This is a genomic window from Pseudomonas pisciculturae (assembly GCF_015461805.1).
Classification (GTDB): Bacteria; Pseudomonadota; Gammaproteobacteria; order Pseudomonadales; family Pseudomonadaceae; genus Aquipseudomonas; species Aquipseudomonas pisciculturae.
This window is the reverse complement of sequence record NZ_JACVZE010000006.1, coordinates 1-115,343: the sequence shown is the minus strand read 5'-3', so window position 1 is coordinate 115,343 and position 115,343 is coordinate 1. Positions and strand designations below refer to the sequence as shown.

Annotated in this window: 94 protein-coding genes and 1 riboswitch (1 of these 95 running past the window's edge); of the genes, 52 read left to right on the top strand and 42 right to left on the bottom strand. The window is 59.7% G+C overall.

From position 1 onward, the window contains the following. From ICY20_RS17590 to ICY20_RS17575, 4 genes are all read right to left on the bottom strand, one after another. On the bottom strand, positions 1 to 319 hold the 5' end (the start) of the coding sequence (locus tag ICY20_RS17590) for a GGDEF domain-containing protein (RefSeq protein ID WP_194938134.1). 848 nt of this gene lie to the left of the window's left edge; the window shows 319 of its 1,167 coding nt (coding positions 1-319); it begins with the start codon at positions 317 to 319; its stop codon lies off the left edge, out of view. A gap of 51 nt (positions 320 to 370) precedes the next feature. Next, positions 371 to 2,608 (bottom strand): 1,4-alpha-glucan branching protein GlgB, encoded by a 2,238-nt coding sequence (gene glgB / locus ICY20_RS17585; protein ID WP_159959187.1) that lies wholly within the window; start codon positions 2,606 to 2,608, stop codon positions 371 to 373. Then, on the bottom strand, positions 2,605 to 5,952 hold the full coding sequence (gene treS / locus ICY20_RS17580; RefSeq protein WP_194938133.1) for a maltose alpha-D-glucosyltransferase: 3,348 nt from the start codon (positions 5,950 to 5,952) through the stop codon (positions 2,605 to 2,607). The genes glgB and treS overlap by 4 nt, the downstream gene beginning before the upstream one ends. A 155-nt stretch (positions 5,953 to 6,107) precedes the next feature. After that, entirely contained in the window at positions 6,108 to 8,096 is a 1,989-nt protein-coding gene (locus tag ICY20_RS17575) for an alpha-1,4-glucan--maltose-1-phosphate maltosyltransferase (protein ID WP_194938132.1), read from the bottom strand. Positions 8,097 to 8,300: 204 nt separating this feature from the next. Here ICY20_RS17575 and ICY20_RS17570 point away from each other — a divergent pair, with 204 nt between their 5' ends. Beyond that, complete coding sequence (locus ICY20_RS17570; protein WP_194938131.1) at positions 8,301 to 8,477, top strand: hypothetical protein; 177 nt, start codon at positions 8,301 to 8,303, stop codon at positions 8,475 to 8,477. Here ICY20_RS17570 and ICY20_RS17565 read toward each other — a convergent pair. Further along, a complete protein-coding gene (locus ICY20_RS17565; RefSeq protein ID WP_159959181.1) occupies positions 8,461 to 8,946 on the bottom strand; it encodes an MgtC/SapB family protein in 486 nt (161 codons plus the stop codon). The genes ICY20_RS17570 and ICY20_RS17565 overlap by 17 nt on opposite strands. A gap of 119 nt (positions 8,947 to 9,065) precedes the next feature. Here ICY20_RS17565 and ICY20_RS17560 point away from each other — a divergent pair, with 119 nt between their 5' ends. From ICY20_RS17560 to ICY20_RS17540, 5 genes are all read left to right on the top strand, one after another. Continuing rightward, complete coding sequence (locus tag ICY20_RS17560; protein WP_159959179.1) at positions 9,066 to 9,305, top strand: DUF3203 family protein; 240 nt, start codon at positions 9,066 to 9,068, stop codon at positions 9,303 to 9,305. 178 nt (positions 9,306 to 9,483) lie between these two features. After that, on the top strand, positions 9,484 to 10,092 hold the full coding sequence (locus ICY20_RS17555) for a M10 family metallopeptidase C-terminal domain-containing protein (protein ID WP_159959177.1): 609 nt from the start codon (positions 9,484 to 9,486) through the stop codon (positions 10,090 to 10,092). Between the two features lie 244 nt (positions 10,093 to 10,336). After that, complete coding sequence (ccoG, locus tag ICY20_RS17550; RefSeq protein WP_194938130.1) at positions 10,337 to 11,746, top strand: cytochrome c oxidase accessory protein CcoG; 1,410 nt, start codon at positions 10,337 to 10,339, stop codon at positions 11,744 to 11,746. Positions 11,747 to 11,907: 161 nt separating this feature from the next. Next, the gene (mapR, locus tag ICY20_RS17545; protein WP_159959173.1) at positions 11,908 to 13,317 is read left to right on the top strand and encodes a GntR family transcriptional regulator MpaR; all 1,410 of its coding nucleotides are present in this window, start codon (positions 11,908 to 11,910) and stop codon (positions 13,315 to 13,317) included. Positions 13,318 to 13,411: 94 nt separating this feature from the next. Then, positions 13,412 to 13,876, top strand: coding sequence for a hypothetical protein (locus tag ICY20_RS17540; RefSeq protein WP_228758474.1), 465 nt, complete (start codon positions 13,412 to 13,414; stop codon positions 13,874 to 13,876). Positions 13,877 to 13,888: 12 nt separating this feature from the next. Here the strand turns inward: ICY20_RS17540 and ICY20_RS17535 are convergent, their stop codons facing one another. From ICY20_RS17535 to tpx, 7 genes are all read right to left on the bottom strand, one after another. Further along, the gene (locus tag ICY20_RS17535) at positions 13,889 to 14,635 is read right to left on the bottom strand and encodes an SDR family oxidoreductase (protein ID WP_159959171.1); all 747 of its coding nucleotides are present in this window, start codon (positions 14,633 to 14,635) and stop codon (positions 13,889 to 13,891) included. A 54-nt stretch (positions 14,636 to 14,689) separates the two neighbouring features. Continuing rightward, positions 14,690 to 16,786 carry a putative bifunctional diguanylate cyclase/phosphodiesterase gene (locus ICY20_RS17530; RefSeq protein ID WP_159959169.1) on the bottom strand — a complete coding sequence of 699 codons (2,097 nt, stop codon included), beginning with the start codon at positions 16,784 to 16,786 and terminating at the stop codon, positions 14,690 to 14,692. Positions 16,787 to 17,096: 310 nt separating this feature from the next. Beyond that, positions 17,097 to 18,560 carry an efflux transporter outer membrane subunit gene (locus ICY20_RS17525; protein ID WP_159959167.1) on the bottom strand — a complete coding sequence of 488 codons (1,464 nt, stop codon included), beginning with the start codon at positions 18,558 to 18,560 and terminating at the stop codon, positions 17,097 to 17,099. Continuing rightward, a complete protein-coding gene (locus ICY20_RS17520; protein ID WP_194938129.1) occupies positions 18,557 to 21,664 on the bottom strand; it encodes an efflux RND transporter permease subunit in 3,108 nt (1,035 codons plus the stop codon). Before ICY20_RS17520 ends, ICY20_RS17525 begins: the two co-directional genes overlap by 4 nt. Next, positions 21,661 to 24,762 carry an MdtB/MuxB family multidrug efflux RND transporter permease subunit gene (locus tag ICY20_RS17515; RefSeq protein ID WP_194938128.1) on the bottom strand — a complete coding sequence of 1,034 codons (3,102 nt, stop codon included), beginning with the start codon at positions 24,760 to 24,762 and terminating at the stop codon, positions 21,661 to 21,663. Before ICY20_RS17515 ends, ICY20_RS17520 begins: the two co-directional genes overlap by 4 nt. Next, on the bottom strand, positions 24,759 to 26,057 hold the full coding sequence (locus tag ICY20_RS17510; protein WP_159959161.1) for an MdtA/MuxA family multidrug efflux RND transporter periplasmic adaptor subunit: 1,299 nt from the start codon (positions 26,055 to 26,057) through the stop codon (positions 24,759 to 24,761). The genes ICY20_RS17515 and ICY20_RS17510 overlap by 4 nt, the downstream gene beginning before the upstream one ends. Before the next feature lie 231 nt (positions 26,058 to 26,288). After that, complete coding sequence (tpx, locus tag ICY20_RS17505) at positions 26,289 to 26,789, bottom strand: thiol peroxidase (RefSeq protein ID WP_159959159.1); 501 nt, start codon at positions 26,787 to 26,789, stop codon at positions 26,289 to 26,291. Positions 26,790 to 26,947: 158 nt separating this feature from the next. On the opposite strand from tpx, the gene ICY20_RS17500 reads away from it, so the two are divergent. The 11 genes from ICY20_RS17500 to ICY20_RS17450 all read left to right on the top strand — a co-directional run bounded on the left by ICY20_RS17500 (position 26,948) and on the right by ICY20_RS17450 (position 38,623). Continuing rightward, positions 26,948 to 28,237 carry a glycosyltransferase gene (locus tag ICY20_RS17500; protein ID WP_194938127.1) on the top strand — a complete coding sequence of 430 codons (1,290 nt, stop codon included), beginning with the start codon at positions 26,948 to 26,950 and terminating at the stop codon, positions 28,235 to 28,237. A 72-nt stretch (positions 28,238 to 28,309) separates the two neighbouring features. Continuing rightward, complete coding sequence (locus tag ICY20_RS17495; RefSeq protein ID WP_159959155.1) at positions 28,310 to 29,215, top strand: AraC family transcriptional regulator; 906 nt, start codon at positions 28,310 to 28,312, stop codon at positions 29,213 to 29,215. A 217-nt stretch (positions 29,216 to 29,432) separates the two neighbouring features. Then, complete coding sequence (locus tag ICY20_RS17490; protein ID WP_407692633.1) at positions 29,433 to 30,716, top strand: ABC transporter substrate-binding protein; 1,284 nt, start codon at positions 29,433 to 29,435, stop codon at positions 30,714 to 30,716. Positions 30,717 to 30,869: 153 nt separating this feature from the next. Continuing rightward, positions 30,870 to 31,760, top strand: a complete 891-nt coding sequence (locus ICY20_RS17485; protein WP_159959151.1) for a carbohydrate ABC transporter permease — start codon at positions 30,870 to 30,872, stop codon at positions 31,758 to 31,760. 10 nt (positions 31,761 to 31,770) lie between these two features. Further along, a complete protein-coding gene (locus ICY20_RS17480) occupies positions 31,771 to 32,601 on the top strand; it encodes a carbohydrate ABC transporter permease (protein ID WP_005788583.1) in 831 nt (276 codons plus the stop codon). Positions 32,602 to 32,623: 22 nt separating this feature from the next. Then, the gene (locus ICY20_RS17475; protein WP_159959149.1) at positions 32,624 to 33,727 is read left to right on the top strand and encodes an ABC transporter ATP-binding protein; all 1,104 of its coding nucleotides are present in this window, start codon (positions 32,624 to 32,626) and stop codon (positions 33,725 to 33,727) included. A gap of 16 nt (positions 33,728 to 33,743) precedes the next feature. Beyond that, entirely contained in the window at positions 33,744 to 35,219 is a 1,476-nt protein-coding gene (locus ICY20_RS17470; RefSeq protein WP_194938125.1) for a mannitol dehydrogenase family protein, read from the top strand. Positions 35,220 to 35,359: 140 nt separating this feature from the next. Beyond that, complete coding sequence (xylB, locus tag ICY20_RS17465; protein WP_194938124.1) at positions 35,360 to 36,841, top strand: xylulokinase; 1,482 nt, start codon at positions 35,360 to 35,362, stop codon at positions 36,839 to 36,841. A gap of 12 nt (positions 36,842 to 36,853) precedes the next feature. Continuing rightward, the gene (locus ICY20_RS17460; protein ID WP_194938123.1) at positions 36,854 to 37,792 is read left to right on the top strand and encodes a carbohydrate kinase family protein; all 939 of its coding nucleotides are present in this window, start codon (positions 36,854 to 36,856) and stop codon (positions 37,790 to 37,792) included. Positions 37,793 to 37,876: 84 nt separating this feature from the next. Continuing rightward, positions 37,877 to 38,146, top strand: coding sequence for a DUF2790 domain-containing protein (locus ICY20_RS17455; RefSeq protein WP_194938122.1), 270 nt, complete (start codon positions 37,877 to 37,879; stop codon positions 38,144 to 38,146). A gap of 78 nt (positions 38,147 to 38,224) precedes the next feature. After that, positions 38,225 to 38,623, top strand: a complete 399-nt coding sequence (locus ICY20_RS17450; protein WP_159959139.1) for a hypothetical protein — start codon at positions 38,225 to 38,227, stop codon at positions 38,621 to 38,623. On the opposite strand, the gene ICY20_RS17445 is transcribed toward ICY20_RS17450, so the two are convergent. Both ICY20_RS17445 and ilvA read right to left on the bottom strand, forming a co-directional pair. After that, positions 38,620 to 38,889, bottom strand: coding sequence for a DUF1652 domain-containing protein (locus ICY20_RS17445; protein WP_159959137.1), 270 nt, complete (start codon positions 38,887 to 38,889; stop codon positions 38,620 to 38,622). The genes ICY20_RS17450 and ICY20_RS17445 overlap by 4 nt on opposite strands. Positions 38,890 to 39,107: 218 nt before the next feature. After that, a complete protein-coding gene (gene ilvA, locus ICY20_RS17440) occupies positions 39,108 to 40,124 on the bottom strand; it encodes a threonine ammonia-lyase, biosynthetic (protein ID WP_194938121.1) in 1,017 nt (338 codons plus the stop codon). 252 nt (positions 40,125 to 40,376) lie between these two features. On the opposite strand from ilvA, the gene ICY20_RS17435 reads away from it, so the two are divergent. Continuing rightward, complete coding sequence (locus ICY20_RS17435; protein ID WP_003190946.1) at positions 40,377 to 40,577, top strand: ParD-like family protein; 201 nt, start codon at positions 40,377 to 40,379, stop codon at positions 40,575 to 40,577. Beyond that, positions 40,577 to 41,332, top strand: a complete 756-nt coding sequence (gene map / locus ICY20_RS17430; protein ID WP_194938120.1) for a type I methionyl aminopeptidase — start codon at positions 40,577 to 40,579, stop codon at positions 41,330 to 41,332. The genes ICY20_RS17435 and map overlap by 1 nt, the downstream gene beginning before the upstream one ends. A gap of 123 nt (positions 41,333 to 41,455) precedes the next feature. Here map and sfnG read toward each other — a convergent pair whose 3' ends face one another. Beyond that, positions 41,456 to 42,541: a dimethylsulfone monooxygenase SfnG gene (gene sfnG / locus ICY20_RS17425; protein ID WP_159959131.1), complete on the bottom strand. Its 1,086-nt coding sequence runs from the start codon at positions 42,539 to 42,541 to the stop codon at positions 41,456 to 41,458. A 266-nt stretch (positions 42,542 to 42,807) separates the two neighbouring features. Between sfnG and ICY20_RS17420 the strand changes: the two genes are divergently transcribed. Further along, the gene (locus tag ICY20_RS17420; protein WP_159959129.1) at positions 42,808 to 44,046 is read left to right on the top strand and encodes an acyl-CoA dehydrogenase family protein; all 1,239 of its coding nucleotides are present in this window, start codon (positions 42,808 to 42,810) and stop codon (positions 44,044 to 44,046) included. Positions 44,047 to 44,171: 125 nt separating this feature from the next. Here ICY20_RS17420 and ICY20_RS17415 read toward each other — a convergent pair whose 3' ends face one another. Beyond that, on the bottom strand, positions 44,172 to 44,957 hold the full coding sequence (locus ICY20_RS17415) for a sulfite exporter TauE/SafE family protein (protein WP_159959127.1): 786 nt from the start codon (positions 44,955 to 44,957) through the stop codon (positions 44,172 to 44,174). A gap of 193 nt (positions 44,958 to 45,150) precedes the next feature. Here ICY20_RS17415 and ICY20_RS17410 point away from each other — a divergent pair, with 193 nt between their 5' ends. Genes ICY20_RS17410 through ICY20_RS17400 form a run of 3 tightly spaced genes read left to right on the top strand, consistent with a single transcriptional unit; the run spans position 45,151 to position 46,897 of the window. Beyond that, a complete protein-coding gene (locus ICY20_RS17410) occupies positions 45,151 to 45,669 on the top strand; it encodes a DUF3455 domain-containing protein (protein WP_159959125.1) in 519 nt (172 codons plus the stop codon). Between the two features lie 47 nt (positions 45,670 to 45,716). Then, entirely contained in the window at positions 45,717 to 46,232 is a 516-nt protein-coding gene (locus ICY20_RS17405) for a sigma-70 family RNA polymerase sigma factor (RefSeq protein WP_159959123.1), read from the top strand. Next, positions 46,229 to 46,897, top strand: coding sequence for an anti-sigma factor (locus ICY20_RS17400; RefSeq protein ID WP_194938119.1), 669 nt, complete (start codon positions 46,229 to 46,231; stop codon positions 46,895 to 46,897). The genes ICY20_RS17405 and ICY20_RS17400 overlap by 4 nt, the downstream gene beginning before the upstream one ends. Here ICY20_RS17400 and ICY20_RS17395 read toward each other — a convergent pair whose 3' ends face one another. Further along, positions 46,898 to 48,199 (bottom strand): ATP-binding protein, encoded by a 1,302-nt coding sequence (locus ICY20_RS17395; protein WP_194938118.1) that lies wholly within the window; start codon positions 48,197 to 48,199, stop codon positions 46,898 to 46,900. A gap of 3 nt (positions 48,200 to 48,202) precedes the next feature. Continuing rightward, positions 48,203 to 48,904, bottom strand: coding sequence for a response regulator transcription factor (locus ICY20_RS17390; protein WP_159959117.1), 702 nt, complete (start codon positions 48,902 to 48,904; stop codon positions 48,203 to 48,205). A 289-nt stretch (positions 48,905 to 49,193) separates the two neighbouring features. Between ICY20_RS17390 and ICY20_RS17385 the strand changes: the two genes are divergently transcribed. The 5 genes from ICY20_RS17385 to ICY20_RS17365 all read left to right on the top strand — a co-directional run bounded on the left by ICY20_RS17385 (position 49,194) and on the right by ICY20_RS17365 (position 55,668). Continuing rightward, complete coding sequence (locus ICY20_RS17385; protein ID WP_194938117.1) at positions 49,194 to 50,318, top strand: efflux RND transporter periplasmic adaptor subunit; 1,125 nt, start codon at positions 49,194 to 49,196, stop codon at positions 50,316 to 50,318. Positions 50,319 to 50,324: 6 nt separating this feature from the next. Continuing rightward, entirely contained in the window at positions 50,325 to 53,417 is a 3,093-nt protein-coding gene (locus ICY20_RS17380) for an efflux RND transporter permease subunit (protein ID WP_194938116.1), read from the top strand. 152 nt (positions 53,418 to 53,569) lie between these two features. Continuing rightward, positions 53,570 to 54,211: a DUF1345 domain-containing protein gene (locus ICY20_RS17375; protein ID WP_194938115.1), complete on the top strand. Its 642-nt coding sequence runs from the start codon at positions 53,570 to 53,572 to the stop codon at positions 54,209 to 54,211. Between the two features lie 164 nt (positions 54,212 to 54,375). Next, entirely contained in the window at positions 54,376 to 55,158 is a 783-nt protein-coding gene (locus tag ICY20_RS17370) for a hypothetical protein (RefSeq protein ID WP_194938114.1), read from the top strand. An 87-nt stretch (positions 55,159 to 55,245) separates the two neighbouring features. Further along, positions 55,246 to 55,668, top strand: a complete 423-nt coding sequence (locus tag ICY20_RS17365) for a PB1 domain-containing protein (RefSeq protein ID WP_194938113.1) — start codon at positions 55,246 to 55,248, stop codon at positions 55,666 to 55,668. Between the two features lie 72 nt (positions 55,669 to 55,740). Here ICY20_RS17365 and ICY20_RS17360 read toward each other — a convergent pair whose 3' ends face one another. The 3 genes from ICY20_RS17360 to ICY20_RS17350 all read right to left on the bottom strand — a co-directional run bounded on the left by ICY20_RS17360 (position 55,741) and on the right by ICY20_RS17350 (position 62,325). Next, a complete protein-coding gene (locus ICY20_RS17360; RefSeq protein WP_159959105.1) occupies positions 55,741 to 58,008 on the bottom strand; it encodes an autotransporter outer membrane beta-barrel domain-containing protein in 2,268 nt (755 codons plus the stop codon). A 207-nt stretch (positions 58,009 to 58,215) separates the two neighbouring features. Then, a complete protein-coding gene (locus tag ICY20_RS17355; RefSeq protein WP_194938112.1) occupies positions 58,216 to 60,204 on the bottom strand; it encodes a hypothetical protein in 1,989 nt (662 codons plus the stop codon). 162 nt (positions 60,205 to 60,366) lie between these two features. Then, positions 60,367 to 62,325: a hypothetical protein gene (locus tag ICY20_RS17350; RefSeq protein ID WP_194938111.1), complete on the bottom strand. Its 1,959-nt coding sequence runs from the start codon at positions 62,323 to 62,325 to the stop codon at positions 60,367 to 60,369. Between the two features lie 264 nt (positions 62,326 to 62,589). On the opposite strand from ICY20_RS17350, the gene ICY20_RS17345 reads away from it, so the two are divergent. The 5 genes from ICY20_RS17345 to ICY20_RS17325 all read left to right on the top strand — a co-directional run bounded on the left by ICY20_RS17345 (position 62,590) and on the right by ICY20_RS17325 (position 67,766). Further along, positions 62,590 to 63,633 (top strand): LacI family DNA-binding transcriptional regulator, encoded by a 1,044-nt coding sequence (locus tag ICY20_RS17345; RefSeq protein ID WP_194938110.1) that lies wholly within the window; start codon positions 62,590 to 62,592, stop codon positions 63,631 to 63,633. Positions 63,634 to 63,737: 104 nt separating this feature from the next. Then, complete coding sequence (locus ICY20_RS17340; protein WP_194938109.1) at positions 63,738 to 64,520, top strand: sugar phosphate isomerase/epimerase family protein; 783 nt, start codon at positions 63,738 to 63,740, stop codon at positions 64,518 to 64,520. Next, complete coding sequence (locus tag ICY20_RS17335; protein ID WP_194938108.1) at positions 64,513 to 65,454, top strand: sugar kinase; 942 nt, start codon at positions 64,513 to 64,515, stop codon at positions 65,452 to 65,454. The genes ICY20_RS17340 and ICY20_RS17335 overlap by 8 nt, the downstream gene beginning before the upstream one ends. A 45-nt stretch (positions 65,455 to 65,499) precedes the next feature. Next, positions 65,500 to 66,792 carry an MFS transporter gene (locus tag ICY20_RS17330; RefSeq protein WP_159959093.1) on the top strand — a complete coding sequence of 431 codons (1,293 nt, stop codon included), beginning with the start codon at positions 65,500 to 65,502 and terminating at the stop codon, positions 66,790 to 66,792. Beyond that, positions 66,789 to 67,766, top strand: a complete 978-nt coding sequence (locus ICY20_RS17325) for an NAD(P)-dependent oxidoreductase (protein WP_194938107.1) — start codon at positions 66,789 to 66,791, stop codon at positions 67,764 to 67,766. The genes ICY20_RS17330 and ICY20_RS17325 overlap by 4 nt, the downstream gene beginning before the upstream one ends. A gap of 135 nt (positions 67,767 to 67,901) precedes the next feature. On the opposite strand, the gene ICY20_RS17320 is transcribed toward ICY20_RS17325, so the two are convergent. Continuing rightward, on the bottom strand, positions 67,902 to 69,527 hold the full coding sequence (locus tag ICY20_RS17320; RefSeq protein WP_159959089.1) for a methyl-accepting chemotaxis protein: 1,626 nt from the start codon (positions 69,525 to 69,527) through the stop codon (positions 67,902 to 67,904). A gap of 237 nt (positions 69,528 to 69,764) precedes the next feature. Between ICY20_RS17320 and ICY20_RS17315 the strand changes: the two genes are divergently transcribed. Genes ICY20_RS17315 through ICY20_RS17305 form a run of 3 tightly spaced genes read left to right on the top strand, consistent with a single transcriptional unit; the run spans position 69,765 to position 72,223 of the window. Continuing rightward, a complete protein-coding gene (locus ICY20_RS17315; RefSeq protein ID WP_194938106.1) occupies positions 69,765 to 71,192 on the top strand; it encodes a nucleobase:cation symporter-2 family protein in 1,428 nt (475 codons plus the stop codon). 12 nt (positions 71,193 to 71,204) lie between these two features. Continuing rightward, positions 71,205 to 71,666, top strand: a complete 462-nt coding sequence (locus ICY20_RS17310; protein WP_159959086.1) for an LEA type 2 family protein — start codon at positions 71,205 to 71,207, stop codon at positions 71,664 to 71,666. 5 nt (positions 71,667 to 71,671) lie between these two features. Beyond that, positions 71,672 to 72,223: a GNAT family N-acetyltransferase gene (locus ICY20_RS17305; protein ID WP_159959084.1), complete on the top strand. Its 552-nt coding sequence runs from the start codon at positions 71,672 to 71,674 to the stop codon at positions 72,221 to 72,223. Between the two features lie 111 nt (positions 72,224 to 72,334). Here ICY20_RS17305 and ICY20_RS17300 read toward each other — a convergent pair whose 3' ends face one another. Beyond that, entirely contained in the window at positions 72,335 to 73,261 is a 927-nt protein-coding gene (locus ICY20_RS17300; protein ID WP_159959082.1) for a carbon-nitrogen hydrolase family protein, read from the bottom strand. An 81-nt stretch (positions 73,262 to 73,342) separates the two neighbouring features. On the opposite strand from ICY20_RS17300, the gene ICY20_RS17295 reads away from it, so the two are divergent. Next, the gene (locus ICY20_RS17295; RefSeq protein ID WP_194938105.1) at positions 73,343 to 74,236 is read left to right on the top strand and encodes a LysR family transcriptional regulator; all 894 of its coding nucleotides are present in this window, start codon (positions 73,343 to 73,345) and stop codon (positions 74,234 to 74,236) included. On the opposite strand, the gene ICY20_RS17290 is transcribed toward ICY20_RS17295, so the two are convergent. Next, positions 74,229 to 74,483: a hypothetical protein gene (locus ICY20_RS17290; RefSeq protein ID WP_003190904.1), complete on the bottom strand. Its 255-nt coding sequence runs from the start codon at positions 74,481 to 74,483 to the stop codon at positions 74,229 to 74,231. The two genes, ICY20_RS17295 and ICY20_RS17290, sit on opposite strands and share 8 nt — an antisense overlap. A gap of 163 nt (positions 74,484 to 74,646) precedes the next feature. Between ICY20_RS17290 and ICY20_RS17285 the strand changes: the two genes are divergently transcribed. Next, entirely contained in the window at positions 74,647 to 74,967 is a 321-nt protein-coding gene (locus tag ICY20_RS17285) for a DUF883 family protein (RefSeq protein ID WP_032887039.1), read from the top strand. Positions 74,968 to 75,000: 33 nt separating this feature from the next. Here ICY20_RS17285 and ICY20_RS17280 read toward each other — a convergent pair whose 3' ends face one another. After that, positions 75,001 to 76,038, bottom strand: a complete 1,038-nt coding sequence (locus ICY20_RS17280) for an Ldh family oxidoreductase (RefSeq protein WP_194938104.1) — start codon at positions 76,036 to 76,038, stop codon at positions 75,001 to 75,003. 209 nt (positions 76,039 to 76,247) lie between these two features. Between ICY20_RS17280 and ICY20_RS17275 the strand changes: the two genes are divergently transcribed. Continuing rightward, positions 76,248 to 81,341 (top strand): dermonecrotic toxin domain-containing protein, encoded by a 5,094-nt coding sequence (locus tag ICY20_RS17275; RefSeq protein WP_194938103.1) that lies wholly within the window; start codon positions 76,248 to 76,250, stop codon positions 81,339 to 81,341. A 34-nt stretch (positions 81,342 to 81,375) separates the two neighbouring features. On the opposite strand, the gene ICY20_RS17270 is transcribed toward ICY20_RS17275, so the two are convergent. Continuing rightward, positions 81,376 to 81,645 carry a PepSY domain-containing protein gene (locus ICY20_RS17270; RefSeq protein ID WP_194938102.1) on the bottom strand — a complete coding sequence of 90 codons (270 nt, stop codon included), beginning with the start codon at positions 81,643 to 81,645 and terminating at the stop codon, positions 81,376 to 81,378. 141 nt (positions 81,646 to 81,786) lie between these two features. Here ICY20_RS17270 and ICY20_RS17265 point away from each other — a divergent pair, with 141 nt between their 5' ends. The 7 genes from ICY20_RS17265 to ICY20_RS17235 all read left to right on the top strand — a co-directional run bounded on the left by ICY20_RS17265 (position 81,787) and on the right by ICY20_RS17235 (position 87,770). Then, the gene (locus tag ICY20_RS17265) at positions 81,787 to 82,788 is read left to right on the top strand and encodes a FecR family protein (protein ID WP_194938101.1); all 1,002 of its coding nucleotides are present in this window, start codon (positions 81,787 to 81,789) and stop codon (positions 82,786 to 82,788) included. Positions 82,789 to 83,116: 328 nt separating this feature from the next. Continuing rightward, entirely contained in the window at positions 83,117 to 83,566 is a 450-nt protein-coding gene (locus ICY20_RS17260; protein WP_194938100.1) for a hypothetical protein, read from the top strand. A 1-nt stretch (position 83,567) separates the two neighbouring features. Beyond that, positions 83,568 to 84,131, top strand: coding sequence for an adhesin (locus ICY20_RS17255; protein ID WP_194938099.1), 564 nt, complete (start codon positions 83,568 to 83,570; stop codon positions 84,129 to 84,131). Between the two features lie 69 nt (positions 84,132 to 84,200). Further along, on the top strand, positions 84,201 to 84,887 hold the full coding sequence (locus ICY20_RS17250; protein WP_159959066.1) for a heme utilization protein: 687 nt from the start codon (positions 84,201 to 84,203) through the stop codon (positions 84,885 to 84,887). Between the two features lie 63 nt (positions 84,888 to 84,950). Continuing rightward, positions 84,951 to 85,628, top strand: a complete 678-nt coding sequence (locus ICY20_RS17245; RefSeq protein WP_194938098.1) for a C39 family peptidase — start codon at positions 84,951 to 84,953, stop codon at positions 85,626 to 85,628. 37 nt (positions 85,629 to 85,665) lie between these two features. After that, a complete protein-coding gene (locus ICY20_RS17240; RefSeq protein WP_159959062.1) occupies positions 85,666 to 86,415 on the top strand; it encodes a hypothetical protein in 750 nt (249 codons plus the stop codon). A gap of 50 nt (positions 86,416 to 86,465) precedes the next feature. Further along, positions 86,466 to 87,770 (top strand): hypothetical protein, encoded by a 1,305-nt coding sequence (locus tag ICY20_RS17235; protein ID WP_159959060.1) that lies wholly within the window; start codon positions 86,466 to 86,468, stop codon positions 87,768 to 87,770. Between the two features lie 102 nt (positions 87,771 to 87,872). Here ICY20_RS17235 and ICY20_RS17230 read toward each other — a convergent pair whose 3' ends face one another. Beyond that, the gene (locus tag ICY20_RS17230; protein WP_194938097.1) at positions 87,873 to 89,198 is read right to left on the bottom strand and encodes a sigma-54 dependent transcriptional regulator; all 1,326 of its coding nucleotides are present in this window, start codon (positions 89,196 to 89,198) and stop codon (positions 87,873 to 87,875) included. 342 nt (positions 89,199 to 89,540) lie between these two features. Here ICY20_RS17230 and ICY20_RS17225 point away from each other — a divergent pair, with 342 nt between their 5' ends. Further along, on the top strand, positions 89,541 to 89,801 hold the full coding sequence (locus ICY20_RS17225; protein WP_159959056.1) for a hypothetical protein: 261 nt from the start codon (positions 89,541 to 89,543) through the stop codon (positions 89,799 to 89,801). Between the two features lie 65 nt (positions 89,802 to 89,866). Here ICY20_RS17225 and ICY20_RS17220 read toward each other — a convergent pair whose 3' ends face one another. Genes ICY20_RS17220 through gnd form a run of 3 tightly spaced genes read right to left on the bottom strand, consistent with a single transcriptional unit; the run spans position 89,867 to position 93,191 of the window. Further along, the gene (locus ICY20_RS17220; protein ID WP_159959054.1) at positions 89,867 to 90,691 is read right to left on the bottom strand and encodes an HAD family hydrolase; all 825 of its coding nucleotides are present in this window, start codon (positions 90,689 to 90,691) and stop codon (positions 89,867 to 89,869) included. Next, a complete protein-coding gene (gene zwf / locus ICY20_RS17215; RefSeq protein WP_194938096.1) occupies positions 90,688 to 92,211 on the bottom strand; it encodes a glucose-6-phosphate dehydrogenase in 1,524 nt (507 codons plus the stop codon). Before zwf ends, ICY20_RS17220 begins: the two co-directional genes overlap by 4 nt. Then, positions 92,208 to 93,191, bottom strand: coding sequence for a phosphogluconate dehydrogenase (NAD(+)-dependent, decarboxylating) (gnd, locus tag ICY20_RS17210; protein WP_159959050.1), 984 nt, complete (start codon positions 93,189 to 93,191; stop codon positions 92,208 to 92,210). Before gnd ends, zwf begins: the two co-directional genes overlap by 4 nt. A 270-nt stretch (positions 93,192 to 93,461) precedes the next feature. Here gnd and ICY20_RS17205 point away from each other — a divergent pair, with 270 nt between their 5' ends. From ICY20_RS17205 to ICY20_RS17190, 4 genes are all read left to right on the top strand, one after another. Next, positions 93,462 to 93,641, top strand: coding sequence for a DUF6026 family protein (locus ICY20_RS17205; RefSeq protein ID WP_267464006.1), 180 nt, complete (start codon positions 93,462 to 93,464; stop codon positions 93,639 to 93,641). A gap of 160 nt (positions 93,642 to 93,801) precedes the next feature. Continuing rightward, positions 93,802 to 95,553, top strand: a complete 1,752-nt coding sequence (locus tag ICY20_RS17200) for a phosphoethanolamine transferase CptA (RefSeq protein ID WP_194938347.1) — start codon at positions 93,802 to 93,804, stop codon at positions 95,551 to 95,553. 114 nt (positions 95,554 to 95,667) lie between these two features. After that, entirely contained in the window at positions 95,668 to 97,908 is a 2,241-nt protein-coding gene (locus ICY20_RS17195) for a TonB-dependent siderophore receptor (protein ID WP_194938094.1), read from the top strand. A 152-nt stretch (positions 97,909 to 98,060) separates the two neighbouring features. Continuing rightward, on the top strand, positions 98,061 to 98,282 hold the full coding sequence (locus tag ICY20_RS17190; RefSeq protein WP_194938093.1) for a hypothetical protein: 222 nt from the start codon (positions 98,061 to 98,063) through the stop codon (positions 98,280 to 98,282). Between the two features lie 89 nt (positions 98,283 to 98,371). Here the strand turns inward: ICY20_RS17190 and ICY20_RS17185 are convergent, their stop codons facing one another. The 8 genes from ICY20_RS17185 to ICY20_RS17150 all read right to left on the bottom strand — a co-directional run bounded on the left by ICY20_RS17185 (position 98,372) and on the right by ICY20_RS17150 (position 106,756). Then, complete coding sequence (locus ICY20_RS17185) at positions 98,372 to 98,863, bottom strand: GNAT family N-acetyltransferase (protein ID WP_194938092.1); 492 nt, start codon at positions 98,861 to 98,863, stop codon at positions 98,372 to 98,374. A gap of 147 nt (positions 98,864 to 99,010) precedes the next feature. Beyond that, a complete protein-coding gene (zapE, locus tag ICY20_RS17180; protein WP_194938091.1) occupies positions 99,011 to 100,114 on the bottom strand; it encodes a cell division protein ZapE in 1,104 nt (367 codons plus the stop codon). A 141-nt stretch (positions 100,115 to 100,255) separates the two neighbouring features. Further along, entirely contained in the window at positions 100,256 to 102,913 is a 2,658-nt protein-coding gene (gene pepN, locus ICY20_RS17175; RefSeq protein WP_194938090.1) for an aminopeptidase N, read from the bottom strand. A 13-nt stretch (positions 102,914 to 102,926) separates the two neighbouring features. Then, complete coding sequence (locus ICY20_RS17170; RefSeq protein WP_159959038.1) at positions 102,927 to 103,757, bottom strand: DUF2797 domain-containing protein; 831 nt, start codon at positions 103,755 to 103,757, stop codon at positions 102,927 to 102,929. Further along, on the bottom strand, positions 103,754 to 104,014 hold the full coding sequence (locus ICY20_RS17165; RefSeq protein WP_016972751.1) for a YeaC family protein: 261 nt from the start codon (positions 104,012 to 104,014) through the stop codon (positions 103,754 to 103,756). Before ICY20_RS17165 ends, ICY20_RS17170 begins: the two co-directional genes overlap by 4 nt. Before the next feature lie 14 nt (positions 104,015 to 104,028). Beyond that, positions 104,029 to 104,898 carry a rhomboid family intramembrane serine protease gene (locus ICY20_RS17160; protein WP_159959036.1) on the bottom strand — a complete coding sequence of 290 codons (870 nt, stop codon included), beginning with the start codon at positions 104,896 to 104,898 and terminating at the stop codon, positions 104,029 to 104,031. Further along, positions 104,895 to 105,869 carry a metallophosphoesterase gene (locus ICY20_RS17155; RefSeq protein WP_407692632.1) on the bottom strand — a complete coding sequence of 325 codons (975 nt, stop codon included), beginning with the start codon at positions 105,867 to 105,869 and terminating at the stop codon, positions 104,895 to 104,897. The genes ICY20_RS17160 and ICY20_RS17155 overlap by 4 nt, the downstream gene beginning before the upstream one ends. Further along, positions 105,866 to 106,756: an NAD(+) kinase gene (locus ICY20_RS17150; protein ID WP_003217892.1), complete on the bottom strand. Its 891-nt coding sequence runs from the start codon at positions 106,754 to 106,756 to the stop codon at positions 105,866 to 105,868. Before ICY20_RS17150 ends, ICY20_RS17155 begins: the two co-directional genes overlap by 4 nt. A 145-nt stretch (positions 106,757 to 106,901) precedes the next feature. On the opposite strand from ICY20_RS17150, the gene ICY20_RS17145 reads away from it, so the two are divergent. Further along, positions 106,902 to 107,849, top strand: coding sequence for a DUF1853 family protein (locus tag ICY20_RS17145; protein WP_194938346.1), 948 nt, complete (start codon positions 106,902 to 106,904; stop codon positions 107,847 to 107,849). Positions 107,850 to 107,973: 124 nt separating this feature from the next. On the opposite strand, the gene ICY20_RS17140 is transcribed toward ICY20_RS17145, so the two are convergent. Genes ICY20_RS17140 through cobW form a run of 4 tightly spaced genes read right to left on the bottom strand, consistent with a single transcriptional unit; the run spans position 107,974 to position 114,454 of the window. Then, a complete protein-coding gene (locus tag ICY20_RS17140; protein WP_194938088.1) occupies positions 107,974 to 108,576 on the bottom strand; it encodes a vWA domain-containing protein in 603 nt (200 codons plus the stop codon). Between the two features lie 53 nt (positions 108,577 to 108,629). Further along, the gene (locus ICY20_RS17135; protein ID WP_194938087.1) at positions 108,630 to 109,628 is read right to left on the bottom strand and encodes an ATP-binding protein; all 999 of its coding nucleotides are present in this window, start codon (positions 109,626 to 109,628) and stop codon (positions 108,630 to 108,632) included. Next, on the bottom strand, positions 109,628 to 113,389 hold the full coding sequence (gene cobN, locus ICY20_RS17130) for a cobaltochelatase subunit CobN (RefSeq protein WP_194938086.1): 3,762 nt from the start codon (positions 113,387 to 113,389) through the stop codon (positions 109,628 to 109,630). The genes ICY20_RS17135 and cobN overlap by 1 nt, the downstream gene beginning before the upstream one ends. 3 nt (positions 113,390 to 113,392) lie before the next feature. Further along, positions 113,393 to 114,454, bottom strand: coding sequence for a cobalamin biosynthesis protein CobW (gene cobW / locus ICY20_RS17125; protein WP_033902251.1), 1,062 nt, complete (start codon positions 114,452 to 114,454; stop codon positions 113,393 to 113,395). Positions 114,455 to 114,547: 93 nt separating this feature from the next. Then, positions 114,548 to 114,747: riboswitch (cobalamin riboswitch) on the bottom strand. Positions 114,748 to 115,343 lie beyond the last annotated feature (596 nt).

Sequence of the window (115,343 nt, the reverse complement as noted above, 5' to 3'; positions counted from 1 at the left end):
GCCGCTCCCAACGATCAGGCGTACGTTCTACGCCGGGGCAGCGAAACCAAGCCATGAACATCTGGAGACGCACCAGGGTAGACACCGCCAGCGCCACCAGCCAGATCAGGATGACCTGATGGTCAAACCGGTCCCAGCACAACCAGCACAGCATGATGGCGCCCAGGTAGCTGCCGAAAATCGCCGCAAACGATTGACGAAACAACTGGTGCAAACGGTCGGTTCGCACCTGCTCTTCGATAAACCAATCCTGGTCCTGCTCACGCCCAAGGCCATTCATGAGATCCGCCTGATTCTGTTGCCACGACAAAGGTGCCATTGTGGCACCCTGCCAGCAGCGCGGACAACAGAATCCCGCACGGCAGAGCCTTTAAAGCGATTCCGGGCGCAGAATGAGCACGCCCAGCGGCGGCAAATTCAGCGACAACGACACCGGCTGGCCATGGCGTGGCTCATCCTGGGTGAACACTTCACCGCCGTTGCCATAGTTGGAACCGGCATAGGTGTCCGCATCGCTGTTAATCACCTCGCTCCAACGCCCGGCAAACGGCACGCCGACCGCATAGGCTTCGCGGGGCACCGGGGTGAAGTTGGCCACTACCAGCACCGGCTTGCCGTCCTTGCTCCAGCGCAGCCAGGCGTAGACGCTATTGATCGCGTCGTCGCCGATCAACCACTGGAAGCCTTGGGGGGCGTCGTCCTGCTCATGCAGGGCGGGTTCCTCGCGATAGAGACGGTTGAGATCACCCACCAGCTTCTGCACGCCCTTGTGTTCGGCGTACTGCAACAGGTACCAGTCCAGTTGCTGGTCGTGGTTCCACTCACGCCACTGGCCGAATTCGCAGCCCATAAACAGCAATTTCTTACCCGGATGCATCCACATAAACGCCAGGTAGGCCCGCAGGTTGGCAAATTTCTGCCAACGGTCGCCGGGCATCTTGTCGATAAGCGAGTGTTTGCCGTGTACCACCTCATCGTGGGAAATCGGCAGGATAAAACGCTCGGACCAGGCATACACCAGGCCAAAACTCAGCTCGTTGTGATGATGGGCGCGGTACACCGGGTCTTGCTGGATGTAATGCAGCGAGTCATGCATCCAGCCCATGTTCCACTTGTAATTGAAGCCCAGGCCGCCCTGTTGGGTCGGCTGGCTAACGCCGGGCCAGGCGGTGGATTCTTCGGCGATCACCAGTGCGCCCGGTGCTTCGAGCGCCACTACGTCGTTAAGGTGGCGCAGAAAGTCGATGGCTTCGAGGTTTTCACGACCGCCATGGCGGTTGGGTACCCACTCGCCGGCCTTGCGCGAATAGTCGCGGTAGAGCATTGAGGCGACCGCATCCACCCGCAGGCCATCAATATGGAAGTGCTTCAACCAGTGCAACGCCGATGCCAGCATAAAGCCATGCACTTCGGTACGGCCCAGGTTGTAGATCAGCGTGTCCCAATCCTGGTGAAAGCCTTCCAGCGGGTTGGCGTACTCGTACAGCGCGGTGCCGTCGAACTGCGCCAGGCCGTGGGTATCGGTGGGAAAATGCGCCGGTACCCAGTCAAGAATCACGCCGATATCGGCGCGATGCAGGGCATCGATAAAGTAGGCAAAGTCTTCGGGCGAACCAAACCGGGCGGTCGGGGCGAATTGTGACAGCGCCTGATAGCCCCATGAGCCGCCGAAGGGGTGCTCCATGATCGGCATCAGCTCAACGTGGGTGAAGCCCAGTTGCTGCACATAAGGCACCAGCCGCTCGGCCAGCTCACGCCAGTTGTATTGGCGCGCCACTTCGCCCGCCTCGTCCAACTCGCATTGCCACGAGCCCACATGCAGCTCATAGATCGACAACGGTGCCGAGGTCTTCTGCTTCTCGACCCGCGACTGCATCCATTGGTGGTCTTGCCAATCCACCTTAAGGGGCTCGGCGACTTTTGACGCAGTGTCCGGCGGCAGCTGGGTGGCCAACGCCATTGGGTCAGCCTTGAGCGGCAAGATGCCGTTGGCACCCAGGATCTCGTACTTGTAGGCTGCACCTGCCTGTAAGCGTGGGATAAACAGCTCCCACACCCCAGACGGATGGCGCAGGCGCATCGGGTGACGGCGACCATCCCAGATATTGAAGTCGCCCACCACCGAAACGCGGCGGGCATTCGGCGCCCAGACCGCAAAGCGCACACCCTGCACCCCATCGACGCTAGTCACCTGGGCACCGAGGCAACTGCTGAGGTCACGGTGATTGCCTTCGGCAAACAGGTAGAGGTCCATTTCTCCCAGCAACAGTTGCTGGAAGCTGTAAGGGTCTTCGGTGATTTGCTCACCGCCGGCCCATTGGATCTTGAGCAGATACGGCTGCTGATGATTGAAGTGCCCAACGAACAGCCCCGGCACCTGAGTGGCGTCCAGGCTGCCGATCTGCTCGCCGCTATCGCGCGCCAGCACTTGCACACTCAGCGCTTCTGGCAGGAATGCGCGGATAAACTGCCCACCTTGTTCATCCTGGTGAGGCCCGAGAATCGAGAACGGGTCAGGGTGTTCAGCGCGTACCAACGCCTCGACATCCTTGGATGCTGGCAATGCTGTCAACTTCGGTTGCAGCGGTTCTTTATGTGTAAAGCTCATGACGTCTCCCCACCGCGTGCAGTCTTCGATATAGGTGCAATCCCGCTCAACAAACCGTGCAACCCTTGCAGGGGCACCGGCAGCCAAGTCGGGCGATTTTCCGCTTCGTAAGCCACTTCATACGCGGCCTTCTCCAGGCTGAACAACGTCAGCGCTGCGTCCTGGCCTTTGGCATCCTGCCAGTCATGCGCCAGTGTAGACGTAGCTGCCTGATAAGCCTGGATAAATGCCTGGCGTGCTTCGTTCAGGTAACGGTCGGTCACGCGCTTGCGCGCCTGGGCAGCTTCGGGCGAGTGATCCACCCCTTGCACATTCAGGGCCATGGCCGCCGCGTAATCAAAAGAACGCAGCACGCCGCTCACATCTTTATACGGGCTGTGCTTGCCGCGCCGTTCACGCAGTGGGCGCGCCGGCTCGCCTTCAAAGTCGATCAGGTAGGCATCACCTTTCACCACCAGTACCTGGCCCAAATGCAGATCCCCGTGAACCCGAATGCGCAGCCCACCTGCCGTGGCTTTCGCCAGGGACTGCACATGCAGGGCGATGGCTTTTTTCTGCGCCAGCAAATCACTGACCAGCGCCTGATCGCCAGGGTTCAACTGAGTTTGATTGAGCTTGAGCAATTGCAAGGCGCGGTCGAGCTGGGCGCCCACGTCCTTGGCCCAGGCCTGGGTGTCCTTGGCGGTAGTGATTTCGGGGTTGAAGTCCTTGTCGCTGGTTTTCGCCCCCAGCACTACATGCATCTCGCCCAGGCGTTGGCCCAACAAACCGGCGAAATCTTTGAGCTCACCGAGGGCGTTGTAGTGTTGCTCCTGTTCGGACATGGCCTCGGCCAACTCATCACGAATCGCCCGTTCCAGACTGTTTTGCGTCCAGGCCCAGGCGTCACCTTGGTTACTCAGGTAGCCTTGGGCGATCATCAACAGGTTGTCCTCGCCTGCCCCGTCGCGGCGAATCATCGAACCCAGCAGCGGTGAGATATTCGGGTAGCCTGCGGCGGTCAGGTAGGCACTCATTTCCAGTTCCGGGTGTACGCCGCTGGCGACTTTACGGATCAACTTGAGCACCAGGCTTTCGCCGACCACCACCGAGCTGTTGGATTGCTCGGCAGACAGGTAGCGCACTTCAGACTGATCGGTAAGCTGCAACTTGGCCAAATGCGGCGTGGCTTCGAAACGCAGATCACCTTCGGGGGTGTCCAACACGGTACCCGCTTGCAGCCCTTGGATGACCGCGCGGATAAAGTGCTCAAGGCTGAACGCATCCGTCACCAGGCCGACCTGACGCACCCGGCGCACACGGGCCAAGGCGAGTTGCTGGGGCAAGGCGCTGGTGAACTGGTCTTCCCCCAAAAAGCCAAACGGCAATTGATAACGGCTCACTTGCCCGCCACTGGTGACGTCGATTTCACTGAGCAGCACCGGGTGCTGCGCATCGCCAAAGCGCACGCCGTAGGCGATGTGTACGGTGTCGATGGCGGTATCTTTGCCGGCAAACCAGCGACGATTGGGTAACCAAGCGGGTAGCGAGGTCTGCTCCAGGGTGGTGCGGCTGGGTTCTTCGAGCAACTCTTCCATGCGCTTTTTCAGTACCAGGGTGGTGAAATCCGGGATGCTTTGCGCCGGTTCCACATGCCAGCTGGGCATTTGGTTTTCCGCCGCCAACACGAACCAATAGAAACCATAGGGCGCCAGTGTCAGCAGGAAATTCAACTGACCAATGGGTGGGAAAGCGTTGCCCCCCAACATTTCCACGGGGACCATGCCGGCAAACGCCGACAGGTCCAGTTCAGCCGCTTGCGCGCTGCGCGACACGTTAGCCACGCACAGGATGATCTCGGTACGCCCATCCTCCCCGGTGAATTCGCGGGTGTACGCCAGGATGCGCCGGTTGCTCGGCGACAGCATTTTCAAGCTGCCGCGACCAAACGCCTTGGACTGCTTGCGCACCGCCAGCATGCGCCGGGTCCAGTTGAGCAGCGAATGGGGGTCTTGGGTCTGGGTTTCGACGTTGACCGACTGATAGCCGTATTGCGGGTCCATGATCGGCGGCAACACCAGGCTGGCCGGGTCGGCGCGGGAGAAACCGCCGTTGCGGTCGATGGACCATTGCATCGGCGTACGCACGCCATCGCGGTCGCCAAGGTAGATATTGTCGCCCATGCCGATTTCATCGCCGTAATACAGGGTCGGCGTGCCCGGCATCGACAGCAGCAGGCTGTTGAGCAGCTCTACACGACGACGGTCGCGCTCCATCAGCGGCGCCAGACGACGGCGAATGCCGAGGTTGATGCGCGCACGGCGGTCGGCGGCGTAGTAGTTCCACAGGTAGTCACGTTCTTTATCGGTGACCATCTCCAGGGTCAGCTCATCGTGGTTGCGCAGGAAGATCGCCCACTGGCAATTGGCCGGGATCTCCGGGGTCTGGCGCAAGATATCGGTGATCGGGAAGCGATCCTCCTGGGCCAATGCCATATACATGCGCGGCATCAGCGGGAAATGGAAGGCCATATGGCATTCATCGCCGTCATCGCCCTTTTTGTCACCGAAATACAGTTGGGTGTCTTCAGGCCACTGGTTGGCTTCGGCCAACAGCATGCGGTCGGGGTAATGGGCATCGATTTCGGCGCGGATCTGTTTAAGAACGTCGTGGGTTTCCGGCAGGTTTTCGTTGTTGGTGCCGTCACGCTCGATCAGGTAAGGAATGGCGTCGAGGCGCAGGCCATCGATCCCCATGTCCAGCCAATAGCGCATCACCGAAAGCACCGCTTTCATCACTTGGGGGTTATCGAAATTCAGGTCCGGCTGGTGGGAATAGAACCGGTGCCAGAAGTATTGGCCGGCCACCGGGTCCCAGGTCCAGTTGGACTTCTCGGTGTCGAGGAAGATGATGCGGGTGCCGTCGTATTTCTGGTCGTCATCAGACCACACGTAAAAGTCCCGCGCCGCCGAACCCGGCTTGGCCTTACGCGCCCGCTGAAACCACGGGTGCTGGTCGGAGGTGTGGTTGATCACAAGCTCAGTAATCACCCGCAAGCCACGCTTGTGGGCCTCGGCGATAAAGCGCTTGGCGTCGGCCATGGTCCCGTAGTCGCTGTGCACGCCCCGGTATTCGGCGATGTCGTAACCGTCATCACGGCGTGGCGAAGGGTAAAACGGCAGCAGCCAGATTGTGTTTACACCCAGGTCGGCGATGTAGTCGAGTTTGGCGATCAGGCCGGGAAAATCGCCGATCCCGTCGTTGTTGGAGTCGAAATAGGATTTGACGTGAACTTGGTAAATCACCGCGTCCTTGTACCAGAGCGGGTCTTTGATGAAGGTGGCTGGGGTGGGTTTCTTCGCCATTGGAAACTCCTGGAAATGCTGTAAAACCGCCTGAATGACCGCGGTTTAAATGTGGGAGCTGGCTTGCCTGCGATGGCGGTACTTCAGCCAACACCGCAGGCACTGACAGGCCGCTATCGCAGGCAAGCCAGCTCCCACAGTTGATCTCACGAGACTTACGAAAGGGTGATGCGCCAAATACCAAACGGCATCTGCGGCTCCAGCCGCATCCACTGGGTCTTGCCATACCAGGTCCAGCGATGGCCGTTCATCAAGTCTTCACCCTGAGTCTGCGCATCATCCGGCAGGCCCAATTCCCACAGCGGCAGTTCAAAGTTCCCTTCCTGGGCGTTGTAGGGGTCGAGGTTCACCGCGATCAAAACAAAGTTGCTGCCATCCTCACTGCGCTTGCCGAAGTACAGGATGTTGTCGTTCCACACGGTGTAGAGCTTCAACCCCAGATGGGTCTGCAAGGCCGGGTTTTGCCGGCGGATGCGGTTGAGCTGGGCGATCTCAGCGATGATGTTGCCCGGCGCGGTAAAGTCGCGGACGCGAATCTGGTACTTCTCCGAATCCAGGTATTCCTCCTTGCCCGGCACCGGCGCGGCTTCGCACAGTTCATACCCCGAATACATGCCCCACAGGCCCGAGCCCATGGTGGCCAATGCCGCACGAATCAAGAAACCGGGACGGCCGGACTCATGCAAAAAGCCAGGGTTGATGTCCGGCGTGTTGACGAAGAAGTTCGGCCGGAAGCATTCACGCAACGGTGATTCATTCAACTGGGTGAAGTATTCGCTCAGCTCGGCCTTGGTGTTGCGCCAGGTGAAGTAGGTGTAACTCTGGGAATACCCAACCTTGCCCAGGCGCGCCATCATGGCCGGGGTGGTGAAGGCTTCGGCGAGGAAGATCACATCCGGGTGCTTGGCCCGCACATCGCTGATCAACCATTGCCAGAACGGCAGCGGCTTGGTGTGAGGGTTGTCCACACGAAAGGTCTTCACGCCCTCTTCTACCCAGCCCACTACTACATCGCGCAGCTCGGTCCACAGACTGGGGATCGCATCCGCCGCGTAGAAGTCGACGTTGACGATGTCCTGGTATTTTTTCGGCGGGTTCTCGGCGTATTTAATCGTGCCGTCCGGGCGCCAGTTGAACCAGCCGGGGTGTTGCTTGAGCCACGGGTGGTCCTGGGAGCACTGGATGGCGAAGTCCAGGGCGATTTCCAGGCCATGGTCGGCGGCGGCCTTGACCAGGCGCCGGAAGTCGTCGCGACTGCCCAATTGCGGGTGAATCGCCTCATGGCCGCCGTCTTCGCTGCCAATCGCGTACGGGCTGCCCGGGTCATCAGGCCCGGCGGTCAGGGAATTATTGGGGCCTTTGCGATGGCTACGCCCGATCGGATGGATCGGCGGGAAGTACAGCACGTCGAAGCCCATGTCATGGATCATCGGCAAGCGCGCGTGCACATCATTGAAGGTGCCGTGGCGCGCTGGGTCGTCGGTGATCGAGCGCGGAAACAGCTCGTACCAGCTGGCAAACAGCGCAGCCTCGCGCTCCACGTCAATCGGGTACACGGTACTGACGCTTAAATACGCACGGTGATCGGCCTGGGTCATCAAGTGCGCACTGTCTTCGTGCAAAAATTGCGCGACCTGTTCGGTTTCCAACAGGCCAGACAGTTCGTGATGCAGCAGCATCAGGCGGTCACGCAGTTCGTTGTCACTGCGCTCGGCGGCCTGCAGCACCAGGCTGCGGCCTTCCTGCAGCTCCAGGCTCACCGGCACACCGGCCTCGTGCTTCTTGCGCAGTTCATAACAGAAGCTGGCGAAGGTATCGATCCAGGCTTCGATGCAATACTCGTGAGGGCCTACGACTGCGACGGTAAACGCACCCTCCCAACCATTGTTGCCCACGTCAGTCATCACCACGCTGTGCCAGCTCTCGTCCGACAGCGGGCGCCAGCGAATCAGTACGGCGAGCTTGTCATGGCCGTCGGCGAAAACCTTGCTGGTGACGTTGACGCGCTGGCCCACCACGGCTTTTACGGCGAATTCGCCGCCGTCAATCACGGGGGTGGTGCTTTCGATGGCGATCCTGGGCAGCAACAAGGCCTGGGACAACGGTAACAAGGATTCATCTGGAGTCAGTGTTTCAGCAGTCATCGAGCATCTTCCCCTTACGCCCTATGGACGCTCTTTGCTTGATCCGAATTCTGATACGACGCCGCTCTCCCTGAGCAAGGCCGTCATAGGTCCGAGCCCGGGCCCTCGCTAAAAGTTCAGGTGGATGTACCGCCATTGGGCGGGGAATCAATTTGCCCCGGCGGGTGTCCACCGATAGAGCAAAGCACAAAGGAGGCCATACCGATGAATATCCCGATCCCAGCGCAAACGCCCGACCCGAATATCGACAACCCCACCTTGCCGCCCACGGAACCCAAACCCATTCCAGAGGAGGAACCGCAGGTCAATCCACCGCCGCCCGTTCAAGAACCGCCCACGACCATGCCACCGGTGATTGTCAGCCCTACTCAAAACGCTTGACGATTTTCGGCATCACGCTGAACACCGCCAACGCCAACAAGGTACTCAAGACCGCTGTCGATTCACGGCCCAAGCCGGCCGACACCCCGATCGCAGCGGTCATCCACAACCCGGCGGCGGTGGTCAGCCCTTTGACGTGACCCTCTTCATCATCCTTGCCCTTGATGATGGTGCCGGCGCCCAGAAAGCCGATCCCCGCAATCACCCCCTGCACCACGCGGCTCATGGCATCGGCCTGATTGCCCGACATTTGCGGCACCATCACAAACAGCGCGGCCCCAATGGCAACCAACATATGGGTACGCACACCGGCAGCCTTGCCCTTGCTCTCACGCTCAAAACCAAGAATGCCGCCCAGTAAGGCGGCGATCAGCAGCCGTACGGTGATTTGGGTCAACTGCTTGGCATCACCGATATCGGCGAACTCGGCTTGCAGGGTTTGCCACACTTCATGCCACCAGGCGTCCATGGAAGCTGTCCTTTATAAGAGTTGTTAAGAGATGGACAGCGCCGACCGCCAGTCAGTTGCGTGGAACCGGCGGTGACGCGCGAGCCCTAACATACACAGCCCATGAAAAGGAGATCGTCATGACCGTACGTATCGAAAACCACCTGTGCTACTTCAAACTCGATGAGGACGGCCAGGAACAAAGCCTGCCCGCTACGCGGGTCAACGTCATGACCGACAATGACAAAGCAATGTCCTTTGTCGAGTTGGCCGGCCAGCGGATCTACATCACCGAGGCCGAAGCCGATGCGCTCACCGTTGAGGGTGCTACGGATGGACGCAACCATGTAAAGGCCGAGGAGCCCGGCTCACTGATCTGACCGGTATATGCCCGCAGTGCGTGCTTAATACCGCGTACCAATACCGATGCTTCCTACTCAATCACAAGGGGAAAGCTGATACGGCCATCGAACAGAGCGTGCTGATATTGACCGTGCATGGAGAGCCACTTGAGGGCGATGGAAGAAGCTCTCAACCCCATTTTTCACGAGGTATATCATGCCGGCTTCCCTCTACCAGCCAACGCTCGACACGCCAATGCACCCAACACCGCATCGGGTCAGCCCCACTGCCCCGCCATCGCCGTTGATGACCGATGCACAAGCACTGGAGGCGCTGCTCCATTCCCCTCCCGATCAAGCCCGCACGCCCAAACAACCCGATGCCAACGCTGCGTTGCCCACCTTAAAGGCCGCATTGGAACAGGCGTCCGCGCGCTTCAATATTGCTACCGAGGTTAGAAAAGCCAACGAAGCACTTCAGTATGCCCACCCCGATGACTGGGCCAGGCGCCGTAGCGAGCCCATTAGCGAACAAGCCCCTAATGTCTACAGTTTTCTTGGCACCCACGAGTCCACCCTTGATTCACCCGTCGAAATCAGGGGGTTCGTACACGGCCGGGACAAGCTGGACGTATCACGGATACGCAAACAGCTGAACAAGAAGCTCCTGTGGGTCAATCAGTTATCCGGCCGTGCCGGCGAAATGCAGTTGAAATATTCGCCGATCCACGATGCCAGTGTTCTCGTCATCTCCGGCAACCAGGGAGAGCCTGCATTTGTCGCAAAGGTGTTCGGCAAATTGAAGGAAACCGATCTAGTGACATGACCGGCCGTCAAATCGACGGGCGCCCACGCAGGGCGGTAGCGAGCCTGATTTGGCGATTTGTATGATCTGTATCAACTGCGTTCGAATCGGGCTGCACCTCAAGCAATGCGAGGTGCAACATATTGTCGCACAGCTCATTTACGCCCCATCTGCTCCGCTTTTTATCGCAATACCTGAGTCTGTAATGCAAACAGTGCTACGCGCATAGTTCAGCGGCCTGATGGAGGCTGATGAGCGAACGACCATGAGCGAACGAATCCCAACCGTGGAAACCTTTGTGCCGACACACCCAAAGAAGGTGACGGCCAAATCCAGTGACAACCTGATTCATACGCGCAGTTTTACCGGCGTGTTCCGCACCTTGCGCGTCGCCGGTGCGGGCTTTCTGTTTTTGGCCTTTTTCGGCACCGTGTGGCTCAACTGGGGTGGGCGCCAGGCCGTTTTGTGGGATCTGGCAGAAAGCAAATTCCATATTTTTGGTGCAACCTTCTGGCCGCAGGATTTCATCTTGCTGTCGGCGCTGTTGATCATCTGCGCCTTTGGCCTGTTTGCGATCACCGTCTTTGCTGGTCGCGTGTGGTGCGGCTACACCTGCCCACAAAGCTCGTTCACCTGGCTGTTTATGTGGTGCGAAAAAGTCACCGAAGGCGAGCGTAACCAGCGCATCAAATTGCAAGCGGCGCCGTGGAGCCTGAACAAACTGGCGCGGCGCTCGGCCAAGCACACGCTGTGGCTGGGGATCAGCGTGCTGACGGGCTTGACGTTCGTGGGCTATTTCACGCCTATCCGGCCACTGGCCGCTGAACTGCTGACCTGGCAAATGGGCGGCGTGAGCCTGTTCTGGGTGCTGTTTTTCACCGCGGCCACCTACCTCAACGCCGGTTGGCTGCGCGAAGCGGTGTGCATGCACATGTGCCCTTATGCGCGGTTCCAGAGCGTGATGTTTGACAAGGACACCCTGACCATTTCCTACGATGCTGCCCGTGGCGAAAGCCGTGGCCCGCGCAAGCGTGAGGTCAAGCCCGCCGACGTCGGGCTGGGGGACTGCATCGATTGCCAGCTGTGCGTGCAGGTGTGCCCTACTGGCATCGATATCCGCGACGGCCTGCAAATGGAGTGCATCGGCTGCGCGGCCTGTATCGACGCCTGTGATTCAATCATGGACAAAATGGGCTACCCGCGTGGGTTGGTGAGCTATACCAGCGAACATCAACTGCAAGGCGGCAAAACCCACCTGCTGCGGCCGCGCCTGATCGGCTACAGTGCCGTGCTGGTGGTGATGATCGCTGCGTTGGTGGTGGCCCTTGTGGAGCGGCCGATGGTATCGCTGGACGTGACCAAGGACCGAGGCATGTTCCGCGAAAATGCCCAGGGCTTGATCGAAAACATCTACAGCCTCAAGGTCATCAACAAGACCCAGCAGCGCCAGGACTACCGCATTGAATTGGTGGACGCGCCAGGTTTCCAGCTACAGGGCAAGACCCAAATCAGCCTGGCACCAGGGGAAATCAGCGATGTGCCGGTGTCGGTGGCGCTGCTGGCAGACAAGCCGGCGAGCAGCTCGCAGACCCTGCGCTTCAAGGTGTCGGATGTGGATGAACCGTGGGTGTATAGCGCGGCGGATAGTCGCTTTGTGGCGCCGCTGAATCGCTGAAGCCACAGTATTGAACAGTATGAAGATCCAATGTGGGAGGGGGCTTGCCCCCGATGGCAGAGGGTCAGTGAAGGATGTACCTGCTGACCCACTGCCATCGGGGGCAAGCCCCCTCCCACATTGGGATCTGTGCCCATCTGAAAAATTTGTTTAAGGCCAACATGAAACGCTACGAAAAATTCGCCGAAGACATCGCAGAGCTGATTCGCTCAGGCGTACTCGGCCCCGGCGAGCGCGTGCCGTCGGTGCGCTATGCCAGCCAGACCTACGGCGTCAGCCCGTCCACGGTGTTTCAGGCGTACTACCTGCTGGAGCGTCGCGGCTTGATCCGCGCGCGGCCGCGCTCGGGCTACTTCGTCAACACCCATGCGCCGAGTCCGTTTTCCGAGCCGGCGGTGAGTGAACAGGTGCATGAGTCCACCGAAGTGGATGTCAGCGAGCTGGTGTTCTCGGTACTCGACTCCATCAAAGACCCGAACACCGTGCCCTTCGGCTCGGCGTTCCCCAGCCCCATGTTGTTCCCTCTGCCGCGCCTGGCGCGCTCGCTCGCCAGTGCTGGCCGTGCGATGGACCCGCGTTTGGTGGTCACCGACATGTCGCCGGGCAACCCGCACCTGCGGCGGCAGATCGCCCTGCGCTACATGGTCGGTGGGCTGATGCTGCCGATGGAAGAACTGCTGATCACCAACGGCGCACTCGAAGCGCTGAACCTGTGCCTGCAAGCCGTCACCGAGCCGGGCGACCTGGTGGCCATTGAAGCCCCGGCGTTTTACGCCTGCCTGCAAGTGCTGGAACGCCTGAAGCTCAAGGCGGTGGAAATCCCCGTGCACCCACGCGATGGCATCGACCTGGGCGCGTTGGCGCAAACGCTGGAACGCTACCCGATCAAAGCCTGCTGGACCATGACCAGCTTTCAGAACCCCATGGGTGCGACCCTGCCGGAAGCCAAGAAACAAGCGCTGGTGGAGCTATTGCGCAGCCACCAGGTGCCCTTGATCGAAGACGATGTATACGCCGAGCTGTATTACGGCCAACACGCGCCCAAACCGGCCAAGGCCTTCGACACAGAAGGCCTGGTGATGCACTGCGGCTCGTTTGCCAAGAGCCTGGCGCCCGGTTATCGCGTCGGCTGGGTGGCGGCCGGGCGCTTTGCGCAAAAAGTCGAACGTTTGAAGCTGATGACCTCACTGTGCCCGTCAATGCCCGCCCAGGCAGCGATTGCCGACTACCTGCAACACGGTGGTTATGACCGACATCTGCGCAAGTTGCGCTATGCACTGGAAGAGCAGCAAAGCGCCATGCTGGCCGCGATTGCCCGTTACTTCCCGGCACAGACACGGGTCAGCCAACCGGCCGGTGGCTACTTCCTGTGGCTGGAGTTGCCGGAGCAAACGGACTCGCTGAAGGTGTTCCAGATGGCGCTGGCCCAGGGCATCAGCATTGCGCCGGGGCCGATCTTCTCGGCGACCCAACGCTTCAGAAACTGCATTCGCTTGAACTATGGCAGCCCGTGGACAGAAGCCTCGGAGCAGGCGATGGAAACGTTGGGGCGGATCGTGCGGTCGTTTTAAGTCGGAACCGAACGCGAGGGTAAACCACATAGGGTGGCGCACTCTTTACACATCCAAGAGTGCCGATTTCCGAGTTCAACCTTGAGGCGCCTCCATGATCTTCGCTAACTCAATCAGCCTGACGCAACTGCCTATCCCACCCAACTACATGCGTGCACACGAACAGAGTCAAGTACGAACGATGACGGCGCCCATGGGGCGCCCCGCTGACGACCAGCGCACAGCAGACAGAATCATCGAAGAAAGCCCTGTGGTTAGGCGCTTCCTGGAAAGTCGCGATCATTACCAAGTTGGGGATGATCTCAAGATGCAGGTTGGGGACTGGAGCACAGCGAACCCGAACCCTATTGCCAGGGCCAACGCAGCCTATGATCTAAGCAAGGTACTGCGATTCATAGACAATCTGGACGACCGCCGCTTGAACGGGAGTCATAGCCGTAACGGAAAAATCGACGGTTTCTACAACGACGGCTACAGCATCGTCGAAAAATCAGAAGCCAGCGTGCTCGGTGCGTTTTCCCTCAAAGGCTATGAGGTGTTGCGCCATCAGCCCACCTGACGAAGTGAATGTTTAGCGACCGCCGCCCAAGTCCAGAAAAGTCCCCGTGGCATACGACGCCTTATCCGACAACAACCAGATAATCGCCTCTGCCACCTCATCCGGGCGCCCGCCCCGTGCCATGGGGATGCCCGACTCCAGCTTGCTGACCCGGTCCGGATCACCGCTCAACGCATGGAAATCCGTGAAGATGTAGCCAGGCCGCACGGCATTCACGCGTATGCCCTCGCCCGCCACTTCTTTGGACAAGCCCAGGGTGAAGGTATCGAGCGCACCTTTGGAGGCGGCATAGTCAACGTACTCACCCGGCGAGCCCAGGCGCGCCGCCACCGACGATACATTGACGATACTGCCGCCCTGCCCGCCATGCCTTGGCGACATGCGCAGCACCGCATGCTTGGCACACAGGATCGGCCCCAACACGTTGGTCTTCATGATTTTGAGGATGCGGAACTCGGACATCTCGTCCACCCGCGATTTGTGCCCCACGGTGCCGGCGTTGTTGACCAGCGCGGTAACACGGCCCAGCTCGGCGTCGACGCGGCTGAACAGCGCGATCACTTCATCTTCGATGCTCACGTCCGCCCGCACTGAAATGGCCTGTGCACCCAACGCGCGAACCTGTTCAAGTATGCGCTGGGCAGCCTCCTCGTCGGACTGGTAATTGATGCAGATGCGATAGCCCTGGCGTGCGGCCAGCAATGCCGTCTCGGCGCCAATCCCACGACTGCCCCCGGTGATAAGGACGACTTTGTCCATGCGTGCGGTCTCCTGATTCAACCTGATGTTTACGGCTGGAACAGAGGATAACCGTCACGCACGGTTTTTGTCAGGCGCTACGGCTTCTTCGGCGCGCTGGATATCGGCCATGAAGTTGTCAGCCGGCAACGGATGCCCCAACAGGTAACCCTGCAAGGAATTACAGCCCAGCCGCGTGAGGAAGTTTTGCTGCACGTCGGTTTCGACGCCTTCAGCCACGATGCGCAGGCCCAAGGCCTGGCCCAGGGCGACGATGGCCGAGACGATAGCGGCGTCGTCGCTGTCGTGCTCCAGGTCGCGTACAAAGCCACGGTCGATCTTCAACTCGTTGGCGGGCAGGCGCTTGAGGTACATCAGGCTGGAGTAGCCGGTGCCGAAGTCGTCGATGGACAGGTCCACGCCCATCTCCGACAGCTGCTGCAACACCGTCATGCTCGCATCGGCGTCACTCATGGCGGTGGTTTCGGTGATTTCCAGGGTCAGGCTGTTGGCCGGCAACTGGTGGCGTTGCAGGGCCGTGGCCACACTCTTGACCAAGCCTGCGTGGCAGAACTGCAACGCAGAGAGGTTCACGGCAATGCGCCAGTCTTCATAGCCCTGGGCGTACCACAGGCTCATCTGGCGGCAGGCTTCGTTGAGTACCCATTCGCCGATGGGGATGATCAAACCGGTTTTTTCCGCCAGCTCGATAAACATCGCCGGCAGCAGCAGGCCTTGCTGCGGGTGCTCCCAGCGCAGTAGCGCTTCAGCGCCCACCGGGATACCGCTGACCGCATCGAATTTGGGCTGGTAGTACAAACGAAACTGCTGCTGCTCCACGGCATTGCGCAGGTCTTGCAGCAGTTGCAATTGTTTGCGCGCGTTGGTGTTCATCGACACATCAAAGAAGCTGTAGCCGTTCTTGCCCATGCCCTTGGCGTGGTACATCGCGGCATCGGCGTTCATCAACAGTTCCTGGGGGTTGCCGCCATTGCCGGGGTAAATCGCAATGCCCACGCTCGCCGAAATCTTGAGTTCATGCTCGGCCACCTGAAAGGCCCGATTGACCAGGCCCACTTGGCGTTCGGCCAGACGCAATGCATCGTCGGGCTGGTTCAGTTGCACCAGCAGTACAAACTCATCGCCGCCAATGCGCGCCAGAGTGTCATGGCTACGCAGGTCTTCGCGCAGGCGCAGGCCCACTTCGCGCAGCAACTGGTCACCCATGTGATGGCCAAAGGCGTCGTTGACCGGCTTGAAGCCGTCAAGATCGATAAACATCAGCGCGAAGCAACCGCCCTGCTCGTTGACCGCTTGCATCGATTGCTGGATTCGGTCGGCCAGCAAGGTGCGATTGGGCAGGCCGGTGAGCATGTCGTGCAGGGCCAGGTGAGTCAGCTCCTGATTAGCCAGGGTCAGGGAGTCGGCCAGAACGGCGGTACGTGACTCAAGGCGGGCGTCGAGCAGCGAGGTCAGCAGTGCGATGCCCAGCACTGCCAGGGTGGTCACCAGCACCAGGTTATCCAGGCCCTTGCCACTCAAACCATTGAGCGCTGCACCACAGAAACTTTCATCGGCAAAGCGTGCTGCCGCCATGCCGGTGTAATGCATGCCGACGATGGCAAAGCCCATCACCACTGCCGCAGCACCGCGCTTGAGGCGCACGTACGGCGCATTGCGGCGCAGGTTGTAGGCGATCCACAGCGCAGCGCCAGAGGCGGCCACCGCGATCAGCAATGAGGCGCCGAACAGCGTCGGGTCATAGTCGATGCCCGGGGTCATGCGCATTGCGGCCATGCCGGTGTAATGCATCGCTGCTATACCGGCCCCCATCACCAGCGCGCCGAACGCCAATTGCCAGGCAGGTAAGCGTGGCTGGCTGATCAGCCATAACGCAAAGCCGCTGGATAACATCGCGATCAACAACGACAACGCCGTGATGCCGAAGTCGAAGCCCAAGGCAAAGGGCAGGCGCAGCGCCAGCATGCCGATAAAATGCATCGACCAGACGCCGATGCCCATGGCGATGGCCCCACCGGCAATCCACAAATACATGGCGCGGCCCTTGGCGGTCGCGATGCGGCCCGAGAGGTCCAGCGCGGTATAGGACGCAAGGATCGCGACAAACAGGGAGATCACGACCAGAGAGGGAGAATAGCTACCGATGAGCATGGGACTTCTCGAGACTGACGGGCCTGAAACGCCCGTGCCAGGTGGCAAAGCGGGCGATTGTAGCGAGAAAATTCTTGTACAGTTGATTTATTAGCGTATAGCCATCATTGGCTTTTTGACGTCAATCTAATGGCTTGAAAACCGACCAATTCTGAAGCCTTAGGGCATTCAAATGTGGGAGGGGCGGTGCGACGATTCGACTTGCCCCCGATAGCAGTGTGTCAGCCAGCAAATCTGGTGCTGACAGACAGCCATCGGGGGCAAGTCGAATCGTCGCACCGCCCCTCCCACATTTGGAATGTGTTCAGCCTTAATCCTTGGGGCTGATCGGGGTCTGCCCGTCCCAGCCACCACCCAATGCGGCAATCAGTTGAACACTTGCCACCAGACGCGTCTGCAACAGCGTCAACACCGTGCGCTCATTACTCAGCGCCGTGGCCTGCACGTTGACCACATCCAGATAAGCAATCAAACCAGCCTTGTACTGGTTTTCGGTGAGGCGCAGGGATTCACGCGCAGATTCCAGCGCTTCATTGCTGACCACTGCCTCGTCTTCCAGCACCTTGAGTTGCACCATGTAGTTTTCTACTTCGCGGAAACCATCCAGCACGGTCTGGCGATACTTGGCCACGGTCTCGTCGTAGCTGGCGACGCTGCGGTCGACTTCGGCCGAGCGCTGGCCACCGTCGAACAGGGTCATGGCCAGCTTCGGCCCCACCGACCAGAAGCGGTTCGGCAAGCTGATCCAGTCGGCGTAGGTGCTGCTGGAATAGCCGCCTGCCAGGCTCAGGCTCAGGTCTGGGTAATACGCCGCCTTGGCCACGCCGATGTTGGCGTTGGCCGCGATCACCGAGCGCTCGGCCGAGGCGATGTCAGGGCGACGTTCCAGCAGTTGCGATGGGAGACTCACCGGGATCTGTGGCAGCGTTGGAATGTCTTTGCTCACCGCCAGATTGAAGTTTGCCGGCGCTTCGCCGATCAACACGGCAATCGCGTTTTCCAACTGAGCGCGCTGCCATATCAGGTCGATCAGGCTGGCCTGGGTGGACTTGAGCTGGGTTTGCGCCTGGGCAACGGCATCTTTACCGGAAACACCGGCCCGGTATTGGTTTTGGGTCATGGTCAACGAGCGCTGGTAGGCGTCGAGGGTGGCTTGCAACAGGCGAGTCTGTTCATCCATGACTCGCAGTTGCAGGTAGTTCTGTACCAACTCCGATTGCTGGCTCAAGCGCATCGCCGCCAAGTCCGCCGAGCTGGCTTCGGCCGTGGCTTCATTGGCTTCCAGGCCGCGGCGTAACTTGCCCCAGACGTCGGCCTCCCAACTTACGCCCAGCTGCGCGTTGAGGGTGTCGCGAATACCGCTGCTGGAACTGCTCAAGCTCGCACTGCTACTGCCCGTGCCTTGACTGGCGCGGGTCTTGCCCGCACTCAGGTCAACGGTGGGGTAAAACGCACCACGGGCGCTGCGCACCTGGGTCTGGGCCTGGCGAAAGCGCGCTTCGGCCTGGGCCACGGTTTGGTTGGACGTGTTCAGGCGCTCGACCAAGTCATTGAGCTGGCGGTCACCGTACAGCTCCCACCAGGCGCCGCGAGCGAGGGAGTCGCTTGGCGTGGCCTGGCGCCAGCCTTGGGCTTCCTTGAATTGCACCGGCTCGGTGACATCAGGGCGCTTATAGTCGGGGCCGATGGCGCAGGCGCTGAGCAATGCGCCACAGATGACCATCGCTAAAAACTTCACCCCGCCTCCAAGGCGGGCATTGGTTAAGTCAGTCATAGCGCAGTATCCAAGGCAGCATCAGTGCGCACGCCGCGCCAGGTATTGAAACGATGGCGCGCGCGGTCGAGATAAAGGTAAACCACCGGGGTGGTGTAAAGGGTCAGGATCTGGCTGAACACCAGGCCGCCGATAATCGTCAGGCCCAGCGGGCGGCGCATTTCTGCACCATCGCCCGTGCCCAGCAGCAAGGGCAAGGCACCGAGGATGGCCGCCAGCGTGGTCATCAGGATCGGTCGCAACCGCAACAGGCAAGCACTGCGAATCGATTCCAGCGGGCCCATGCCGTCGTTACGCTCCAGCTGCAAGGCCAGGTCGATCATCAAGATCGCGTTCTTTTTCACCACGCCAATCAACAGGAACAGGCCCAGCAGCGAAATCAGGCTGAACTCGCCCCCCGTCAGGTAGATGGCGAGCATGGCGCCGACACCCGCCGACGGCAACGTCGAGAGAATCGTCAGCGGGTGAATATAGCTTTCATACAAAATACCCAGCACCAGGTACACCGCCACCAAAGCGCCGAGGATCATGAACGGCTGACCTTTCTGGGTGGCCGCAAACGCATCGGCCGTGCCAGCCATCTTGGCGATCACATCTTCCGGCAGGCCGACCTTGGCAATCGCCCGCTCGATGGCCGCCGTGCCCTTCTCTACCGTCACGCCGGGAGCCATGTCGAAGGCGATGTTTTCTGAAGCAAACTGGCCTTCATGGCTGACGCGGTCATCGGCCAGGCTGTTCTCATAATGGGCAATGGTCGACAGCGGCACCCGTGCGCCATCGGCGGTGATCACTTGCATCTGGTTGAGGGTGATCGGGTCTTGGGCGTATTTGGGGTTGACCTCCATCACCACCTGGTACTGGTTGAGGCTGTCGTAGATGGTGGAAATCTGCCGCTGGCTGTAGGCGTTGTTGAGCACCGACGTCACCATGCTCATGTCGATGCCCAGGCGCTTGGCCTGGTCACGGTCAACCACCAGCGTGACCTGCGCTGCGCCCCGCCCTTCGCGGGCGTCGATGGCCGTGAGTTCCGGCAGCTCACGCAAGGCGGCGACCACTTTCGGGTACCACAGGCGCAACGCGGCCAGGTCGCCACTTTGCAGGATGTAGGAATATTGCGCGCTGCTCTGGTCGCGGCTGCCACCAAATTGCAGGTCCTGGTCGGCCATCAGAAACAGGCGCCCACCGGGTACCAGCGGCACGTTTTTACGTAGCCGCTCGATCACGCCCTGGGCCGAGATCTTGCGTTCGCTGATGGGCTTGAGGCGTACCAGCATCACCGCATTGTTGGTGCCGTTGTTGCCACCGATAAAACCGGCCACGCTTTGCACAGCCGGGTCTTTGAGCACAGCGACACGGAACGTCTCCATCTTCGGCTGCATCACATTGAACGACAGCCCGTCATCGCCGCGCACAAAGCCGATCAACTGACCGGTGTCCTGCTGGGGCATGAAGGTTTTCGGCACCACCACGTACAACGCGACGTTCACGCCCACGGTGACCAACAGGCTGAGCAGGGTCAGTCGGCGGTGACGCAGCACCCAGTCCAGGCTGGTGGCGTAGCCGGCGACCATGCGGTCGTTGACCTTCTGGCTCCAGCGCTGCAAACCGCTCATCTGCCCTTTCACATGGGGCTTGAGCCAGCGAGCGCAGAGCATCGGGGTCAAGGTCAGCGAGACCACCAATGAAACGATGATCGCCGCCGACAAGGTGATGGAAAACTCGCGAAACAGGTTGGTGACAATCCCACCCATAAACAGGATGGACAGGAACACCGCCACCAACGACACGTTCATCGACAACAAGGTAAAGCCGACTTCCTGGGCGCCCAGGTACGCCGCCTTCATCGGCGGCACGCCCTCGTCGATATGCCGCGAAATGTTCTCCAGCACCACAATGGCGTCGTCCACCACCAGGCCGGTGGCAAGGATCAACGCCATCAGCGAGAAGTTGTTCAGCGAGAAGCCAAACAGGTACATGACTGCAAAGGTGCCCACCAGCGACACGGGTACTGCCAGGGTCGGGATCAAGGACGCACGGAAGTTACCGAGAAACAGGTACACCACCAGCACCACCAGTGCCACGGCAATCAGCAGGGTCATCTCGGCTTCATGCAAGGTGGCGGTGATCACTGGCGAGCGGTCCATGGCCAGGTTCAGCTTGACGCTGGACGGCAACACCGCCTGCAACGCCGGTAACTGGGCCTTGATCTGCCGCACGGTCTCGATGATATTCGCGCCGGACTGACGGTTGATTACCAGCAGCACCGCCGGCTCGTTGTTGAAGAAACCACTGTTGTAGCGGTCTTCGACGCCGTCGCTGATCTTGGCCACATCCCCAAGGCGCAGGGCCGCGCCGTTTTGGTAGCGAATCAGCAGCGGTTCGTAGTCTTTGGCTTTTTCCAGTTGATCGTTGGCCTGGATCTGCCAGTTGCGCTCGCTGTCTTCCAGTGAGCCTTTAGGCCGGCGCTGGTTGGCATTGGCGATGGTGTTGCGCACATCGTCCAAGGCTACGCCGTATTGATCGAGGGCCTTGGGCTCAAGCTCAATACGCACCGCCGGCAGGGAGCTGCCGCCGATCTGCACTTCGCCCACACCCGGCACCTGCGACAGGCTTTGCGACAGAATCGTCGAGGCCAAGTCGTACAGCTGGCCCTTCTGCAACACATCGGAGGTCAGCGACAGCACCATGATCGGTGCCTGGGAAGGGTTGATCTTCTTATAGGTGGGCATGCTGCGCATGCCGCTGGGCAACAGGTTGCGCGAGGCGTTGATCGCCGCCTGCACTTCCCGCGCTGCGCCGTTGATATCACGGTCGGAGTCGAATGCCAGGATCACCCGCGTCGAGCCCTGGCTCGACGAACTGCTCATGGTGGTAATGCCGGCAATCGCGCCGAATGAGCGCTCCAGCGGCGTGGCCACGGTAGACGCCATCACCTCGGGGCTCGCGCCGGGCAAGCTAGCCGACACCACGATCACCGGGAAGTCGATCTGCGGCAGCGGCGACACCGGCAACAGGTTGAAGCTCACGCCGCCCAGCAGCATGATCGCCAGGCTCAGCAACATGGTAGCTACCGGCCGGCGAATGAAAGGTCCGGACAGGTTCATGGCTCAACCGGCTCCAGGCGTTGCGGCTCTTTGCGCCAGCGACGGCCCAGGCGATCGAAGTACAGGTAAATGACCGGCGTGGTGAACAGGGTCAATACCTGGCTCACCAGCAGACCACCCACCATCACCAGGCCCAGGGGCTGGCGCAACTCGGCACCGGAACCGGTGGCCAACATCAACGGCACCGCACCAAACAACGCGGCCAGGGTAGTCATCAGGATCGGCCGGAAGCGCAACAGCGCGGCCTGGTAGATGGCGGTCTGCGGGTCCAGGCCTTGATTACGCTCAGCATCGAGGGCGAAGTCGATCATCATGATCGCGTTCTTTTTCACGATACCGATCAGCAAAATAATGCCGATGATCGCAATCATGCCCAAGTCATTGCCGCTGAGCAGCAAAGCCAGCAAGGCCCCCACAGCAGCGGATGGCAAGGTGGAAAGAATGGTGATCGGGTGGATATAGCTCTCATAGAGCACACCCAGCACGATGTACATGGTCACCACCGCCGCCAAAATCAGCAGCAACGTGCTCGACAGCGACGCCTCAAATGCCTGCGCCGCGCCCTGGAACTGGGTTTGCACCCCCACCGGCATGCCGATGTCTTTCTGGGTTTGGTTGATCAGTTCCACGCCCTTGCCCAACGCCACACCGGGCGCCAGATTGAACGACATCATCACCGCCGGGAACTGGCCGATATGGGCAATCGCCAACTGCGCCTGGCGCTGCTCCACGCGGGCTAGGCTGGAAAGCCGTACCTGGCCGCCCTCGGTGGTTTTCACGTGGATCTGGTTCAGCGCATCAGGGCCAAGGGTTTCGCCGGACTGGGCCTGCAACACCACACGGTATTGGCTGGCCTGGGTATAAATGGTCGAAATCTGCCGCTGCCCAAAGGCGTCATACAACGCGTCGGTAATAGTCGACACACTCACGCCCAGGCGCGAGGCCGCGTCACGGTCGATCACCAGGAACACTTGCAGGCCTTTGTCTTGCAGGTCGCTGGCAACGTCGGTGAGTTCCGGCAACTGGCTCAGGGCATGCACCAGCTTGTCACTCCACAGCGCCAACAGATCGGCGTCTGGCGACGACATGCTGAACTGGTACTGGGTGCGGCTTACGCGGTCTTCGATAGTCAGGTCTTGCACCGGCTGCATGTAGAGGCGAATGCCCACCAGTTTGTCGATTTCCGGTTGCAGGCGCGTAATCACCTCGGCCGCGCTCAAGTCGCGCTGGCCGTGGGGCTTGAGGTTGATCAGCAGGCGCCCGCTGTTAAGGGTCGCGTTGTCACCATCCACGCCGATGTAGGACGACAGGCTCTCAACCGATGGGTCAGCCAGGATGATTTTGGCCAGTTCCTGCTGACGCTGGCTCATGGCCGCGAAGGAAATCGATTGCGGCGCTTCGGAAATACCCTGGATAACCCCGGTGTCCTGCACCGGGAAAAAACCCTTGGGCACCACCAGGTACAGCAACACGGTCAGGCCAAGGGTGGCGATGGCCACCAGCAGGGTCAGCGGCTGGTGCTTGAGCACCCATTGCAACTGGCGCGCATACGCTGCGATCAACCAGTCGATCCAAGCACCGCTGGCCTTATAGAAACGGCTTTGTTCTTCTTCCTTGGGTTCGCGCTTGAGCAAACGCGCGCACATCATCGGCGTCAACGTGAGGGACACTACCAGGGAAATCAGGATCGCAACCGCCAGGGTGATAGCAAATTCGCGGAACAAGCGCCCTACCACGTCGGCCATGAACAGCAGCGGGATCAATACCGCGATCAGCGACAGGGTCAGGGAAATCAAGGTGAAGCCGATCTGCTTGGCGCCCTTGAGTGCGGCGGCCATCGGCGTCTCGCCCTCCTCGATGTAGCGGGAGATGTTCTCCAGCATCACGATGGCGTCGTCCACCACAAAACCGGTGGCGATGGTCAGGGCCATCAACGTCAGGTTGTTGATGGAGAAGCCCGCCAGGTACATCACGCCAAAGGTGCCGATCAACGAGAGCGGCACAGCGATGGAAGGAATAATCGTGGCGCTGACCCGGCGCAGGAACAGGAAGGTCACCATCACCACCAAGGCAATGGCGATCAGCAATTCGTGTTGCACATCGGTGACCGAGGCGCGGATGGTCTGGGTGCGGTCGGTGAGCACCGTCACATCCAGGCCAGCCGGCAGGTTGTCGGTGATGCTCGGCAGCAACGCTTTGATGCGGTCGACCACCTCGATCACGTTGGCACCGGGCTGGCGCTGGATATTGAGCAGCACGGCCTGGTTTTCATTGGCCCAGGCAGCGAGGCGTTCGTTTTCGGCACCGTCGACGATCTGTGCCACGTCCTTGAGGCGCAACGGTGCGCCGTTGTTGTAGGCCAGGATCAATTCTGCGTATTGCTGGGGTGACACCAACTGGTCATTGGCGTCGAGCATCGAGACGCGGGTGGGGCCGTCGAAGTTGCCCTTGGGCTGGTTCACGTTGGACGCGGCGATGAGGGTGCGCACGTCGGACAGGTTCAAGCCGTTGGCCGCCAGGGCTTCAGGGTTCACCTTGATGCGCACGGCCTGGCGCTGGCCGCCCGCGATGCTGACCATGCCGACGCCGCTGATCTGGGCAATTTTCTGCGCCATGCGCGTATCGACCAGGTCATTGAGCTTGGGCAGCAACATGGTCTTGGAGGTGACGGCCAGGGTCAGCACCGGGGTATCCGCCGGGTTGACCTTGTTGTACACCGGCGGCGCCGGTAAATCCTTGGGCAACAGGTTGGTAGCCGCGTTGATCGCGGCCTGCACCTGTTGCTCGGCGACGTCCATGTTGACGTCGAGGTTAAACCGCAGGGTCAGCACCGAGGCGCCGCCGGAGCTGGTGGACGCCATTTGTGTAAGGCCGGGCATTTGCCCGAACTGGCGCTCAAGCGGCGCGGTGACGGCACTGGTCATCACGTCCGGGCTGGCGCCGGGGTACAGGGTCATTACCCGTATAGTGGGGTAGTCCACCTGGGGCAACGCCGACACTGGCAACAGGCGGTAAGCAATAATGCCGGCCAGGACAATGGCCAGCATGCTCAGCGTGGTCGCGACCGGGCGAAGGATAAACAGCCGCGACAGGTTCATGAACCGACCTTTTGCGCCTTGCCGGCGCTGGCACCGGTCTCCCCTTTAGCGGCGGGCTTGCCTTGCAGGTGTTCGGTCGGGGTGGTCAGCACTTCGCTGCTGTCGTTGACCACTTCGATCTCACTGCCTTCCTTCAAGCGATCTGTACCTTCCAACACCACGCGGTCGCCAGCGACCAGGCCTTCCTTGATCACAGTGTTGTCGCCGTCGGTGTCGCCCAACACCAGCGGCTGGACCTTGACCTTCTTGTCACCATCGAGCTTGTAGACAAAGGTGCCGCTATTGCCGAACTGGATCGCGGCAGACGGCGCCAGCACCACGTTGTGCAGGGTGTCGGCCAGCAGGTGCACGTTGACGAACTGGTTGGGGAACAGCGCCTGGTCCTTGTTATCGAAGCGACCCTTGAATTTCAGGGTGCCGGTGGTGACGTCGATCTGGTTGTCGAGGCTTTGCAGCACACCGACCGCCTGCTTTTTCACGTCGCCACGGTCCCAGGCCTCCACGGGCAGCTTGTTGCCGGCGTGGTAGCGGGCGAGCACGGTGTCGAGGGTGTTTTCTGGCAGGGTAAAGGCCACGCTGATGGGTTGGGTCTGGGTGATTACGGCGATAAAGGTGGTGTCATTGGCCGACACCAGGTTGCCCACGTCGATCTGGCGCAAACCGACGCGGCCACCGATCGGTGCGCGGATCTTGGTGAATTCGAGGTTTAGCTTGGCGTCATCCACCGCGCCCTGGTTGGTCTTGACCGTGCCCTGGTATTGCAAGACCAGCGCTTCGGCGGTGTCCAGGGTTTGTTTGGCGATACTGTCCTGGGCGTACAGATCGCGATAACGCTGCACGTCGACCTGGGCGTTTTTCAACTGGGCCTGGTTTTGCAGCAGCGTGCCCTGGGCCTGGAGCAAGGCGTTCTGGTAGCTGCGTGGGTCGATCTCGGCCAGCAGGTCGCCGGCCTTGACCATCTGCCCTTCTTCAAAAGCGATCTTGACCAACTCGCCGCCTACCCGGCTGCGCACATTGATGGTATTGAGCGCGGTCACCGTGCCCAAGGCCTTGTAGTACACCGGGAACTCCCCCAACACCGCCGGCGCCACTCTCACCGGCACTGGGCCGGTGGAGCCACCGAAGCCCGGACGCGCCATGCCGGTCTTGCTGGTACGGCCCGCTGGCGCGTCGTTATGGGCGGCACTGCTTGGCCAGAATTTCCAGCACAGGCCGGCGATAACCAGCAGTACAAGCAGGCCAAACAGCCAGCGACGGGACTTACGGGGGGACGATTGCATGGAGTGATCAACCATTGGGCGCGAGAGCTTCTTCTTTGGGAGGCTGAAAGATAAGCACTGGAGCGCGTTTAGAAAAGCGCCTTTACCGGCTATTTACCTTGGGCTTACAACTTTTAACGACTGAGCTTAGTCCAGTCGCTATTTCGCTAAGCGTTTGACGCTTAAATGAAAACGGCCTGGACTAGGCCAGGCCGCAATCATGTAGCACGCGTGTTACTGCAAAACGACAGTAACGCGCAGAATCAATTACTTCAAAACAGCCAGGGCGGCTTCGTAGTTTGGCTCGTGGGCGATTTCGCTCACCAGTTCGCTGTGCAGCACGTTGTTGTTTTCATCCAATACCACCACGGCGCGGGCGGTCAGGCTGCGCAGCGGGCCGTCAACGATGTCTACGCCGTAATCCTGGGAGAACGCGGCACTGCGGAAGTCCGATAGGTTCTTCACGTTTTCCAGGCCTTCGGAGCCGCAGAAGCGCGCTTGGGCAAACGGCAGGTCCGAAGAGATGCACAGCACAACAGTGTTGGCGACTTCGTTGGCCTGGGCGTTGAATTTGCGCACCGACGTGGCGCAAGTCGGGGTGTCAACGCTTGGGAAGATGTTCAGCACTTTGCGCTTGCCGGCGAAAGTGGCCAGGGTTGCATCCGACAGGTCGCCGGCGGTCAGGGTGAACTCAGGCGCTTGAGTGCCGACTTGTGGCAGTTCGCCTTCAACCTGGACCGGGTTGCCTTTGAGGGTGACTTGAGCCATGAACAGAATCCTTATGCTGGGTTTATTGAAACGAATTCGAGAGGCGGAAGTTAACCACAAAGTACGGTGGCTACCTACCGCCAGACATAAATTGTCATATCGCCGCGTATGGTTTAATGGCGGTCTTTGCGCCCTGCCCTTCAAGGATCCTGTTGTCGATGAAACAGCCTGCCACCAAAGTCCTGGTCATTGGTTACGTCTGGCCCGAGCCCCGTTCCTCGGCCGCGGGTGGGCATATGATGCAGATCCTGGAAACTTTTCTTACGCAAGATTGGGATATTACTTTCAGCAGCCCGGCTGCACTGGGCGAACACAAGGCCGACTTGCAGGTGCTGGGCATCGCCGAGTGCGCCATTGAGCTGAACAACAGCAGCTTCGACGACTTCATCCACGAGCTAGCCCCAGACATCGTGCTGTTCGACCGCTTCATGATGGAAGAGCAATTCGGCTGGCGCGTCGAGAAACACTGCCCCAACGCCCTGCGCGTACTGGAGACCTCCGACCTGCAAAGCCTGCGCGACGCCCGCCACCAACGCCTCAAGGACCGACTCAAGGCCCATCCTGACAGCGACGACTTCAGCGCACTCTTTACTCCGGCTCTTGAGCAGGAGTTCCAGCTGATGGCCGTCACTGACCTGGCCAAGCGTGAGATCGCTGCGATTTATCGCTGCGATATCAGCCTGATGATCTCTGACGTGGAAATCCGCCTGCTCACCGAGCAATTCAAGGTGCCCGCCGCCCTGCTCCACTGGTGCCCGCTGATGATGGTGCCGCCGACCGAAGCCTTCACCGCGTATGAAAACCGCGCGCACTTCCTCAGCATCGGCAACTTTCGCCACGCGCCCAACTGGGACGCCGTGCTGTGGATGAAGAACAGCCTGTGGCCGCTGATTCGCCAACAATTGCCAGGCGCCCAGCTGCACATCTACGGTTCTTACACACCGCCCAAGGCCACAGCGCTGCATAACCCGGCCCAAGGTTTTTATGTAATGAACTGGGCCGAAGATGCGCTGCAAGTAATGAGCGCTGCGCGTATCTGCCTGGCACCGTTGCGCTTTGGCGCCGGCATAAAGGGCAAGCTCGCAGATGCGATGCTTTGCGGCACACCCAACGTCACCACGCCCATCGGCGCCGAAGCCATGGGCGACGAGCAGCCGTGGCCGGGCGTAATCGAACACAGTGCCCCAGCCCTGGCTGCTGCTGCCGTGGCGCTGTACCAAGACCACGAACGCTGGACCGAGGCCCAGGAAAACGGCCGTAAGCTGCTAGCTCGTCGCTATGACCAGAACGTCCATGGCCCGGCACTGCTGGAATGCCTGATGCAATGTCGCGCCAACCTGGCCGACCACCGCCGCGACAACTTCACCGGCAGCATGCTGCGCCACCATGCGCATAAAAGTACGCAATACATGTCCCAGTGGATCGAGGCGAAAAACCGTAACGTCTAAACACCGGCGCTGGCGAGGTTGCGCGCGAGGGGGCATTATCCTACGCAGCAATCACAATAAAGCGACGGCAGCATGACCCGAGCAACGCGAATTACCGACCCTTCCTACGAGTTGATGGACGATCACAACGGTCTGTCCATCATCTATCGCCAGCACGGCTTCCCCTGCCCGCTGGTGCGCTGGCACTTCCACAAGGAATACGAGCTGCACCTGATCGTTGCCAGCTCGGGCAAGGTGTTCATCGGCGATTACATCGGCAACTTCTACCCCGAAAGCTTGTTCCTCACCGGCCCCAACTTGCCCCATAACTGGATCAGCCAGATAGAGGAAGACGAGGTGGTGCCCAAGCGCGACATGCTGGTGAACTTCACCGATGAGCTGTTGGGCAGCGGCAGCCAGATCTTCACCGAGCTAAAGACCCTGTCTCCGCTGCTGGAACGGGCGCAATACGGCATCGAGTTTCGCTGCAAGAAAACCATCGCCCAGGCCATGACCCTGATGCAATGCATCGAAGACGCCCAAGGCATGGCGCGCCTGGGGCACTTTTTTATCCTGCTGGAAGTGTTGAGTGCCTGCGAGGATTACCAACTGCTGTCAGGCGTGACCACCCCGCAGTTGGCCGATGAGCACAGCATCGACCGCACCAACCGCGCGGTGGACTACATCTTTGCCCACTATGCGCGTGAACTGCCGCTTGAAGAGGTGGCGGACTACCTGGGCATGAAGCCGACGTACTTCTCCCGAGTGTTTAAACAGGCGACCGGGCGCACGTTTATCGAATTCGTTAACCGGCTGCGTATCAGCAAGTCTTGCGAGTTGCTGGCTGACGGCGACAAGGCGGTGACGGATGTGTGTTTTGAGTCAGGCTTCAACAACATCTCCAATTTCAACCGGCGCTTTCAGCAGCTTAAAGGCATGACCCCTTCCCACTACCGTCGCCTGGCTGTACAGAGGATGACGGAGCAGAACCTGGCTTAAACGCTTCACGGCGCCGGTTGCAGAGTGCAAAAAAGTATCAGTCCCTGTGCTCCCAAGGATTTGTCACGCCCCCATTTCAAGGCTGTAATCAACGCACACTCTTCCTGGCTCCCCGCAGGAAGACACAACAACAATAACTGTCCTTCTGTAGCCCCTGGGCGCGGAAAAGGAGTGCGCGATGAAGTTCCCAGCAAAAGCTCTGCTTGTCTCCACCTGCATGATGACCTGCATGACCCTCAGCGCCGTCAGCCTTGGCGCGCAAACCCTGACCATTGCCACCGTCAACAACAGCGACATGATCCGCATGCAGAAGCTCTCGAAAACCTTCGAGGCCGAGCACCCGGAGATCAAGCTGAACTGGGTGGTGCTCGAAGAAAACGTGCTGCGTCAACGCCTGACTACCGACATCGCCACCCAGGGCGGGCAGTTCGATGTGTTGACCATCGGCATGTACGAAGCTGCACTCTGGGGCGCCAAGGGTTGGCTGGAGCCGATGAAGGATCTGCCGGCGTCCTACGACCTCGATGATGTATTCCCATCAGTGCGTGACGGCCTATCTGTCAAAGGCTCGCTGTACGCCCTGCCGTTCTACGCCGAAAGCTCGATCACCTATTACCGCACCGACCTGTTTAAAGACGCCGGGTTGACCATGCCCGAGCACCCGACCTGGACCCAGATCAGCGAATACGCGGCAAAACTCACCGACAAGACCAAAGAGCAATACGGCCTGTGCCTGCGCGGCAAAGCCGGTTGGGGCGAGAACATGGCGCTGATCACCACCCTGGCCAACGGCTACGGTGCACGCTGGTTCGATGAGAAATGGCAGCCGGAATTCAACGGCCCGGAATGGAAGGACGCGCTGAACTTCTACGTCGACAACATGAAAAAATCCGGCCCGCCGGGTGCTTCAAGTAACGGTTTCAACGAAAACCTGGCGCTGTTCAACAGCGGCAAGTGCGCGATCTGGGTCGATGCCAGCGTGGCCGGCTCGTTTGTCACCGACAAGACCCAAAGCAAAGTGGCTGACCATGTCGGTTTCACCTTTGCCCCCCACGAGAAGACCGAAAAGGGCACCTCGTGGCTGTACTCCTGGAGCCTGGCGATCCCGACCAGTTCCAAGGCCAAGGACGCCGCCAAGGTGTTCACCAGCTGGGCGACGTCCAAGGAATACGGCGCGCTGGTGGCCAAGACCGACGGCGTTGCCAACGTACCGCCAGGCACGCGCAAATCTACCTACAGCGACGAGTACATGAAGGCGGCACCGTTTGCCAAGGTGACGCTGGAGTCGCTGAAAGTCGCGGACCCGACCAAGCCGACGCTCAAGCCGGTGCCGTATATCGGTATCCAGTTGGTGACCATTCCTGAGTTCCAGGCGATTGGCACTCAGGTCGGCAAGTTCTTCTCGGGGGCGTTGACCAGTCAGCAGACGGTGGATGCGGCACTCACCGCTGCGCAGACCACCACCGAGCGGGAAATGAAGCGGGCCGGTTACCCCAAATAACCCAGCCTCACCACAGTCAAATGTGGGAGGGGGCTTGCCCCCGATGGCGGTGTATCAGTCAAACAGTTTTCAACTGAACCACCGCTATCGGGAGCAAGCCCCCTCCCACATAGATCGCACTCCGATTCTTGCTCTGTACTGGCCTTGAATACCATGAATACACCACCCAAAAACCGCCTGGCCAACCCCGGCTGGTTCCTTGTCAGTCCCTCAGTAGCCTTGCTACTGCTGTGGATGATCGTGCCACTGGGTATGACCCTGTACTTCTCCCTCATCCGCTACAACCTGCTCTACCCCGGTGAAAACCAATTCGTGGGGCTGGAGAACTTCACCTACTTCATCACCGACTCGGGTTTCTTGCCCGGTGCCACCAATACCCTGCTGCTGGTGGGCAGTGTGCTGCTGATCAGCGTGGTGTTCGGCGTATTGATCAGCGCTCTGCTGGAGGCCAGTGAGTTCCTGGGCCGCGGGCTGGTGCGGGTGTTGTTGATCTCGCCTTTCTTCATCATGCCCACCGTGGGTGCGCTGATCTGGAAGAACCTGATTTTTCACCCGGTGTCGGGGATTCTCGCCGCCGTGTGGAAGTTCTTCGGCGCAGAACCCGTGGACTGGCTGGCGCACTACCCGTTGCTGTCGATCATCATCATTGTTTCGTGGCAATGGCTGCCCTTCGCCATCCTGTTGCTGATGACCGCCATGCAGTCCCTCGACCAGGAACAAAAGGAAGCCGCGCGCCTGGACGGTGCTGGCGCCATCGCCATTTTCTGGCACCTCACCCTGCCGCACCTGGCCCGCCCGATTGCCGTGGTGGTGATGATCGAGACGATCTTTTTGCTCTCGGTGTTCGCCGAAATCTTCACCACCACCAACGGTGGCCCCGGCTACGCGTCCACCAACCTCGCCTACCTGATCTACAACCAGGCGCTGGTGCAGTTCGACGTGGGCATGGCTTCGGCCGGCGGCTTGATTGCCGTGGTCATCGCCAATATCGCGGCGATCATCCTGGTGCGGATGATCGGCAAAAACCTGACTGACAAGCCTTGAGGGCCGCGCCATGACGCTTCAACAATCCCGCCGCCTGCAAAGCCTGTTGCTCGGCACGTTGGCCTGGGCCATCGCGATCCTGATCTTCTTCCCGATCTTCTGGATGGTGCTGACCAGCTTCAAGACCGAAATCGACGCGTTCGCCACGCCGCCGCAGTTCATCTTCACGCCGACGCTGGAGAACTACCTGCACATCAACGAGCGCAGCAATTACTTCGCCTACGCCTGGAACTCGGTGGTGATCTCGTTCAGCGCCACCGCCCTGTGCCTGCTGATCTCGGTGCCGGCCGCCTACTCCATGGCGTTCTACGAAACCCAGCGCACCAAGGGCACGCTGCTGTGGATGCTGTCGACCAAGATGTTGCCACCGGTGGGCGTGCTGATGCCGATCTACCTGTTGGCCAAGAGCTTTGGCCTGCTGGATACGCGCATCGCGCTGATCATCATCTACACCCTGATCAACCTGCCTATCGTGGTGTGGATGGTTTACACCTACTTCAAGGACATCCCCAAAGACATCCTTGAAGCCGCCCGCCTCGATGGCGCCACGCTGTGGCAGGAAATGGTCCGTGTACTGCTGCCGATTGCCAAGGGAGGCCTGGCCTCCACCGTGTTGCTGTCGTTGATCCTGTGCTGGAACGAGGCGTTCTGGTCACTGAACCTGACCTCGTCGAGCGCCGCGCCGTTGACTGCGCTGATCGCCTCCTACTCCAGCCCCGAAGGCTTGTTCTGGGCCAAATTGTCGGCCGTGTCGACCCTGGCCTGCGCGCCGATCCTGATCTTTGGCTGGATCAGCCAGAAACAGCTGGTGCGCGGTTTGTCCTTCGGCGCCGTTAAATAATAATTCCAAGTGGAGGCCCATCATGGCCAACCTGAAAATCAAGAATCTGCAAAAAGGCTTCGAAGGCTTCTCGATCATCAAGGGCATTGACCTGGAAGTGAACGACAAGGAATTCGTGGTGTTTGTTGGCCCGTCGGGCTGCGGTAAGTCCACGCTGCTGCGCTTGATCGCAGGCCTTGAGGAAGTGAGCGAAGGCACCATCGAACTGGACGGTCGCGACATCACTGAAGTGACCCCGGCCAAGCGTGACCTGGCGATGGTGTTCCAGACCTATGCGCTGTATCCGCACATGAGCGTGCGTAAGAACATGTCGTTTGCCCTGGATTTGGCGGGTGTGGACAAGAAGCTGGTGCAAAGCAAAGTCGACGAAGCCGCGCGCATCCTGGAGCTGGGCCCGCTGCTGGAACGCAAGCCCAAGCAGCTGTCCGGCGGCCAGCGTCAGCGCGTGGCCATTGGTCGAGCGATTGTGCGCAACCCGAAGATCTTCCTGTTTGACGAACCGCTGTCCAACCTCGACGCTGCCCTTCGCGTGCAGATGCGCCTGGAGTTGGCGCGCCTGCATAAAGAGCTGCAAGCCACCATGATTTACGTGACCCACGACCAGGTCGAAGCCATGACCCTGGCCGACAAGGTGGTGGTACTCAACAGCGGCCGTATCGAGCAAGTGGGTTCACCGCTGGAGCTGTACCACCAGCCGGCCAACCTGTTTGTGGCGGGGTTTCTCGGCACGCCGAAGATGGGCTTTCTCAAGGGCAAGGTCACCCGCGTCGAGGGCCAAGGCTGCGAAGTGCAACTGGATGCCGGCACCTTGATCAGCCTGCCATTGAGCGGTGCCACCCTGAGCGTCGGCAGCGCGGTGACCCTGGGTATTCGCCCGGAACACCTGGAAATTGCCTCCCCCGGCCAAACCACCCTGACCGTCACCGCCGACGTCGGCGAGCGCCTGGGCAGCGACACCTTCTGCCACGTGATCACCGCCAACGGCGAGCCGCTGACCATGCGCATTCGTGGCGACATGGCCAGCCAGTACGGCGAAACGCTGCAACTGCACCTGGACCCGGCGCACTGCCATCTGTTCGACACTGACGGCGTTGCCGTGGCCCGCCCACTGCGCGCTGCCGCCTGATTTTGCGAGAGTTGTGATGAAACTGAATAAACAGAACCTCACTCAGTTGGCGCCAGAAGTGCAGCTGCCAACTTACACCGCGACTTCGCAGGGCATCGCCCATATCGGCGTCGGCGGCTTCCACAGGGCGCATCAGGCCTATTACACCGATGCGTTGATGAATACCGGCGAGGGCCTGGACTGGAGCATCTGCGGCGTTGGCCTGCGTAGCGAGGACCGCAAGGCCCGCGACGACCTGGCCGGCCAGGACTACCTGTTCACCCTGTATGAACTGGGCGACACCGACGACACCGAAGTGCGCGTGATCGGCGCCATCAGCGACATGCTGCTGGCTGAAGACAGCGCCCAGGCCTTGATCGACAAGCTGGCCAGCCCCGAGATTCGCATCGTCTCGCTGACCATCACCGAAGGCGGCTACTGCATCGACGACAGCAACGGCGAGTTCATGGCCCACCTGCCGCAAATCCAACACGACCTGACGCATCCCAAGGCGCCAAAAACCGTGTTTGGTTTTATCTGCGCAGCCCTCACCCAACGCCGCGCCGCTGGCGTTCCGGCGTTTACCGTGATGTCCTGCGATAACCTGCCCCACAACGGCGCCGTCACACGCAAGGCCCTACTGGCGTTCGCCGCCCTGCACGACGCCGAACTGCATGACTGGATCAAGGCCAACGTGAGCTTCCCCAACGCCATGGTCGACCGCATCACCCCAATGACCAGCACCGCCCACCGCCTGCAACTGCATGACGAACATGGTATCGATGATGCCTGGCCGGTGGTGTGTGAACCCTTTGTGCAGTGGGTGTTGGAAGATAAGTTCGTCAACGGCCGCCCGGCCTGGGAACAGGTCGGTGTGCAGTTCACTGACGATGTGACGCCCTATGAAGAAATGAAGATCGGCCTGCTCAACGGCAGCCACCTGGCACTCACTTACCTGGGGTTCCTCAAGGGTTATCGGTTTGTGCATGAGACCATGAACGACCCGGTGTTTGTTGCGTATATGCGCGCCTATATGGACCTGGACGTCACGCCGAACCTGGCCCCCGTACCCGGCATCGACCTGACCGAATACAAGCAGACCCTGGTGGACCGTTTTTCCAACCAGGCGATTGCCGATCAGTTGGAACGGGTGTGCTCCGATGGGTCGTCGAAGTTTCCAAAATTCACCGTGCCGACCATCAACCGCTTGATTGCCGATGGCCGTGAAACTGAACGTGCGGCATTGGTGGTGGCGGCGTGGGCGCTGTACTTGAAGGGTGTGGATGAGCACGGGGTGAGTTACAAGATCCCGGACCCGCGGGCAGAGTTTTGCCAGGAGCTGGTGAGTGATGATGCCTTGATCAGCAAGCGGCTGTTAGGCGTTGAGGAGATTTTTGGCACGGCTATTCCCAACTCGCCTGAGTTTGTGGCAGCGTTTGAGCGGTGTTTTGTGAGTTTGCGTGACAATGGCGTCACCCAAACCCTGCAAACCCTCCTGAAGAAACCGGCTTAAAAAAATGTGGGAGGGGGCTTGCTCCCGATGGCGGTGTATCAGTCAAATATTCTTCACTGACCCACCGCTATCGGGAGCAAGCCCCCTCCCACATTGGTCTGCATTGCCAACCCAACAATAATACTGCTGAGCAAATCCTCATGACCCAGCAAAACCTGTTCCTCGGCATCGACTGCGGCACCCAGGGCACCAAGGCCATCGTCCTCGACGCTACCAGCGGTAAAGTGCTGGGCCTGGGCGCCGCGGCCCACACCTTGATCAGCGGCGCCAACGGCCGTCGAGAGCAAGACACCCAGGAATGGCTCGATGCCTTTACCGAAGCCACCCACCGCGCCCTGCAACAAGCTGACGTAGACGGCCAGGCCATCCTCGGCATCGGCGTTTCCGGCCAGCAACACGGCCTGGTGCTGCTCGATGACCAAGGCCAGGTACTGCGCCCAGCCAAGCTGTGGTGCGACACCGAAACCGCTCCCGAAAATGATCGCCTGCTCCAGCACCTGGGTGGCGAAAGCGGCTCACTGGAACGCTTGGGCGTGGCAATTGCACCGGGCTATACCGTGTCCAAACTGCTGTGGACCCGCAAACAGCACCCGGACATCTTTGCGCGCATCGCCCATATCCTTCTGCCCCACGACTACCTCAACTACTGGCTGACCGGCCGCGCCGTGGCCGAATACGGTGATGCATCCGGCACTGGCTATTTCAATGTGCGCAGCCGCCAGTGGGACGTTGACCTGCTCAACCACATCGACCCCAGCGGGCGCCTTGAAGCGGCGTTGCCGACACTGATCGAGGCCGACCAACGCGTGGGCACCGTGCTGCCCGCCATCGCCGAACGCTTGGGCATCAACCCCAACGCCATGGTTTCCAGCGGCGGTGGCGACAACATGATGGGCGCCATCGGCACCGGCAATATCGCACCGGGCGTGATCACCATGAGCCTGGGCTCATCGGGCACCGTGTATGCCTTTGCCGACCAGCCCAACGTGAGCCCGCAGGCTTCAGTCGCCACATTCTGCGCGTCCAGCGGCGGTTGGCTGCCGTTGATCTGCACCATGAACCTGACCAACGCCACCGGGGTGATTCGCGAGCTGTTCGAACTCGACCTGAACGCCTTCAACGCCTTGGTTGACCACGCCCCCATCGGCGCCGATGGCGTGAGCATGCTGCCGTTCCTCAACGGTGAGCGCGTGCCCGCCCTGCCCCACGCCACCGGCAGCCTGCACGGGCTGACCATGACCAACCTGACCCGCGCCAACCTGTGCCGCGCTGTGGTCGAGGGCACCACCTTCGGCCTGCGTTATGGCCTGGACCTGCTTCGCCAGACAGGCTTGCAAAGCCAGAGTATCCGCTTGATCGGCGGCGGTTCGAAAAGCCCGGTGTGGCGCCAGATGGTCGCCGATATCATGAACACCGAAGTGATCTGCACCGAACAAAGCGAAGCCGCTGCACTGGGCGCGGCGATCCAGGCGGCGTGGAGCCAATCGGGCGAGCCCCTGAGCACTTTGTGCGAACGATGCGTGAGCGTCGACCCGGCCAGCCGTACCCTGCCGGTGGCGGCCAGCGTCAGCGCCTATCAACAGGCTTACGAGCGCTATCAACAACTCGTGGCAACCCTTTAAGAGCGAGCGACTATGTATCTGGTGTGTGGTGAAGCGCTGTTTGATTTTTTCAGCGAGGAAGATGCCAGCGGGCTGGCTTCAAAAGTCACGTACAAGGCGATTGCCGGCGGCTCGCCGTTCAACGTTGCCGTGGGGCTGCGTCGCCTGGGTGTTGAGGCCGGGTTGTTCGGTGGCCTGTCTACAGACTTTCTGGGCCGGCGCCTGTTGCAAGTGCTCAAGGATGAAGGCGTGAGCGAGCAGTTCCTGGTGGAGTTTGCCGCGCCCACCACCCTGTCGATGGTCGCCGTAGGGGCCAACGGTTCGCCGCAGTACAACTTTCGCGGCGAAGGCTGTGCCGACCGTCTGCTGGACGTCGCCCACCTGCCCGAGTTGGGCGATGACATTCGCGGCCTGCACATCGGCTCGTTCTCGCTGGTGGTGCAGCCGATTGGCGACACATTGCTGAGCCTCGTGCAGCGCGAAAGCGGCAAACGCTTGATCAGCCTCGACCCGAACGTGCGCCTCAACCCCCAGCCAGACATCCAACTGTGGCGCGACCGGGTGGCACAGCTGGTGCAGCATGCCGACCTGATCAAGGTCAGCGATGAGGACCTGCATCTGTTGTACCCCGATCAGTCACCGGAAAGCGTTCTGGAGAGCTGGCTGCAACACCGTTGCCAGTTGGTTTTCCTTACCCGAGGCGGTGATGGCGCCACGGTATTCAGTCGCCAGCACGGCAGTTGGTCACAACCGGCGCTCAAGGTGGTGATGGCCGATACAGTGGGTGCCGGCGATACCTTCCAGGCCGCACTGATTGCCTGGCTGACCGAGCAGCAGCTCGACTCCGTGGAGGGCTTGCAACAGCTCACCCGGCCGCAGACCGACGCCATGCTGGGCTTTGCGATTCGCGCCGCGGCACTGACCTGCGGCAAAACCGGGCCAGACCTGCCGTATCGGCAGCAGCTTGCATGAAGGTTTTGTCAGCCAGGCAAACATTAATCGATGGTTAATCCCGCAAGCCGACTGTGAAGTCGTACCCACTTGCGGAGCACTACCATGAAACTGCGTACGTTAATGTTTGGCGGCGCGCTGGTACTGGCGGCGGTGTCGGGCCTGGCCCAGGCCGATGATCAAGTTGCCACTGGCAAACCCGTGCCTTATCAGTACGGCATGCCAATGAACATCGCCAAGGTGCTGGCCATGAACGAAACCCCGACTGATGACTGCAAGGTCATCAAGGCGGATATCAAGTTTTTGGACAAGGCCGGCAAAGTCGAAGACGTGAGTTATCGCAAAATGTCCGAAGCGTGCGACTTCCAGAACTGAGCGGTTGAAAGATCCAGGGCAAGCCCGTGCACATAGGAGTACCCTTGCGGGCTTGTCATAAGGCCGAAAGGAATCGCCATGTCGCTAAGTTTCCGCACCCTCGCCGTTTTTACCGCGCTGCTGTGCTTTGCTCTCGCACTGGTCTGGGGGTTGCGACCCGAGCTGCTGTTATGGATGTGGAGCGTCGAATACTCCAGCGCCACAGGCCTGGTTTGTCGGCGTAATGCCGCGCTGTTCCTGGCCATCGGCATCATGTTCTATCGCGCTCGCCATGCTGGCCCCTCTGACGTACGACGCGCCATGACCACCGGGTTTATCGCCGGTTGCCTGGTTCTGGCTGGGTTGGGGTTAAGTGAGTGGATCAATGGCAATGCCGGGCCAGGCATTCTGCTGGCGGTGGCAACGGAGACCGTACTGGGCCTGGCGTTTATCCAGGCCCACAGGTCTTCGGTCACACCGGTTCAGGCCCCCGCCTAATAGTAGGCGCGCGCACCCACTTTTTGCAGGGTGGGAGCGTGGGTGTGCTTGAGGTCTTCGCGCAACCCGGTGATCAGGTTACAAATGGCTCGACTGCTGTCGAGTTTGTCAGCGTTGATGCCTTTGACTTCCAAATCTACCCGGTCACGATCTCGCTCGTCATACACCTTAATCGTCAGCGAAGCATCTTCGGCTTTGGTGCACTCGCACCGTTGAGGCAGGAAACTTGTTTCAATAATGCTGCGAAGTTCCAGTTCCGAAAGCATGGCCAACCTCTCCTTTCATGAGACTGCCAATGGATTTTTATAGGACTGGCGAACACCTGTTCGCCGCGTCTTGCCAACCTTGGAAGACGCTTGCAATCACCAGCCTACTCGGCAAAATCTGCTGGCGTTGTAACCTTTCCTCATAAGTCGCAGTGCTTCTTATATATCTGAAGAGGCTTTTTACATACAGCCATTAAAACCTCGTCGAACAGCCGGGATTAAACGTTTAACCCTGCACTGGCTGCCACTCGCTCAGCAACATGTCGCAAACTATCGAAGTTGATATTGGCGCCAGAATTCACAGCAACCAGAGTCTGCCCGCGAGTGTTGTGAGTGGCGACATAGCGGCGGATACCCGCCACCGCCAAGGCGCCGGAGGGCTCGGTGATGGACCGTGTATCGTCGTAGATCAGCTTGATAGCGCTGCACAGTTGGTCATTGCTCACGGTGATGACTTCATCTACCCAGTCCCGGCAGATTTCAAAGCCGTGCCCGCCGATCTGCGCCACCGCCGTGCCATCGGCAAACCCGTCCACACTGGGCAGCACCACCCGTTCACCGGCACGCATTGCCGCCAAGAGGCACGCTGAGCCTTCGGGTTCAACGCCGATGATGCGCACTTCGGGCCGCAGGTATTTGACGTACGCCGCGATGCCGGCAATCAGGCCGCCACCGCCCACCGGCACGAAGATCGCGTCCAGCGCACCCTGCTGCTGGCGCAGGATCTCCATGGCCACGGTGCCTTGGCCAGCGATCACCTCGGGGTCGTCAAAGGGCGACACAAAGGTGCAGCCGCTACTCTGAGCCAGTTGCAGTGCATGGGCCAGGGCGAACGGAAAACTCTCACCGTGCAGCACGGCTTCGGCGCCACGGGAACGCACCCCCTGCACCTTCAAGTCCGGCGTGCTGCAGGGCATGACGATACGCGCCTTGATCCCCAACTCCAGCGCCGCCAGCGCCACGCCCTGGGCGTGATTGCCAGCGGAGGCCGTGACCACGCCTCTGGCCTTTTCGGCAGTGGTGAGCTGAACCAATTTGTTGTAGGCGCCGCGGATCTTGAATGAAAACGTCGGTTGCAGGTCTTCACGCTTGAGCAGCACCGTATTGCCCAACAGGGCCGACAACGCTGGCGCCGCTTGCAGGGGCGTACGTACCGCCAGGTCATAGACCGGGGCAGCAAGGATCTTTTTCACGTAGTGCTCAAGCAGTTCCGGGGCGCTGGTGCAGGTGCTCATGGGTGTCTCCTGGCGTTGTGTAGAGGGCCCTGGAGACGGAAAAACAAAACCCGCCTCGAAGGCGGGTTTGGGTGCAGCCGTGTGCTATCCCGCCAAATAAGGAATGGCGGTAATAATGCTCTGCTGGCTGCGGAAGGCTTGGAATGTCATGCCACGAAATTAACCGCCTGCAGCGGCATCAGTCAACAAAAGGTTTACTGGCTATATACGAAACGTATACGCTTTGTATATCAACCCAGTACAGTGAACCCCATGGGCATCGTCAAGATCACCGACCAACTGCACGAACAACTGCGCCTGGCCAGCGCGGCGATGGACCGCTCCATCAACGCCCAGGCCGAGTTCTGGATCAAGATCGGCCTGCTCGCCGAGCTGAACCCGCACCTGCCCTACAACGAGTTGATCAACAAACTGTTGTTGGACAAACCCGACCTGATCCGGGGGCGCAGCTGATGATCAAGACCACCGAACAACTCGCCGTGATGCGCGAATCCGGGCGCCTGCTGGCCCAAGTGTTCACCATGCTCGACGGCTTTGTGGCTGCCGGCCGTTCCACCCTGGAACTGGACGCCGCAGTCGAGGCCTTCATCCGCACTGATCTCAAAGCCCGCCCCGCCAGCCTGGGCCAATACGACTACCCCTTCTGCATCAACACCTCGATCAACGAAGTGGTGTGCCACGGCATGCCCAACGCAAAAGACGTGTTGAAAGACGGCGATATCATCAACATCGACATCACCCTGGAAAAAGGCGGCTACATCGCCGACTCCAGCAAGATGTACATGATCGGCAGCGTAGCGCCCAAAGCGCGGCGCCTGGTCGAGCAGACGTTTGAAGCAATGTGGGCCGGCATCCGCCAGGTCAAGCCGGGTGCACGCTTGGGGGATATTGGCCATGCGATTCAAAGCCATGCACAAGCCAACGGCTACAGCGTGGTGCGTGAGTACTGCGGCCATGGCATTGGCCGTGAGATGCACGAAGACCCCCAAGTGCTGCACTTCGGCCGCCCTGGCACTGGGCTTGTATTGCGTGAAGGCATGGTGTTTACCGTCGAGCCGATGCTTAACCAGGGCAGCTCCAAAGTGCGCAGCTTGAAGGATGGCTGGACGGTGGTAACCAAAGACAACAGCCTGTCGGCGCAGTGGGAACATACGGTGGCGGTGACTGCCGACGGCTTTGAAGTGCTGACGCTGCAACCCACCTCCTGAACAACATAAATCAACTGTGGGAGGGGGCTTGCTCCCGAAAGCGGTGGGTCAGCGAAGAATATTCCAGCTGATACACCGCCATCGGGAGCAAGCCCCCTCCCACATTTGAAATTGCGGTGTTTTTCAGGCGACCTGCTTGACCCCGGCCTTGGCCTCTAATTCACGCACCAGCGGCAACACGCGCTTGCCGAAATACTCCACTTCTTCCTGAAAGTGCAGGAAACCCGCCAGCACCAGGTCCACCCCCACCGCCTTGAGCGCGACAATACGCTCGGCAATCTGCTGCGGCGTGCCGATCAGGTTGGTCTTGAAGCCGTCGTTGTACTGCACCAAATCTTCAAAGCTGGACTTGGCCCAATTGCCCTCGCCTTCCGGTGAGGCCTTGCCCGCCTGTTTGGCCGCATCGCCGAACGCATTGACCGCTTCCGGGTCGGCCTTGGCGATGATTTCGGCCAGCACGGCGCGGGCTTCTTCTTCGGTGTCGCGGGCGATCACAAAGGCGTTCACGCCGACTTTGACCGAGTGATTGTTGGCCGCCGCCTTGGCGCGAATATCATCCACCTGGGCCTTGATGCCTTGCGGGGTGTTGCCGTTGGTGAAGTACCAGTCGGAGACCCGTGCGGCCATGTCCCGCGCTGCCCGCGAGCTGCCGCCCTGGAACACTTCGGGCTGGCCCAGCGGCTTGGGTTTGAGGGTGTAGTTGTTGAAGCGGTAGAAGTCGCCCTTGAAGGTGAAATCGTCCTGGGTCCAGATGCCCTTGAGGGCGCGGATGAATTCTTCGGAGCGGCGATAGCGCTCGTCGTGCTCCAGCCAATGCTCGCCAATGGCCTGGAACTCGCCTTTGAACCAGCCACTGACGATGTTGACTGCGATGCGGCCGTTGGTGAGTTGATCGATGGTCGCCAGCTGCTTGGCCGCCAGCGCCGGTTGCCACGGGCCAGGCAGGATCGCGGCGATCACCTTGAGCTTAGTGGTCGCAGCCAACAGCGCATGGCTGAATGCCACGGACTCATGCTGATTATCGGCGCCGTAGCCGGCGGTGAACCGGATTTGCGTCAGGCCGTATTCGAAGCCGGCTTCTTCCGCCAGTTGCGCCAGTTTGCGGTTGTAGTCGATACCCCAGTGGGTGCGTTGCTCGATCTTGCTGACCACCAACCCACCGCTGACGTTGGGTACCCAATAGGCAAATTTAACGGCTTGCTGACTCATTGAATGGTACCTCGCACAAAAGGGATGTACCCAGGGCTTGAGCAGCAAACGTGCCAGCCGTGGGCAAACGCCCGTGCCAAAGGCGCCGCTCGCTGAAACCGGCCGTGAATGCGCTGAATGCAAATGTCGAGGAATGCCCCGGTTTGTCGATCTACTGTTGCTGAGGCAACAGCAATACCCGCCAAAACCCCGTAAACATTGGCCCCGGCACCCGGCACGGAGTGTGCAATCACCGTTGCATTGACCACTGCCCAGGAGCCTTGCCCATGACCGAACACCACGTCATCAACCCGCTGTCCACCGGCGTCGACTACCCCACCCTGGCGGCGCGGTTTCGGCCGATTTTCCAACGCATCGCCGATGGCGCGGTGCAACGTGAACACACCCGCACCCTGCCCCATGAGCCGATTCAGTGGCTTAAAGAGGCTGGCTTTGGCGCGGTGCGGGTGCCGGTGGAATATGGCGGAGGCGGCGCGTCCCTGCCGCAATTGTTTGAGCTGTTGATCGAGTTGGCCGAAGCTGACTCCAACGTGCCCCAAGCCCTGCGCGGGCATTTTGCCTTCGCTGAAGACCGCCTCAATGCGCCACCGAGTGCGGGTCGCGATCTGTGGTTCAAGCGCTTCGTCGATGGCGATATCGTCGGCTGCGCCTGGACTGAAATCGGCAACGTGGCCATCGGTGATGTGGTCACCCAGGTCAGCCCCGACGGCGACCACTGGAAGCTCAACGGTGAAAAGTTCTACAGCACCGGCAGCATTTTCGCCGACTGGATCGACGTATACGCCCAACGCAGCGACACGGGCGGCGATGTGATCGCGGCCACCCGCGCCCGCCAGCCTGGCGTGGTGCACAGCGACGATTGGGACGGCTTTGGCCAACGCACCACCGGCAGCGGCACCTCGCGCTTTACCGATGCCGTGGTGGAGGCAGACAACGTCATCGACTTTGCTACCCGCTTCAAATACCAGACTGCGTTTTACCAACTGGTGCTATTGGCCAGCCTTGCGGGTATCGGTCGTGCAGCCTTGAGGGATGTGGCCCATCAGGTGCGCACCCGCAAGCGCATCTACAGCCATGGCAATGCGCCCCATGTCAGCCAGGATGCGCAGATTCAACAGGTGGTCGGCGAAGTCGCCGCGCTGGTCTACGCCGCCGAGGCCGCTGCCTTAAAGGCCACCGTGCCGGCGCAACGGGCCTATGTGGCGCGGTTTGGCGCAGATGATGGGGTTGAGCGTGAAGCCAATGTGGCGGCTGAAGTTGAATCGGCCACGGCGCAGGTGGTGGTATCGGCGTTGATCCAGCGGGCGACGAGTGAGTTGTTTAACGCGCTGGGGGCGTCGGATGTGCGCCAGGGTAAATCCCTGGATCGGCATTGGCGCAATGCGCGCACGGTGTCGTCACACAACCCGGTGATCTACAAGGCGCGGATTGTGGGCGATTGGGTGATCAACGGGGCCGAGCCGCCGTTTGTGTGGCAGATCGGTAATGGCCCGGTGAAAGCCTAAGGTTCACTGTGGTTCACATGTGGGAGGGGGCTTGCCCCCGATGGCGGTGGATCAGCTGAAATATTCTTCACTGACCCACCGCTATCGGGAGCAAGCCCCCTCCCACACTTGGACTACATATTCCTCTAGAACGCGAGCTTGTAGCCAATCGCCATGAGCATGACCGCCAGGCACGGGCGCAACACCCCATCCGGCAACTTACCGGTCATGTGGCTACCGATATAAATCCCCGGCAGCGAGCCCATCAGCAAAAAGCCCAGCAGGTGCCAATCCATATTGCCCATGCTGGCGTGGCCCAGGCCTGCCACCAGGGTCAGCGGCACGGCATGGGCGATCTCGGTGCCCACCAGACGGCGAGTGGCCAGGAACGGATAGAGGATAAACAGTGCCACCGTGCCCAGGGCACCCGCACCGATGGAGGTGAGTGCAACCATGGTGCCCAGCACGGCGCCCGTGACGACCGTCAGCGCGTTCAAATTGCGCGGGCTCATGTGGTAGTCGTCGCCCGCATGACGCTGGGCGAAGGCCAACAGGCTTTTCTTGAACAGGATCGCCAGGGCCGTCAGCAGCAACACCACGCCAAGGGCTTGTTTGATCACCGCGTTCATGGCGCTGGGGTCGGTGTGCAGGCTGGCGAGGAACCACAGCGTCAGCAACACGGCGGGCACGCTGCCCAGGGTCAGCCAGCCGGTGATGGTCCAGTCGATGTTCTTGTTCTTGCTGTGTACCAGCACCCCACCCGACTTGGTGATGGCGGCGTACAACAAGTCGGTGCCCACGGCGGTGGCCGGGTTGATGCCGAACCACAGCAGGATCGGGGTCATCAACGAGCCCCCACCTACACCGGTCATGCCCACGATAAAACCAACGATCAGGCCAGCCACTACAAAACCAAAATTACCCACTTCCATTAAAGCTACCCGCGGCCTTATAAATTTCTGGCGGCAGGATAGCGATTTTTCTTATAACGACTTATATCAATATGATCTGACTTTAGATCTTTTTGTTTCACTGAAAATTTATTTGCTGTCGCTGCATCCAAATCCCGCGCTCCGGAGTAGTACCTGCAGCAACCCTGCTGTTCTACCCAATGGAGTACCACCCATGAACGCTAAAGCATTGCTCTGCCTCGCCACCCTGCTCGCCGCTCCCGCAGCCTTTGCCCAGGCCGGCTTGCCCGACAGCATCAAGGTGCCAGACGGCCACAAAGTGGCGATGGAAACCACCGGCGTCGGCGAAATCACCTACGAGTGCCGTGACAAGGCCAATGCCGCCGGCCAGGTCGAGTGGACGTTCGTTGGCCCCAAAGCCGTGTTGAATGATCGCAGCGGCAAGCAGGTCGGCACCTACTTTGGCCCACCGGCCACCTGGCAAGCCAAGGACGGTTCAAAAGTCACCGGCACCCAACTGGCCGTGGCGCCATCGAGCCCAGGCAACCTGCCGTATCAGTTGGTCAAAGCCAACCCGGCCGAAGGCAAAGGTGCGATGAGCGGCGTGAGTTACATCCAGCGGGTCGCGCTTAAAGGTGGCGTCGCACCGAGCAGCGAATGCACGGTCGCCAACAAGGGCAAGCAGGAAGTGGTGAAGTACCAGGCGGATTACATCTTCTGGGCGGCCAACTGAGCAAACTAGGCTAGGCTGCCAGAGGATTCTGCCTTTGGGGGTTGTGCGTGTTTGATTACGAAGCCTGTCTGTTGGCCTGCGCCCGTGGTGAACAACGGGCGTTGCGCCGCTTGTATGAGCAGGAAAGCAGCCACCTGCTCGGCGTTGCCTTGCGTATCGTGCGGGACAAGGCCGTGGCCGAAGACATCGTGCATGACGCATTTCTCAAGATCTGGCGCGGCGCCGCCAGTTTTGACCCCAGTCGCGGCTCGGCCCGTGGCTGGGTGTTCACCGTGACTCGGCATCTGGCCCTGAATATCGTGCGCAACCGGTACCGCGAGGTGCCCTTGGACGATCAGCACGAGCAGATGACCGACTCCGATACATTTGAATTCAGTGCCCGCTCCGGGCAGGTCCATACCTGCCTGGAGCAGCTCGACCCGGCCCGTCGCACGTGCATCCTGCATGCCTATGTCGACGGTTATTCCCATAGCGAAATCGCGTTAAAACTGGGCACCCCACTGGGGACTGTCAAAGCCTGGATCAAACGCAGTCTCGCCGCGCTGCGCGAGTGCATGGCATGAGCGACACCCTTGACGAACTCGCCAGCGAGTATGTACTGGGCACCCTGCCCGCCGAACAGCGCAGCGAGGTGGAACAACGCCTGCCACACGACGCCGAGTTGCGCGCAGCGGTGGATGCCTGGGAGCAACGCCTGTTGCCGCTGACGGCACTGGCCGAACCCGTGCAGCCTTCAACGCACTTGTGGCAGCGCATCGAGCGCAATATCAGCACCGCTCGTACACAGTGGTGGGACCTGCTGGCCGTGTGGCGTGGCCTGGCCGGCGTCGGGCTGTTGACCACGCTGGTACTGGGTGCGCTGTTGCTGACGCGCCCGCCCACCGCTGACCCGACCTTTGTGGTGGTGCTGGTAGCGCCGCAAAGCCAGGCGCCGGGCTGGGTGATCCAGGCGAGCAATAACCAGCAGATTCAGTTGATCCCGTTGGGCGTGATGGAAGTGCCGGCCGACAAGGCCCTGCAGTTCTGGACCAAGGGCGATGGCTGGCAAGGGCCGGTCTCGCTTGGGTTGGTCAAGCCGGGGCAGACACTGTCGGTGCCCTTGGACCAACTGCCGCCGCTGGCGCCTAACCAATTGTTCGAGCTGACCCTGGAAGACCCGCGCGGTTCACCCACTGGCAAGCCCACCGGGCCGATCCAGGCCATCGGCCGTGCGGTCAAGGTGCTCTGATCAGCCGACACTGGGCAGCCACACCCGAAACCGTGCGCCGCCCAACGGCGAGGCCTGGGCCGTCAACGTGCCGCCCTGGGCCGCCAAGGCGCGCCGGCTGATGGCCAGGCCCAGGCCGAAACCGCCAGTGGCACGGTCGCGGCTGCGGTCGAGGCGGTAGAACGGCTCGAAGATGCGTTCGCGCTGCTCCAATGGAATGCCGATGCCATCGTCGTCCACGCAGATTTCACAGCCTTCGGCATCCACCTTGACTCCCACCTGGATGCGCTTGTCGCAATACCGTGTGGCATTGCGCAGCAGGTTCTGCAACGCCCGCGCGGTAAGGCGTGGGTCGAGGCTGAACCGCTCGACGGCGCAGTCCAGCACCACATCGATCACGATCTCGGGGTTTTCCAGCTCGTCATCGACGCTGCCGAGCACGCTGTCGATAAACTCATCGAGCACCACCTCGACCCGCTCCGGCAGTTGCGCCGGGTTCTGCAAGCGGCTGTAGGACAGCAACTCCAGCACCAGCTCATCCAACTCGCGGATATGCGCCACCAGGCTTTGCAGACGTTCGCGGCTTGCGGTTGGCAAGTCTTCGGAGAGCGCCAGGGCCAGGCCGAAATCCAGGCGCGTCAACGGCGTGCGCAGTTCATGGGACACCGCGTTGAGCAGGTCACGCTGCTGGTTGAGCAGGTGTTCGATATCGTCGGCCATGGTGTCGAACACCGAGGCCAGGCTGCCGATGTTGGAGCTGGCGGGGATGCCCGTGCGGGCATCGAGGTTGCCCTTGCCCAATTGCGCAGCGGTGTTTTTCAGGCGTTCCAGGTCACGCCAATGGGGGCGCAGCCACACTAACAGGCAGGCGAGCAACGCGCCGCCGATCAGCACGTTCATCGACCAATACAGCAGGTTCATGTCCAGGGGGTCGGGCGGGATGGTCACCTTGACCGCGAATTGATCGTTGATCGGCGAGCTGATGTCCTCCATCCAGCCCCACTCCCCCAGCCGAATGACCGGCTTGCCCTGGGCCAGCATTTGCTCTTCGGCGGGTGAATAGCTGGCGTCCTGACGCAGCAGCAGTTGCACCTTGAGCGGGGCAAAATCTTCGTTGAGATGCTCGGTGATCTGCGACCAGTGCTCCACGGGTGCACGCAGGTACTGCTTGACGATCAGCGTCTGCATGCCCCGCGATTGCTCGACGTTGTAGTCCAGGTAGCGGTGTTCAAAAAGCTGAATCACCAGTTTGGGGATCAGGAAGATCGCCGCGCTGTAGGTAACGATCGTGATCAGGTAAAGGCGCAGGAGTACTCGAAACATGGGTCAGCATTCCCACTCGGAGCGGCTGAACAAGTAACCTTTGCCCCACACCGTCTTGATCTTGCGCGCTTCGCCGGCGTTGTCGTCAAACTTGCGACGCAATTTGGAGATGGCCACGTCCACCGAGCGATCGGTGCCATTGAACTCGATACCGCGCAGACGTTGCAGAATCTGGTCACGACTGAGTACTTCGCCGGCATGTCGGGCCAGCACTACCAGCAGGTTGTATTCGCCGCTGGACAACTCCACCGCCTGCTCGCGCCACGTCACGGTGCGCTCCGACAAGTCGATGCAGAGATTGCCCATGATGATCTGGTCGTTGGCGACTTGGGGTTCGGACAAGCTGCTGCGGCGCAATAAAGTCCGCACCCGCGCCAGCAAAACGCGCGGCTCACAGGGTTTGGTGACGTAGTCGTCGGCGCCCATTTCCAAACCCAGCACCTGGTCGTGACTGTCGTCGCGGGCGGTGAGCATCAGAATCGGCAGGCCCGCCGAGTCGGCGCGCAGCAGGCGACACACTTGCAGCCCGTCGAGGCCAGGCAACATCAAGTCGAGGATCACAAGGTCTGGCGGGTTGAGACGTGCGCGCTCGCGGACATGATCGCCACGGCTGAGCACGCTGACGTGGTAGCCGTTGCGCTCCAGGTAGCTGGCAATCAGCTCGGAGAGTGCGGCGTCGTCTTCCACCAGGAGGATGTTGGGCATGGGTGCATTTCCATGAATACAGTTATTGGTAGTACACAAATCCCATGTGGGAGGGGGCTTGCCCCCGATGGCGGTGGGTCAGTGAAGAATATTTCAACTGATACACCGCCATCGGGGGCTAGCCCCCTCCCACATTGGATCTTTGGTGTTTGCGAGAAGTTGTAAGGATATACATCTGCGGTGAATGATGGACCCTACCTTACATTTCTTCACACACCCCCTACACAGCTTCACAGCACCCCAACACCAGTGACCTATAGGATGCACCGGTCATTATTGGGATAAGAGCATGTCGAAGAATCTGTTTGCGCCGTTTTGCCTGCTGGCCCTGACCTTCGCCCTCAGCGCTTGCGACAACTCCGCTGACGAGGCGCCGCCAATGCCTGCGCCGAAGGTCCGCATCGAAACCCTGCAAGCCAAGCCTTTGTCTATCAGCAACGAGCTGAGCGGTCGCATTGCCGCGCCGCGCATCGCCGAGGTGCGCGCGCGGGTGGCCGGGGTGGTGATGCAACGGGTGTTCAAGGAAGGCCATGACGTGAAACAGGGCGACGTGCTGTTCCGTATCGACCCGGCGCCCTTCAAGGCTGACCTCGACAGCGCCCAGGCTAACCTCAGCAAGGCCGAGGCCAATGCGTTCCAGGCGCGCCTGCAAGAACAGCGCTACAGCCAGTTGGTAGAAGGCAACGCCATCAGCGGCCAGGACTACGACAACGCCCGCGCCGCGGTGCGCCAGACCAACGCCGAAGTCGCCGCTAATAAAGCCGCCGTCGAACGTGCGAAATTGAACCTGGGCTACGCCACCGTCACCGCGCCGATTTCCGGGCGCATCGGCCGGGCGTTGGTGACCGAGGGCGCGCTGGTGGGCCTCAATGAAGCCACCCCGCTGGCGATCATCCAGCAACTGGACCCGATCCACGCCGACCTGACTCAGTCCACCCGTGAGCTCAACGACCTGCGCCGCGCCTTCCGCGCCGGCAGTTTGAAACAGGTCGGCCAAGACCAGGCCAAGGCCACGTTGATTCAGGACGATGGCAGCCTGTACCCGCTGCCGGGCAAGTTGTTGTTCGCCGAGATCAGCGTCGACCCCGGCACCGGCCAGATCATCCTGCGCAGCGAATTCCCCAACCCCGACCTCGACCTGCTGCCCGGCAGCTTTGTGCGGGTGCGCCTGGAGCAGGCCGTCGACAAGCAAGGCATCAGCGTGCCGCAACGGGCCATCACCCGTGACAGCGCCGGTATCCCCATGGTGTTGCTGCTGGACGCCGAGCAGGTCGTCAGCCTGCAACCGGTGGAGCTGGGCGCAGTGGTCGAGGATCGCTGGGTAGTCAGCAGCGGCCTCAAGGCCGGTGACCGCATTGTCGTCGAAGGCCTGCAACATGCGCGCCCCGGTGAAAAAGTCCAGGTAGAGGAATAACCCGCCATGCCGCAGTTCTTTATTGACCGCCCCATATTCGCCTGGGTGGTGGCCCTGTTTATCCTGCTGGCCGGTGCTTTGGCGATACCGCAATTGCCGGTGGCGCAATACCCCGACGTTGCACCGCCGAAAGTCGAAATCTATGCGGTGTACCCCGGTGCTTCCGCGCAGACCCTGGATGAGAGCGTGGTCAGCCTGATTGAGCAAGAGCTCAACGGCGCCGATCACCTGCTGTATTTCGAGTCCCAGAGCAGCCTGGGGTCGGCGACCATCACCGCCACGTTCCAGCCGGGCACCGACCCGGAAATGGCCCAAGTGGATGTACAAAACCGTCTCAAGGCGGTAGAACCGCGACTGCCCCAGGCAGTGACTCAGCAGGGCTTGCAGGTGGAAAAAGTCTCTGCTGGGTTCCTGTTGCTGGTGACCCTTACCTCCAGCGACGGCAAGCTCGATGACGTAGCGCTCAGCGATTACCTGGCGCGCAACGTGATGAACGAACTCAAGCGCCTGGACGGCGTGGGCAAGGCCCAGTTGTACGGTGCCGAACGGGCGATGCGCATCTGGATCGACCCGCAGAAGTTGATCGGTTTCAACCTGACGCCTGCCGATGTCAATGCTGCGATCAGCGCGCAGAACGCCCAAGTCTCAGCCGGCAGCATCGGTGATTTGCCTGGCACCAAGACCCAGGAAATCACCGCTGCGATCCTGGTTAAAGGTCAGCTCTCGAACCCGGCGGAATTTGCCGACATCGTGCTCAAGGCCAACCCCGATGGCTCCACCGTGCGCATCGGCGATGTGGCGCGAGTTGAAATCGGCAGCCAGGAATACCAGTTCTCCACGCGCCTGAACGGCAAGCCGTCCACCGCCGTCAGCGTGCAATTGGCACCCTCCGCTAACGCGCTAAACACCGCCACGCTCGTGCGGGCGAAGATGGACGAGCTGTCGCGCTACTTCCCGGCCAATGTGGAGTACAAGATCCCGTACGACACTTCGCCATTCGTGAAGGTCTCGATCACCAAGGTGGTCTATACCCTGCTCGAGGCCATGGCGCTGGTGTTTGCGGTGATGTTTCTGTTTCTGCAAAACGTGCGTTACACCTTGATCCCTACGCTGGTGGTGCCGATTGCGCTGATGGGCACCTTTGCCACCATGCTGTTGCTGGGGTTCTCGATCAACGTATTGACGATGTTTGGCATGGTGCTGGCCATTGGCATCCTGGTGGACGATGCGATTGTGGTGGTCGAGAACGTCGAACGCATCATGGTCACCGAGGGCCTGTCGCCCAAGGAAGCGACGCGCAAGGCCATGGGCCAGATCACGGGTGCGATCATTGGCATTACGTTGGTGCTGGTGGCGGTGTTTCTGCCGATGGCGTTCATGCCGGGCTCAGTCGGCGTGATCTACCAACAGTTCTCGCTGTCGATGGCGACGTCGATCCTGTTCTCGGCGTTCCTGGCCCTGAGCTTGACCCCCGCGCTGTGCGCAACCTTGCTCAAGCCTATCGCCAAGGGTGATCACCACGCCAAGGGCGGTTTCTTCGGTTGGTTCAACAAACGCTTCGATCAGCTCACCGACCGTTACGAAGGCTGGGTGGCCTATGCCCTCAAGCGCAGCGGCCGCTACCTGCTGATCTACCTGGTGTTGCTGGTGGGGTTGGGGTGGATGTTCAGTCGTCTGCCCTCCTCGTTCCTGCCGGTGGAAGACCAGGGCTACACCATCACCGATATCCAGCTGCCACCGGGCGCGAGCAAGAACCGCACGGTGCAGGTGGCTGAGCAGATCGAGGCGCATAACGCCGGGGAGCCTGGGGTGGGCGATACCACCATGATCATGGGGTTCAGCTTCTCCGGTTCCGGGCAGAACGCGGCGCTGGCGTTCACCACGCTCAAGGATTGGTCTGAACGCAGCAGCGATGATTCGGCGGCATCCATTGCCGACCGCGCCAACATGGCTTTCAGCGAACTCAAGGATGCGATTGCCTACGCGATCCTGCCACCGCCGGTGGACGGCCTAGGCACTTCCAGTGGCTTCGAGTTCCGATTGCAGGACCGTGGCGGTGTCGGCCACGCGGCCTTGATGGCTGCACGCACTGAACTGCTGGCAGCGGCCGAGAAAAGCCCGATCCTGGCCAACGTACGCGAAAGCGCCCTGGCCGAAGCGCCGCAAGTGCAGTTGGAGGTCGACCGCAAGCAGGCCAACGCACTCGGCGTGTCCTTTGCGGATGTGGGCAATGTGCTGTCCTCGGCCATCGGCTCAGCCTATATCAACGACTTCCCCAACCAGGGTCGCATGCAACGCGTGGTGGTTCAGGCTGAAGGCGACCAACGCAGCCAGGTGGCGGACTTGATGAAGATCAACGTGCGCAACAACGCCGGCAAGATGGTGCCATTGTCAGCCTTTGTTCAAGCCAAATGGACCCAAGGCCCGGCGCAGTTGACTCGCTATAACGGCTACCCGGCGATTGCCATCAGCGGTGAAGCGGCACCCGGCCACAGCACCGGCGAGGCGATGAATGAAATCCAACGCCTGGTCAACCAACTGCCGGCCGGGCTGGGCCAGGAATGGACCGGGCTGTCGTTGCAGGAACGTCTGTCCGGCGCCCAGGCACCGATGCTGTTGGGCTTGTCGCTGCTGATTGTGTTCCTGTGCCTGGCGGCGCTGTATGAGAGCTGGTCGATCCCCACCTCGGTGCTGCTGGTGGTGCCGTTGGGTGTGCTGGGCGCGGTCTTGGCAGTGAGCTTGCGTGGCATGCCCAATGACGTGTTCTTCAAGGTCGGCCTGATCACCATCATCGGCCTGTCGGCGAAGAACGCGATCCTGATCATCGAGTTTGCCAAAGACCTGTATGACCAGGGCGAAGACCTGATGAGCGCCACGCTGAAGGCGGCGCGGCTGCGCTTGCGGCCGATCATCATGACCTCGCTGGCGTTCATTCTCGGCGTGGTGCCACTGGCGATTGCCACCGGGGCCAGCTCGGCGAGCCAGCAGGCGATTGGTACGGGGGTGATTGGCGGCATGATCACCGCGACGCTGGCGGTGGTGTTTGTGCCGGTGTTTTTTGTGGTGGTGATGAAACTGGTCAGTAAAAACACCCGCTAACCTGTGGGAGCTGGCTTGCCTGCGATGGCATCAACTCAGTATGCAGGATGTACCGAGTCGCCTGCATCGCAGGCAAGCCAGCTCCCACAAGGTTATGGGTTGTATTCGGGATCAGGTACAGTCTGACGACACTTGGTCAGCAGTGAGCCGCCATGCCCTTCCTCGCCCGCACCCACCCTCGCCTCTCTGCCGCTACCGTACTCGGTGTTGCCGTAGGCATCCTGGCGCCAGCCGACACCCTCGCTAGCAAAATCCTTATCGGCTGGAACGCCGGTGTGTGGACCTACCTCGTGCTGATGCTGTGGCTCACCCGGCGAGCCAAGGCCGAAGATGTTAAACGCATCGCCGAAATCGAAGACGAAAACGCTGGCCTGGTGCTGTTCACCGTGTGCATCGCCGCCATCGCAAGTTTGGCGACTATCACCTTCGAGTTGGTGGGCAGCAAAGACCTCGCCCTCTCTGAACGTTTGATGCACTACGGCTTTACCGGCCTGACGGTAATCGGCTCGTGGCTGTTGATCGGGGTGATTTTCAGCGTGCACTACGCCCGGCTCTATTACACCTGGAACGGCAAGGAACCCGCTCTGCGCTTTGCCGAAGGGCTGCTGACGCCCAACTATTGGGACTTCCTGTACTTCTCATTCACCATCGGCGTGGCCGTGCAAACCTCTGACGTGGGCGTCGCCACCCGTGGCATGCGCAAGGTGGTGCTGGGGCAGTCGTTGATTGGGTTTGTGTTCAATACCGCAATTTTGGGGTTCTCGATCAATATCGCCGCCGGGCTGTTCGGCTGAGGTGAAATCCGACGAGTGGCGGTGCCCACCTGTTAGTTCTGACAGTTGTCAATCCTTCGATTACGGTGCGAAATAGAACCACACAGCGCTTTCATGGAAGTCATACAACTCCATGGCTCTCCTAAGCATAACGGGTCAGTACCCCCCTGTAGGAAGCTACCAACATGGCAGGTCAAGGCGCCTCAATAAACAATATGCTGCGCAATGGCAACTTCAGTGCTTACGGCACAGACTGGTTGACGTTGAATAACGTGGACTACTCCCGCCAGTACTGCAGGGTACTGACTGGCCAGGCATCGCAAGTGGTTACCGTCACCCCCGAAACAACTTACTCTCTGAAATTCTGGAGCCAGGTTGTGTTCAAAGGCAAAGGTGTACTGCAATTGCGCTCAAATACGCCAAGTGCCGACCTACACTTCCCCCTCGATGATTTTCACTTTTGGACACCACAAGAGGTGACCTACACCACCCCGCCACTCGGAACCATATTGACGGTTGCCATAAGTGGCACTGCGGGAGAAGTGTGCGTCGATGAGCTGGTATTAACTCGTGACACCGGTACACCCGTGCGGCCTGAGCTGGTGCTCAATGGGGATTTTTCCGAGAGCGGCCGTCATTGGATCGCCAGCGGCAGAGAAGCGATTTTCGATGGTCGTACGTTCCAGGCCACACTCAACGCGCAAGCACAGCAAGCGATCACGGTCACACCCGGGCAGACCTATGAGTTCTCGATCCGCTCGCTCAGTAATTTTGGCGGCCACGGCTTCGTACGTTTCGAACTGTCTGGGCCAGGCACCCTTCCGCAAATTCGTGTCGACACGCCAGCTTGGAGCACCCATCCACAGGACCTCTTGATTCCGGCCGGTACAAACACGCTGACTATTATCATGATCGGTGTGGATGGCGAGATTCATTTTGATGACGTCTCATTAAAACGCAAACCCTAGCTCAACCCACCACGAAAACGGCAAGTCACCCGCGCCTCTATCGAAACAGTGAGCTGGTGTCGCAACCGCTACCACAGGAGATGCCCCATGAAAGTTGCTCTGAAAAAATCCCGACATAATACAATCGCTGTCAACCAGCATTTTAAAGGTGTCATTAACGCTGAGGATTTCACCGCCAATCAATTTTCAATTTCTCGCAAGGACGGGAAACTGACGATCACCGGCAGCAAAGTCGATGAGAACGGCGTGAAACACGAGGTAAGAGTTTCATTTCCTGAAACGCTTGATACTAGCGTCATCCATCTGTTGGAGCTGAACCGGGAGATCCAGTTGACCTACTCGGTTTTTGACGAACTTGAGCCCGTACTGGTGTACGGTGATGCCGGAGAGCTCGCGTTCATTACACTTGACCCAAGCAATACCCGAGTAGAGGGTAGTTTCAGGGACGTTCGAACCCGCGATGACGGTAACCCGGTCTATACCATGGCGGCTCTGTTCAAGCTGGGCTGAGGCCCACAGCGCTTCACAGTGCAGCTACCAAAAAGGAAGCCGAAGCTTCCTTTTTGGTTACATCCGTATGAGTTACCAGCTGTAACGCACACCCACGTTGGCGCCCCATGGCTGATCGACGTGTTTACCTTTGCTGTGCTCGAAATCAGCATGCAGCTGCAGGTTTTTCGACAGCGAGACCGCTACACCAGCACCGATCTCAGCACGAGAACCGGAGACGTCATTGTTGAACACATGGCCGTTGACCGACGCTTTGTTGTCTTTCGCAAACTCATGCGCTAACGCAGTGCGCAGGTAAGGCTGAACGATACTGCCGTCGTCCATTATAAAATCGCGACCTACCGTTACCCCCAGTTTCCCAAGTGCCGAATGAGTGTTCTGGCCTTTGGCTTGCAGGCCATTATCCAACCCGTAGTTCTTGCCTTTGACCACGATGGTGGAAGCCTGAGCAAACGGCTCGACGAAGAAATCATTATCGAGTTTGATGTTTCGACCCACTTCCACCGAAGCACCGATACCGTTGGTGCCGTATTTACCCTTGGCACTGGCACCATCACTCAGCCCGACCTTGGATTCGTTTTCAAAGCGGTTGGCTTTGATCACACCGTCGAAGTAGTAGCCGCTGTCAGCATCCATCCAAGTGGCATAGCCGCCCACGTAGTAACTTTTCACCGTACCAGACGTGCCACGGCTCAGGTCCAGGTCGGAGTTGCTATGCCCCGCCATCACGCCGACCAGCCATTGGCTGTCTTCACTCAGGGGCGCGTCGGCACCGAGAGAGAAACCGCGCTGGGTCTGTTTGTAACCCACGCCATTGGTGTCCGACACCGAGTACTTATTGCCGTAGCTGCGTATCCAGCCCCCCCCTTCAGCCCCATTGTGGCGTAACTCGCCCATGCGGCTGCGCAACGACGTCATTTCGCCATACCACACGGTCGGGGCGGTGTTAAACAACGCCAGCACCGAGCGAGTACCAGGGCTGATGGTGCGTGCACTTGGGTCGAGGAACCAATCATTGCCATCCTGCTTCAGGCCATAGGACCACGCGCCGATATCCACCGAACCGCCCACGAGGGAAAACTCGGCATCGCCGCCGCCGGTGTGCACAATGTGTACGTCCCCGGGCGACACTGGCTCCAAGCCGCTGCTTGCCACCAACAGGCTGTGCTGGCCGGTAGCATCGCCAGAGATATTCAGAAAATCATTCAGGCCCTGGGCAAAATCAGCGCTCATCACGAAGGTGCCGTTACCGCTCAGCGTCTCCAGGTCCAACTGATAGAACGCATCCGTTTCGCCAAACTTCACCGTACCGCCCGCGAGATCCAGCGCACCCACCAGACTGTTACCCGTCAGGTTCCAGAACGAACCATCTCCGATGGCAAGGCTATCGACATTCAATAAGCTGCCGGTCAACGACGAATGGTTCTGCAAACTCAGATTGGCACTGCTACCAGCCTCGACGAACACGTTGCCATTCAAATGGCTGTTGTTGACGTTCATGTTGGCCGTTGCGCCACCGGTCACTTCCAGCAGGTTGCCGTTGCCGCCGATCAGCTGCGAGCCGTTGTTCACTTCGATGGTGGCTGTAGGAATGCGCCCGGTCTGGCCAGCGACCAAGATGGCGGCGCCGGTCTTACCCTCAACGATCGACTGATCGAGTACCAGTGTCCCATCACCCGTAGTATTTGACGCACGGGTGATGCGTACACCGTTCTGTTCTCCTACCAGCATGCTGCGCTGAGCGTAGGCCGAACCGCCCACCAACAGCACACCGGTACTGCCGGCAGCCGTTCCTTGTACCAAGGACTCAAAAAAATTCAGCTCGCTGTGTTGGGTTGCAGAAGCTCCCGCCTGCGCGCCTTTTATCGTGCTGTAGCTAACATCGGCCGTTGAACCGCTAGGTGCAGAGCCGAAGCGGTTAAGCACCAAGCCCACAGCTTGAGTGCTTTCCAGATGGCTGCCGGAAATGGTTGCCGTGCCATTGGTAAGTTCCATTGCCGAGGCGCCTGGCGCCGTAGACATGACCGTAGAATTCTGGATCCCAACCGTGGAACCTTCCTGGGCAACAATACGCTCGATTGTACTGCCACTGTTCACGGTAAGTTGCGCACCAAGGCCACGGATAGAACCTGTAGTTGCACCATTGACGACCAGGCTGGACCCATTCTGCAGCGCCCAGTTTTTTACGGTTTCATCGGCTTCAATGACCTTCGTCTCACCAGGTGCTACCACTTCCTGACTGGAATGAGCCTGCGCCGCAACGCCCAAAAGTAAACCGAGCGACGACACTTTGACTGCCGCACCCAAAGGTGAAAGTTTGAAAAAATGTTTGATGAACATGCTGTAACACTCGCTCTGACAATATGCCTAACCAAATGGCATGGCTCGTTCCGATGGAGTGGAGCCAGACCTGTAGAGGCCGCGAGGTTATAGTTGGAGGGGGTAACGGTAAGTAGGATAAATCTGAAGATATCGAGGGGCGCAGTACCCCGGGCTGAGTAAAAAAGGCACCGAAGCAAGTTATACCTCGGTGCCTTGGCGTAACCGCTATGGAACAGCCGAACTACCGTCGCAGAAGTTATTGGCGGTCACCATCCTTGCGGGGATGACGGCGGGTACCGATTTGGCCGGTGTACCCGCCACGTCGAGGGAGTATTGCAACCAGACCGAGTTATACGGCGCTACCGCACCGATCACTTTAAGGTGAGGATCAAAAGGTTTCAGGTGGAAGATGAACCCGTTGGCCGCCGTAGTGGGGTCCAGTATCACCGAGCTCGTACCCCGTGTTGCTTCTATGGGTTGGTCGCCAAGCAGCCCTACTGAGGCGACGAACTCAATCGTTACCTCTAGCTTATCGGCGAAAAACTCAGTGCTTGGAGGAATCTTCACTTCAAGGTATTGGTCACGTCCCGGCGTACCTGTTGGTCGCAGAGATAAACAGGTAACTCTGCCCCGGGCGTCCCCAGACCAACTTTGGGTGTTGAGAAACTCTGCCGCATCCATTTTGTGAGTGATCGCACCGTCCACTTCAACGGGCGTACTTTCCGAGAAGTTGCTGTTTGTCGATGTCGGGCTGCTCACCCCATAGAAAACGTCAATTGCCGGACTATTACCCGCTGCGGCGATGGCCATTTTATCGACAACGATAGAGATCGGGCTGCCTGCGCCCTCTGAAGCACCAATGGTATGCGTGCCTGCGATGTTCAGCCGGTTTCCCCAGTACAACGTAATGATGTCACCCGGAACAGGCGCCGGAGCGACGGACCACAGGTCGAAGACCGCTACAATTTCATCGGCATGATCGATATCAGCAGCATTCAGGTAATTCGCTGTAGGAGGGAACGATGCAGGCCCATGGATAGCGACCACATTCAGGTCAGGGCTCGGGTCACCTGGCAGAGGCGTCACGGGGCCCGCTTTACTCAGGTCGACATCAACCAAAGTGTCATCGTCGGGGCGGTTTCTTGAGCCCGATCTCAGGATGATATAGCTGAGTGCTGTTTCAATAGGCCCTTCCTGCGAACCGTACTCGTCAATGACCAGTTGAGGAGGCGCAGTGAATTCAAAATCGAAAACCCCATTCAGCGGCGCAGGTGAGGTTTCCTGACTCCCCCAGACCAGGATGTATTGGTCGCCAGGCTCCCATGTATAGGAATTGATTGCCAACTTGACCCCAGCCATCCAGGCATCGATATCGATCAGCGTGCTTCCCACAGGACTGACAACCTTGAGAGGCGCCAGTACCAGATTCGCGCTGCGCCTTAAACGACGGCCAGAGGGAATTCTTGAGATTTCACTGTAATTGCCGGCGGCATCTCGCAGCCGATAAAACACGAAGAAAATGCCATCATCGGCCGTGTCGAAGAACGTAATGGGTAGATTGAAATCCGTACCCGTCGACGGCATAGGGAAACTGCCCAGCGAGGGTGAGTCATCCGGTGGCAACTCCGACGTAAACCAGACGTCGGACACCGTGTCCCCAGGTGCCCAATCTCCATATGCAGGGATTTCAAAATCGAATCCACCGGGATTCAAGTCCAATGTCTCCTGGGTAATATCTACGCCTTGAGGTAATGAGGTGGGGTAAATGGCCCTGGCTGGCGCCTCGCTCTTACCTGGGGACTTATAGGGGCCGTACAGATCAATCTCGACGTGTTGAGGGAGGGAAAAGTCCAAATAATCACCTACTTCCCCAGACTTCACCTTGAACCTGAGTTCAAACTTACCATGCCCTAATATGTAGGGTGAAATCGTTACCAGAACCGGTAACTCTGGAGGAAGCTCCACTGGAAACAAAATGGGTTCCAACGGCGTCCAGACTGCCACGCCGTCTATACTGTATTCAATTTGCAACTCATCATTATCCGCGGGAAACTTCCAACCTGGGCACGACACAACGAGGCCACCATCCCGGTCCAGGAATGGGCGCCAGATCAAGCCTTTATCATCCTCTAACGCTTGAGGGAAACCCGGTGCTGTCAGCGTTGGATTGTCCCAATCATTGAAGGCCACTTGTTTAACACGTTTAACGGTCATTTAAGTCTCTCCTTGCCTATATAAAGAGCTTGCGGCGAATTAACTACTGAGGGCTTTTCTCAAACAGCAGGCCGCACAGAGCCACTCTCCGGTCAAGCACAGCGAAAGATGATTAATTAAGGTTTATGAAACTTCAGAACTAAACCTCTGTTACTGGCGATCTCATTCCGGACCATTACCATTCGGCCCACAATAAATCGGTGGCGTATGTGCAAACAGCCGGTCTATCTTCACGTAACGAATGCGTGAACTCCCCACACGCACACTGTGGCGCCAAACCGTAAACTCAGCATAAGCGCCTGCCCCTCCTCCCGTTGGGTTCTTGATTGGCTCAACGTAAGGACGGTAACCCACTACAAAGTCGTGATAGCCCAGACGCTCGTCGTCCCCGGTCCAGAACTCCGTGAACACCTCCTCGGTTTCTTTAATGGGACCATCGCCCGCAAAACCCTGAGTACCTTGCCAATGCATGCGTATTTCATCATCGACACTGATTGCGGAATGTTTGAATACACGAACGTGCACCCCATCCCAAAGAGCCGGAAAGGTCTGACAGTTAAGCCAACCAAACTTGTCAGCGTGAACGAACTCTGCCTGAGGGAAGCTGACCGGTGCTGCCACATTGATATTTACTGACTGATAAGGGGCCAGTTGCTCATTCACACCGTTGCTGGTGCGATACCGCACAGGGAACGCCGGATTGTTCGGTGTCTCTTCAACCACCGACCAGGCGATAGGCGTAAACGTCACCCTTTTGCCAGCGAAATCTGTCGGCCCGACCGTGTAAGAGGCGACCGGGGCGTCCCTATCACCCCAGTAAAGAAACATCTGTTCGCCTACATGCGGGTTATCAAACAGAAGCACCGAAGCCGCGACAGGTTGGTCGACATCCCGGATATCCAGGTGATTGGCCGTGTCGGAACCCGCCCCTCGGATCTCGACTTTTTGAAGATGCCGATTGTATTCGGCGGGCGCCTGATCATGATCTTGTCCAGCCACACGAAAGTCGCAATCCACACGCCGTACGGGTGAGGAAACGCCAGTGGACGTACCGTTGCGATAAATCACGTACTGCACCGGCATTTGGGTCTGCACATAGCCTTTCTGGATCAACACCGGCCAATTGATCGCGACGATTTTCGGGAAGCCATCGACCGTTTCTCTTGCCAGGTCGATGCCATTCCAGCGCATCACGACCTCATCGGTAGGGTCCCAGTCAAAGTAAGCATCGAACCGCGCCGTTACGCCTGCACGTGCATCTTTTCGGTCAATCAAGCCATCGAACTCAAAGGCGAGAACCTGAGGTGGCTGCAGGCCACTCGGCGATGGTTTGAGGTTGATGTAGACAGGCGTGGGCCCAGACGTATCCAGGCGCTGGTTACCCGCCCGGTCACGCAAGGTGTATCGCACCACCCTTGGGCCATTGGGCAACGCACGAAATACCCCCCCAGGGATAGGCACCACCAAATCGGATGTTGCAGAAGGGAACGTGTGCGTATAGGCCACTTCATAAGGATTGGCCGAATCATCAACCAATAAAAAAATCAACACATCATCAAACGCTTTTCGATCCAGATAGGCAGGAATTCTCAACTCCACCTCTGAATTCGCACTCAAATACTCCTCGGTAATGCCAGAGTTGCTGACGTCTGGATCAACAAACGCGGCAGGCGCAAGGGGTTGGTTACCCCCTGGCGCTACCCGGTCAATGGTGAATGTCGTGGTGTAAGGGCTGTGTTCTATTCCGCCGGGGCCATCGATGTAATAACTGATGTCGTAAGACCCACTGATATTCAGCCAATTGCCCGTAATGAACAGCGATACTGGAAAATCTTTTTCCTGAGTCAGTGGGCCTTTCAGTTCAATCGGAGCAAGCGGATAAGCCGGCTCAGGGGTATGAGGCTTGATTGAGAAGTGAACATAGTCGGCTTCACCTAAATCAGCGGGAAACGCCCATATCTGGGTCAATTGGATTTCAATGGGTTGAAAAAGAAATTTAGTGGGAATCAACCCATCGGGGTCATCTGGAAACGCTTCCACCACTAACGCTTTTTTTAACTGAGAAGCCTGCGCCGGAACGCTACGGTTATAGCGTGAGATATATTTTGATGAAAGCGTCATACCACTCTCCTTGGTCGGCCAGAACAACCGATGCATCGTCTACCAAAACGTGCGTCGGCTGTATCACCACCTCTTGCACAACCAAATTAAGCGCCACTTTAAAAGCACTGGATACTGTCAAAACTCACAGGTACTCCTGCCGTTCGTCGCCTTGATCACGCCTGTCCCAGTACAAGCGACTTGACCATCCACCCGATTTTGGTGTTTCCTGAAACCGGTTTCAATGCAGCCATAACAGACCTCCAATAAGAAAGGCCCTCTACCGTGACTCCTTTTTCCGCCGCCCAACGCACCCGCGTCACCATGCTCGACGTCGCCAGGCACGCCGGCGTCTCCAAGGCCAGCGTCTCGCGTTTTATCGGCGACGACCGCGCCCTGCTCTCTGACGCGATTGCCCTGCGCATCGAACAAGCCATCGAACACCTCGGCTACCGCCCCAACCAGATGGCCCGTGGCCTTAAGCGCGGGCGTACCCGCTTGATCGGCATGCTGGTGGCGGATATCCGCAACCCCTATTCCATCGCAGTGATGCACGGCGTCGAAACCGCCTGCCGGCAGCACGGCTACAGCCTGGTGGTGTGCAACACCGACCGCGATGACGAGCAAGAACGCCAGCACCTGGCGGCGCTGCGTTCCTACAACATCGAAGGCTTGATCGTGAACACCCTCGGTCATCACCTTGACCAGTTGCTGGAGTTGCAACGGGAAATGCCCCTGGTGCTGGTAGACCGTAAGGTCGAGCCACTGCACAGCGACTTGGTGGGGTTGAATAACCCGGCGGCAGTGCGCATGGCGGTGGAGCATCTGCAGCAGCAGGGTTACCGCGATGTGCTGCTCGTGAGCGAAGCCACCGATGGCACCAGTTCGCGCCAGGAGCGTGTGGCAAGCTTCATGACTGAGATTGCCAGCCGCCCTGACTTGACCGGCGCAGTACTGGAGCTTGATGGCCAATTGCAAAATCATCTGCAGACCTTCATTGCCAAGCCCGGCCCAAAGGCGGTGTTCTGCGCCAACGGCGTTGCCGCGCTGGCGTGTACCCGAGCGCTCAAAAACCTGGGCTGCAACCTGTTCGACGACGTCGGCCTGATCGCCCTGGATGACCTGGACTGGTACCCGCTGGTGGGCACGGGCATCACCGCCCTCGCCCAGCCCACCGAAGCCATTGGCGCCACGGCATTCGACTGCCTGCTCAAGCGCCTGCGCGGCGATACCGAGCCGACCCGTACCCTGGATTTCCTGCCACAACTCATCGTCCGAGGCTCGACCCAATCTCTTGTGGGAGCTGGCTTGCCTGCGATAGCGCAATAACAGACGACAATGTAGTCGACTGACACGCCGCCATCGCAGGCAAGCCAGCTCCCACAAATTCGATTTACGCTTAAAAATGAAACCGGTTTCAGAGGTAAACAACAATGCACAAATACCCCGTCTCCATCAGCCTCTCCAGCTACGGCGCCGATTGGGTCCGCCTGCAAGGCCAGCTCAGTTTTGTCGAGTTGCTCAAAGCCGCCGGTGCTCAACGCATCGAATGGCGCGAAGAGTTACTGACCACTGAGCAACCTGCCGAGCTGGCCCAGGCCGCTGCGCAACATCACCTCGAATCGGTGTTTTCATCGCCTCTGGAGCTGTGGGTCGCCGGCCGCGCCCAGCCCAATGCCGAACTCGCCGCCACCCTCGACCGCGCCCAGGCCTTTGGTGCGCGCTGGCTCAAAGTCTCCCTCGGCTATTTCACCGACACCAACGACCTGGAAAGCCTGCACGCCCTGCTCGCCCGTCACCCGGTGCAATTGCTGGTAGAAAACGACCAGACCCTGCACGGCGGGCGCATCGAGCCGATGCAGCGTTTTTTCACCGAAGTTGAACGCCTGGGTTTGCCCGTGAAGATGACCTTTGACATCGGCAACTGGCAGTGGCAAGACCAATCCGCCCTCACCGCCGCGCGGCTGTTGGGCCGGCATGTGGACTACCTGCATTGCAAGGCCGTGGCCCGGCGTGCGGATGGCAAGCTGGTAGCGCTGCCGCCCGGCGCCACCGACCTGCATCTGTGGGAACAACTGCTCAAGCATATGACTCAAGGGATAACCCGGGCGGTGGAATTCCCGTTGCAGGGCGATGACCTGATCGCGGTCACTGCGCAACAAGTCGCCACCCTCGCCGTCCTTGGCCAACCTCGCGTGGAGAGTGCCCATGTCTGAAATCGATATTCTTTCGTTCGGTGAAACCATGGCGATGTTTGTCGCCGAGCAGACCGGTGATTTGGCCCAAGTGGCGCAGTTTCACAAGCGTATTGCAGGCGCCGACAGCAATGTCGCCATCGGTCTGTCGCGATTGGGTTTTAACGTCGCTTGGCTGAGCCGAGTGGGCAACGATTCGCTGGGGCGGTTCGTCGTCGACACACTGAAAAAGGAAGGCCTGGACTGCCGGCACGTGGCCGTCGACCCGCTGCACCCGACCGGCTTCCAGTTCAAGTCCCGGGAAGAGGCTGGCGCCGACCCGCAGGTCGAATATTTCCGCAAGGGTTCGGCAGCCAGTCACTTGTCCATTGCGGCGATCAGCCCGGCCTTGCTCAACGCCCGCCACTTGCATGCCACCGGTATTCCGCCAGCACTGTCGGAGGCGACCCGTGAGCTGTCTGTGGAGCTGATGACGCAGATGCGCAAAGCCGGGCGCAGCGTGTCGTTCGACCCCAATCTGCGCCCATCACTGTGGGCTAACGAGCAGACCATGATCCGCGAAATCAACGCCCTCGCCGGCCTGGCCGATTGGGTCTTGCCGGGTCTGGGCGAAGGCCGTTTGCTCACCGGTTTCGATGACCCGGCCGACATCGCCGCGTTCTACCTCGACAAAGGCGCTGAAGCCGTGGCCATCAAGCTCGGCCCGGACGGCGCCTACTTTCGCACGCAGATGGACAAGGGCTTTATTGCCGCCGTGCCGGTGGCCAAGGTGGTCGATACGGTCGGTGCCGGCGATGGTTTCGCGGTCGGCATGATCAGTGCCCTGCTGGAAAACCTCAGCTTCCCCGAGGCGGTACAGCGCGGCAACTGGATCGGCAGCCGCGCCGTGCAAAGTCGCGGTGATATGGAAGGCCTGCCCACCCGCTCAGAATTGCCCGTTCGATCTGTTGCATAACCCACACCCTGTTGCCACAACTACAACAAGCTCAGGAGCAACCCCATGGAAACCGTGAAACTCGCCACCCGTCGTTGGTGGTACATCATGCCCATCGTCTTTATCACCTACAGCCTGGCCTACCTGGACCGCGCCAATTACGGCTTCGCCGCCGCCTCCGGCATGGCCGAAGACTTGATGATCACCCCCGGCATGTCGTCGCTGCTGGGGGCGCTGTTTTTCCTCGGCTACTTTTTCTTCCAGGTGCCGGGGGCGATCTATGCGCAAAAGCGCAGCGTCAAAAAGCTGATTTTCGTCAGCCTGATCCTCTGGGGCGGTTTGGCTACGCTCACCGGCGTGGTCTCCAACGCCTACATGCTGATCGTGATTCGCTTCACGCTCGGCGTGGTCGAAGCGGCGGTGATGCCGGCGATGCTGGTGTACCTGTGCCACTGGTTCACCCGCGCCGAACGCTCCCGCGCCAATACCTTCCTGATCCTCGGCAACCCGGTGACCATGCTGTGGATGTCGGTGGTCTCGGGCTACCTGGTGCAGCATTTCAGCTGGCGCTGGATGTTTATCATCGAAGGCTTGCCCGCCGTGCTGTGGGCCTTTATCTGGTGGAAGCTGGCCGATGAGCGCCCCAAGGACGCCAAGTGGCTCAGCGACAGTGAAAAGCACAACCTGGAAAGCGCCCTCGCCGCCGAACAGGTGGGTATCAAGGCAGTGAAGAACTATGGCGAAGCGTTTCGCTCGCCCAAGGTGATCATCCTCGCGTTGCAGTTCTTCTGCTGGAGCATCGGCGTGTACGGTTTTGTGTTGTGGCTGCCGTCGATCCTCAAGGCCGGTTTGCAGATGGACATGGTCGAGGCCGGCTGGCTGTCGGCGCTGCCGTACCTGGCGGCGGTGATCGGCATGTTGGTGGTGTCGTGGGGCTCAGACAAGCTGCAAAAGCGTAAACGCTTTGTGTGGCCGCCGTTGCTGATCGCCTCCATTGCGTTCTACGCCTCCTACGCCCTGGGTGCCGAGCACTTCTGGTGGTCGTACACCTTGCTGGTGATCGCCGGCGCCTGCATGTATGCGCCTTATGGGCCGTTTTTTGCCATCGTCCCAGAGATCCTGCCGGCCAACGTTGCCGGCGGTGCCATGGCGCTGATCAACAGCATGGGCGCCCTCGGTTCGTTTGGTGGCTCGTACCTGGTGGGTTACCTCAATAGCAGCACCGGCTCGCCTGGCGCCTCGTACCTGCTGATGAGTGGTGCGTTGCTGCTGTCGGTGGTGCTGACGATTTTCCTCAAGCCCGGCGCCAGCGACCGCTCGCCGGCGCCCACCCTCGAATTGAAGGTCAAGACCGCATGAAAAAGTCTGTCGTGTTGTACAAGAAACTCTCCGCGCCGTTGATGGCCCGCTTGCATGAACACGCCGAGGTCACCCTGATCGAAGCGTTGGACGACACCGGCCTGGCCAAACTGCGCGACGCCCTGCCCAGCGCCCACGGCCTGCTGGGCGCCAGCCTGCGCCTGGACGCCAAGCTGCTGGACCTCGCGCCGCAACTTGAGGCCGTGGCGAGCGTCTCGGTCGGCGTCGATAACTACGATATCGACTACCTGACCGGGCGCGGCATCCTGCTCAGCAACACTCCCGACGTACTCACCGAAACCACGGCCGACACCGGTTTTGCGCTGATCCTGGCCACTGCCCGCCGTGTGGTGGAGCTGGCCGACATGGTGCGCGCTGGCCAATGGAACAAAAACATCGGCCCGGCGCATTTTGGCAGCGATGTACACGGTAAGACCCTAGGCATTATCGGCATGGGCCGTATTGGTGAAGCGCTGGCCCAGCGTGGGCATTTTGGCTTTGGCATGCCGGTGCTCTACCACAGCCATTCGCCCAAGCCGTTGGTGGAGGCGCGTTTTGGCGCGCAGTACCGCAGCTTGAACGATCTGCTGCAACAGGCCGACTTCGTGTGCCTGACGCTGCCGCTCACGGCCGAAACCGAGAAGCTGATCGGCGCCGAACAGTTTGCGCTGATGGGCCCTGAGACGATCTTTATCAATATCTCGCGGGGCAAAGTGGTGGATGAAGCGGCGCTAGTGCAGGCGTTGCAAGAGCGCACGATTCGAGCGGCGGGGTTGGATGTGTTTGAGCGTGAGCCGCTGAATCATGACTCGCCGTTGCTGCGTTTGAACAACGTGGTGGCCACGCCGCATATCGGTTCAGCGACCCATGAGACGCGGGAGGCGATGGCTAAGTGTGCGGTGGATAATCTGTTGCAGGCGCTGGCTGGCGACAAACCCAAAAACTTGGTGAACCCTACTGCCTGGAAGCACTGACTCCTGACACCACATAAATCAAATGTGGGAGGGGGCTTGCCCCCGATGAGGGAGTGTCAGCTGGCATATTTTTAGCTGATACACCGCCATCGGGGGCAAGCCCCCTCCCACACTTTAATCGCATTTCAGATTGGGTTAGATAACAAACCTGGCCACCATCCCATTCAAATCCACCGCCAGGCGCGACAGCTCATGGCTGGCTGCACTGGTCTGATTCGCACCCGCCGCCGACTGTGTAGCCAGGTCACGGATATTCACCAGATTGCGGTCCACTTCACGCGACACCTGCGCCTGCTCTTCTGACGCGCTGGCAATCACCAGGTTGCGTTCGTTGATCAGGCTGATGGACTGGGTAATCTGCTCCAGTGCCACGCCCGCAGCGCGGGCCATTTCCAGGGTGTTCTGGGTGCGCTGATTGCTCTGCTGCATCGACTGCACCGCTTCACCGGTGCCGTTCTGGATGCCGGCGACCATCTTCTCGATTTCCTGGGTCGACTGCGCCGTGCGGTGGGCCAGGGCCCGCACTTCGTCCGCCACCACCGCAAAGCCACGCCCGGCTTCACCCGCGCGGGCTGCTTCAATGGCGGCGTTGAGCGCCAGCAAGTTGGTTTGCTCGGCAATCGCGCGGATTACGTCCAGCACCTTGCCAATATCGCGGCCTTGAGTCGCCAGGCCTTCGATCAGCACGGCAGTGTTTTGCACATCCTGGGTCATGGTCTGGATCGCGCCGACGGTTTCCACCACACGGTCGCGGCCTTCACGCGCCGCCTGGTTGGACTGGCCGGAGGCTTCGGACGTAGACACCGCATTGCGCGCCACTTCTTCCACCGCTGCCGTCATCTCGTTGACGGCCGTGGCAGCCTGGTCAATTTCATTGTTCTGTTGTTGCAAGCCCTTGGAGGCTTCTTCAGTGACGGCGCTCAGTTCTTCGGCAGCCGACGCCAACTGCGTGGCCGAGCCGGCGATGTGCTGAATGGTCTGGCGCAGGTTGGCTTGCATGGCGGCCAGGGCGTGAATCAAGCGCGCGGGCTCATCCTTACCGTCATCTTCGATGGTTTTGCTCAGGTTGCCACCGGCAATGGTTTCGGCAACCTCCACCGCTTTACGCAGCGGGGTGACGATGCTGCGGGTGAGTAGCCAGGCCAACAACACGGTCAGCAATGCAGCGGCGACGGAGACGGCAATAACGCCCGTAATCGCGCCCTCGTAGCTTTGCCCTGCTTCGGCGTCGGCTGTCTTGGCATCGGCCGCGTTGATGGCGATCAGCTTGTTCAACTGCTCGCCCATCAGGTCGGTGCCGTCCTTGATGCGGGTGTTGATCAGGGCACGCATGTCTTCGACCTTGCCTTGCCTGGACAGGGTCAGCATCTCGGCCTGGGCCTTGAAGTAGTTATCCAGGGTGGTGACGAAGGTTTTGTACAGCGCCGCCTCCTCGGTACCAGCAGGCAGCGCCGCGTAGCTGGCCTGGGCCGCCTTGACCTTGTCGGCCAGTGCACTCATGCGGGTTTCAGCTTCTTGCAGGGCGGCCGGCTCGCGGTTGACCAGCACGCGAAACGACAGGATGCGCAGGCGCAGCACGTTTTCGGTGATGATGCCCAAGGACGTGACACTGGGTAGCTGCGTGGCGCTCATGTCCACTGAAGACTGACGGATCTGTGTCATGCGGTTGACCGCAAACACCCCCAATAAAACCACTAACAACGCAATGAATGCGAAACCGAGAAACGCGCGTGGGGCGATATTCAGCTGACGAAGGGACATAGGGGGGATGCTCTTAGAAGGAGTGTTTGCGAGCGTCCCTGCCGCGAAACGATCAGTCGGTGTCAACGCACCGTTCTGACCTTTGGTCACCACTTTTGTAGTTGGTATGTGGGCCTATACGAGGTATCGGCAGGGGCTTGGCTTTAGCGCAGGGCTTTGATAAATATTTTTTTACACTTCTGACGACTGGCGCTTTCTGGCATTCTTCGCCTCCATTTTCTGACCCGAGCCCGCATTTTGTCTGACGCTCAAGCCCCCCGCCCCCGCTATAAATCCGACCTGATCTACGGCCTGGACGACCGCCCGCACTTTACCGCCGCGATTTTTGCTGCGCTGCAACACGTGCTGGCCAGTTTTGTCGGGATCATCACCCCCACCCTGATCGTCGGTGGCGTGCTGGGCCTGGAAAGCGAAGTGCCGTACCTGGTGAGCATGGCGTTGTTCGTGTCGGGGCTTGGCACCTTTGTGCAGGCGCGCAAATTCGGCCCTATCGGCTCGGGGCTGTTGTGCCTGCAAGGCACCAGTTTCTCGTTTATCAGCGTAATTCTCAGCGCGGGGTTCATGGTCAAGGCCCGAGGTGGCGGCACCGATGAGATCCTTTCGACAATTTTTGGCATCTGCTTTTTCGCGGCGTTTATCGAAGTGGTGCTCAGCCAGTTCATCGGCAAGCTGCGTAAGCTGATCACGCCAGTGGTGACCGGCACCATCATTACCTTGATGGGCTTGTCGCTGATCAAGGTGGCGGTCACCGACATGGCCGGCGGCTTTGGCGCCAAAGACCTGGGGGCCGCCGGCAACATGGGCCTGGCGGCATTGGTGCTGCTGACCATCGTGGTACTCAACCGCTTCAGCAACCCCTTCCTGCGCCTGGGCTCGATTGTGATCGGCCTGACCTTGGGCTTTGTGGTGGCCTGGATGATGGGCCGTGTGGATCTGGCAGCGTTGCCCCAGGTACCGTTGGTCAGCGTGCCGGTGCCCTTCAAGTACGGTTTTTCGTTCGACTGGGTGGCGTTTATCCCAGTGGCCGTGATCTTCCTGATTTCGCCGTTGGAAGCCGCCGGTGACCTGACCGCCAACTCGATGATTTCCCAGCAACCGGTCAAAGGCCCGCTGTATATCAAGCGCATCAAGTCGGGCCTGTTGGCCGACGGCCTGAACTCGGCCATGGCCGCGACTTTCAACAGCCTGCCGATGGTGACGTTTGCCCAGAACAACGGCGTGATCCAATTGACCGGGGTGGCCAGCCGCTATGTGGCCTACTTTATCGCCGGGCTACTGGTGCTGCTGGGTCTGTTCCCGATGATCGGCGCGGTGCTGCAATTGATGCCCAAACCGGTACTGGGTGGCGCCACCTTGATCATGTTCGGCACGGTGGCCGTGGCCGGTATCAAGATCCTCGCCGAAGCCGGGCTGCACCGGCGCAATGTGTTGATCGTGGCGATCTCCCTCGGCATGGGCCTGGGCGTCGCAGCCGTGCCGGAGGTGTTGCGCGACCTGCCCAAGGCGCTGCACAACATCTTCGAATCGCCGATCACCGTGGGCGCGTTCTGTGCAATCCTGCTGAACATTTTCCTGCCTGAAGAGTTCATAGAGCTGCAAGAAGATGAATTTGATCCGGAGTCCTCTACCCTCAAAGTGATGCAGGACCCGGACGTCACGAAATAGGAGCACCTTAAAATGCGCAAGCTCATGGTTCTATCGTTACTGCTGCTGACCTTGAGCGCTTGCGCGCTGTTCCCCAACCGTGACCCGGTGAACATCAATGTGGTGGGCATAGAACCACTGCAAAGCCAAGACCTCGAAGTGCGCTTCGCCGTGAAACTGAGGGTGCAAAACCCCAATGAAACGGCGATCAACTACAACGGCGTGGCCCTGGACCTGGAGGTCAATGGCCGGCCACTGGCGTCGGGGGTGAGTGATCAGAGCGGGAGCATCCCACGCTTCTCCGAGACCGTACTGATGGTGCCAGTGAGTGTTTCGGCGTTTTCTGTATTGCGCCAGACACTGGGCCTGAGCCAGACCCAAAGCCTGAATAACCTGCCCTACGTGCTGCGAGGCAAGCTGGCGGGCGGGCTGTTTGGCACAATGCGCTTTGTCGACCGTGGCACCCTTGACCTGCCCAACACAGCCACCTGGTAAACGCCATGCAACCTACTTTGTTTACCGAGCGCCTGATCCTGCGCCCGCTGGGCTTGGACGATGCCGAGGGCATCCAGCAGCACTTCCCCCATTGGGAGGTGGTGCGTTACCTCAATGCCCTGGTGCCCTGGCCCTACCCGGCCGATGGCGCCCGCGACTATCTGCAACACGTCGCCCTGCCGGCCATGGCGCGCGGCGAGGAATGGCACTGGTCGATCCGGCACAAAAGCGCGCCACATCAGTTGATCGGCAATGTCAGCCTGATGGATGAAGTGGACAACAACCGAGGGTTTTGGCTCGGCCCGCAGTGGCAGGGGCAAGGGTTGATGAGCGAAGCCAGTGTGGCGGTGACCGATTACTGGTTTGGCGTGCTCGGGCGGCCTGTGTTGCGGGTGCCCAAGGCTGCGCCGAATAAAGGGTCGCGCCGGATCTCGGAGCGTGAGGGGATGCGGTTGATCAGGACTGATGAAGGTCAGTTTGTCGAGGGTACCTTCTCACGGGATATCTGGGAGATGACCCGGGATGAGTGGCTAAAGTCCAAATCCCCCGGCCAATGAAAATCCAATGTGGGAGCTGGCTTGCCTGCGATAGCAATCCATCAGCCAAGAATGTGCCAGCTGACACGCCGCTATCGCAGGCAAGCCAGCTCCCACATTTTTTAACTGCGTTTACTCAGTGATATAGCGCACACCCGGCTTGGCCCGCTCATCCACGACCAGCTCAAACACATCCGGCCGGGCATAATGCCCCACCACGTCATAGTCATACCGAGCCCGCACCAAATCATCAGTATCGATCTGCGCAGTCAGCAACCCCGCCTCCCCCATCAACGGCCCGGCCAGAATGTCACCCATCGGCCCGACAATCACACTGCCCCCCGCAATCAACGGGCGTTGCGCCGGCCAGTTGGCAACCTGCACCCCCAATGCCTCGGGCGACGCCTGCACCTGACATGCACTCACCACGAAACAGCGCCCCTCATGGGCCACATGGCGCATGCTCACCTGCCACATCTCGCGCTCGTCGACCGTGGGCGCGCACCACACCTCGACACCCTTGGCATACATCGCGGTGCGCAGCAGCGGCATCATGTTTTCCCAGCACACGGCGCCGCCAATACGCCCGACCGCCGCATCGACCACCGGCAGTGTCGAGCCGTCGCCCTTGCCCCAGATCAGCCGCTCGGTGCCGGTCGGCATCAACTTGCGATGCTTGGCCACCAAACCGCCCATGGGTTCGAAATAGAGCACCGTGCAATAAAGCGTGCTGCCACTGCGCTCGATCACGCCGAGTACAAGACTTGCACCGGTACGTGCCGAGAGACCGGCCAAGGCTTCGGTCTCGGTGCCCGGCACATCGATGGCATTGGCAAAATAGCGGGCAAAGGCCTCACGACCTTCCGGCAGGCGATAACCCAATTGGGTGCCAAACCCTTCACCTTTTGGGTAGCCACCGAGCAGTGCCTCAGGCATCACCACCAGTTGCGCGCCGCTGCGGCTTATTTCGTGCTCATAGCTCAGGATCTGCGCCAGGGTTTGCGCCTTGCCATCAGGCAATGAGCCAATTTGCAGGGCCGCTACAGTCGATACAGGCATCACGATCACTCCGAAGTCAGGGGTTGCCCATTCTCCCGCCAGCCTCGATCATGAATAAAGCCCACTGCGCTGCTGAATGATATGAGCCAGATAAATATCGCCCAAGTCGATCTCAACCTGCTGAAAACCTTTGAGGCCTTGCACGACGAGTCCAGCGCCAGCCGCGCCGCCTTGCGCCTGGGCGTGACGCAATCGGCCATCAGCGCTGGCCTGCGACGCTTGCGCGAGCTGTATGACGATCAACTGTTCGTGCGCACCGGCCGTGGGCTGGCGCCGACCTTGCGCGCCAACCAGCTCAAACCGGTGATCAGCGAAGCGCTGGAGCGCTGTCGGCAGAGCCTGGCCATGGCCCATCCAGACAACCAGCAATACCAGGGCCGTTCGGTGGTATTGGGCTTGTCGGATGATTTCGAAATCGCTTACGGGCGCCGGCTGATGGACGAGATCGCCCGGCGTGCACCGAAGCTGCGGGTGATTTTCCGTCAGACCCACAGCCAGATCGTCGCCAGCGCGCTGCTGGATCGCACCCTGGACCTGGCAATTACCGCCGGTGGTTTTGCGCAAAACCGCTTGAGTCGCCAGGTACTGGGAGAAGGTGATTACCGCTGCTTGCTGGACGCCGACCAAACCAGCATTAGCCTGGATGAGTTCATCACCCGCGAGCATGTGCTGGTGTCATCCGGCGGGTTTATTGGCATCACCGACGAGGGTTTGGCGGCGCAAGGGTTGAGCCGCCAGGTGTGTGCGTCCACCAGCCACTTCGCCGCGTTGCCTTTCTTGCTCAAGGGCAGCCAGGCGGTGGCGACGATTCCCGGGCATGCGGCACTCGCTATCGCCCAGATGAGCGGCCTGCGCGTAATACCTTGCCCTCTGGCGCTGCCGCGCTACCCGGTGGAGCTGGGTTGGCGCACCCAGGCGCAGCGTGATCCGCTGTTGCTCAAAGTACGCGAAGCAATCGTGGCGAGTTTTACTTAGCCGCCGCCATCAATTTATTGACTTCACTGCGCACCATGTTGGAGAACTCCGGCGGCGACATGCCGTCGAGTTCTGCGCGCACCCACTCGGCCCACTTGCCCTTGCGCTTGGCGCGCTCGCCGAACAACCGCGCCGCTTCGCCCTTGGCCTTGCCCAGGTTGGTTTGCCACAGATCGTACAGGCGGGACTTTTCATCTTCCAGCTCGGCGCGTTCGGCGAGGGTCTTGTTGGCGAGATTGAAGCTCATGTTGAATTACCTGCTGCACAAATAGGCGACATCTTACACTGTAGGTCGAAATTTCCTGATTCGGTTTTTGCGCAAAACCGCTTGCCGGCAAAAAAACTGCAACTTTTGCCAGCGCCCGACACTCCATTGTTCACTGTCACATTCACCTGCAAGGAGTCACACAATGGCCCGCAAAACTGCCGCCCAAGCCGTCGAAGATCAAATCAAGGATCAAGCCTTCAGTGAGCTGACGGCGCTGATCGAAGAGTCGGACAAATTGCTCAAAAGCAGCGCCGCCCTGGTAGGCGAAGAAGGCGAAACCCTGCGCGAACAGGTTGCCATCAAGCTCAAGCAAGCGCTCGACTCGGTGTCCAACGTGCGTGAGCGCAGCAAGCCGGTGGTGGACGCTACCGAAACCTACATTGGTGGCCACCCGTGGCAGACCGTGGCGATTTCTGCCGGTTTTGGCCTGGTGGTAGGCCTGTTGCTCGGCCGTCGCAACTAAGCCGCCGGGGCTGCGCAATACGCGCAGCCCCGCTCAACCTTCAGCCAGCTCGCGCAGCAGCCTCAGGTCTTTCGCGTCAATCTCAATACCCGCCTCTTGCGACTTCGCCCGCGTGCGATGACGTCTATCTCCCGGCAAGCGCCGCAACCCTGCCGCATGCATCTGCCGCACCAGCTCCTGGCTGCGCTCGGCAAAGTTTTGCCCGGCGGTTTTACTGGGGTCGATCAGAATCACTAATTGCCCTGTCCATGGCGTGCGTGCGCCGGGGTGATCCGACCAATTGAACTCAAACGAGAAGTTGCCGCCCGTTAAGGCGGCCGCCAGCAACTCGACCATCATCGACAGCGCCGAGCCCTTGTGCCCCCCGAACGGCAGCAGTGCTCCGCCTTCCAATACAGCCTTGGGGTCTTGGGTCGGCTGGCCCAGGCTGTCGACCCCCATCCCCGGCGGCAGGCGTTCGCCTTTGCGCGCGGCAATCTGCACGTCGCCATGGGCGATGGCGCTGGTGGCCAGGTCAAACACAATGGGGGCACCGTCTGCCCGAGGCGCGGCAAATGCAATCGGGTTGGTGCCAAACAGTGGGCGGTCGGCGCCGTGGGGCACCACGCAGGTCATGCTATTGACCACGCTCAACGCCACCAGGCCTTCGTCGGCAAAGGGCTCGACATCCGGCCACAGCGCGGCAAAGTGATGGGAGTTGTGGATAGCCAGCAGCGCAATCCCGGCGCTGCGGGCCTTGCTCACCAGCAGTGCTCGTGCAGCTGCCAGCGCCGGCTGGGCAAACCCATTCGCAGCATCGACCCGCACAAAGCCGCTGGCAACGTCGTCAACGATCGGCACTGCCTTGCCATTGACCCAACCACTGTTCAACGTCGACACATAACCGGGCATACGGAACACCCCGTGGCTATGGGCACCGTCGCGTTCGGCACTGGCGCAGTTTTCGGCCAACACCTGGGCCACTGACTCAGACGTACCGTGCCGGATAAAGATCCGCTGCAACAGCATCGTCAATTTTTCATAGCTCAGGTGCGTGGTTGAAGAATCGTGGTCCAAAGACGATGCAGACATCGGTAGCTCCCTCTTAATTATTGGAATGGGCACTGCGGACGATCAATCGGCAGTCACGATTAAACAGGGTTTCTCACGTGGCTGTCGACCACGACGCGCAGCCCGACGCATCAGACATATCTAATACCGAGCCCAGATACGAGCGCTCTAGCCTCAAGACTTCCCGTGCAGGTAAATCGCACCTCCCCACGTCTTTGAGGGACCACCCAATGAGCCAAATACAACCGCCTTACTTTCTCCCTGAAGCCCTGCGTTCAGCCTGGAAAGAACGCGAGCGCGAGCGCCACTTCGCAATCACTGCCAACGACCGAGGCTTTCTGCACAGCCTGCTTTTAAGCAGCAATGAGGCGCGACGCAAACAGATGCCCCCCATGATCGCCCAGACCCTTTGGCTGAACAAAAACAGCCCAACGGCCGTGGAGTTGGCTGGCAGTTTCATCATGAGTTCTACCGGCACCTACACCTCAGCCTTTCTCTATACGCCCTATGGCGGCCTGGAAAAATTCGAAAGTCGTGCGCTGTTACTCAGTGAGCTGACCGAGCGCCTCAAAAGCCCGAGCACGGCTGACGACCTCTTGGCGTTCATTGCCATGGATACGCGATCGCGCTTGAAACTGGAGCAGCCCTTGGTGCTGACACCTGAAGATATTGAGGGCGATGTTTTCGACGAACAGGAAAAAACCCTGAATCGCCAGCACACGCTCAACCTGCAAGCGGCGCTCGCCGAGTTGGTGAAACTGCCCGGCCTCGACACCATGCTCCAGGCGTTGCTCAAATCGGTCTTTCACCCGCTATTACGCGGCCTTGATCCCAACCTTGCACGGGTTAACTTCTTCAAACTGCCCCCCAACGAAGGCGAACCGCAGCAATGGGCCAATTCGCTGTCGATCAGCGAGACGCTATTGATGTTGTACCGCCAGCAAGCTTGGCCGGTGGGGCAAACCCGCGAGTTTTTTCACCCCCAATTCGCCATGCTGTCCAAGGACGCAACCCGCTGGGAAAACGGCCTTAAGCAGGCATCAGAACAGTTGTCATCGTTCCTACAAAATACCCTGGAGACCTTCTGGAATACCGAGTCGGCAAACGGCACCTCGCGTCGCAGGTTTCTGGCTCAAACGATGGCACACAAAGCCCGAATCGATCTGTTACTCAAACGTCAGACTGAGGTCATCACCCCCGAACAAGCCAATCAACTGGCCGCGCTCTACCTGCCTGACGGGGCGCCGCTCAGCCAGTACAGTCACGGGTTGCGCATCGAGACAGTGCGGTACTGGGAGCACGCGCCGCATTTCGTCGAGCTGACCAGTTCGGTGATGATTGGCAACGCACATACCTGGTTTTACTCACCGCCCAAGGGTTTGCAGGAACTGGCTGACTACGACGACCTGATCAAGACCTTAAAGGCAATGGTCAAGGCCCCAGCCTATGAGGATGATGCCTACAACTTCCTGTCGCTGGAGGAGCGCCTGCTGTTCATCGGTTTTACCCAACCCTCGGTGACCGGCCACCTTATCGTCGGCAACGTGTTTGAACACCTGATGGAAGGCATCATCGACAAACAGAAGCACAACCTGATCTACGTGCTTGGCCAATTCCGACGCGAACGCGGCGAAATCAACCTCTCTGCGCTGCTGGACCACGCCCTGGACATACGCTTCATGGTTGATGACAAGCTCTTGACCCTGGACACCGCGCACCGCTGGACCACCCACTCAGTACTGGCCGACCCCTTTCGCCCCATTTCGGTCACCGCTAAACGCGCTGAGCAGGTGTATAAGCAACTGATCGGCATCCCACAGGCTTTGGACGACCTGATCAACCCCCTGCCATCCATCATGGCCCCGTTGGCCGAAGCCCTGGCCGCCCGCGAACGACAAGCACTCGACCTTGCACGGGTGTACATCAACCGCTACACCGAAGATGCCGCCCCCTACCCCCTGACATTGCCACTGGAAAGCAAAAGCCTGATGGAGCACTTCGCCGAACGCCTGGCCGAAGGTGCCAACCCGGTTCCCGAGTCCAACCACTACGGCGTTTACAAGCCCGACCACACCGCTTATGGGCAACAACTGACGCATGTGGACGTGAGAACGCTCAATCGAATCGTCAATCAGGTGTTGGCTCACTACAAAGAGAACACGCCCCACGACATCCCCCGTAAACGCCTTGAAAACCTGTTGCCACAGATGGGGCACATGATGTCCAACGCGCTACGCAACCTGGCCTCGATACAACGTCTTAACAAGACACTGGATGCCAGGGATGAAGCGATCGTTCAAGCGGTGTTTGACCCCCACAACCCCGACCGGCATCGACGCGAAGACCTCGATGGCTTTATTCCGGACGTCTATCGCGTTACCGTCCTGCGCGATAACGCACCCCTGCGCCACAAGCTGGCCAATTGCCTGATGATTACCGAGCGCGGCGGCCTTGACCACCAGCACTCGGGCCGCGCGATTCTATGGACCCCAGCCTGGAGCCTGGAAAGCTTCGCCTCTGCATCCGTGGCCAAACAGGCACTCGAGGATCGCCTCAAAGACCCTGCTGCGCGCCTGGCACTCCTGGAAAACCTTGATCCGATGCAACGCAGGCCCCACGCCCACTACACCTTGGGTCCGTTCTGGCTGATCACCGAACCGATCAACAAAAACCGTCAGCAATCGTGGATCGACCACTACATCGCACAAAGGGCCCATTGGCTGGCACAGCTGCCTACCGGCAAAGCACTGCTAAGCCGTTTGGCGGTACTGCCGGCCTCCGTTCTTGAAGGCGCTGCCCAGGTCGCCCAGCACTTTGTTGCGCAACGCTCGCTCCCCGCCTGGCTGGGTATGGCGAGCCCTGACGAGCAGCGCCACCAGGCTGAACTACTGGAGCAATATCGGCGCAACACCCTGGATGAAAAAGATTACCTTTATGAGATTTTCTCCCTGCGCCAGCAGGTTCACGACAAGCTCACCGATATGCTGGTGGACTACGCCGTTTACCCCGAAGACGTCTTTATCACGCCACGGTTGGCCTTGGGCGGTGAACGCCAGAACCTCACCGATTACGCCCTGGCTCACATCAACGAGCAGGCGAGCTCATTTGCCGTGGAGTCGGGCGAAGCGCAATTGACCGAGTCGACGATCCGGCAACTGCTGCTCAAATTGACCATTGCCCAGGACAGCCAGGCCTACCTGAACGACAAGCTCGCCCCCGGCCAGCCTGGAGCGAGCGAACGGGAGTTGCGGTTTATCCGGCAATTGCCCTGGCAACTGTTGCAACACGCCCATGCGCTAAAACTGCAAGAGCGTCTATCGCAGACGGGCTACAGCCTGATTCGTCAGGTGATGGACATGCCGGACGCCGTCGCACGAGCCACAATTGCAGGTGCCACGGCGAGCATCCACCCGCTTGAGATGGTCGCGACTTCTGGCGCAAAAATCGTCAAGGCCCTGGGGCTTTATGTAATCAGCGCAGGTGCCACCGGGCCGTTGATTCTCTACGCACCTTACTATCCGGGCCAGAGCTTCATCGAGTTCGAAAACCAGGCACAGTTTCTCGTCCAGCTAAACATACCCGGCAGGCTGCAAGACTGGGTCACAGCCCATCTGAAGGAAGAAGCTGACAGGACGACGTATAAGAACTTGCTGGCCAGCACTGTGGGGGCCGTATCAGAGATTACCTTGGCCAATCAGCCGATCAAAGGCCACGCGTTCAAGCAGCTTTATCAGGAAAATCGGGAAGTCATCGGGCGAATGCTCAAAGCGCAACAGGACCCCGATGGTCAAGGCGCCTGGGAGACCATCAAGAGCCTCTTGAGCAGCGGCGTGCAACGCGCCGCACAATTCTTGCCGGGAAAACTACAGATACCCCTGGTGATCTGGCAGAGCTATACCCTATTCAAAGAATCTGCCGAGGCGCTGCAACAACATCATTGGGCAGATGCCTTGCGCTCGTTCATTCTCGGGGTGGCGCGGATGGCGACGCTGGAGAAGCTGATTCGCACGCCAGCGCCCCCCCCTCCTACTCAAGCGTATAGGGAGGTGGATGAAAAAGAATTGGCCACCACCGACAAAATCGTTGCGCCGACGTTTAAAGACCTCGATGTCACCGACCCCAGGCGCACTCGCCTGCAACCCTTTGAAACCAGCCAGGTGGCGTTGCAAGACTTGCAAAAGCAACCCGCGACCGGCCTGTATGCCAGTGCCGACGGCAAGACGCTCTATGGCGCGGTTGAGGGCAAGGTCTACCCGATCAAGACCGCCAAAAAAATGCGCATTGCCGGCACGGCCAGTAGCGGTGACGGCCCCCTGGTATCCAGCAATCACCAGCAACAACTGGTGCTGGCACCGCACAGTCAATCGCTGCAATACGGCAAAGCACTTTCGAAGATGGGCAACTATTACGTGACCCGTTACAACGCAGGCATGTTCCTGAACATCGAAGCCACCGGAATGGATGAGATTCGTCAACTTGACCCAACAAAAGCCCGGCAGATTATAGATGCGCTGGACCTCTCCCGATTTTACGCAGTACACGCGATGCATAACCTGGTGCAACTCAAACACCTGGCGCCCGGCACACGCCTGGAAAGTTTTCTGAAGCAGTTGTTTGACATCGACATTGTTGACGACGGCGTCCTGCAAAAAGTGCGAGACACCATCGTACCGCTATGCAAAGCCCTGGTTGACCCAGAACTTGACGAGTGGAACTCCTCGCGTTTCGTGGTTGGCACGAGCCGTGATCCCGCACAAGAAGTGATTGCGTTCGTCGTCGACAAAGATAAAAGAAAACAACTGTTTTTTACCGAGCATTTCTTTGATCAACAACTGCAACAGGAATATGCACACCTATTGACCGAACCCTTCGACATTGACTGCCATGCACGAGCGGCCACCATTATTCACGAGTTCGCCCACATCAATGCAGGCGCCGAAGATATCGCCAGCACAGAATCGCGGCGCCCATTCGTAGACCTGATCGAAACCTTGACGGTGGCAGGCAAGGCTGCCCAGAGCTGGCTTGAGAATATGCAGCGCAACGCGCTGTCACTGGGCACGCCGCGTCATCGATTGTTCTCGCGCTGGAACGAATTACTCGGTATGTGGGAGAGCATGGACTCTGACAGCTCGGAGGACCGAACTTTCAAATCCGTCAGGGAAACCACGGGCAGTCCAAGCGTCGATACTGCGCGTGATGCGTTTCTGGATGTCGCCTCGCCTGACAAGCGCATCGACACAATCCTGCGCAACGCCGATTCCATAGCCCGACTTATCTGTGAAATGGGGCGCATGCTCGACCCTGAACAGGGCATGCCGTGACGCCGTCAGGGTCACGGCGCCCGGCGGGTGAACGTCAGTCTTTCTGATCTCGCACGATGTTGCCGGAGGTGCCGTCGATACGCGCTTCATATACAACGCCATCGGATTTGCGCCCTTTGACCTCCCAATAGCCATTGTCGTCGGCTTCGGCCGCGTAGACCTCGATATACCCAGCCTTGGTCTTCGCCACTTCAATGGCTTTCTCAATCGGGATCCAGCCCGCACCCGGCTTATCGGCCATCGCCGCACCTGCGCTGAGCAATGCAGTGGTGGCACACAACGCGACTAAGGTTTTCTTCAGCATTTTCGTTCTCCATTGAGGGAATGTCCTGAATTTTTAGGCGCCCCCAAACGAGAATAAGTTCCAATTGATGTGCAATCGCCATGACGGCTGTTCTCGCCGCCCGCCTGCGGAGGTTAGAATGTGGGAAATCAGGATGAGTCAATGACCGAAAAGTCCCTTTCAGAAGCCGAGTACGACGCTATCACCGACGCTGCCGCGCATTGGTGCATGCGCCTGCATGCGGGTGATTGCACGTCGAGTGAACGTCAGGCATTTGAACAATGGCACGACTCGCACCCGCTGCACGCCTTCGAATACGCAGCGATGCTGGAAATCTGGGACGTCGCCGACCATCTGCCACGCAACGACACGGTGGCGGTGGCGGTGGTGGTGCCGTTCAAACCGCGCAGTCGAGCGCGCACCTACGCGGTGGCAGCAGCGATTTGCCTTGTCGCCCTACCCCTCGCCGCCTTTACCGGCTGGGAAGCAGGCTGGTTGCCCAGCGCCTATGAACGCTTCGAAGCCACCAATGGTCTGCGCCAGGTCACCCTGGGTGACGGCAGCCAAGTGGAACTCAACCTGGGCACTGAGCTTGTCTACAGCAACTACAAGGATCAACGCCGCGTCACGCTGAAAAAGGGCGAGGCGTTCTTCAAGGTCACGCATGACAGCAATCACCCGTTTATCGTACGGGCAGGGGAAGGTCAGGTGCGCGTCACCGGCACCCAGTTCAACGTGTGGAAATACCAGGACCAGGTGCGGGTGACGTTACTCGAAGGCTCGGTACAGATCTCCAGCGACAAGGTTCACGGCAGTGTGCCGCTTACCCCTGGCATGCAAGCCAGCTATCAGCAGGGCGACGCTACACCACGGGTGCAGACAATCACCCCGAACGACACCGCACTGGCCTGGCGCCAGGGCAAGTTGGTGCTCGATAACCTGGCCCTAAGCGATGCGTTACCGCTGATCAATCGCTACCTGAGCAAACCGGTAATGCTGGCCGATGCCAACACCGGCGCTATTCGTATTGGCGGCATCTACAACATCAACGAGGTCTCCAACCTCGTCCCCTCTCTGCCCAGGGTGTTGCCGGTCTACCTGACCCGCAACCAGGACGGCAACCCCGTACTCAACTCGATCCCGCGTAAAGCCCCCAAAGGCTGAACCCAGCCCGCCAATGCGGGCTTTTTCACGCCTATGGTGTCCATTTTTTTTACAACCTGTCGGCCTGCACCGCCCGTAACCAGCGGATTCACGGTTTTGTCATGTGCGGTGTTACAGCGCTGATACAGACAGGTGAACCGTTTGCGCGGTGGCTGGGCATGGAGGGTTTCGGCGGGCGTTGTCTCACGGTTGATACAGCGCGGCCATCACTTTGCCTTGTATTAATCACAACTCATTGAATACATAAGCAAATTAAAAAGCGGCACGGCTTCTGCTCTATCCCTATCAACGCTGTTTAGGGTCAGCGTTACAGATAAGGAATATTGCCGTGGTCACTCACACTCAAGGTTCATTGAGCCTCCTCCTGATCAGCTGCGTACTGAGTACCAGCGTGAGCCTTCCAGTGCTTGCGGCAGGTGATGGTGTGATTGTTCTGGACCGCGCAGTGCGCGGTCATATGTACGGCCGCACTGCCGGCTCCGACCCTAGCCCCACGACCGTCAACGCTAATCCATCCGCGCAGATCTACCACGCCCTGAACACTGAACTCAGCGACAACGACATCGCCGGGATCAGCAGTGGCGTAAGCATTACCCGCAGCGTTCTGCCGAGCGGCAACTTCATTGGTTTGGATAACAACGGTGGCGGCATCGGCCTGGGTACTGGCGGCGCAGCCAGCCACAACGGCAGTTCAAGTCTCTCCGGCACCATCAGCGGCGCCGTCTCCAGCGGCCTCGAACCGCTTAAAAGTATCGGCAGCATGGTAGGGGGGCGTTGAGATGAACCGTTCCTGGATGCTTCTTGCAGTGTTGGGTTGCACGGCGGCGATGGCCGACAGTGACAACAACTCGACCCTTGATAACTCGGGCAAGCAATACAACGGCGTCGTGCAGATCAACCAAGCCTCCGGCGACCAGCAGCAACTGAGCAACAACGCTGCCATCGTCTCGGGCCGCAACGGCCAGGCCACCATCAACGTCACGCAAAAAATCAGCGGCGCTTCCGCCGACCGCTCCCTGAACGCCAAAACGACGATCCAGGGCAACTCTTTCAGCAATGGCAACGGTGTACTGAGCATCAATCAGTCGGCCGGGGCACAAAACCAAATGATTAATGCTGTGCGAATCAGCGTGAACGCTGGCCCGCAGAGCATCGACGACAGTGTCATGTCGCAACAGAACGTTGCGCTTGCAACAGACTCAGGATTGACCCCTACCACTGGCAGCCGCCAGGTCGTTACCAGCGACCAGGCCTTCACCGGCAGCCGTGGAGTGGTACAGGTCAATCAGAGCGCCGGGGTGGGGAACCGAGTGGCTAACACCCTGAACTTACGGCTCAACTGATAAGGCTGAGCCCATAGCTAGACCGTACCAACACTTAACCCATTAATAATAGAAGCACGGAGAAACACCATGAAAACTACTATGGCTCTTAAACCACTGGCTTTCGCTCTTGCTGCGCTCATGGCTGTTGCTGCTCAAGCGGGCGACTACAAAAAAACCTCGTCGGCCGCTACCGTAAACGATGCCCAATCCAACCACGGCAACGTGGTGCTTAATGACAAAACCCAGAATAACGCCTCGATCAACAGCAGCTTCAACAACGCCAGCGGTATCGCGGGAAGCAACAACGCAGCCGGTGACAACAACCAAGGTAAAAACGACGTAGCCATCACCTCTGGCGATGCCGACTTTGTGTTTGCCACCGTGAACTCGGGCCAAGCCAACTACGGCAACCTGGTGGTCAACAGCGGCACCAAAAACAACGCGTCGGTGAACCACAGCTTCAACGACTCCAAGGGTATCGCTCAGTCGAACAACGCTGCTGGCACCTCTAACCAAGGCAGCAACAGCGTCGCTATCAACTCTGGCAAACATGGCGATGGTGGTGCTGCCACTATCAACGCCGCGCAAGAAGTGACCGGCAACCTGACGCTCAACCTCAGCGCCACCACTGGTCATGGCTGGAAAACCACCCCAGTCGTCAACAACGCCAGCATCAACAACTCGTTCAACAACTCCTCGGGCATTGTTGGCTCCAACAACGCAGCAGGCAGCAACAACCAAGGTCAGAACAACGTAGCAATCACTCGCTTCTGATCCTGATAGGGCCTTGGCAACAAGGCCCTTTTTTCATTCCAGTGTCCAACAGGTCATACGATCATGCGCCTCGTTGCCTCTCTTCTTATGTTAGCACTCACCGGCCCGACCTGGGCGGGGCAAATGGCGGTTGTCATGCCCGGTGGTGGGTTGATCTACAAAAATGTCGAGAGCATCCGCGAGCGCAAATTTGCCAACCTGGTGGAACAGAAAACCGACTTCAGCTGCGGCGCCGCCGCACTGGCGACCATCCTGCGTCAAGCCTACTGGATGGATGTGGACGAAGAACACGTCATCAAGGGCATGCTGATCAACGCAGACCAGGACCTGGTACGCACCCAAGGCTTCTCGATGCTCGACATGAAACGCTATCTGGAAAGCATCGGCATGCGTGCCAGAGGCTACCGGATCACGCCAGACGTGTTGCTCACGGTAAAAGTGCCCGTTGTGGTGCTGCTGGAAATTCGCGGCTACAAGCACTTCGTGGTGCTGCAGCGCTCCGACAAGGACTGGGTCTATATTGGCGACCCGGTACTGGGTCACAAACGTTATACAAGGGACGATTTCATCAAGGGCTGGAACGGCATTGTGTTTGCCGTATTGGGTGAAGGCTACGACAAGACCAACGCCCTGCTCTCCCCGCCCACACCGCTGACCGCCAAGAACCAGTTGAACGAGTTCACTCCGGTGCGCGACAGCGAATTGATGGACTTCGGTTTCATCCAGAGCGACTTCTTCTAGAAGCGCAATAAGGAGCAGGACGCTCCAGGAGCAGATGATGAACACTTACCGTTGGCTGACGGTCATGTGCCTGGCAGCCTCAATGCCCGCTTATGCTTCTACGGCCTTCAAGCCGATCGAAATCAAAGACTCGGAAATGGCTGAGATGCGCGGGCGCTATGTGATGCCCGGGCGGATCATCAGTTTCGGGGTCGTCATGAGCAGCAGCTGGACCAACGCAGCCGGGGCGAACGTCACAGCGAGCGCCAGCATGCAGATCGACAAGTCGACCGTCACCCCGCAGTTTTACGTGCAGATCACCGGTAGCGACGGCAACGGCAGCATCAAGCAACCGGACGGCACAGGAACGGTCGTCGGCGGCAACGGCCTCGGCACGGGCCAAGGCGTGACTCAAAGCGTGCGCGCGGCCGGTGATGGCAATACGGCCAACAACGCCGTGGACATCAACGTGACCAAAAACGGTCTGGCACCCGCCAATTATGCGCAATCCGGGCAGGCACTGGTCGCAGGCCAACCGATTACCGGCAGTACCGCCGCCGGCCAAGTCACCGTCTCGGCCAAGAACGGCGGGTTGCAAATGTCGCTGCTGGCCAACAACAACCAAGGCAATGTCGTGCAGCAGATCGGCGCCGGTAATGTACTGCAAGGCACGGTTATCCAAGGCAACAGCAACTTCATCAACAACCTGACGCAGTTGAATGTGGTGCTGGGGAACAATGGTTTGAACAACATCACCCAGAACCTCAACCTGGATCAACTCAAAGGCCTACGCACTATCGGTTATTGAACTACGCTGAGCCACGACACTTACGCAGTTAGAAAGGGACGGCTTACTTCATGCATCGATCGCTATCGTTACGTGCCGTGGTTTGTTTGAGTACGCTCCTGCCGGCAACCCTGCTGTATGCCGCGCCGGACGCCGACATTGAAACGCTTAAACAAGAGTTGTTGGCGCTCAAGCAACGCTACGAAGTGCAGCAAAAAGCACTGGCGGTACTTGAACAACGGGTTCGGCAAGTGGAAGACCAGCCAGCAACACCCGCGCCGAAACGCTTGGCAAAATCCCCCGCAGACTTCAACAAAGGCACCACCGTGGCCGGCGCGCCAGGTGTGGGTGCCGCCGCCGCATCAGGCGGTGCCGGGGGCGGCAGTTCTTATGGGCAAAGTCTCAAGGACGACTCGGCGCCGGCACAAAGCGTCAGTAACCTCTACAACGAGGCCAGCGGCTTTTTCGGCGATGGCAAGTTCAGCTTTGAAACCGGCATTACTTATTCGCGCTATGACGCCCGCCAGCTGACGCTCAATGGCTTCCTCGCGCTGGACTCGATCTTCCTTGGCAATATCAACCTGGACCGGATCAAGGCGGATAACTGGACCCTTGACCTGACCGGGCGCTATAACCTCGACAACCGTTGGCAATTCGACATCAACGTACCGGTGGTGTACCGCGAGTCGACCTACCAGTCGGGCGGCGCAGGCAACAGTGGCACGACAACGTCCGAAGCATCGGTCACCCGCGACCCAACCATTGGCGACGTCAACTTCGGCATTGCCTACAAGTTCCTCGACGAGACCGACACGTTGCCAGATGCCGTGGTGTCGGTACGGGTCAAGGCGCCTACGGGTAAAGAACCGTATGGCATCAAGCTGATCGAATCGCCTAACAACGACAGCCTGTTCGTGCCCGAAAGCCTGCCAACGGGCAACGGCGTGTGGTCGGTTACGCCGGGGATTTCCCTGGTCAAGACCTTCGACCCAGCAGTGCTGTTCGGCTCGCTGTCGTACACCCACAACTTTGAAGATTCGTTTGACGACATCAGCTCCAACGCCAACCAGAAAGTCGGCGGCAAGGTCAGCCTGGGCGACAGCTTCCAGATTGGCGTAGGTGTCGCCTTTGCCCTCAACGAGAAAATGAGTATGTCGTTCTCTGTTTCCGACCTGGTGCAGCGCAAAAGCAAGCTCAAGCCTGATGGGGGGGACTGGCAGTCGGTGGTGTCCAGCGATGCGAACGCAGGTTACTTCAACGTGGGCATGACCATCGCGGCCACGCCGAACCTGACGATTGTGCCAAACCTGGCCATTGGCATGACCGATGATGCGCCGGACTTTACCTTTAGCCTGAAATTCCCGTATTACTTCTGATTGACCCTGTGGTGAGCGGGCTTGCCCCGCTCACTACAACAAGCAAAAAGGAAAAGCCCCGCAACGATAAGGGTCGTTGCGGGGCTCTTCGGTTTACCCGCCCTAGCGGATCTGGTGTTTGTGCAGCAACCGGTAGAACGTCGGCCGGGAAACCCCCAGCACACGGGCCGCGACACTCAGGTTGTCGCTGTGCCGGTTGAGCACATCGCACAGCGCCTGACGTTCGGCACGGTGCTTGTAGTCTTCCAGTGTAGCCATCGGCGGTGAAATTGCCTGTTCGCCTATAAGTCCCAGATCAACGGCTTCAATCTGGCGCCCTTCGGCCAGTACCAAACCGCGTCTCACACGGTTAGCCAGCTCGCGCACATTGCCCGGCCATGGGTGTTGACCCATGGCGACCAAGGCGTCCTCGCTGAAACTACGCGGGCGACGACCGGTTTCCTGGCTGTAGAAGCGGGAAAAGTGGTTGGCCAGCATCGCCACATCGCCATGGCGGTCCCGCAGCGGCGCGGTCACTACTTGGAGGACGTTGAGCCGGTAGTATAAATCTTCACGAAACTTGCCTTTGGCCACCGCCGCTTCCAGGTCAACGTGGGTGGCGGCCAGTACCCGCACATCCACAGGGATAGGCTGGCTACCACCAACGCGCTCGATCTGTTTTTCTTGCAGAAAGCGCAGCAGGTTGGCTTGCAACTCCATCGGCAGGTCGCCGATTTCATCCAGAAATAGCGTGCCGCCATTCGCCGCTTCGATCCGCCCGACCTTGCGCTGATGGGCGCCGGTAAACGCGCCCTTCTCATGGCCGAACAGTTCGGATTGAATCAGGTGCTCCGGGATCGCCCCGCAGTTGATCGCCACAAATGGCTTGGCGTGACGCTGAGACTGACGATGCAATGTCTTGGCCACCAGCTCTTTACCCGTGCCGCTATCGCCGCGGATCAACACCGGAGATTCGGTGGGCGCCAGCTTGGACAGCAATTTACGCAGCTCACGAATCGGCCGGCTGTCACCCAGCAACTCGTGTTCAGGCTCATCCACCGGCGTGTTGCCCTTGCCCCGCAACCGCGCCATGCCAAAGGCGCGGCCAAGCGTTACTTGAACGCGGGCCACGTCGAACGGCAAGGTGTGGAAGTCAAAAAACCACTCGCAAACAAAGTCCCCGACGTTCTGCAAGCGCAGTACATCCTGGCTGAGCACGGCGATCCACTCGGTGCCGCTGCGGCCGATCAGCTCCTTGACTGCCTCGGGGCGCTCCAAGTGATACGGCTGCAAACGCAGCAAGCCGACATCGCACGAACGGTCGCCGACGGCCTCAAGGGCGCAGCTGTCCACCTCCCAACCGACGGTGCGCAAACCGGGCAGCAGCCCATGGCAGTCATCACACGGATCGACCACGAGCAAGCGACGTTGGGGAGGTGTAACAATCATGACTATTCCTTGGCGCCAAAATTGTTAAAGTTATTTAGAAACAACGGTTTGTGGCGCCTGGCGCTTACACTAGCAACATCTTGACGGAGCGCTTGTACCGTTTCGCTATAAGTGTGGGCAAAAAGCCACTTGCCAGCGTTTTCAGCAAAAAGTTGCCCGTCGGTGAAACGTTCATTCAGCTTTCAAAACAGCCGCTTACATGACATTGATCAGGGAAAGTTAAAAAATGTGGCGCTAACATGTGACCCGTACCCGGTCATCGTGCATCAGTACAAGTAACCCGCCGCACGGTCAGCCCAACCGCCGGCACTCACTTGAATGGGCAATGAGAGAGAACCCCACATGAACGCCCCGCTCCGCATCAACGAAGCTCTTTTGATCGCAGACCGTGCTTTCCAACCCTTTCAGTGCGTGGCCTGGCACGATGGCAACGGCGCCCTCAGCCTAAGCGTCATCGACCGCACCAACACCCGTATCGGCAGCAAACAACTGTCTTCAAGCACTTATACTGACCCGGCGCAATTGGAAGACTTGCTGTTGCAGGCTCGCGCCGAGCTCGATAAAAGCGGCTACCAGTTGCAGTCTTGGGCAATGCCGAAGTAACTCGACAGCCTAACTTGCGCTCATAGGTTAAATGAGCGCAAGTTCGCTGTTAGAGCAAACACTACTTATCGCTTCGCGAGAACAAACCGCTCAATGGCTTCGGCCGCGCCATCCTCGATATTAGTGCCGGTGACAACACTGGCCTGGCGCTTGACGGCTTCTTCAGCCTGCCCCATGGCAATCGATAACCCGGCCACGTGAAACATTGCCGGGTCATTGCCGCCGTCTCCAATCGCCGCTGTTTGCGCCAACGGCACCCCCAGGTGAGCGGCCAGAGTCTTCAAGGCTTCGCCCTTATTGGCCAACATGGCCGTGACGTCCAGGTACACCGGTTGCGAGCGTGAGACCTGGGCCAAGCCCTGAACCTTGGGCTGCAACTGCGCCTCCAGCGCCACCAGCAATTGGGTGTTGTTACTGGCAGCGACGATCTTGTCGACCCGGTCCAGGTAAGGCTCGAAGCTCTCCACTACAACCGGCCCATAACCAAGGCCATCAGCTTCACGCTGCACCATTGGCCCTGGCGGGTCACGGCGCAGCCAGTCACCGTCGGCAAAGACCCACACCTCTACATCCGGCTCAGCCGAGAATAACGCCAAGGTAATCAACGCCGCCTCCGCCGGTAGATGGTGAGCGACCAGGATGCTGCCATCCGGGTTGATCAGCGTGCCGCCATTGAAACCCGCCACCGGCACATCAATACCAAAGGTTTCGATCAGGTGCAGCATGGCCTTGGGCGGGCGCCCGCTGGCCAGGCTGAAAAACACCCCGCTGTCGCGCAAGGCTCGTATCGCATCGGCTGTACGCTGGCTCAGGCTGTGGTCCGGGTGCAGCAATGTGCCGTCCACGTCACTGAGGATAAAACGGATGGGATGAATCGCTGCATCACTCATCCGAGGCTATGCCACGTGCGGCCGTCACGGGCCAACAGAGCATCGGCGGCGGCCGGGCCATCTTCTCCAGCCTTATAGGCCTGGATGCCGTCATCCTCCTTCCATGCATCAAGGAAGGGCTGCACCGCACGCCAGCCGTTCTCGATATTGTCGGCGCGTTGGAACAAGGTCTGATCGCCGGTCATGCAGTCGTAGATCAGGGTTTCATACCCGGTCGACGGCTGCATTTCGAAGAAGTCCTTGTAGGCGAAACCCAGCTGGATGTTCGCCATGTCCAGGGTCGGCCCGGGCTTTTTGGCCAACAGGTCGAACCACATGCCTTCATTCGGTTGGATCTGGATCTTCAGGTAAGTGGGCTTGAGCTCATCGACCGCAGTATCACGAAACTGCGCGTACGGCGCCGGCTTGAAGCAGATCACGATTTCAGTGTCGCGTACGCTCATGCGCTTGCCGGTGCGCAAATAGAACGGTACGCCGACCCAGCGCCAATTGTCGATCATCACCTTGAGGGCGACGAAGGTCTCGGTGCTGCTGTCGGGGGCGACATTGGCTTCTTCGCGGTAGCCCGGCAGTTGCTTGCCGGCGATTTCGCCTGAGGTGTACTGACCACGTACCGAGTTGGCCCGCGCGTCCTCCAGGGACCAGGGGCGTACCGCACCGATCACCTTGGCCTTTTCACCGCGCACGGCATCGGCACCAAAGGCGGCCGGCGGCTCCATGGCCACCATCGCCAGCAACTGGAACAGGTGGTTCGGCACCATATCCCGCAGGGTGCCGGTTTTCTCAAAGAAATTACCCCGTGTCTCCACGCCGACGGTTTCGGCGGCGGTGATCTGCACGTGGTCGATGTAGTGATTGTTCCAGAACGCTTCGAACAGCACGTTGGAGAAACGGCTGATCAGAATGTTCTGCACCGTTTCTTTGCCCAGGTAATGGTCGATGCGATAGATCTGCTTCTCACTCATTACCTTGAGCAGGTTGGCGTTCAGCGCTTCGGCGGTGGCCAGGTCGGAGCCAAAAGGCTTCTCGATGACCACACGGCGGAAACCGTCGTCGATCTCTGTCAACAGGCCGGCACTGCCCAAGCGCTGCACCACTTCACTGAAGAAGCGCGGCGCAGTGGCCAGGTAGAACACCGCGTTGCCAGTACCGCTGTCGGCGATCTTTTGGGCGATGTCGGCGTAGGTGCTGTCGTCGAGGAAATCGCCCTCGACGTAGCTGATACCTTGGGCCAACTGAGCCCACAGGGCTGGGTCCAGCGCGTCTGCGCCATTGCCCCGCACCTTGCTCGCCGCTTCAGTGCGAATAAAGTCCTCGAGTTTCTTGGCGAAGTCAGCGTCACTGATGGCGTTGTGATCAACACCCACGATACGCAGCCCATTGCCCAGCAGGCCGTCCCGGCTGAGGTTGTACAGCGCCGGCATCAGCAGGCGCTTGACAAGGTCACCATGGGCACCAAACAGAAACAGCGTGGTGGGCGGAGCAGGTTCGGCCTCGGGTTTCTTGCCGTTGGCGGTCATTTTTTGGAGGTCTCCACGTGGCCGCCAAAGCCGAAGCGCATGGCAGAGAGCATTTTGTCACCGTAAGTGCTTTGCTGGCGCGAGCGGAAACGTGCAAACAGCGAGGTCGACAACACTGGCACCGGCACGGCTTGTTCCATGGCGGCTTCGATGGTCCAGCGGCCTTCACCACTGTCGGCCACGGAGCCTGAGTAACCGTCGAGTTTCGGGTCGGTGGCCAGGGCGTCGGCGGTCAGGTCCAGCAACCAGGACGACACAACGCTGCCACGGCGCCAGACTTCAGCAATGTCGGCAACATTCAGGTCGAAGCGCTGGTCTTCAGGCAGGTTGTCCGAGTTCTTGGTCTTGAGGATGTCAAAACCTTCGGCAAACGCCTGCATCATCCCGTACTCGATGCCGTTATGGATCATCTTGACGAAGTGACCGGAACCCGCAGGGCCTGCGTGGATATAGCCTTGTTCGGCGCGCGGGTCAGCGCTGTCTTTGCGGTCTTTGGTGCGCGGAATATCACCCAGGCCTGGCGCCAGCGTCTTGAAGATCGGGTCCAGGCGCTGCACGGTCTCGGTGTCGCCACCGATCATCATGCAGTAGCCGCGCTCCAGGCCCCACACGCCGCCGGAGGTGCCGACGTCGACATAGTGCAGGCCTTTTTCTGCCAATGCCTTGCCACGACGCACGTCGTCCTTATAGTTGGTGTTGCCGCCGTCGATGATCACATCGCCGTCTTCCAGCAGTTCGCTCAGTTCGTTAATGGTGTTTTCAGTGGGGTCGCCCGCCGGCAACATCACCCACACGGCGCGAGGCTTTTGCAGCCCGGCAACCAAGGCCTTGAGGTCGGCAACGCCAGTGGCGCCCTCTTCGCTCAGGGTTTTGACAAATGCTTCGTTACGGTCGTAAACAACGGTGGTATGCCCATTGAGCATCAGGCGCCGTGCAATATTCCCGCCCATGCGGCCTAGTCCGATAATCCCCAGTTGCATGTGCTGATGCTCCTACTACTTAAAAAATGTGTGACATAGTTTATAGCGCAATGAGGCTAATGAGGGTTAGTCAGGTGCATATCCGTGTAGTTTCATGAGAAAAAGTTGCCATCGTTTCACCATCACCGCACTGAAAGTCACACGACCTTCAAAAATAAAAAAGTTCCCTTGTCTCGAAAAAGAATTCAGAATTGCTTCCGACTGCTGCCGAGAACCTCGACTCAAGCGTTCTGGCACACCGCGACACACCGGCTATTTGCGAGGTAAGCAATGAGCACAGCACAGATGACCCGTCCTCCACAGACCCTCTACGTCACCATCCGCCGCGATGAGTTGCGCCAGTTGAAAGACGAGCGCGAACAACTGATGCAGGAAGTCATGCGCTTACGCTCGCACATCGTCCAGGCCCAACTGGATCAGCCGTCCGGCGCGCAGCCAGCACTCTGCTGAGCCTTGTCATCGCTTTGTAAGATAACGGCTACATAAATCTCACAAAGTTTTCACACGCCCCTCCCGATACTCCCGCCCCAAGGGCCGCCCCATGCAAGGGTGGCCTCTGTTGCGCGCACTCCTGCGCGTCGACTGAAAAATGACCGGGTTGGAGCGCTGGATGGCGATGTTCAAACGCAGCACTACGTCTGCGAAAGGCTTTGATTGGGCTGGCCTTGGCTGGCTTTTCCTGTTTTTCTGGTATTTCTCCGGCTTACCCCAACTGCTGATACAACTGAGCGGCACGTCCGGTTTCAGTGGTTTCCGCCAGGCGTTCTTTATGAGTGCGTTGTGGTTGGCGCCAGTGCTGGTGTTCCCGCGCCGTACGCGCCTGCTCACCGCCGTGATTGGCGTGGTGTTGTGGGCTTGCTCCATGGCCAGCCTGGGTTATTTCTTCATTTACCAGCAGGAATTTTCCCAAAGCGTCATCTTCATCATGTTCGAGTCGAACATCTCTGAAGCCGGCGAGTACGCCACCCAATACTTTGCCTGGTGGATTGTGCTGGCATTCATTGCCCACACCGCTGTCGCCATTTTGTTGTGGACCCGTGTACGCCCGGTGTACCTGCCCCGTGGCCAGGCGTTACTGGCCGCCACGGCGATCCTGGTGGCCATCATCGGCTACCCGCTGGTCAAGCAGATCGCCCGCAGCGACACGATGGAAGATGCCATCGACCGCTTCGAAGCGCGGATCGAGCCGGCAGTGCCGTGGCAGATGATCGTCGGCTACCACCGCTACACCCAACAGCTGGACAACATGCAAGACATGCTCGATAGCGCGAGCCAGATACCGCCCTTGACCAACCTCAAGGACAGCATGGCCGGCCAGCCCTCGACCCTGGTGCTGGTGATCGGTGAGTCCACCAACCGCCAGCGCATGAGCCTCTACGGCTACCCGCGCGATACCACGCCAGAGCTGGACAAGCTGCGCGACCAACTGGCGGTGTTCGACAACGTCATCACCCCGCGCCCTTACACCATCGAGGCGCTGCAACAGGTACTCACGTTCGCCGACGAAGAAAACCCTGACCTGTACCTGAAGACGCCGTCGATTGTCAGCGTGATGAAACAGGCGGGCTACAAAACCTACTGGATCACCAACCAGCAGACCATGACCAAGCGCAACACCATGCTCACGACCTTTTCCGAACAGGCCGACGAGCAGGTTTACTTGAACAACAACCGCAACCAGAACGCCCGCCAATACGATGGCGACGTGTTGGAGCCGTTTTCAAAGGCCCTGGCCGATCCGGCTGAACGCAAGTTCATCGTGGTGCACCTGCTGGGCACCCACATGAGCTACCAATACCGCTACCCGCCGACGTTCGACAAGTTCACCGACCGCCAGGGCGTACCTGCCGGGGTCAGCGACGATCAATTGCCTATCTACAACAGCTACGACAACGCGGTGCTGTACAACGATTTCGTGGTATCGAGCCTGATCAAGGACTACGCCAAAACCGACCCGAACGGCTTCTTGCTGTACCTCTCGGACCACGGCGAAGACGTGTACGACTCCGCCGGCCACGCGACCCTGGGGCGCAACGAAGGCAAACCCACCGCACCGATGTACACCATTCCGTTCATGGCCTATGCCTCACCGAAATGGCGCGAAAGCCACGACTGGAAATTCGCCGAGGACTTGCAGCGGCCTTTCAGCAGCTCGCAGCTGATTCACACGTGGGCTGATCTGGCAGGGTTGAGTTTTAACGAACTGGACCGCAGCAAAAGCCTGGTAAGCGATAGCTTCAAGGCGCGCCCGCAGTTGATCGGTAACCCCTACTCACGCCAATCGAAGCCGTTGATCGACTTCAGCATGATCAAGCCAAAGAAGGTCAGCCCCACTGACGTCGTGCTACAAGAGCCCTTGTAACAAAAAGATAACAATCATTCTCATCCAGCCCTAAAGTTCTGTTGCTTCTTTCGTCTTTGAGCCAAGGCCTTCTCTTACCGAGAAGGTTTCAAAGACGACAAGGAGTCTGCCGCGATGTTCGCGCCTTTTACCCGTTCAATAACCCTCACCTTCGGCCTGTACAGCATCATACTGAGCCCGGAACTGCTGGCTGAAACCGACCCCGAACACGCGCCGGCCAGCGCCCTGGAGCTGGGCACTACCAGCATCACCGCCGAGGGCCTGGGCGCTACTACCGAGCAGACCGGGGCCTACACCACAGGCTCAATGAGCACCGCCACGCGCCTGAACCTGTCAGTCAAGGAAACGCCGCAGTCGATTTCTGTGGTGACGCGCCAGCAGATGGATGATTTCAATCTCACGACATTAACCGACGTGCTGCGCCAGACCACAGGCGTGACCGTGCAGCATCTGGATTCGGACCGCGCGGGCTACACCGCTCGCGGCTATAGCATCGACAACTTCCAGGTCGACGGCATGCTCAACACTTTCGGCCGTATGAAGTCAGACGCCGACACCATCATCTACGACCGCATCGAAGTGGTCCGTGGCGCCACCGGCCTGACCACTGGCGCCGGCAACCCATCGGCCACAATCAACATGATCCGCAAGCGCCCGACAGCGCAATGGCAGGCCAAGACCGGTGTGAGTGGTGGCAGTCATGACAACTACTACAGCTACCTGGATGTAGGCGGCCCGTTGGCATTTGACGGGCGCTTGCGCGGGCGCACGGTCATGGCCTACCGCGACAGCAAATCTTTTCGTGATAACTATGCGCTGCAACGGGAAGTCGGCTACGGCATTCTTGAAGGCGACCTGACGGACGATACCGTGGTTGCCGTCGGCTTCGACTACCAGAACAAACATGTGCAGGGCAGTTCCTGGGGCACCCTGCCCTATTGGAACAGCGACGGCAGCAAGGCCCACCTGAAGCGCTCGGCCAACCTGGCGACCGACTGGAGTTCGTGGCCGCTCAAAGACAAGACCACCTTCGCCTCCGTCGATCACAAGCTCTCGCCCGACTGGCGCCTGAAGGCTGCCTATACACACCGGCAAAGCGACACCGACGGCAAGGTGTATTACGGCGGCGCGGGCTTCCCCAACCCGGATGGCAGCGGCATGACGGCATGGACCAGCCAGATGGTCGGCACCTCGAAAATGGACGTGGTCGACTTCAATATCGCAGGCGCCTACTCACTGCTGGGCCGCGAGCACGAGTTGATGGTGGGGTATGGCGAGTCAGTGCAGCGCGACGTTTCGCCCTATCAGCGTGACCGTACGCCAAACGGCTACACCACCATCGTCGACTGGGAACATATGGGCGATATCAGCAAATTCGCCGACCGCACCACCGGGCTCAAGGGCGAGCACTCCACCAAAAAACAAAAGGCTGGCTATCTGGCCACACGCCTGAACGTGACCGAGCGCCTGCACGCGATAGTGGGTACCCGTTATGGGAGCTGGCAGATCCAAAGTGCATCGCCGGACTATGACGCCAACGACCAGCTGACAGATCAGTCAACAAAAACCCGTCAAACCCACAACGATATGTTGACGCCGTACGCGGGCGTGCTTTACGACATCACCCCTGAATACACCCTGTACGCCAGCTACACCGACATCTTCAACCCGCAGAGCGTGCGTGATGCAAACAAGAAATACCTGGAGCCCGTGGTTGGCAGTAACTACGAAGTCGGCCTTAAGGGCAGCGTGCTCAACGAACGCTTGAACCTGGCCGCTGCGTACTTCTGGAGCACTCAGGACAACATTGCCGAGCTCGACAACAGCGCCGAACCCGACCCGCAAACCAATGAGCAGTTCTATACCACTGGCGGCAAAGGCAGCAAGGTCCGCGGGTTTGAAGCAGAAGCCTCAGGCGAGATCATGCCGGACTGGAACCTGACGGCCGGCTACAGCTACACCCACTCTCGCAATGGCAGCAAAGAGCGCAGCAACACCAACGTGCCACTGAACATGCTCAAGGTGTCGACCTCCTATCGACTGCCCGGCGAATGGCGCGGCCTGACAGTGGGCGGCGGGGTGAACTGGCAGAGCGACTTCTACCAATTGGCCAATCGCCCAACGGGTGAACGGGATGGCAATAACAGGCTGATCACCGAACGCGCCAGAATCACCCAACAGGCTTACACCGTGGTCAACCTGATGTCGCGCTACCAGTTCGACGAGCAGGTTTCAGCATCGCTTAACGTCAATAATCTATTTGATAAACACTATTACGAACGCGTTGGCTTTTATAACGGCGTGTATTGGGGCGACCCGCGCTCTATTACCCTTGCCTTGGACTGGAAACTTTAAATCACCGCTCCACCGCCGCCGCGAACCTTAACGCACGGGTTAAATTTCGCGGCAGCTCACTTAAGCCTCTCTTAATAAAGCCTACCCATAATCGGCCCCACGCATCTGATCTACCGACCAGACACCGTTTACACATTATGGGAATACCGACGATGAAACTCTCCACGCTGATGCTTGCCGGCCTGATGGCCCTGACCTCCGCTGCCGCTTTTGCCGAAGGCGGATCGGAACGTTCGAAGGCGTATTACGACAACTTCACCTTCATGCAGCAAAAGATTCACGGCACTACTGAACAAACTGCATCTGCTGATGGCAAAGACTTCAAGAACGTCACGGCGGAACAATCCAGCGCAGAGAAACAACCAAAAGGCTGAATCAGCACGACTACTTTTCGCCATTGCGCGCCTGTAGCTAAGTTAAACTTGGCGCCATCCAATGGCGCCTTTTGTTTGCCTGTTATTTATTAAAGCGGCTTGCTCCAAAACAGCATACGCCCATGGGCCGGGTCAAATATCGAGTCATCAAAACCAAACTTCCGATAAGACGATTGAGCGATAGCGTTGCCCTCAAGGACTTCCAGGGTGATTTTGCAGCAACCGCGCTGGCGGGCGATTTCCTCAACCTTCTGCAGCATTTTCTGACTCAAGCCCAAGCCGCGAAATTGACTCATCACCGCCACATCGTGGACGTTGATCAGCGGGCGGCAAGCGAAGGTCGAAAAACCTTCGAAGCAATTGACCAGCCCAGCCGGCTCTCCATTTACAAAAGCCAAAACACTGAATGCATGCGCGCGCTTGGCCAATTCGGCTGGCAACTGCTGCAGTAAGTCGAGGGGCAGGCTGTGCCCACCGCCCATGGGGTCTTCTGCGTAATGGTTAAGCACGCGGCCAATGGCCTGGGCATGTACGGGGTTGGTGTAGCTGGCTTGCAGCACCAGGATATCTGGGGTGTCCATTTCCTTCCTCGATCGCGACTACACGGGATTCGGCTCCCTTTGAGAGGCAAGATTGTAAACGCGGAGCCGGAACGGATGAAGGAGATTAACTACAGATCGATGCGTGAAAGTGCTACCAGCCCATTCCGAGAATCCTTACCACTGGCCTTAGCCGAAACGCTGCAACTGCATTTCCCTCAAACGGCTCAGCGTACGGCGGAAGGGAAACGCCAGATAGCCCTCGGTGTAGAGTTGGTCCAACGGCACCTTGGCCTCGATGTACAGCGCTACCTTGCGGTCGTAGCACTCATCCACCAACGCGATAAAGCGGCGCACGCTGTCATCGTGCACCGACAATGCTGGCAATTCGCGGTCACCGGCCACAACACGCTGAGCGCCGTCCTCGGTGCCACGGGCAATGCGCCCTGGACGCTGCTGCGCACTGAGGCTGGGCACGTCGCTCAACAGGATGGCCTTGAAGCGATCACACAGCAGCATAAAGTCCATCGCCGCCAAGGGCTGCTCGCACAGGTCGGCATACCGACACCACAGCACAGAGTCACTGAACTGCACGGCGAGAATAGAACGATGGCCTACGTTGATCGCCCCGCTGCTGACGGGCTGCCCCTGGGCCAATTGCGTGAACACATCTGCCAGCACCTCGGGCTGATTCACCCAGTAGCGCTGAACAGCCACGCCAGGATGCAAGCGGTGATCATCTGTGCCATCTACCGCGACCACCTGCATATGCTGCTTGATCGCCGCAATCGCCGGCAAAAAGCGCTCACGGTTAAAGCCATCGGCATACAACTGGTCGGGTGGCTGGTTTGAAGTGCTGACCATCACCACGCCTTCCTCGAACATCACTTGAAACAAGCGCCCGAGAATGATCGCATCGCCGATGTCATTAACGAATAATTCATCGAAGCACAGCACGCGCACGTCCTGACTCAGCTCCCTGGCCAGCGCCTGTAAGGGGTCATGGGTACCGGTAAGCTGAAACAGACGTTGATGCACCCACCCCATAAAGTGGTGAAAGTGCTGGCGCCGCGCAGGCACCCGCAGGCTTTGATAGAACTGGTCCATTAACCAGGTCTTGCCACGGCCTACCGGCCCCCACAGGTAGACGCCGGTGATCGACGAACGGCCCTGATGCAACGCCTCATGACAAGCTTGCAAGGCATCCACCGCGCGGCGCTGAGCGTCATCGGCAACAAAGCCCTGTTGGGCAATGGCGTATTGATAGGCAGTGAGTGGCGAGTCGAAAGTCATGGGTACGAGTATGAACGAAGGGCAGCCGTGTACTAATGCCAGTCAGTCAAGGGTGAACACTGTAGCTGTGGCGATGGAGCTTGCTCCCTCGCCACAGGTTACTCTTCAGTCTTTCAACCTCTTAACTGACTGGCCTCTCACTCAAGCAAGGCTCTTGCTGACCACCTCAAACACATCGCTCGACAATTCGCCGGACGCACGAATGCGTTCCAGCTCCGTCTTCATCAGCGCCTGACGCGCAGCGTCGTATTTGCGCCAGCGGGTCAGCGGCGCCAACTGGCGCGAAGCGATCTGCGGGTTGAAGCCGTTCAACTGAATGACCAGGTCGGCAAGGAAGCGGTAGCCCGAGCCATCGGCCGCATGGAAGTTGATGAGGTTCTGCCCGGCAAATGCACCGATCAGCGCCCGCACCTTGTTCGGGTTCTTGATATTGAACGCCGGGTGCTCCATCAACGCTTTGACCCGCTCAAGGCCGCCCGGCAAAGTGCTGCCGGCCTGCACGCTGAACCATTGGTCCATGACCAGCGGGTTGTCCTTGAAGTTCTCGGCAAACACCGCCAACGCCTGGGCTTTTTCAGCCTCGAATGGCGAATTGATCAAGACGGCAAGCGCGGTGAGGCGTTCGGTCATGTTGTCGCTGGTGTCGAACTGTTCCAACGTCGCCGCCAGCACTTCAGGCTTGCCACTGAGCATCAGGTACGACAGCGCGATGTTCTGCAACGCGCGCCGGGCAAAGTGTTCAGCCGCCGCAACATACGGCGTCTGCCTGGACAGCTCGCGGTTGGCCTGGTAACGCAGCCACAGTGATTCGTGCAGGTTGTCGGCCAGCCGCTTACGGGCAAACTCCCGGGCGGCGTGAATGGCGTCAACATCGGCCACTTCGCTGATTTCGGTCAGGTAGGCTTCGCTAGGCAACGACAGCATTTCTGCGACCATCGCCTGGTCCAGCGTCTCATCGCTCAACACCGTGCGCAGGGCGTCGATCAGGCGCTGATCGAGCTTCAACGGCTGGCCGGCCTGATGTTGGCCGATCAATTCCTGCAACACTTGCACCGACAGTTGCTGGCCGGCATCCCAACGGTTGAAGCCGTCGCTGTCGTGCTGCATCAGGAACATCAGCTGGTCGCGGTTGTACGGGAAGCTCAGCTTCACGGGGGCCGAGAAGCCACGCAGCAGCGAAGGCAGCGGCTGCTCAGGGATATCGACGAACGTGAAGGTCTGCTCGGCTTCTGTCACCGAGATCACACGAGAAGTTGCACCGGCACTTGATTCACCGGCCAGGCGCAACGCAATGCCCGCGCCCTGCCCGTCCAACAGGCCCAAGGCAACCGGAATCACGAACGGCAGTTTTTCTACTTTATCCGGCGTTTCCGGGCAGCTCTGGCGGAAGGTCAGGCTGTAGGTCTTGGCTGCGGCGTCGTAGGACTCGCTCACCGCCAAACGCGGCGTGCCGGCCTGGCTGTACCAGCGCTTGAACTGGGTCAGGTCGGCGCCGTTGGCGTCTTCCATGGCCTTGATGAAGTCATCACAGGTCACGGCCTGGCCATCGTGGCGTTCAAAGTACAGGTCGCTGCCTTTACGGAAGCCTTCGGCGCCCAGCAAGGTGTGGATCATGCCGACCACTTCCGAGCCCTTTTCGTACACGGTCAGGGTGTAGAAGTTGGAAATCTCGATAAAGCTGTCCGGGCGCACGGCGTGGGCCATGGGGCCGGCGTCTTCGGCGAACTGGTGGGTACGCAGGTAAGCCACGTCCTGGATGCGCTTGACCGTGGCCGAGTTCATGTCGGCAGAGAATTGCGAGTCACGGTAGACGGTGAAACCTTCCTTGAGCGACAGCTGGAACCAATCGCGGCAGGTCACGCGGTTGCCCGACCAGTTGTGGAAGTATTCGTGGGCCACGATCGCCTCGACGCGCTGGTGCGCGGCATCGGTGGCGGTTTCGGCACGGGCCAGCACGGCGCTGGAGTTGAAGATATTGAGGCCCTTGTTCTCCATGGCGCCCATGTTGAAGTCGTTCACGGCGACGATCATGAAGATGTCGAGGTCGTACTCGCGGCCGTAGGTTTCTTCGTCCCAGCGCATGGATTTTTTCAGGCTGGTCATGGCGTGCTGGCACTTGTCGATGTTTTCTGGCTCGACGTAGATGCGCAGCGCCACTTCACGGTCAGTCATCGTCGTGAAGGTATCTTCGACACACCACAGGTCACCGGCCACCAGCGCAAACAGGTACGCCGGCTTCTTGAACGGGTCTTCCCAGGTCGCCCAGTGACGGCCGTCTTCGCCGGGGCCGCTGGCAATCGGGTTGCCGTTGGACAGCAGCACCGGGTAGCTGTGCTGCTCAGCAATCACCGTGGTGGTGAACGTACTCATCACGTCCGGGCGGTCGAGGTAATAAGTGATCTTGCGAAAGCCCTCGGCCTCGCACTGGGTGCAGAACATGCCGCTGGATTTGTACAGGCCTTCCAGGGCGGTGTTGGTCTCGGGGTGGATTTTTACCGTGGTGTCCAGGGTAAAGGTGGCACTTTTGGGCTGTACGGTCAGGTGGCTGTCGGTCAGCTGATAGTCAGCGTCCGTCAGTTCCTGGTCGGCCAGGTTGACGCTCAACAGCTCAAGTTGCTGGCCATCGAGCACCAGCGGCGGCAAACCGGCGCCGCGCTCAGGGTTGCGGCGCATCACCAGTTGCGCGTGGACCAGGCTGTGGTCCTCGAACAACTCGAAGGTCAGGTGCGTCTCTTCGATCAGGTAGTCCGGCGCCTGATAGTCCTTGAGGTAAATCATCTTCGGTTGTTCGGTGCGCATGGCTAGCATCCTTTTACTGATGCACGGCGAGTTGGTAGGCCGTGTACTTGCGAATATTGATAACGCCGGTGTCGAAGATCAGGTATTGGCCCTTGATCCCCAGCAGCGTGCCTTCGGCAATCGGGTTCTTGTCCAGGTTGAAGCTGACGATCTTGGCGGGATACTGCTCCACCGGGTAGCGGATTTCGATAGGTTCGATGTCGGTTACCGGTTGGATGGCCTGTAGGCCAAAGCGTTCCTGCAAGGCGTTCACGCCTTCGGCGCAGGCGGCGAACAACTCATCGCGTACTTGCTTGAGGTCCACCGCCACCGCGTCGCCCTTGAGCAGTGCGCGCCAGTTGGTCTTGTCGGCCACTTGGCTGCGGAACACGTCCTCGACAAAGCCGGATTGCTGACGGGTAGCCACGCGCATGATCGGCAGCGCCTGGCTGGCACCCTGATCGAGCCAGCGAGTAGGCAACTGAGTAGCGCGGGTGATGCCGACCTTGATGCCCGACGAATTCGCCAGATACACCACGTGGTCGGTCATGCAGAATTTTTCGCCCCAGCCTGGATCGCGGCAGGTGCCGGCGTCGTAATGGCAACGCTCGGGGCTCATGATGCAAAGGTCACACTGGGCCAGCTTGGTCATGCACGGGTAGCAGTAACCCTGGCTGAAGCTGGTCTTGGTTTTGCGGCCGCAATGGCTGCAATGGATGGCACCCAGATACTCCAGGCGAATATGGCTGCCGATCAAGGGGTTGACCGGCACCTCGACGTCGCCCAGGCGAAACGCGTATTGAACGGTCGGCTCACCGAGTTGCGCCGACATTTTGCTGACTGCACCGCGACCAATTTCAATCAATGGATCGCATCCGACTTGAACAGAATGTTGGGTACTGGCGCAGACTTGGAGGCGCATTCCTGCGGGCCCATGTAACCGGTGCGCTGGTCTTCGGGCAGGTTCTGGATTTCCCAGGCGATCACCGCTTGCAGCGACAGCTCGCGCTGCTCGGCGGTGAGCTTGCGGCCATCGGACCATTTGCCGATTTCCACGGCGAGCTTGAGGCTCTCGTAGATATCCGGGGTGATGTTTTCGATCATTTCAGCAAAAGAGGACATTAGGCTCTTCCTTATCAAATAGACGATTTGCGGCGGCTGTACAGCCCGCCCAGCAAACCGGTGAGGCAGCCGACAACCAGGCCGCCCAGGTGGGCAGCGTTGGCGATTTCGCCGAAGCCGATCATCGAGACCAGCCCCGACATGCAGAGCACCAACCAGATCAGCATCATCGCCAGCACCCCACGGGGCAGCCGATAAGCCGGGTTCGGCGAGAGTAATTGAAAAATCCAGCAATGCCCGAGCAGGCCATACAGCACGCCGGACAACCCGCCAAACAGACTGGGGCCGCCATAAGCGTATTGAGCGTAGTTGGAGACCAGGCTGAACAACAAGGTCAGGCCGAGCAAGTTGATACTGCCCTGGCGCGCCTCGATGCGCCGCCCCAGCTCCCAATACCACATGCCATTCATGGCCAGGTGCAGGATGCCGAAGTGAATGAGCATCGGCGTGACCAAGCGCCACCACTGCCCCGACGCCAGGCTGTCGGCCAGCGGCGTGAACTGGATGTACTCGCCCAGGATGCGGAACGGCAAAAAGGTCAACCAGGCCATGGTTTGCAGGTTTTCGCCCAGCAACGTAATCGCACCGACAATCACGCTCGCCAGCAACACCAACGCCGTAACCGGGCTGTGGCGAACTTGTTGGACAAAACTCGGGCGCTTGACCGGCGGCTGTTCGGGAATATCCAGTTGCTGGTCCGGGTCACCAGCGGGAAAGCGCTGGTACAACACGCGCACGTCGTCGCTGATGCTCTCGGGTACCCACAACACTTGCTCGCCTGCCTCTTCACTGACGCGATGGGGCACTTGCATACGTTGCAGCAGCTTGACGAAGCCGCCCAGGTCAACGCTCAGGGGCAAGCGCAATACAGCCACTGTACTCATTTAATAACCTCGGGGCGCTCAACGTCGACCCATACGAATTTGCTTGGATCCAGGCGCGTTTCCTGATCCAGGCGATACGCCACCAGCTTGCCGTACAGCACTGCGCTGTAGTCCAGGCAGGCCAGGTTGTCGCGGATCGGCGCCGGTTTGCCGCTGCGCCAGTAATGGCCGACAAACAACAAGGGTTCGTCGACGCCGTAGCGCAGCAGGGAATTCTTTTCAGACGACGACAACGGCGTGCGGGCCACCGGTTCAGGCAAGGCGTCGGGCTGGAACACGATGTCGCCGTAGGTTTTCGGGTCGTCTTCCCAGAACTTGGTGCGAAAGAACGAACGCGTCAGGCCATCGCCGCCGGTGAGCGTGAGGCCGTCCGGCAGGCGCATATCGGTGCCGCGCAGCAAGCGGTCGAACGCATTGCAGGCAAAACTGCCAGGCACGGCGGCAGCCTGCAGGAAGTGCTGATCGATGCAACCATCCGGAAAAGTCGCACGCAGCGGCTGAATAAAGCCGTCGTCCCAGCACGCATGCACCACGCGAAAGCGCCCCGCGTCGACAAACAGCGGCATGTCGTAGAACCAGCCGAGAAAGTCATGCCAGTCGGCCGGGTGCTGCTCGAACTGGGTCAGGGTCTCGTGGATCAACCGCGCATGCCGTGGGTTGTGCTCGCGCACGAACTGCTTGCCACTGCCCGGCGGTGCCGGGGTGGTCCAGCCCAGCGCGTTGAACTCATGGTTGCCCATGATGCACAGCGCCTGGCCGGCCTCGGTCATGTCGTGCACAATGTGCAGCGCCTCGCGAATACGCGGGCCACGGTCGATGATATCGCCCAGGAACACCGCCATCCGCGACGGGTGACGCCAGGTGCCGCCCTGCTTGTGGTAGCCCAACCGGTCGAGCAAATGCTCAAGGGTATGAGCGCAACCGTGCACGTCACCAATCAGGTCGTAGCTACGCGCGGGATCGAGCATCAGTCGCCTCCACCCCCCAAGCGGCTGCCCCAGCCCAGCTTGGTGCGGCACACTTCGTAGTAGTTGTGGTCCAGCGGGTGGATCAGCCGCAGCTTCTGCGCCTTTTTGCTCACGGTGATGGTGTCACCGGGGGCGCAGGTGAAATGGTTCTGCCCATCGCAGGACACCTGCGGGTAGATCTGCATGTCTTTGGACACCACGATTTTCAGCTCACTGTTGCCGTCGACCACAATCGGCCTGCTCGACAACATATGGGGGTACATCGGCACGATCACAATGGCATCGAGCTTGGGATGCATGATCGGGCCGCCTGCCGACAGCGCGTACGCGGTGGAGCCGGTGGGCGTGGCGACGATCAGGCCGTCGGCCTTCTGGCTGCACACGAACTGGCCGTCTATATACAGCTCGAACTCGATCATGCGCGTGGACTTGCCAGGGTGCAGCACCACGTCATTAAGGGCATCGCCCTGGCCGATGGCTTCACCGTGGCGGCGCACTTCGGCTTGCAGCAGGAAGCGGTTCTCCACCAGGTAGTGACCGTCGAGCACCTTGGCGACTTCGACTTCCAGCTCGTCCGGGCGAATATCGGTAAGAAAGCCCAGGCTGCCCCGGTTGATCCCCAGCACCGGCACGTTATGCCGCGCCAAGGCCCGGGCCGCGCCGAGCAGGCTGCCATCGCCTCCGACCACGATGACCATGTCGCAGACTTCGCCGAGCATCTTGCGCGACGAGGTTTGCAGGCCATGACCCGGCAGGATTTCGGCGATGGTGTCTTCGAGGATCACATGCAGGTGGCGTTCCAGCAGGAATTTTTTCAGCCGGCGGACGGTGTCCAACACCTGGGTACTGCCCAGGCGACCGATAATGCCGATATTGCGAAATTGCTCCATGGGGCTCCTGCTGGCTTTGGGGTGTGGCAAAAACAAGGATTATGGGCGAAAGGCCGCCCCAGGCAAAATCCTTTGTCGCCGTGAAGCCTTGATGACAATGGTTCTCAGCGCCCTACCCGGCGTTGAAGCGGCTATGCTCGCACACATGACTGTGTTCCCCGACTTGCACGCCCTGCCCCGCCAACTGCGTCACCCCGAGGTGCGCGACCTCGCGTGGGTGATGCTCGCGCCGCCGATGCTGGCGCAGACGCCGTGGCCACAACGCCATCCGCTGGCCGGCAGCAACTGGGTGCAGGCACCCGATGCGCTCGAACATTGGCTGCGCGCCCTTGATCAAGACAGCAGCGCGCTGCTGCTCTGGCTTAGCCAGGCACGCACGCGGCGCCTGGGCCTGTATTACGAGCGGTTGTGGCAGTTTGCGGTGCAGCATGCGCCAGGGGTGGAGCTGTTGGCTGCCAACCTGCCGATCCGCCGCGCCGGGCATACCCTGGGCGAGCTGGACATGTTGATTCGCGACCGCGAGGGCGTGCATCACCTGGAACTGGCGATCAAGCTCTACCTGGGCCCACAGCAAGGTGACGGCCAGGACAGCGCGTTGTGGTTGGGGCCGGGTTGCCATGATCGACTGGACCGCAAGCTCGCCCACCTGGCCCAGCATCAATTGCCGATATCCGCACGCCCGGAAAGCCGCGAGGCCCTGGCCGCGCTGGATATCCAGCAGTTCGACGCGCATTTGTGGCTGGGTGGGTATTTGCTGTACCCGTGGCCCGGTGAGGCTCAAGCACCGGCGGGTGCGCATCCGCAGCACTTGCATGGGCGTTGGTTGCATCAGAAGGATTGGCGAGCATTTGCCGACGGTAGCGCGCCTGGCTGCTGGCAACCGCTGCCCCGCCATGCCTGGCTGGCGCCGGCGCATTACCCCGCGGATGAGGTGTGGAGCGAGGAACGCATGCGCGGCTGGCTGACGGAATTGGACCCGATGGCACCTGCGCAATTGTTGGTGCGCATGATTCAGAGCGGCGAGGACTGGGAAGAAGCCGAGCGGTTGTTTTTGGTGGCCGATCTTTGGCCGAATGTGCCGGGGGCTGGCTGAGGGTTTTGTGCTGGGTTCAGGGGCATCATCGGGGGCAAGCCCCCTGCCACACTGACTGCATTTCAATATTGGAATTCGGTCAAATGTGGGAGGAGGCTTGCCCCCGATAGGGCCGGCACAAGCACTACAAACTGTCGATATGCCGATAATCCAACTGCAACCCAACCGCCAATTCCTGAGCCCTACCCAACCTGATCGCCCCACGCTCAATGTCCACCAGCAACCCCGGACAGTCCAGCAGCGGCAACCCGGCAATGTCCTTGAGTCGCCCATCGGTAATCAGCAACAAACGCTGTTGCTCAGCCGGATAGCGCTTACGCCGCGCCGCCAGCCAATCACCCGCCTCACTCAGCGCCGGCATCAAAGGCGTACCGCCGCCGGCACCCAGTTGATCCAACCAACCGGCCAAACCTTTTGCGGCCTTCAACCCCTGAACCTGCCACTTCGGCGATGACCCGCTGGCCGTCAACACCGCCATCCGCGCACGTTGGCGATACGCATCGTAAAACACTTGCGCCAACAAGCCCTTGGCATCCGTCAACGCACGATGCCGCCGGGTAGACGCCGAGGCATCGACAATCACCAGCCACAACTCGTGGGCCGAGCGGCTGCGCAGGTGAAACAGCAAATCCTCACGACGCTGCGGCCGGCCACCCAGCAAGGTGCCGGGCCAGTTGATCATGCCCTGTTTCGCGCTGCGCGCCTTGCCTTGCCTGCCTCTGTCCAATCGCCCCGCCTGGGGCCAGGCATCCGCCCCCGCGTCAGGTCGAGGGCGAATGCCTAAGGCTTTTTTGGCCAGGTGGGGACTTCGCGGCGTGCGCCCGTGGGCAGGGCCGCCGCGGGCATGTCACCCCATTGGCCCTGGCCCGGCGATGTGTCAGAGGGTTTGGGCGACTGCGCTTCGCTCGGCGGGCTGGCCGGTGGCGATTGCTCTTGGCGGCGATGGCGCAAGGCGAACTCCGCGACGGCTTCGATATCTTCTTCGGCGATAGCGCTGGCACCGCGCCAGGCGGCATGGGCCCGTGCGCCGCGCAGCCAGACCAAGTCCGCGCGCAAGCCATCGACACCGGCAGCAAAACACCGCTCGGTGATCTGGGCCAAGGCCTGATCGTCCAGCTCAATGCTGTCGAGCCGCGCTCGCGCCTGGGTGCAGCGCTCGCGCAACGCGCCTTGCGCCTGCGCCCATTGCGCGCAGAACGCCGCCGGATCACTGTCGAAGTCCAGCCGACGACGAATGATCTGCCCACGCTCGGCCGGCAACGTCTGCCCGCTCAGCGCCACATTGAAACCAAACCGGTCGAGCAACTGCGGGCGCAACTCGCCCTCCTCCGGGTTCATGGTGCCAATCAAAACAAAGCGCGCCGCGTGCCGGTGGGAAATACCGTCGCGCTCGATCAGGTTGGTGCCGCTGGCGGCGACATCCAACAGCAGGTCCACCAGGTGGTCAGCCAGCAGGTTGACCTCATCGACATACAACACACCACCATCAGCCTTGGCCAATACGCCGGGGGAAAACTGCGCACGGCCTTCGCCGAGCGCTGCATCCAGATCCAGCGTGCCGATCAGCCGCTCTTCGGTAGCGCCCAACGGCAAAGTCACAAACTGCCCGCTGGCCAACAGGTCTGCCAGCCCCCGCGCAAGAGTGGACTTGGCCATGCCACGCGGGCCTTCAATCAGCACGCCGCCGATCTTCGGGTCGATGGCCGTCAGGCACAGCGCCAGTTTCAGGGCATCGGCGCCGACCACGGCGGACAGCGGGAAATGGGGAATATCAGTCATCAGCTGTCTTCTTCTATATCCAGCAACAGGTTTTCCAACGCCTCACGGTACGCCCCCGGCGCTTGCCACATGCCGCGCTGCTGGGCTTCAAGCATGCGTTCGGTCATGTCGCGCAGGGCATCCGGGTTGTGTTGTTGCACAAAGGCCCGGGTATCGGGGTCGAGCAAATAGGCGTCGGCGAGCAAGGCGTATTGGTGATCGTCAATCAGCGCCGTGGTGGCGTCGAAGGCGAACAGGTTGTCTACTGTCGCGGCCATCTCGAATGCGCCTTTATAGCCGTGACGCTTCACACCTTCGATCCACTTGGGGTTGGCGGCGCGGGAACGGATCACCCGGTTCAGCTCTTCCTTCAAGGTGCGGATCTTCGGCAGGTCTGGCTGGCTGTGGTCGCCATGGTAGCTGGCGGCTTTGTCACCGCTCAGGGTTTCCACGGCGGCGAGCATACCGCCCTGGAATTGGTAGTAATCGTTGGAGTCGAGCAGGTCATGCTCGCGGTTGTCCTGATTTTGCAACACCGCTTGCACCTGGCTTAAGCGCTGAGCGAATTGCTCGCGGGCGGCGGTGCCCTCATCCGAACCGCCGTACGCGTAGCCGCCCCAATTGAGGTAGACCTCGGCCAAGTCTTCACGGCTTTGCCACAGGCGGCCGTCCACCGCGCCCTGCACGCCGGCGCCATAGGCACCGGGTTTGGCGCCGAAAATACGCCAGCCGGCCTGTTTCGCCGCCGCGTCTTCGTCCAGGCCAGACTCGATCAACGCCGCACGCTCACTGCGCACCTTGGCGGCCAGCGGGTTCATATCATCGGGCTCGTCCAGCGCGGCTACCGCCTGCACCGCCGCATCGAACAGGCGGATCAGATTCGCAAATGCATCGCGAAAGAACCCTGATACACGCAAGGTCACATCCACTCGCGGGCGGTCCAACAGACTGACCGGCAAGATTTCAAAGTCATCCACCCGCTGGCTGCCCGTGGCCCACACCGGGCGCACGCCCATCAGCGCCATGGCCTGGGCGATATCGTCACCGCCGGTGCGCATGGTGGCGGTGCCCCAGACCGACAGGCCGAGTTGACGCAGGTGATCGCCATGGTCTTGCAAATGGCGCTCAAGTATCAGGTTGGCCGACTGAAAACCAATGCGCCAAGCCGTCGTGGTGGGCAGGTTGCGCACGTCGACGGTGAAAAAGTTGCGCCCGGTGGGCAGTACGTCCAAACGCCCGCGACTCGGCGCACCACTGGGGCCCGCCGGTACAAAGCGGCCACTTAAGGCATCCAGCAAACCGCGCATTTCCGCGGGGCCGCAGGCATCCAGACGCGGCGCTACAACGATGCGCAGGCTTTCGATGACGGCCTTCACATCCTCCCAACCGGGCTCCTCCAACTGCTCAAGCGGGCCTTCCAATGCCTGCTCGATCAAACGAGCGGCATACAACTCAAGGCGCTCGCGGGTATCACCGGCGGTGCGCCACAACTGCGCATCGATATTTTGCAGCACCTGGGGACGACGCCCGGTCCAGGGTTCGGCGAGGGCGCAGTCCAACGGGTCGAAACCCAGTTCGAACGCCTTGGCCAACACCCGCAGCAAGCTCGATTGCGGGCCACGGCCATCGCCACGGGGGATGCGCAGCAAGGCCAGCAAGGTGTCGACGCGCAAGCGGCCCTCAGGCGACTCGCCAAAGATATGCAGGCCATCGCGGATCTGCGACTCCTTCAAGTCACACAGGTAGGTGTCCAGGCGCGGCAGCCACACGGCGGCGTCGGCGTCGCTTGCAAGCTCAAGCTCCTGATCGATACGGGTTTCGCGCACCAGCTTGAGAATGTCTTTTTGCAGTTCCAGGGCACGGCGGGGGTCGAGCAACTGCGCCTCGTAGTATTCGTCCGCCAACAGCTCCAGATCACGCAGCGGGCCGTAGGTTTCGGCACGGGTCAGCGGCGGCATCAGGTGATCGATGATCACGGCCTGGGTACGCCGCTTGGCCTGGGCACCCTCGCCCGGGTCGTTGACGATAAACGGGTAGATATTCGGCAGCGGGCCCAACAATGCATCGGGCCAGCAGTTTTCCGACAGGCCTACGCCTTTACCCGGCAGCCATTCCAGATTGCCGTGTTTGCCCACATGGATCACGCCGTGGGCGCCGTAGGTGTGGCGCAACCAGAAGTAGAACGCCAGGTAGCCATGGGGCGGCACCAGGTCCGGGTCGTGATAAACGGCACTGGCATCGACCTGATAGCCGCGCGCGGGCTGGATGCCGACAAAGGTCAGCCCCAGGCGCAGACCGGCAATCATCATGCGGCCGTCGCGGAACATCGGGTCGCTGTCGGGCGTGCCCCAACGCGCCAACACGGCCTGGCGATTGGATTCAGGCAGGCGGCTGAACATCACCTCGTAGTCGCCCAGGCTCATGCTTTGATGGCAGGGACGCAGGTCAAGGCTGTCGAGATCGTTGGTGACGCCGCCGAGCAAATCGTGGATCAGCGCTGTGCCGCTTTCGGGCAACGCCTGCGGCAGCGGATACCCTTCGGCTTGCAGCGCACGCAGGATATTCAGCGCGGCAGCCGGCGTATCCAGGCCCACGCCATTGCCGATACGGCCGTCGCGAGTCGGATAGTTGGCAAGAATAAGCGCGATGCGTTTGTCGGCATTCGGCACCCGCGCCAGCTCGACCCAATGACGCGCCAGTTCGGCGACAAAATCCATACGCTCAGGCGCGGCGCGGTAGCACACCACGTCCGACTGGCTGCGCTCACTGCGCCAGGCCAAATCCTTGAAGCTGATCGGGCGGCTGATAATGCGCCCGTCCAACTCAGGCAAAGCAATATGCATCGCCAGGTCACGCGGCCCCAAGCCTTGCTCGCTGGCTTGCCAACCCGGCTCGTTGTCCTGGGCGCAAATGGCTTGGATCACCGGGATATTTCGGCGAAACGGCCTCAGGTGAGGCGCTTCGGGGCTGGATTGGGCAAAACCGGTGGTATTGAGGATCACCGCTGCGCCCACTTCATCCAGCAGGTCCTCGACCACCGTCAGGCAGCCGGGCTCTTTCAAACTGGCCACCGCTATTGGCAACGGGTTAAGGCCCGCTGCCTGCAAGCGTTGGCAAAACACATCGATAAAGCCAGTATTGGCCGCCTGCAAATGGGAGCGGTAGAACAGCACCGCAGCCACCGGGAATTCGGCGTTCCAATCCGCCTGCCAGTCATTGAGACGGGCATTGGCGTTGTGCGGGTGATAAATCGCCGTGCGTGGCAGAGTTTGCGGCTCGGCCCAGGCGTAGTCGCGGCCCAGGTAGCTACTGGCCAGGCAGCGATAAAAATCCAGCGCATTGCCCAAACCGCCCTGGCGCAGGAAGTACCACAGGCGGTCGCGGCTTTCGGCGTTTACCGTACTCAGCCCACTGAGTTCAGGGTCTGGACGATCATCCCCCGGCACCAGAATCAACGTGACGCCACGCTCGGCCAACTCCACCAGCCGCTCGATGCCGTAGCGCCAATAGCCGATACCGCCATGCAGCGAAATCAGGATGACCTTGGCGTGGCGCAGCACTTCATCGACGTACAGGTCAACCGAGGCATGGTTCTGCACCTGCATCGGGTTGGCCAGGCGCAAGCTGGGGTAGTCGTCCGGCAACTGCTGGGCCGCTTCGGCCAGCAACGCCAGGCTGGAGTCACCGCTGCACAGGATCACCAGTTCAGCGGGGGTTTGGCCAAGGTCGGCAATATTGTCGTCCGAGACGAAACCACCGGGCTGAGTCCTGAGCAGGTGCATGGGTTAAACGCTGAGGGCGGCGCGCAGTTGCGCTTCGAGGCCCGCCGCGTCGAGGTCTTGGCCGATCAGCACCAGGCGCGTGATGCGTGCTTCATCAGCACCCCAAGCACGGTCGAAGTGCTTGTCAAAACGCGTGCCCACGCCCTGGATCAGCAGGCGCATCGGTTTGTTCGGGATAGCGGCAAAGCCCTTAACACGCAGGATGCCGTGCTGAACCACCAGCTGAGTCAGAGCGTCGAGCAGCAGGGCTTCGTCGGCTTGCGGCAGGTCGATGGAGATCGAATCAAAGGCGTCGTGATCGTGGTCGTCTTCACCTTCGTGGTGGTGATCGTGATGGCTGTGGCGGCCGTCGATATGCTCCTCGGAACCCGCACCCAGGCCAATCAACACGTCCAGCGGCAGACGCCCGCTGCTGGCTTCGATGATCTTGACGGCTGGCGGCAGTTCTTCGGCGACTTCCAAACGCACGCGGGCCAAGTCTTCCGGGCTGATCAGGTCGGATTTGTTGAGGATCACCAGGTCGGCGCTGGCCAATTGGTCGGCGAACAGCTCGTGCAGCGGGGATTCGTGGTCCAGGTTTGGGTCGAGTTTGCGCTGGGCGTCGACTTGATCCGGGAACGCAGCAAAGGTGCCAGCGGCCACGGCCGGGCTGTCGACCACGGTGATCACCGCGTCAACGGTGCAGGCGCTGCGAATTTCAGGCCACTGGAAGGCTTGTACCAACGGCTTTGGCAGGGCCAGGCCGGAGGTTTCAATGAGGATATGGTCCAGATCGCCGCGACGAGCGACCAGTTCACGCATCACCGGGAAGAACTCTTCCTGCACGGTGCAGCACAGGCAGCCGTTGGCCAGCTCATACACGCGGCCGTTGGCCTCTTCTTCGGTGCAACCGATGGAGCACTGCTTGAGGATCTCACCGTCAATGCCCAGCTCGCCGAACTCGTTGACGATCACCGCGATACGACGGCCTTGGGCGTTGTCGAGCATATGGCGCAGCAAGGTGGTTTTGCCCGAGCCGAGGAAGCCGGTAACGATGGTGACGGGGAGTTTGGCCAGTGTTTTCATCGGATGCCCTTTGGGGCGGGCATACGGGACGATAGGCCCTGCGTCAGCGCGCAGCAGCGGATTTCGTCACCGGATCACCCCGCCCGGTTGAAGTAGAAAATCGGTTGCGAGGCAGGTCTCCTGGCTTGGGGCTTGCAGATCTTGCGACCGGCGCTGATTGCGCCTTCCCGCCGGTTTGGCAGTGGCGTGGCAGTCAGATGAACCCTTTACAGTTGCGGGGGCAGCCGCGGCTTGGACCGCGTTCCCTTCTTAGCTTCGGCCTGGGCTGAAGAACCTCGAGGGTGCAAGGCTACGCAGTGCTTGGGGGATGGTCAATGTTCGGGTTGGGTTGGGTTGGGTTGGTGTACATATCCGTTTTCTCGGTAACGGCTACTTAGGGTTCCGCCCTTACGGCGGCTCACTTTGGAAAAGCCCCAAAGTAAGCAAAGGGCTCTTGCCCCAACACTCGGCACCTCGCCTAGGCTCGGTGTGCCCGTAATCCGACATGGATTTGGGGGGCCGCCGCCACGCGCCATCCATGGCGCGGGGCGGCTAAACCGGCATCCCTGCCGGTTTACCCCCCAAATCCATGTCGAATTCCGGCCAGCGTGTTTAACGGGGCGCCTAAGATCAAGATCAACATCAAGATCAAAAGCCAGAGCCAGAGCCAGAGCACTCTTCTATCTGATACATGGAGATCAACATGTGGGAGCGGGCTTGCCCGCGAATGCAGTGGGCCAGTGGATGCAGGTGTTGGCTGACCCACCGCTTTCGCAGGCAAGCTGATCTGGTCAAGTAATCTTGGACACCATTTACGGTTTATCCCACCAGTCGCTCGTGAGCGACTGGTGATCGGTAGCCGTTGTAGCTATGCGGCCGAACGGTGTTGTAACGCGATAAGTAGCGCTGC

Coding starts and splice junctions, on each gene's coding strand:
- glgB (WP_159959187.1), bottom strand. CDS start 2,608: ATGAGCTTTACACATAAAGAACCGCTGCAACCGAAGTTGACAGCATTG.
- treS (WP_194938133.1), bottom strand. CDS start 5,952: ATGGCGAAGAAACCCACCCCAGCCACCTTCATCAAAGACCCGCTCTGG.
- ICY20_RS17575 (WP_194938132.1), bottom strand. CDS start 8,096: ATGACTGCTGAAACACTGACTCCAGATGAATCCTTGTTACCGTTGTCC.
- ICY20_RS17570 (WP_194938131.1), top strand. CDS start 8,301: ATGAATATCCCGATCCCAGCGCAAACGCCCGACCCGAATATCGACAAC.
- ICY20_RS17565 (WP_159959181.1), bottom strand. CDS start 8,946: ATGGACGCCTGGTGGCATGAAGTGTGGCAAACCCTGCAAGCCGAGTTC.
- ICY20_RS17560 (WP_159959179.1), top strand. CDS start 9,066: ATGACCGTACGTATCGAAAACCACCTGTGCTACTTCAAACTCGATGAG.
- ICY20_RS17555 (WP_159959177.1), top strand. CDS start 9,484: ATGCCGGCTTCCCTCTACCAGCCAACGCTCGACACGCCAATGCACCCA.
- ccoG (WP_194938130.1), top strand. CDS start 10,337: ATGAGCGAACGAATCCCAACCGTGGAAACCTTTGTGCCGACACACCCA.
- mapR (WP_159959173.1), top strand. CDS start 11,908: ATGAAACGCTACGAAAAATTCGCCGAAGACATCGCAGAGCTGATTCGC.
- ICY20_RS17540 (WP_228758474.1), top strand. CDS start 13,412: ATGATCTTCGCTAACTCAATCAGCCTGACGCAACTGCCTATCCCACCC.
- ICY20_RS17535 (WP_159959171.1), bottom strand. CDS start 14,635: ATGGACAAAGTCGTCCTTATCACCGGGGGCAGTCGTGGGATTGGCGCC.
- ICY20_RS17530 (WP_159959169.1), bottom strand. CDS start 16,786: ATGCTCATCGGTAGCTATTCTCCCTCTCTGGTCGTGATCTCCCTGTTT.
- ICY20_RS17525 (WP_159959167.1), bottom strand. CDS start 18,560: ATGACTGACTTAACCAATGCCCGCCTTGGAGGCGGGGTGAAGTTTTTA.
- ICY20_RS17520 (WP_194938129.1), bottom strand. CDS start 21,664: ATGAACCTGTCCGGACCTTTCATTCGCCGGCCGGTAGCTACCATGTTG.
- ICY20_RS17515 (WP_194938128.1), bottom strand. CDS start 24,762: ATGAACCTGTCGCGGCTGTTTATCCTTCGCCCGGTCGCGACCACGCTG.
- ICY20_RS17510 (WP_159959161.1), bottom strand. CDS start 26,057: ATGGTTGATCACTCCATGCAATCGTCCCCCCGTAAGTCCCGTCGCTGG.
- tpx (WP_159959159.1), bottom strand. CDS start 26,789: ATGGCTCAAGTCACCCTCAAAGGCAACCCGGTCCAGGTTGAAGGCGAA.
- ICY20_RS17500 (WP_194938127.1), top strand. CDS start 26,948: ATGAAACAGCCTGCCACCAAAGTCCTGGTCATTGGTTACGTCTGGCCC.
- ICY20_RS17495 (WP_159959155.1), top strand. CDS start 28,310: ATGACCCGAGCAACGCGAATTACCGACCCTTCCTACGAGTTGATGGAC.
- ICY20_RS17490 (WP_407692633.1), top strand. CDS start 29,433: ATGATGACCTGCATGACCCTCAGCGCCGTCAGCCTTGGCGCGCAAACC.
- ICY20_RS17485 (WP_159959151.1), top strand. CDS start 30,870: ATGAATACACCACCCAAAAACCGCCTGGCCAACCCCGGCTGGTTCCTT.
- ICY20_RS17480 (WP_005788583.1), top strand. CDS start 31,771: ATGACGCTTCAACAATCCCGCCGCCTGCAAAGCCTGTTGCTCGGCACG.
- ICY20_RS17475 (WP_159959149.1), top strand. CDS start 32,624: ATGGCCAACCTGAAAATCAAGAATCTGCAAAAAGGCTTCGAAGGCTTC.
- ICY20_RS17470 (WP_194938125.1), top strand. CDS start 33,744: ATGAAACTGAATAAACAGAACCTCACTCAGTTGGCGCCAGAAGTGCAG.
- xylB (WP_194938124.1), top strand. CDS start 35,360: ATGACCCAGCAAAACCTGTTCCTCGGCATCGACTGCGGCACCCAGGGC.
- ICY20_RS17460 (WP_194938123.1), top strand. CDS start 36,854: ATGTATCTGGTGTGTGGTGAAGCGCTGTTTGATTTTTTCAGCGAGGAA.
- ICY20_RS17455 (WP_194938122.1), top strand. CDS start 37,877: ATGAAACTGCGTACGTTAATGTTTGGCGGCGCGCTGGTACTGGCGGCG.
- ICY20_RS17450 (WP_159959139.1), top strand. CDS start 38,225: ATGTCGCTAAGTTTCCGCACCCTCGCCGTTTTTACCGCGCTGCTGTGC.
- ICY20_RS17445 (WP_159959137.1), bottom strand. CDS start 38,889: ATGCTTTCGGAACTGGAACTTCGCAGCATTATTGAAACAAGTTTCCTG.
- ilvA (WP_194938121.1), bottom strand. CDS start 40,124: ATGAGCACCTGCACCAGCGCCCCGGAACTGCTTGAGCACTACGTGAAA.
- ICY20_RS17435 (WP_003190946.1), top strand. CDS start 40,377: ATGGGCATCGTCAAGATCACCGACCAACTGCACGAACAACTGCGCCTG.
- map (WP_194938120.1), top strand. CDS start 40,577: ATGATCAAGACCACCGAACAACTCGCCGTGATGCGCGAATCCGGGCGC.
- sfnG (WP_159959131.1), bottom strand. CDS start 42,541: ATGAGTCAGCAAGCCGTTAAATTTGCCTATTGGGTACCCAACGTCAGC.
- ICY20_RS17420 (WP_159959129.1), top strand. CDS start 42,808: ATGACCGAACACCACGTCATCAACCCGCTGTCCACCGGCGTCGACTAC.
- ICY20_RS17415 (WP_159959127.1), bottom strand. CDS start 44,957: ATGGAAGTGGGTAATTTTGGTTTTGTAGTGGCTGGCCTGATCGTTGGT.
- ICY20_RS17410 (WP_159959125.1), top strand. CDS start 45,151: ATGAACGCTAAAGCATTGCTCTGCCTCGCCACCCTGCTCGCCGCTCCC.
- ICY20_RS17400 (WP_194938119.1), top strand. CDS start 46,229: ATGAGCGACACCCTTGACGAACTCGCCAGCGAGTATGTACTGGGCACC.
- ICY20_RS17395 (WP_194938118.1), bottom strand. CDS start 48,199: ATGTTTCGAGTACTCCTGCGCCTTTACCTGATCACGATCGTTACCTAC.
- ICY20_RS17390 (WP_159959117.1), bottom strand. CDS start 48,904: ATGCCCAACATCCTCCTGGTGGAAGACGACGCCGCACTCTCCGAGCTG.
- ICY20_RS17385 (WP_194938117.1), top strand. CDS start 49,194: ATGTCGAAGAATCTGTTTGCGCCGTTTTGCCTGCTGGCCCTGACCTTC.
- ICY20_RS17380 (WP_194938116.1), top strand. CDS start 50,325: ATGCCGCAGTTCTTTATTGACCGCCCCATATTCGCCTGGGTGGTGGCC.
- ICY20_RS17375 (WP_194938115.1), top strand. CDS start 53,570: ATGCCCTTCCTCGCCCGCACCCACCCTCGCCTCTCTGCCGCTACCGTA.
- ICY20_RS17370 (WP_194938114.1), top strand. CDS start 54,376: ATGGCAGGTCAAGGCGCCTCAATAAACAATATGCTGCGCAATGGCAAC.
- ICY20_RS17365 (WP_194938113.1), top strand. CDS start 55,246: ATGAAAGTTGCTCTGAAAAAATCCCGACATAATACAATCGCTGTCAAC.
- ICY20_RS17360 (WP_159959105.1), bottom strand. CDS start 58,008: ATGTTCATCAAACATTTTTTCAAACTTTCACCTTTGGGTGCGGCAGTC.
- ICY20_RS17355 (WP_194938112.1), bottom strand. CDS start 60,204: ATGACCGTTAAACGTGTTAAACAAGTGGCCTTCAATGATTGGGACAAT.
- ICY20_RS17350 (WP_194938111.1), bottom strand. CDS start 62,325: ATGACGCTTTCATCAAAATATATCTCACGCTATAACCGTAGCGTTCCG.
- ICY20_RS17340 (WP_194938109.1), top strand. CDS start 63,738: ATGCACAAATACCCCGTCTCCATCAGCCTCTCCAGCTACGGCGCCGAT.
- ICY20_RS17335 (WP_194938108.1), top strand. CDS start 64,513: ATGTCTGAAATCGATATTCTTTCGTTCGGTGAAACCATGGCGATGTTT.
- ICY20_RS17330 (WP_159959093.1), top strand. CDS start 65,500: ATGGAAACCGTGAAACTCGCCACCCGTCGTTGGTGGTACATCATGCCC.
- ICY20_RS17325 (WP_194938107.1), top strand. CDS start 66,789: ATGAAAAAGTCTGTCGTGTTGTACAAGAAACTCTCCGCGCCGTTGATG.
- ICY20_RS17320 (WP_159959089.1), bottom strand. CDS start 69,527: ATGTCCCTTCGTCAGCTGAATATCGCCCCACGCGCGTTTCTCGGTTTC.
- ICY20_RS17310 (WP_159959086.1), top strand. CDS start 71,205: ATGCGCAAGCTCATGGTTCTATCGTTACTGCTGCTGACCTTGAGCGCT.
- ICY20_RS17305 (WP_159959084.1), top strand. CDS start 71,672: ATGCAACCTACTTTGTTTACCGAGCGCCTGATCCTGCGCCCGCTGGGC.
- ICY20_RS17300 (WP_159959082.1), bottom strand. CDS start 73,261: ATGCCTGTATCGACTGTAGCGGCCCTGCAAATTGGCTCATTGCCTGAT.
- ICY20_RS17295 (WP_194938105.1), top strand. CDS start 73,343: ATGAGCCAGATAAATATCGCCCAAGTCGATCTCAACCTGCTGAAAACC.
- ICY20_RS17290 (WP_003190904.1), bottom strand. CDS start 74,483: ATGAGCTTCAATCTCGCCAACAAGACCCTCGCCGAACGCGCCGAGCTG.
- ICY20_RS17285 (WP_032887039.1), top strand. CDS start 74,647: ATGGCCCGCAAAACTGCCGCCCAAGCCGTCGAAGATCAAATCAAGGAT.
- ICY20_RS17280 (WP_194938104.1), bottom strand. CDS start 76,038: ATGTCTGCATCGTCTTTGGACCACGATTCTTCAACCACGCACCTGAGC.
- ICY20_RS17275 (WP_194938103.1), top strand. CDS start 76,248: ATGAGCCAAATACAACCGCCTTACTTTCTCCCTGAAGCCCTGCGTTCA.
- ICY20_RS17270 (WP_194938102.1), bottom strand. CDS start 81,645: ATGCTGAAGAAAACCTTAGTCGCGTTGTGTGCCACCACTGCATTGCTC.
- ICY20_RS17265 (WP_194938101.1), top strand. CDS start 81,787: ATGACCGAAAAGTCCCTTTCAGAAGCCGAGTACGACGCTATCACCGAC.
- ICY20_RS17255 (WP_194938099.1), top strand. CDS start 83,568: ATGAACCGTTCCTGGATGCTTCTTGCAGTGTTGGGTTGCACGGCGGCG.
- ICY20_RS17250 (WP_159959066.1), top strand. CDS start 84,201: ATGAAAACTACTATGGCTCTTAAACCACTGGCTTTCGCTCTTGCTGCG.
- ICY20_RS17245 (WP_194938098.1), top strand. CDS start 84,951: ATGCGCCTCGTTGCCTCTCTTCTTATGTTAGCACTCACCGGCCCGACC.
- ICY20_RS17240 (WP_159959062.1), top strand. CDS start 85,666: ATGAACACTTACCGTTGGCTGACGGTCATGTGCCTGGCAGCCTCAATG.
- ICY20_RS17235 (WP_159959060.1), top strand. CDS start 86,466: ATGCATCGATCGCTATCGTTACGTGCCGTGGTTTGTTTGAGTACGCTC.
- ICY20_RS17230 (WP_194938097.1), bottom strand. CDS start 89,198: ATGATTGTTACACCTCCCCAACGTCGCTTGCTCGTGGTCGATCCGTGT.
- ICY20_RS17225 (WP_159959056.1), top strand. CDS start 89,541: ATGAACGCCCCGCTCCGCATCAACGAAGCTCTTTTGATCGCAGACCGT.
- ICY20_RS17220 (WP_159959054.1), bottom strand. CDS start 90,691: ATGAGTGATGCAGCGATTCATCCCATCCGTTTTATCCTCAGTGACGTG.
- zwf (WP_194938096.1), bottom strand. CDS start 92,211: ATGACCGCCAACGGCAAGAAACCCGAGGCCGAACCTGCTCCGCCCACC.
- gnd (WP_159959050.1), bottom strand. CDS start 93,191: ATGCAACTGGGGATTATCGGACTAGGCCGCATGGGCGGGAATATTGCA.
- ICY20_RS17205 (WP_267464006.1), top strand. CDS start 93,462: ATGAGCACAGCACAGATGACCCGTCCTCCACAGACCCTCTACGTCACC.
- ICY20_RS17200 (WP_194938347.1), top strand. CDS start 93,802: ATGGCGATGTTCAAACGCAGCACTACGTCTGCGAAAGGCTTTGATTGG.
- ICY20_RS17195 (WP_194938094.1), top strand. CDS start 95,668: ATGTTCGCGCCTTTTACCCGTTCAATAACCCTCACCTTCGGCCTGTAC.
- ICY20_RS17190 (WP_194938093.1), top strand. CDS start 98,061: ATGAAACTCTCCACGCTGATGCTTGCCGGCCTGATGGCCCTGACCTCC.
- ICY20_RS17185 (WP_194938092.1), bottom strand. CDS start 98,863: ATGGACACCCCAGATATCCTGGTGCTGCAAGCCAGCTACACCAACCCC.
- zapE (WP_194938091.1), bottom strand. CDS start 100,114: ATGACTTTCGACTCGCCACTCACTGCCTATCAATACGCCATTGCCCAA.
- pepN (WP_194938090.1), bottom strand. CDS start 102,913: ATGCGCACCGAACAACCGAAGATGATTTACCTCAAGGACTATCAGGCG.
- ICY20_RS17165 (WP_016972751.1), bottom strand. CDS start 104,014: ATGTCCTCTTTTGCTGAAATGATCGAAAACATCACCCCGGATATCTAC.
- ICY20_RS17160 (WP_159959036.1), bottom strand. CDS start 104,898: ATGAGTACAGTGGCTGTATTGCGCTTGCCCCTGAGCGTTGACCTGGGC.
- ICY20_RS17150 (WP_003217892.1), bottom strand. CDS start 106,756: ATGGAGCAATTTCGCAATATCGGCATTATCGGTCGCCTGGGCAGTACC.
- ICY20_RS17145 (WP_194938346.1), top strand. CDS start 106,902: ATGACTGTGTTCCCCGACTTGCACGCCCTGCCCCGCCAACTGCGTCAC.
- ICY20_RS17135 (WP_194938087.1), bottom strand. CDS start 109,628: ATGACTGATATTCCCCATTTCCCGCTGTCCGCCGTGGTCGGCGCCGAT.
- cobN (WP_194938086.1), bottom strand. CDS start 113,389: ATGCACCTGCTCAGGACTCAGCCCGGTGGTTTCGTCTCGGACGACAAT.
- cobW (WP_033902251.1), bottom strand. CDS start 114,454: ATGAAAACACTGGCCAAACTCCCCGTCACCATCGTTACCGGCTTCCTC.